At 32.9% G+C, this 115,343-nt stretch carries 114 protein-coding genes, 4 tRNA genes, 1 other RNA gene and 1 pseudogene (1 of these 120 only partly in view); 63 read left to right on the top strand and 57 right to left on the bottom strand.

The genetic code is table 11. The features are described 5' to 3' along the window. Positions 1–12: 12 nt before the first annotated feature. On the bottom strand, positions 13–1,692 hold the full coding sequence (locus tag GQS07_RS07930; protein WP_158210340.1) for a S41 family peptidase: 1,680 nt from the start codon (positions 1,690–1,692) through the stop codon (positions 13–15). A gap of 148 nt (positions 1,693–1,840) precedes the next feature. On the opposite strand from GQS07_RS07930, the gene GQS07_RS07925 reads away from it, so the two are divergent. From GQS07_RS07925 to GQS07_RS07880, 10 genes and pseudogenes are all read left to right on the top strand, one after another. Then, positions 1,841–2,056, top strand: a complete 216-nt coding sequence (locus GQS07_RS07925; RefSeq protein ID WP_158210339.1) for a hypothetical protein — start codon at positions 1,841–1,843, stop codon at positions 2,054–2,056. Between the two features lie 763 nt (positions 2,057–2,819). Beyond that, positions 2,820–3,062, top strand: coding sequence for a hypothetical protein (locus GQS07_RS07920; RefSeq protein ID WP_158210338.1), 243 nt, complete (start codon positions 2,820–2,822; stop codon positions 3,060–3,062). 32 nt (positions 3,063–3,094) lie between these two features. Continuing rightward, positions 3,095–3,370, top strand: a pseudogene (locus tag GQS07_RS13850) (type II toxin-antitoxin system RelE/ParE family toxin); the annotation flags it as partial. Positions 3,371–3,509: 139 nt separating this feature from the next. Continuing rightward, positions 3,510–3,833 carry a YbaB/EbfC family nucleoid-associated protein gene (locus tag GQS07_RS07910; protein ID WP_090408745.1) on the top strand — a complete coding sequence of 108 codons (324 nt, stop codon included), beginning with the start codon at positions 3,510–3,512 and terminating at the stop codon, positions 3,831–3,833. A gap of 4 nt (positions 3,834–3,837) precedes the next feature. Next, on the top strand, positions 3,838–4,587 hold the full coding sequence (locus tag GQS07_RS07905) for a DUF4369 domain-containing protein (protein WP_158210337.1): 750 nt from the start codon (positions 3,838–3,840) through the stop codon (positions 4,585–4,587). A 53-nt stretch (positions 4,588–4,640) separates the two neighbouring features. Next, positions 4,641–5,213 (top strand): Crp/Fnr family transcriptional regulator, encoded by a 573-nt coding sequence (locus tag GQS07_RS07900; protein ID WP_158210336.1) that lies wholly within the window; start codon positions 4,641–4,643, stop codon positions 5,211–5,213. A 65-nt stretch (positions 5,214–5,278) separates the two neighbouring features. After that, a complete protein-coding gene (gene cobT / locus GQS07_RS07895) occupies positions 5,279–6,283 on the top strand; it encodes a nicotinate-nucleotide--dimethylbenzimidazole phosphoribosyltransferase (RefSeq protein ID WP_158210335.1) in 1,005 nt (334 codons plus the stop codon). Beyond that, the gene (locus GQS07_RS07890) at positions 6,280–7,056 is read left to right on the top strand and encodes an adenosylcobinamide-GDP ribazoletransferase (RefSeq protein ID WP_158210334.1); all 777 of its coding nucleotides are present in this window, start codon (positions 6,280–6,282) and stop codon (positions 7,054–7,056) included. The genes cobT and GQS07_RS07890 overlap by 4 nt, the downstream gene beginning before the upstream one ends. Next, a complete protein-coding gene (cobC, locus tag GQS07_RS07885; protein ID WP_158210333.1) occupies positions 7,041–7,601 on the top strand; it encodes an alpha-ribazole phosphatase in 561 nt (186 codons plus the stop codon). Before GQS07_RS07890 ends, cobC begins: the two co-directional genes overlap by 16 nt. Before the next feature lie 97 nt (positions 7,602–7,698). Beyond that, positions 7,699–8,121, top strand: a complete 423-nt coding sequence (locus GQS07_RS07880) for an SRPBCC domain-containing protein (RefSeq protein WP_158210332.1) — start codon at positions 7,699–7,701, stop codon at positions 8,119–8,121. Positions 8,122–8,159: 38 nt separating this feature from the next. On the opposite strand, the gene GQS07_RS07875 is transcribed toward GQS07_RS07880, so the two are convergent. Both GQS07_RS07875 and GQS07_RS07870 read right to left on the bottom strand, forming a co-directional pair. Next, complete coding sequence (locus GQS07_RS07875) at positions 8,160–8,918, bottom strand: hypothetical protein (RefSeq protein WP_158210331.1); 759 nt, start codon at positions 8,916–8,918, stop codon at positions 8,160–8,162. 124 nt (positions 8,919–9,042) lie between these two features. Beyond that, entirely contained in the window at positions 9,043–10,734 is a 1,692-nt protein-coding gene (locus tag GQS07_RS07870) for a M23 family metallopeptidase (RefSeq protein ID WP_158210330.1), read from the bottom strand. Between the two features lie 188 nt (positions 10,735–10,922). On the opposite strand from GQS07_RS07870, the gene GQS07_RS07865 reads away from it, so the two are divergent. The 4 genes from GQS07_RS07865 to rny all read left to right on the top strand — a co-directional run bounded on the left by GQS07_RS07865 (position 10,923) and on the right by rny (position 13,311). After that, positions 10,923–11,213, top strand: coding sequence for a hypothetical protein (locus GQS07_RS07865; protein WP_158210329.1), 291 nt, complete (start codon positions 10,923–10,925; stop codon positions 11,211–11,213). Positions 11,214–11,219: 6 nt separating this feature from the next. Beyond that, entirely contained in the window at positions 11,220–11,522 is a 303-nt protein-coding gene (locus GQS07_RS07860; protein ID WP_158210328.1) for a cell division protein ZapA, read from the top strand. A gap of 62 nt (positions 11,523–11,584) precedes the next feature. Beyond that, positions 11,585–11,692: non-coding RNA, 6S RNA (gene ssrS, locus GQS07_RS07855), on the top strand. 53 nt (positions 11,693–11,745) lie between these two features. After that, positions 11,746–13,311 (top strand): ribonuclease Y, encoded by a 1,566-nt coding sequence (gene rny, locus GQS07_RS07850; protein WP_158210327.1) that lies wholly within the window; start codon positions 11,746–11,748, stop codon positions 13,309–13,311. Between the two features lie 334 nt (positions 13,312–13,645). Here the strand turns inward: rny and xerD are convergent, their stop codons facing one another. Then, positions 13,646–14,557, bottom strand: a complete 912-nt coding sequence (xerD, locus tag GQS07_RS07845; protein WP_158210326.1) for a site-specific tyrosine recombinase XerD — start codon at positions 14,555–14,557, stop codon at positions 13,646–13,648. A 94-nt stretch (positions 14,558–14,651) separates the two neighbouring features. Then, on the bottom strand, positions 14,652–15,317 hold the full coding sequence (locus GQS07_RS07840) for an outer membrane beta-barrel protein (protein WP_158210325.1): 666 nt from the start codon (positions 15,315–15,317) through the stop codon (positions 14,652–14,654). A gap of 416 nt (positions 15,318–15,733) precedes the next feature. On the opposite strand from GQS07_RS07840, the gene aroQ reads away from it, so the two are divergent. Both aroQ and GQS07_RS07830 read left to right on the top strand, forming a co-directional pair. Then, entirely contained in the window at positions 15,734–16,150 is a 417-nt protein-coding gene (gene aroQ / locus GQS07_RS07835) for a type II 3-dehydroquinate dehydratase (protein WP_158210324.1), read from the top strand. After that, complete coding sequence (locus GQS07_RS07830) at positions 16,150–18,642, top strand: DUF5686 family protein (RefSeq protein WP_158210323.1); 2,493 nt, start codon at positions 16,150–16,152, stop codon at positions 18,640–18,642. Before aroQ ends, GQS07_RS07830 begins: the two co-directional genes overlap by 1 nt. Positions 18,643–18,691: 49 nt before the next feature. Here GQS07_RS07830 and GQS07_RS07825 read toward each other — a convergent pair whose 3' ends face one another. The 5 genes from GQS07_RS07825 to GQS07_RS07805 all read right to left on the bottom strand — a co-directional run bounded on the left by GQS07_RS07825 (position 18,692) and on the right by GQS07_RS07805 (position 22,619). After that, positions 18,692–19,552, bottom strand: coding sequence for an IS3 family transposase (locus GQS07_RS07825; protein ID WP_233269331.1), 861 nt, complete (start codon positions 19,550–19,552; stop codon positions 18,692–18,694). Next, on the bottom strand, positions 19,552–20,091 hold the full coding sequence (locus GQS07_RS07820; protein ID WP_158210322.1) for a transposase: 540 nt from the start codon (positions 20,089–20,091) through the stop codon (positions 19,552–19,554). Before GQS07_RS07820 ends, GQS07_RS07825 begins: the two co-directional genes overlap by 1 nt. 113 nt (positions 20,092–20,204) lie before the next feature. Beyond that, positions 20,205–21,518, bottom strand: coding sequence for a UDP-N-acetylglucosamine 1-carboxyvinyltransferase (gene murA / locus GQS07_RS07815; RefSeq protein ID WP_090408794.1), 1,314 nt, complete (start codon positions 21,516–21,518; stop codon positions 20,205–20,207). Continuing rightward, positions 21,518–22,234 carry a DUF4290 domain-containing protein gene (locus GQS07_RS07810; RefSeq protein ID WP_158210321.1) on the bottom strand — a complete coding sequence of 239 codons (717 nt, stop codon included), beginning with the start codon at positions 22,232–22,234 and terminating at the stop codon, positions 21,518–21,520. The genes murA and GQS07_RS07810 overlap by 1 nt, the downstream gene beginning before the upstream one ends. Positions 22,235–22,334: 100 nt before the next feature. After that, positions 22,335–22,619 (bottom strand): DUF493 family protein, encoded by a 285-nt coding sequence (locus GQS07_RS07805; RefSeq protein WP_158210320.1) that lies wholly within the window; start codon positions 22,617–22,619, stop codon positions 22,335–22,337. Between the two features lie 119 nt (positions 22,620–22,738). On the opposite strand from GQS07_RS07805, the gene GQS07_RS07800 reads away from it, so the two are divergent. From GQS07_RS07800 to GQS07_RS07780, 5 genes are all read left to right on the top strand, one after another. Next, positions 22,739–23,272 carry an AAA family ATPase gene (locus GQS07_RS07800; RefSeq protein ID WP_158210319.1) on the top strand — a complete coding sequence of 178 codons (534 nt, stop codon included), beginning with the start codon at positions 22,739–22,741 and terminating at the stop codon, positions 23,270–23,272. A 107-nt stretch (positions 23,273–23,379) separates the two neighbouring features. Next, positions 23,380–25,278 carry an ATP-dependent DNA helicase RecQ gene (locus GQS07_RS07795; RefSeq protein ID WP_158210318.1) on the top strand — a complete coding sequence of 633 codons (1,899 nt, stop codon included), beginning with the start codon at positions 23,380–23,382 and terminating at the stop codon, positions 25,276–25,278. Then, on the top strand, positions 25,275–26,219 hold the full coding sequence (gene fmt, locus GQS07_RS07790) for a methionyl-tRNA formyltransferase (RefSeq protein WP_158210317.1): 945 nt from the start codon (positions 25,275–25,277) through the stop codon (positions 26,217–26,219). Before GQS07_RS07795 ends, fmt begins: the two co-directional genes overlap by 4 nt. A gap of 166 nt (positions 26,220–26,385) precedes the next feature. After that, entirely contained in the window at positions 26,386–26,667 is a 282-nt protein-coding gene (locus GQS07_RS07785; protein WP_158210316.1) for an HU family DNA-binding protein, read from the top strand. Positions 26,668–26,775: 108 nt separating this feature from the next. Then, on the top strand, positions 26,776–27,342 hold the full coding sequence (locus GQS07_RS07780; protein ID WP_158210315.1) for a YqgE/AlgH family protein: 567 nt from the start codon (positions 26,776–26,778) through the stop codon (positions 27,340–27,342). On the opposite strand, the gene GQS07_RS07775 is transcribed toward GQS07_RS07780, so the two are convergent. Together GQS07_RS07775 and GQS07_RS07770 are read right to left on the bottom strand one after the other, a co-directional pair. Further along, positions 27,339–28,181: an aminotransferase class IV gene (locus tag GQS07_RS07775; protein WP_158210314.1), complete on the bottom strand. Its 843-nt coding sequence runs from the start codon at positions 28,179–28,181 to the stop codon at positions 27,339–27,341. The two genes, GQS07_RS07780 and GQS07_RS07775, sit on opposite strands and share 4 nt — an antisense overlap. Positions 28,182–28,235: 54 nt before the next feature. After that, complete coding sequence (locus GQS07_RS07770; protein WP_090408846.1) at positions 28,236–28,622, bottom strand: START-like domain-containing protein; 387 nt, start codon at positions 28,620–28,622, stop codon at positions 28,236–28,238. A gap of 147 nt (positions 28,623–28,769) precedes the next feature. Between GQS07_RS07770 and GQS07_RS07765 the strand changes: the two genes are divergently transcribed. The 6 genes from GQS07_RS07765 (at position 28,770) to GQS07_RS07740 (ending at position 31,729) form a co-directional block, all read left to right on the top strand. Continuing rightward, a tRNA-Met gene (locus tag GQS07_RS07765) sits at positions 28,770–28,843 on the top strand. A 387-nt stretch (positions 28,844–29,230) separates the two neighbouring features. Further along, positions 29,231–29,647, top strand: a complete 417-nt coding sequence (locus tag GQS07_RS07760) for a hypothetical protein (protein ID WP_158210313.1) — start codon at positions 29,231–29,233, stop codon at positions 29,645–29,647. 6 nt (positions 29,648–29,653) lie between these two features. Beyond that, positions 29,654–30,325, top strand: a complete 672-nt coding sequence (locus GQS07_RS07755) for a J domain-containing protein (protein WP_158210312.1) — start codon at positions 29,654–29,656, stop codon at positions 30,323–30,325. Positions 30,326–30,328: 3 nt separating this feature from the next. Further along, complete coding sequence (locus GQS07_RS07750; RefSeq protein WP_158210311.1) at positions 30,329–30,724, top strand: hypothetical protein; 396 nt, start codon at positions 30,329–30,331, stop codon at positions 30,722–30,724. A 410-nt stretch (positions 30,725–31,134) separates the two neighbouring features. Continuing rightward, positions 31,135–31,208: transfer RNA gene (locus GQS07_RS07745), tRNA-Met, on the top strand. 248 nt (positions 31,209–31,456) lie between these two features. Then, positions 31,457–31,729, top strand: coding sequence for a hypothetical protein (locus GQS07_RS07740; RefSeq protein WP_158210310.1), 273 nt, complete (start codon positions 31,457–31,459; stop codon positions 31,727–31,729). A 56-nt stretch (positions 31,730–31,785) separates the two neighbouring features. Here GQS07_RS07740 and GQS07_RS07735 read toward each other — a convergent pair whose 3' ends face one another. The 8 genes from GQS07_RS07735 to GQS07_RS07700 form a co-directional block, all read right to left on the bottom strand. Then, positions 31,786–32,424, bottom strand: coding sequence for a DEAD/DEAH box helicase (locus GQS07_RS07735; RefSeq protein ID WP_158210309.1), 639 nt, complete (start codon positions 32,422–32,424; stop codon positions 31,786–31,788). Positions 32,425–32,427: 3 nt separating this feature from the next. Further along, positions 32,428–33,591, bottom strand: coding sequence for a sigma-54-dependent transcriptional regulator (locus GQS07_RS07730; RefSeq protein WP_158210308.1), 1,164 nt, complete (start codon positions 33,589–33,591; stop codon positions 32,428–32,430). Positions 33,592–33,627: 36 nt separating this feature from the next. Further along, positions 33,628–34,938 carry an ABC transporter permease gene (locus tag GQS07_RS07725; protein WP_158210307.1) on the bottom strand — a complete coding sequence of 437 codons (1,311 nt, stop codon included), beginning with the start codon at positions 34,936–34,938 and terminating at the stop codon, positions 33,628–33,630. A 1-nt stretch (position 34,939) separates the two neighbouring features. Beyond that, positions 34,940–35,860, bottom strand: coding sequence for an ABC transporter ATP-binding protein (locus tag GQS07_RS07720; RefSeq protein ID WP_158210306.1), 921 nt, complete (start codon positions 35,858–35,860; stop codon positions 34,940–34,942). 189 nt (positions 35,861–36,049) lie between these two features. Next, positions 36,050–37,183, bottom strand: a complete 1,134-nt coding sequence (gene dnaJ / locus GQS07_RS07715; protein ID WP_158210305.1) for a molecular chaperone DnaJ — start codon at positions 37,181–37,183, stop codon at positions 36,050–36,052. A gap of 36 nt (positions 37,184–37,219) precedes the next feature. Further along, the gene (locus tag GQS07_RS07710) at positions 37,220–37,771 is read right to left on the bottom strand and encodes a nucleotide exchange factor GrpE (RefSeq protein WP_158210304.1); all 552 of its coding nucleotides are present in this window, start codon (positions 37,769–37,771) and stop codon (positions 37,220–37,222) included. Positions 37,772–37,957: 186 nt separating this feature from the next. After that, on the bottom strand, positions 37,958–38,863 hold the full coding sequence (locus GQS07_RS07705) for a TIGR01777 family oxidoreductase (RefSeq protein ID WP_158210303.1): 906 nt from the start codon (positions 38,861–38,863) through the stop codon (positions 37,958–37,960). Positions 38,864–38,869: 6 nt separating this feature from the next. After that, positions 38,870–39,325, bottom strand: coding sequence for a DUF4442 domain-containing protein (locus GQS07_RS07700; RefSeq protein WP_158210302.1), 456 nt, complete (start codon positions 39,323–39,325; stop codon positions 38,870–38,872). A gap of 382 nt (positions 39,326–39,707) precedes the next feature. On the opposite strand from GQS07_RS07700, the gene GQS07_RS07695 reads away from it, so the two are divergent. Continuing rightward, positions 39,708–40,037 carry a PadR family transcriptional regulator gene (locus GQS07_RS07695; RefSeq protein ID WP_090409090.1) on the top strand — a complete coding sequence of 110 codons (330 nt, stop codon included), beginning with the start codon at positions 39,708–39,710 and terminating at the stop codon, positions 40,035–40,037. 4 nt (positions 40,038–40,041) lie between these two features. Continuing rightward, positions 40,042–41,559, top strand: a complete 1,518-nt coding sequence (locus GQS07_RS07690) for a PspC domain-containing protein (RefSeq protein WP_158210301.1) — start codon at positions 40,042–40,044, stop codon at positions 41,557–41,559. A 130-nt stretch (positions 41,560–41,689) separates the two neighbouring features. Here the strand turns inward: GQS07_RS07690 and GQS07_RS07685 are convergent, their stop codons facing one another. Next, positions 41,690–42,391 (bottom strand): OmpA family protein, encoded by a 702-nt coding sequence (locus GQS07_RS07685; RefSeq protein WP_090409095.1) that lies wholly within the window; start codon positions 42,389–42,391, stop codon positions 41,690–41,692. A 20-nt stretch (positions 42,392–42,411) separates the two neighbouring features. Next, on the bottom strand, positions 42,412–42,870 hold the full coding sequence (locus tag GQS07_RS07680; RefSeq protein ID WP_158210300.1) for a lipocalin family protein: 459 nt from the start codon (positions 42,868–42,870) through the stop codon (positions 42,412–42,414). Between the two features lie 174 nt (positions 42,871–43,044). On the opposite strand from GQS07_RS07680, the gene htpG reads away from it, so the two are divergent. Beyond that, the gene (gene htpG / locus GQS07_RS07675; protein ID WP_158210299.1) at positions 43,045–44,901 is read left to right on the top strand and encodes a molecular chaperone HtpG; all 1,857 of its coding nucleotides are present in this window, start codon (positions 43,045–43,047) and stop codon (positions 44,899–44,901) included. 120 nt (positions 44,902–45,021) lie between these two features. Then, positions 45,022–45,993, top strand: coding sequence for an EamA family transporter (locus GQS07_RS07670; RefSeq protein WP_158210298.1), 972 nt, complete (start codon positions 45,022–45,024; stop codon positions 45,991–45,993). A 60-nt stretch (positions 45,994–46,053) separates the two neighbouring features. On the opposite strand, the gene GQS07_RS07665 is transcribed toward GQS07_RS07670, so the two are convergent. After that, complete coding sequence (locus GQS07_RS07665) at positions 46,054–46,362, bottom strand: hypothetical protein (RefSeq protein ID WP_158210297.1); 309 nt, start codon at positions 46,360–46,362, stop codon at positions 46,054–46,056. A 306-nt stretch (positions 46,363–46,668) separates the two neighbouring features. Here GQS07_RS07665 and GQS07_RS07660 point away from each other — a divergent pair, with 306 nt between their 5' ends. The 7 genes from GQS07_RS07660 to GQS07_RS07630 all read left to right on the top strand — a co-directional run bounded on the left by GQS07_RS07660 (position 46,669) and on the right by GQS07_RS07630 (position 54,971). Then, positions 46,669–48,189, top strand: a complete 1,521-nt coding sequence (locus GQS07_RS07660; RefSeq protein ID WP_158210296.1) for a catalase — start codon at positions 46,669–46,671, stop codon at positions 48,187–48,189. Between the two features lie 62 nt (positions 48,190–48,251). After that, complete coding sequence (locus tag GQS07_RS07655) at positions 48,252–48,764, top strand: ankyrin repeat domain-containing protein (protein ID WP_158210295.1); 513 nt, start codon at positions 48,252–48,254, stop codon at positions 48,762–48,764. A 294-nt stretch (positions 48,765–49,058) separates the two neighbouring features. Continuing rightward, positions 49,059–51,701: a hypothetical protein gene (locus GQS07_RS07650; RefSeq protein WP_158210294.1), complete on the top strand. Its 2,643-nt coding sequence runs from the start codon at positions 49,059–49,061 to the stop codon at positions 51,699–51,701. A gap of 1,229 nt (positions 51,702–52,930) precedes the next feature. After that, complete coding sequence (locus tag GQS07_RS07645; protein ID WP_158210293.1) at positions 52,931–53,845, top strand: alpha/beta hydrolase; 915 nt, start codon at positions 52,931–52,933, stop codon at positions 53,843–53,845. 4 nt (positions 53,846–53,849) lie between these two features. Next, the gene (locus tag GQS07_RS07640; RefSeq protein ID WP_158210292.1) at positions 53,850–54,275 is read left to right on the top strand and encodes a DUF3784 domain-containing protein; all 426 of its coding nucleotides are present in this window, start codon (positions 53,850–53,852) and stop codon (positions 54,273–54,275) included. A gap of 6 nt (positions 54,276–54,281) precedes the next feature. Beyond that, on the top strand, positions 54,282–54,626 hold the full coding sequence (locus tag GQS07_RS07635) for an SdpI family protein (protein ID WP_158210291.1): 345 nt from the start codon (positions 54,282–54,284) through the stop codon (positions 54,624–54,626). An 87-nt stretch (positions 54,627–54,713) separates the two neighbouring features. Continuing rightward, positions 54,714–54,971, top strand: coding sequence for a type II toxin-antitoxin system ParD family antitoxin (locus tag GQS07_RS07630; RefSeq protein WP_158210290.1), 258 nt, complete (start codon positions 54,714–54,716; stop codon positions 54,969–54,971). Positions 54,972–54,999: 28 nt separating this feature from the next. Here GQS07_RS07630 and GQS07_RS07625 read toward each other — a convergent pair whose 3' ends face one another. Beyond that, a complete protein-coding gene (locus GQS07_RS07625; protein WP_158210289.1) occupies positions 55,000–57,198 on the bottom strand; it encodes a B12-binding domain-containing radical SAM protein in 2,199 nt (732 codons plus the stop codon). A 121-nt stretch (positions 57,199–57,319) separates the two neighbouring features. On the opposite strand from GQS07_RS07625, the gene bshC reads away from it, so the two are divergent. From bshC to GQS07_RS07580, 9 genes are all read left to right on the top strand, one after another. Further along, entirely contained in the window at positions 57,320–58,909 is a 1,590-nt protein-coding gene (gene bshC / locus GQS07_RS07620) for a bacillithiol biosynthesis cysteine-adding enzyme BshC (RefSeq protein ID WP_158210288.1), read from the top strand. Positions 58,910–59,007: 98 nt separating this feature from the next. Next, positions 59,008–59,664 (top strand): hypothetical protein, encoded by a 657-nt coding sequence (locus tag GQS07_RS07615; protein WP_158210287.1) that lies wholly within the window; start codon positions 59,008–59,010, stop codon positions 59,662–59,664. 91 nt (positions 59,665–59,755) lie between these two features. Further along, positions 59,756–60,628, top strand: a complete 873-nt coding sequence (locus GQS07_RS07610; protein WP_176770742.1) for an SDR family oxidoreductase — start codon at positions 59,756–59,758, stop codon at positions 60,626–60,628. Between the two features lie 172 nt (positions 60,629–60,800). Continuing rightward, positions 60,801–61,565, top strand: coding sequence for a ParA family protein (locus GQS07_RS07605; RefSeq protein WP_090409132.1), 765 nt, complete (start codon positions 60,801–60,803; stop codon positions 61,563–61,565). A gap of 27 nt (positions 61,566–61,592) precedes the next feature. Continuing rightward, positions 61,593–62,498 carry a ParB/RepB/Spo0J family partition protein gene (locus GQS07_RS07600; RefSeq protein WP_158210286.1) on the top strand — a complete coding sequence of 302 codons (906 nt, stop codon included), beginning with the start codon at positions 61,593–61,595 and terminating at the stop codon, positions 62,496–62,498. Further along, on the top strand, positions 62,498–63,079 hold the full coding sequence (locus tag GQS07_RS07595; RefSeq protein ID WP_158210285.1) for a DUF5683 domain-containing protein: 582 nt from the start codon (positions 62,498–62,500) through the stop codon (positions 63,077–63,079). Before GQS07_RS07600 ends, GQS07_RS07595 begins: the two co-directional genes overlap by 1 nt. Before the next feature lie 12 nt (positions 63,080–63,091). Beyond that, positions 63,092–63,796: a 4-hydroxy-tetrahydrodipicolinate reductase gene (gene dapB, locus GQS07_RS07590; protein ID WP_158210284.1), complete on the top strand. Its 705-nt coding sequence runs from the start codon at positions 63,092–63,094 to the stop codon at positions 63,794–63,796. Between the two features lie 35 nt (positions 63,797–63,831). Next, positions 63,832–65,424 carry a signal peptidase I gene (gene lepB, locus GQS07_RS07585; protein WP_158210283.1) on the top strand — a complete coding sequence of 531 codons (1,593 nt, stop codon included), beginning with the start codon at positions 63,832–63,834 and terminating at the stop codon, positions 65,422–65,424. 8 nt (positions 65,425–65,432) lie between these two features. Further along, the gene (locus GQS07_RS07580) at positions 65,433–66,059 is read left to right on the top strand and encodes a WbqC family protein (RefSeq protein WP_158210282.1); all 627 of its coding nucleotides are present in this window, start codon (positions 65,433–65,435) and stop codon (positions 66,057–66,059) included. Positions 66,060–66,310: 251 nt separating this feature from the next. Here GQS07_RS07580 and GQS07_RS07575 read toward each other — a convergent pair whose 3' ends face one another. From GQS07_RS07575 to GQS07_RS07540, 8 genes are all read right to left on the bottom strand, one after another. Continuing rightward, complete coding sequence (locus GQS07_RS07575) at positions 66,311–67,006, bottom strand: sulfite exporter TauE/SafE family protein (RefSeq protein WP_158210281.1); 696 nt, start codon at positions 67,004–67,006, stop codon at positions 66,311–66,313. Between the two features lie 7 nt (positions 67,007–67,013). Further along, positions 67,014–67,463, bottom strand: coding sequence for a FixH family protein (locus GQS07_RS07570; RefSeq protein ID WP_158210280.1), 450 nt, complete (start codon positions 67,461–67,463; stop codon positions 67,014–67,016). A 17-nt stretch (positions 67,464–67,480) separates the two neighbouring features. Beyond that, positions 67,481–68,902 carry a cytochrome c oxidase accessory protein CcoG gene (gene ccoG / locus GQS07_RS07565; RefSeq protein WP_158210279.1) on the bottom strand — a complete coding sequence of 474 codons (1,422 nt, stop codon included), beginning with the start codon at positions 68,900–68,902 and terminating at the stop codon, positions 67,481–67,483. A gap of 103 nt (positions 68,903–69,005) precedes the next feature. After that, the gene (locus GQS07_RS07560) at positions 69,006–69,980 is read right to left on the bottom strand and encodes a cbb3-type cytochrome c oxidase N-terminal domain-containing protein (RefSeq protein ID WP_158210278.1); all 975 of its coding nucleotides are present in this window, start codon (positions 69,978–69,980) and stop codon (positions 69,006–69,008) included. Positions 69,981–69,982: 2 nt separating this feature from the next. Further along, positions 69,983–70,183 carry a CcoQ/FixQ family Cbb3-type cytochrome c oxidase assembly chaperone gene (locus GQS07_RS07555; RefSeq protein WP_090409163.1) on the bottom strand — a complete coding sequence of 67 codons (201 nt, stop codon included), beginning with the start codon at positions 70,181–70,183 and terminating at the stop codon, positions 69,983–69,985. A 19-nt stretch (positions 70,184–70,202) separates the two neighbouring features. Continuing rightward, complete coding sequence (gene ccoN / locus GQS07_RS07550) at positions 70,203–72,386, bottom strand: cytochrome-c oxidase, cbb3-type subunit I (protein WP_158210277.1); 2,184 nt, start codon at positions 72,384–72,386, stop codon at positions 70,203–70,205. 6 nt (positions 72,387–72,392) lie between these two features. Then, positions 72,393–72,602, bottom strand: a complete 210-nt coding sequence (gene ccoS / locus GQS07_RS07545) for a cbb3-type cytochrome oxidase assembly protein CcoS (protein WP_158210276.1) — start codon at positions 72,600–72,602, stop codon at positions 72,393–72,395. Between the two features lie 77 nt (positions 72,603–72,679). Further along, on the bottom strand, positions 72,680–75,070 hold the full coding sequence (locus GQS07_RS07540) for a heavy metal translocating P-type ATPase (protein ID WP_158210275.1): 2,391 nt from the start codon (positions 75,068–75,070) through the stop codon (positions 72,680–72,682). Positions 75,071–75,185: 115 nt separating this feature from the next. Here GQS07_RS07540 and GQS07_RS07535 point away from each other — a divergent pair, with 115 nt between their 5' ends. From GQS07_RS07535 to GQS07_RS07515, 5 genes are all read left to right on the top strand, one after another. Then, positions 75,186–75,869, top strand: a complete 684-nt coding sequence (locus GQS07_RS07535) for a Crp/Fnr family transcriptional regulator (protein WP_158210274.1) — start codon at positions 75,186–75,188, stop codon at positions 75,867–75,869. Positions 75,870–75,955: 86 nt separating this feature from the next. Then, positions 75,956–76,978 carry a DHH family phosphoesterase gene (locus GQS07_RS07530; RefSeq protein WP_158210273.1) on the top strand — a complete coding sequence of 341 codons (1,023 nt, stop codon included), beginning with the start codon at positions 75,956–75,958 and terminating at the stop codon, positions 76,976–76,978. Continuing rightward, on the top strand, positions 76,971–77,522 hold the full coding sequence (gldI, locus tag GQS07_RS07525) for a gliding motility-associated peptidyl-prolyl isomerase GldI (RefSeq protein ID WP_158210272.1): 552 nt from the start codon (positions 76,971–76,973) through the stop codon (positions 77,520–77,522). The genes GQS07_RS07530 and gldI overlap by 8 nt, the downstream gene beginning before the upstream one ends. A gap of 5 nt (positions 77,523–77,527) precedes the next feature. Then, positions 77,528–78,604, top strand: coding sequence for a peptidylprolyl isomerase (locus GQS07_RS07520; protein WP_158210271.1), 1,077 nt, complete (start codon positions 77,528–77,530; stop codon positions 78,602–78,604). Positions 78,605–78,804: 200 nt separating this feature from the next. Then, the gene (locus GQS07_RS07515) at positions 78,805–79,074 is read left to right on the top strand and encodes a SemiSWEET family transporter (protein ID WP_158210270.1); all 270 of its coding nucleotides are present in this window, start codon (positions 78,805–78,807) and stop codon (positions 79,072–79,074) included. A 181-nt stretch (positions 79,075–79,255) separates the two neighbouring features. Here GQS07_RS07515 and secA read toward each other — a convergent pair whose 3' ends face one another. The 9 genes from secA to rho form a co-directional block, all read right to left on the bottom strand. After that, positions 79,256–82,363, bottom strand: coding sequence for a preprotein translocase subunit SecA (secA, locus tag GQS07_RS07510; RefSeq protein WP_158210269.1), 3,108 nt, complete (start codon positions 82,361–82,363; stop codon positions 79,256–79,258). 88 nt (positions 82,364–82,451) lie between these two features. After that, positions 82,452–82,673, bottom strand: coding sequence for a DUF2795 domain-containing protein (locus GQS07_RS07505; RefSeq protein ID WP_002986941.1), 222 nt, complete (start codon positions 82,671–82,673; stop codon positions 82,452–82,454). A gap of 134 nt (positions 82,674–82,807) precedes the next feature. Continuing rightward, positions 82,808–83,383, bottom strand: a complete 576-nt coding sequence (locus GQS07_RS07500; RefSeq protein WP_158210268.1) for a cob(I)yrinic acid a,c-diamide adenosyltransferase — start codon at positions 83,381–83,383, stop codon at positions 82,808–82,810. Between the two features lie 71 nt (positions 83,384–83,454). Then, the gene (locus GQS07_RS07495) at positions 83,455–84,144 is read right to left on the bottom strand and encodes an ABC transporter ATP-binding protein (protein WP_158210267.1); all 690 of its coding nucleotides are present in this window, start codon (positions 84,142–84,144) and stop codon (positions 83,455–83,457) included. Positions 84,145–84,267: 123 nt separating this feature from the next. After that, a complete protein-coding gene (locus tag GQS07_RS07490) occupies positions 84,268–84,777 on the bottom strand; it encodes a hypothetical protein (protein ID WP_158210266.1) in 510 nt (169 codons plus the stop codon). 72 nt (positions 84,778–84,849) lie between these two features. Beyond that, positions 84,850–84,923: transfer RNA gene (locus tag GQS07_RS07485), tRNA-Arg, on the bottom strand. Positions 84,924–84,956: 33 nt separating this feature from the next. After that, positions 84,957–85,030, bottom strand: a tRNA-Arg gene (locus GQS07_RS07480). A 242-nt stretch (positions 85,031–85,272) separates the two neighbouring features. Next, positions 85,273–85,602, bottom strand: a complete 330-nt coding sequence (locus tag GQS07_RS07475; protein ID WP_158210265.1) for a hypothetical protein — start codon at positions 85,600–85,602, stop codon at positions 85,273–85,275. A 235-nt stretch (positions 85,603–85,837) separates the two neighbouring features. Then, positions 85,838–87,676, bottom strand: a complete 1,839-nt coding sequence (gene rho, locus GQS07_RS07470; RefSeq protein ID WP_158210264.1) for a transcription termination factor Rho — start codon at positions 87,674–87,676, stop codon at positions 85,838–85,840. 185 nt (positions 87,677–87,861) lie between these two features. Between rho and GQS07_RS07465 the strand changes: the two genes are divergently transcribed. Next, on the top strand, positions 87,862–88,278 hold the full coding sequence (locus GQS07_RS07465) for a DUF4293 domain-containing protein (protein ID WP_158210263.1): 417 nt from the start codon (positions 87,862–87,864) through the stop codon (positions 88,276–88,278). 42 nt (positions 88,279–88,320) lie between these two features. On the opposite strand, the gene GQS07_RS07460 is transcribed toward GQS07_RS07465, so the two are convergent. Further along, a complete protein-coding gene (locus GQS07_RS07460; protein WP_158210262.1) occupies positions 88,321–88,830 on the bottom strand; it encodes a metallophosphoesterase family protein in 510 nt (169 codons plus the stop codon). Positions 88,831–88,886: 56 nt separating this feature from the next. After that, entirely contained in the window at positions 88,887–90,155 is a 1,269-nt protein-coding gene (locus tag GQS07_RS07455; RefSeq protein WP_158210261.1) for a M64 family metallopeptidase, read from the bottom strand. Positions 90,156–90,735: 580 nt separating this feature from the next. On the opposite strand from GQS07_RS07455, the gene truA reads away from it, so the two are divergent. From truA to lpdA, 3 genes are all read left to right on the top strand, one after another. Then, on the top strand, positions 90,736–91,473 hold the full coding sequence (gene truA / locus GQS07_RS07450) for a tRNA pseudouridine(38-40) synthase TruA (RefSeq protein WP_158210260.1): 738 nt from the start codon (positions 90,736–90,738) through the stop codon (positions 91,471–91,473). Beyond that, positions 91,470–93,224 (top strand): ABC transporter ATP-binding protein, encoded by a 1,755-nt coding sequence (locus GQS07_RS07445; RefSeq protein WP_158210259.1) that lies wholly within the window; start codon positions 91,470–91,472, stop codon positions 93,222–93,224. Before truA ends, GQS07_RS07445 begins: the two co-directional genes overlap by 4 nt. Positions 93,225–93,582: 358 nt before the next feature. Continuing rightward, a complete protein-coding gene (lpdA, locus tag GQS07_RS07440) occupies positions 93,583–94,974 on the top strand; it encodes a dihydrolipoyl dehydrogenase (protein WP_158210258.1) in 1,392 nt (463 codons plus the stop codon). 907 nt (positions 94,975–95,881) lie between these two features. Here lpdA and purB read toward each other — a convergent pair. The 6 genes from purB to GQS07_RS07405 all read right to left on the bottom strand — a co-directional run bounded on the left by purB (position 95,882) and on the right by GQS07_RS07405 (position 103,612). After that, positions 95,882–97,222 carry an adenylosuccinate lyase gene (purB, locus tag GQS07_RS07430; RefSeq protein ID WP_199269090.1) on the bottom strand — a complete coding sequence of 447 codons (1,341 nt, stop codon included), beginning with the start codon at positions 97,220–97,222 and terminating at the stop codon, positions 95,882–95,884. Positions 97,223–97,323: 101 nt separating this feature from the next. Continuing rightward, positions 97,324–98,169: a DUF2911 domain-containing protein gene (locus GQS07_RS07425; RefSeq protein ID WP_158210256.1), complete on the bottom strand. Its 846-nt coding sequence runs from the start codon at positions 98,167–98,169 to the stop codon at positions 97,324–97,326. Positions 98,170–98,410: 241 nt separating this feature from the next. Beyond that, entirely contained in the window at positions 98,411–100,402 is a 1,992-nt protein-coding gene (locus GQS07_RS07420; RefSeq protein WP_158210255.1) for a protein-disulfide reductase DsbD family protein, read from the bottom strand. Continuing rightward, positions 100,399–101,715 carry a tRNA lysidine(34) synthetase TilS gene (gene tilS / locus GQS07_RS07415; protein WP_158210254.1) on the bottom strand — a complete coding sequence of 439 codons (1,317 nt, stop codon included), beginning with the start codon at positions 101,713–101,715 and terminating at the stop codon, positions 100,399–100,401. The genes GQS07_RS07420 and tilS overlap by 4 nt, the downstream gene beginning before the upstream one ends. A gap of 230 nt (positions 101,716–101,945) precedes the next feature. Further along, positions 101,946–102,998 carry an RluA family pseudouridine synthase gene (locus GQS07_RS07410; protein WP_158210253.1) on the bottom strand — a complete coding sequence of 351 codons (1,053 nt, stop codon included), beginning with the start codon at positions 102,996–102,998 and terminating at the stop codon, positions 101,946–101,948. A gap of 20 nt (positions 102,999–103,018) precedes the next feature. After that, complete coding sequence (locus GQS07_RS07405; RefSeq protein WP_158210252.1) at positions 103,019–103,612, bottom strand: PASTA domain-containing protein; 594 nt, start codon at positions 103,610–103,612, stop codon at positions 103,019–103,021. A gap of 123 nt (positions 103,613–103,735) precedes the next feature. Here GQS07_RS07405 and GQS07_RS07400 point away from each other — a divergent pair, with 123 nt between their 5' ends. Beyond that, the gene (locus GQS07_RS07400; RefSeq protein ID WP_090409245.1) at positions 103,736–104,716 is read left to right on the top strand and encodes a D-alanine--D-alanine ligase; all 981 of its coding nucleotides are present in this window, start codon (positions 103,736–103,738) and stop codon (positions 104,714–104,716) included. Between the two features lie 9 nt (positions 104,717–104,725). Next, on the top strand, positions 104,726–105,178 hold the full coding sequence (coaD, locus tag GQS07_RS07395; protein WP_158210251.1) for a pantetheine-phosphate adenylyltransferase: 453 nt from the start codon (positions 104,726–104,728) through the stop codon (positions 105,176–105,178). A gap of 78 nt (positions 105,179–105,256) precedes the next feature. Here the strand turns inward: coaD and GQS07_RS07390 are convergent, their stop codons facing one another. Then, positions 105,257–105,859 carry an NUDIX hydrolase gene (locus GQS07_RS07390; protein WP_158210250.1) on the bottom strand — a complete coding sequence of 201 codons (603 nt, stop codon included), beginning with the start codon at positions 105,857–105,859 and terminating at the stop codon, positions 105,257–105,259. Positions 105,860–105,866: 7 nt separating this feature from the next. Here GQS07_RS07390 and pyrE point away from each other — a divergent pair, with 7 nt between their 5' ends. Both pyrE and GQS07_RS07380 read left to right on the top strand, forming a co-directional pair. Next, positions 105,867–106,508 carry an orotate phosphoribosyltransferase gene (pyrE, locus tag GQS07_RS07385; RefSeq protein WP_158210249.1) on the top strand — a complete coding sequence of 214 codons (642 nt, stop codon included), beginning with the start codon at positions 105,867–105,869 and terminating at the stop codon, positions 106,506–106,508. Positions 106,509–106,531: 23 nt separating this feature from the next. Further along, entirely contained in the window at positions 106,532–106,924 is a 393-nt protein-coding gene (locus GQS07_RS07380; protein ID WP_090410351.1) for an orotate phosphoribosyltransferase, read from the top strand. Between the two features lie 32 nt (positions 106,925–106,956). Here GQS07_RS07380 and GQS07_RS07375 read toward each other — a convergent pair whose 3' ends face one another. The 3 genes from GQS07_RS07375 to prmA form a co-directional block, all read right to left on the bottom strand. Then, complete coding sequence (locus GQS07_RS07375; RefSeq protein WP_158210248.1) at positions 106,957–107,718, bottom strand: hypothetical protein; 762 nt, start codon at positions 107,716–107,718, stop codon at positions 106,957–106,959. Positions 107,719–107,911: 193 nt separating this feature from the next. Then, positions 107,912–108,187 (bottom strand): ATP-dependent Clp protease adaptor ClpS, encoded by a 276-nt coding sequence (locus GQS07_RS07370; protein WP_158210247.1) that lies wholly within the window; start codon positions 108,185–108,187, stop codon positions 107,912–107,914. Between the two features lie 27 nt (positions 108,188–108,214). Further along, complete coding sequence (gene prmA, locus GQS07_RS07365; protein ID WP_158210246.1) at positions 108,215–109,048, bottom strand: 50S ribosomal protein L11 methyltransferase; 834 nt, start codon at positions 109,046–109,048, stop codon at positions 108,215–108,217. A gap of 116 nt (positions 109,049–109,164) precedes the next feature. On the opposite strand from prmA, the gene GQS07_RS07360 reads away from it, so the two are divergent. Next, entirely contained in the window at positions 109,165–110,400 is a 1,236-nt protein-coding gene (locus tag GQS07_RS07360; RefSeq protein WP_158210245.1) for a porin, read from the top strand. Positions 110,401–110,536: 136 nt separating this feature from the next. Next, a complete protein-coding gene (locus GQS07_RS07355) occupies positions 110,537–111,013 on the top strand; it encodes a hypothetical protein (RefSeq protein WP_158210244.1) in 477 nt (158 codons plus the stop codon). Positions 111,014–111,073: 60 nt separating this feature from the next. Here GQS07_RS07355 and GQS07_RS07350 read toward each other — a convergent pair whose 3' ends face one another. The 4 genes from GQS07_RS07350 to GQS07_RS07335 all read right to left on the bottom strand — a co-directional run bounded on the left by GQS07_RS07350 (position 111,074) and on the right by GQS07_RS07335 (position 115,067). Beyond that, a complete protein-coding gene (locus GQS07_RS07350; RefSeq protein WP_158210243.1) occupies positions 111,074–111,319 on the bottom strand; it encodes a hypothetical protein in 246 nt (81 codons plus the stop codon). Positions 111,320–111,400: 81 nt separating this feature from the next. Beyond that, complete coding sequence (lysA, locus tag GQS07_RS07345) at positions 111,401–112,567, bottom strand: diaminopimelate decarboxylase (protein ID WP_158210242.1); 1,167 nt, start codon at positions 112,565–112,567, stop codon at positions 111,401–111,403. Positions 112,568–112,583: 16 nt separating this feature from the next. After that, positions 112,584–113,903 (bottom strand): aspartate kinase, encoded by a 1,320-nt coding sequence (locus tag GQS07_RS07340; protein ID WP_158210241.1) that lies wholly within the window; start codon positions 113,901–113,903, stop codon positions 112,584–112,586. Between the two features lie 339 nt (positions 113,904–114,242). Further along, positions 114,243–115,067, bottom strand: coding sequence for a siderophore-interacting protein (locus tag GQS07_RS07335; protein ID WP_158210240.1), 825 nt, complete (start codon positions 115,065–115,067; stop codon positions 114,243–114,245). A 241-nt stretch (positions 115,068–115,308) separates the two neighbouring features. On the opposite strand from GQS07_RS07335, the gene udk reads away from it, so the two are divergent. Next, a protein-coding gene (udk, locus tag GQS07_RS07330) for a uridine kinase (protein ID WP_158210239.1) crosses the window boundary here: on the top strand, positions 115,309–115,343 show its 5' end (the start). The gene runs 574 nt beyond the window's last position; the window shows 35 of its 609 coding nt (coding positions 1–35); its start codon is at positions 115,309–115,311; its stop codon lies beyond the right edge, outside the window.

The following is a 115,343-nucleotide window of genomic DNA, read 5'->3' as shown; positions in this document are numbered from 1 at the left end:
CTCTTATATATTCTATTCACTTTCAAGTAATCGTACAGCCAATCTTTCTGCTGTATAAATATCGTAATGCGTTGCCTTCATAGAAACTTTATGGTCAATTTTCAACCCATTTCTCTGCACATTATACTTTTCATCACCTGGATAATACGCACTATTTCCAGTGAAATCTATACTCGTTCCATCTAACAAGGGAACAACAATTCTATTCATAACTGCCCCAAATGTTTGTTCTCCTACAGTGATACAATTGGGTGATTGCTGAATAGCCATTGCTATAAACTCAGCATTACTCCCTGTCGAACCATCAACTAAAAGTACTACTTTACCTTTGTAATAATTTTTATTTTTTCCACCAACAACAAAAGGATCTATGATCATATTCAATGGAAAATCTTGGTTTCTTTCTCCGTAACCCGGACTATGCACACCAAGAATAGAAATAAACTTTTTCTTTTCTGGAAGCAAATATTTTGCAATATCATTCGGTCTAATATTTTGAGGGTAATTGCGCAAGTCAATTATAATGCCCTTGGTGTCTTTATATTTTTCAAACGCTTTTTTCAATTCATCACGAGTAATCGTTGCTAACGAAATATATCCTATCTCTTTTTCCAAATTCCATTCTTGTTCTTTGTACAAACTCTTACTTTTATCTTTATCATACATCGAATTAAACTTGTATAGCGAAACTTCTTTCTTCTCTAAACGACCATCTTTTTTCTTTACCTCTACAGTAATTTTATCTTTTGAAGAAGCCAAAAACAAGAAACTTTCATAATATTTTTTCAAATAACTATCGTTGGATACACTGACATAAGCCCCTACTTTTTCCTGTAAATACTTCTTAATAGACAAGCCATCTATCGAGTAAATAATATCACCTACATCAATTCCTTCTTTAGCTGTAATAGCTGTATTCTGTAAAAAATACACAACAATAGAATCATTCACAACCTTCCCATTAAAAGCCGGATAAAATTTAAAATTATCTTTCAAATATTGGCTATCCTCATAATTACTATGTGAATCGTTTAAGGCAACAAACAGCTTTTCTTTCGTGTATTCAAACTCCTTTCCTTCTGTATTTTCAAAAAGAGGCACAAACCTTGTCAATACCTCATCCCAAGGCGTGTCAGTTAAATACAGATTGATGTTCCAATACTTCATCATATTCCAAAAAGAGCTCAAAAGCAACGCTCTATGTCCTGCATTTGTATTCGTATATCCATCTAACTTATTTTCATTCAGAAAGTCAATCATTTTATTAACCTTATGGCGTTTTGCATAATGAAACTTAAGGTTGGTATTATCCCTTAAATCGCGAAGTACTTGCTTCAAACTATCATTAAATCGAGGACTATCTATCCAATCGTACTTTGCATTATCTGTAAATAGTTTAGCCTTATCAAGTCCCTCTTTCTTGATCAAATTTTTATCATCGTTAAACGTATTAATCCACGCTAAAAAAAACGCGTTAAGTACTTGTGGTGTTTTAATCGTTACAACCTGCTCATAAGCTTTTAGAAACTCCTCATTCATATCAAATTTGCCACTACTGCCTACTGGATGTTTATATTTAACCAAACCCCAGATATGAATCAAATCTTCTATATTATTATCCTTTGACACACTGCTCTGTCCGTAAAAAACAGTTGTAAACATTACAACAAGTACAAAAATCACTTTCTTCATTTTAATGGTTTAATAGTTAGTTCGTAAGATATAACGATCTATAATTCATTAATAGTATATCACTACGTTAGCTTCTACAAAACAACTTGCTTTACAAAAGCTTTTATGGTAAGGTATTGTTTTAATTGACGATAAAAGTAATGATGGTTTGTTAGAAGTAACGTTAACTACTAACAGAACTATTTGTTCTCTTTCTACTGGTGATGAATTAATGGAAGAGAAAAAACAATTAGAAGATTATCTTGTTATGGTATCAGACTGTTCTATTAAAAAGGCAGGTACTATTAACGAAGCTATTCTTAACCAGTATTCGTTACTATCTCATACAGCATTAAGTCGTAATTACCTCGGAATTAAGTCGTAATTCGTTCGCGAAAAAGGCCTTTAGGTGAGGTAATTACGACTTATTTACGGCTTATTTACGACTAAATGTCATTTAAAACCCTTTCAATCCCTTTATAGATAAGGGTTTAGAGGGAATTAAGTACAAAAGTGGGACAGCGTTTATACTGCATATGATGTCATTTGATAGCAGATGATAGCAAATGATGTCAAAATAACCGCTTTGCTGATTTCTATGTTTGGGCTATTCCTACTTTTGCATTAAATATAACAGACATTTGTTCTGCTTATCACCCCAATACAAGCTTGCTAAGTTCTTTGATATCCTAATAAAACAGCAATATCCGTTTAGTATTACTAAACTATGGTTTTAATTTTAGTCGTACCATATTCGAGACTGACACCACACAAATTCGAGAGATGTTCGGAAAACACCCCCTGTTTCCGAGCGAATGTGGGCATTGTGTCGAACTTGTGTCGAACATAGTATAAACAAAACCCCCGTAAGTGCCTTGTTTACAGTGATACAGAAAATAGCATTAGTACACTACATCACTATAATTAAGCAGCAATCAATGTGTTGTTTTTGGAATGCTACCATACTGCTCTCATCAGAATTATGGAAAATGTATGGGAACATAATAAGAGCATTGTGTTTGCTTTTTGGGAGCATACCGAATAAGACCAATAGCATTTTGCATATAATTACTATCTAATTATCAACAACTAAAAAAACAATTTAGTTGTTATTATTTTTTATAACTTTGAATATTAATAAGTTATAAATGGATATACAAACAAGAAAATTAGAATTCATTAAAGAATTTCTAAAGGTTCAAAATGAAGAACTTATAAATCGTTTAGAAAACCTATTATATTCTGAGCCAATATCTTATGACGATACAATAGAAGAAGTGATGAGTATTCAGAAACTGAAAGAGAGAGTTGAAAAATCACTTTCTGACTCTAAAAATAATCGTCTTACTTCAAATGAAATTTTACTTTCAGAAATAGAACAATGGAAGTAACGATCTATTAGACAGATTTTGCAAAAGAAGAACTACATTCTATCTATAATTTCACGCGAATTAAGAATAGTGCTGAATTTTCTAAAAAGATTATCAAGAAGATTATTGATTCGATTATAATATTAAAATCTTTTCCTGAACTTGGACAGATAGAAACTTTTTTACAAGATAAAAAACAAAGCTTTCGCTTTATCATTCAAGATAACTACAAAATCATCTATTGGTTCAACAATCCTAACAATAGAATTGAAATCATCGATATCTTTGATTGCAGACAAAATCCCATCCTACTAAATCACATTAAATAACCTCGTTTCACCTTAATGTTGTCCCTTGTTCATCCTTTCAAAAACGACTGCTTTTTATATTTTAAGTATTCTATAACATTTCTGTAGAACTTCAAAAGATTTTAATATTTTTGCTCAACAAATTTTTAATACATTAGATATGTTTGGAGACTTAATGGGTATGATGGGTAAATTACAAGAGACCCAAGCGAAGATTGAAGAAACTAAAAAAAGATTAGATACTGTTCTAATTGACGATAAAAGTAATGATGGTTTGTTACAAGTAACTTTAACAGCTAACAGAACTATTCGTTCTCTTTCTATTGCTGATGAATTAATGGAAGATAAAGAGCAATTAGAAGATTATCTTGTTATGGTATTAAACCGTGCTATTGAAAAAGCAGGTACTATAAACGAAGCTGAATTAGCTGCTGCAGCTAAAGACGGAATGCCAAACATCCCAGGATTAGACCTATTCAAATAAAAATATGAAAAAAATTCTTTACACTCTTTTAATAGCTACTGGAGCACTTTTCGTTTCTTGTAATAAAGAAAGCGGAAAAGGTAACTTAATTGTTACTGGAAAAGTAGATGGCTTTAAACAAGGAAATTTATACTTGTATCAAATACAAGATACTGTTTTTAAAGCAATCGACTCTTTAGCTGTGACTGGAGATTCAAGCTTTAAATTTGATTTAAATATTGATTCCCCAGAGGTATTCTTTTTGACGTTAGACAGAGGACATACAAATTCTCAAGACAACCAAATTATGTTTTTTGCTGAACCAGGGCAAATGACTGTTAATACTACTTTGAAGAATTTTTATGCTGATGCTAAAGTAACAGGGTCTAAATCTCAAGAAACATACGAAAACTACTTAAAAACAAGATCTGCTGTTTTAGATAAACAAAACGAATTGTTAGTAGCGCGTTTCAACGCTGAGAAAGAAAACAATGCTGCTAAAATTGATAGTATTACTAAACTGTCTAAAAAGTTCTTAGTTAGAAAATACCTTAACGCTGTAAACTTTGCATTGAATCACAAAGATTCTGATGCTACTCCTTATATTGCATTGACTGATTTATATGATGCAAATGTGAAATACTTGGATACGATTTACAAATCGCTTTCTCCTGAAGTAATGGCACATAAATATGGTAAACAATTAGAAGAGTTTATCAAAGAAAGAAAAGCAATGGAAGAAGAATTAAAGAATAATTCTACTCCTCAAGAATAATTGATTAACGCCCTACTTTTTTCGTAGGGCGTTTCTTTTTGTTATTTTTGATTATGCCAACATTTACAGAAAAACTTCAAAGTAGCTTACAACTTTCTGTTGAAGAAACTAAAATAGCAGAAAACTTATTCTCTCCAATTACTTTTAAAAAGGGTGAATTATTACTTGCTACCACGCAAAAGTGTAACCACCTTTACTTTATACAATCTGGCTTTGCAAGAATATATGCTATACAAGACGACAAGGAAATTACGCAATGGATTAGTATACCTAATTACTTTGTAACAGACTTATCTGCCTGGTTATTCAACACTACAAGCAAATGGAATATTGAGGCCTTAACACCTATTCAGGCACTTGTGATTTCAAAATCAGATTATCTTACTTTAGAACAACAAATTGCTAATTGGTCTGCAAAAGAAAGAATGTTTATAGCCCATTGTTTTGAACAGATGGAACAGCGTATCTTTCAATTTATTTCTCTTAACGCAGAACAACGATATAGGAATTTTTTTAATGAATATGGGGGACTATTCAATGAAATACCTCATCAATATATTGCGTCTATTTTAGGAATAACACCAGAAACACTCAGCCGTATTAGAAAGAAATCAATTTCCTTTTAAACGTTTATTCTTATACTGATATATTACGAATTAAGTTATATTTGTGTAAACCAACTTACTACACAATGACTTTTGACGAGCAACTTCAAGAAAAAATTAATTTAAAAACAAAACCATTAAAAGCACTTGGACTATTAGAGGATATTGCTTTTAAAATAGGAAGAATTCAACAATCATTAACCCCGCAACTTGTTAATCCTACAATTGTAGTTTTTGCAGCAGACCACGGTTTAGCTAAAGAAGGTGTTAGTGCTTACCCACAAGAGGTAACTTTTCAAATGGTTAGTAATTTTCTAAGTGAAGGAGCAGCAATTAATGTGTTTTGTAAGCAAAATAATATTGACATCAAAATAGTAGATGCTGGCGTAAACCACAACTTTTCTTTATCTCCAACTTTAATAGATGCTAAGGCAGGATATGGTACAAAAAATATGTTGGCAAATCAGGCAATGTCAGAAAGTGAATTAAACTTTTGCTTTGAAATGGGACAGAAAATTGTACGTGATATTGCTGAAAAGGGTACAAATATAATTGGATTTGGAGAAATGGGAATTGGAAATACTTCTTCTGCCTCTTTGTTAATGAGTGTTTTTTTAGACTTACCAATTGATAAATGTGTAGGTAATGGTACGGGATTAAATGCAAAACAATTGCAACAGAAAAAACAGACACTTACTGCTGTATTAGACGCACATCCAAAACCAAAAACACCACAGGAAACACTTATGTTCTTTGGTGGTTTTGAAATTGCCCAAATGTGTGCAGCTATGTTAGAAGCGTATGAACACAATATGATTATCTTAGTAGATGGTTTTATTGCTTCAAGTGCTTTTTTATGTGCTAATAGAATTAACCCTAAAATAATAAACAACGCTATTTTCTGTCATAAATCAGATGAAATTGGTCATAACTTAATGCTTCGTTCTTTAGAACAAAAAGCGATTTTAGACTTAGGAATGCGATTAGGAGAAGGTACGGGCTGTGCTTTGGCTTATCCTATTATCGAAAATGCTGTTGCCTTTTTAAATAATATGGCAAGTTTTCAATCTGCTAATGTGTCAAACAAATGATTCGGAGGCAACTAATTTATATTGCTACAGCTATTATGTTCTTCACCAGAATACCTATACCGTTTAAAATACCGTATAGCGAAGAAATAATGAATAAATCACAGCGATACTTTCCCTTTATTGGGTATATCGTAGGTGGTGTGGCGGCAATGAGCTTTTATTTATTTCAATTCTTATTTTCAATTGACATCGCTATTGTATTATCAATGTGTATCTCTGTATTATTAACAGGAGCATTTCACGAAGACGGTTTTACTGATGTATGCGATTCTTTTGGTGGTGGTTATGGCAAAGAAAAAATAATGACTATTATGAAAGATAGTCGTATTGGTGCTTATGGCGTAATCGGTATTGTACTGTTGCTTCTACTAAAATTTCTTGCCTTACACGAACTCGGAAGTGCATCTATTTCATTAGTAGTCATTACGCTAATAAATGCGCATATTACCAGTAGATTTCACGCTTCTACAATGATTTACACACATCAATATGTACGCGACACAGACCAAAGTAAATCAAAACCATTAGCTAATAAAAGATTACCTTATCAATCGCTATTATTTTCACTTACGATAACACTTGTTCCCTTTTTCCTTTATAACAACTATATGTTTATCCTCAGTTTTTTTATCAGCTATTTGGGTAAACTCTATTTAGCTTATTACTTTAAAAAACACATCGGCGGATATACAGGTGATTGTTTAGGAACGATACAACAAGTATGTGAAGTGCTATTTTACCTATCAACTATACTATTATGGAAATTTATGTAATGCGACACACCGCAGTAGATGTCCCCACTGGCGTATGCTACGGTCAAACTGATGTACCTTTGTTAAATGGATACACAGATGAAATAAAAATAACAAAACAACGAATTCCTATAGATATTGACGCAATCTTTTCAAGCCCTTTGAGAAGATGTACGTTTATTGCAGAAGAATTCAACCAGTTCTACTCCTCTGACGATAGACTATTAGAAATGGATTTTGGAGCTTGGGAAATGCAACCTTGGGATGAGATTCCGAAACAAAGTTTTGATAACTGGATGAACGATATTGTGAATACATCTCCTCCTTATGGGGAGAACCTTATGACTGTACAACAAAGAGTGACTTCCTTTTTAGACGAACTAAGACAAAAGAAATACAACAAGGTTTTATTAATTACACACGGAGGTCCAATGAGATGTATGTGGAATTATCTATTGAATACTCCTTTAGAAAACACATTCAAAATTCCGGTTGGCTATGGTGAGGTCTTGCACTTCAACCTTGGAAAAACGAAGAAAGACGACTATATCGTTGAAAAAATGTAGGCATACTATAGCAACTTTTCAGAAGGTGTTTTCTTGATTAAAGTCAAGAGATCTTTGTTTGTGAAGACACATCTTTGTCATCTAAACAATTGACAAGATGAAAATAGAAACAAGTATAACTATTCAAGCGACTAAAAAACAAATTTGGGATGAATTAATGGACTTTCAAGAATATCCGAATTGGAATCCCTTTATTTCACATATTGAAGGACAGGCTGTGATTGGAATGCCTTTGTTTATTCAGCTTCCTTCAATGTCTTTTAAGCCGATTGTATTCAGCAATAGAAAAGAACGTTATTTTAGTTGGAAAGGGAAACTACTCTGTAAAGGTATTTTTGACGGACACCATTGTTTTAAAATAAAACAGATTAATGAAGTACAATGTGAGTTTTACCACAGTGAAGAATTTTCAGGAATCCTTGTTCCTTTCTTGAAAAAAAAATTACAAACTGAAACTTTAGCTGGTTTCATTGCGATGAATAAAGCTTTAAAAGAACAAGTAGAAAAGTTGCATTTATAACATAAAAAAAGCTCGTTGAATCAACGAGCTTTTTTATATTATTCTAAAATTTCTATTTCTTTCTCTACACGTAAAGGGTCGTAACTAATCACTTCCCAATCTTTATCTAATAAATTGATGTAGTAATAATTTACATTATCATCTTTATCAAACGCTCCATTTTTATTAATATCCTCAATTGTTCTAAAGTACAACCTATTTTGAGCATCAATTACAGTCCAATCTAACACCTCGTGTAAATTTTCACTCAACCTTTTAAAACTTTTCCCATTAGATCTACTAATGTAAAGTGTTTTGATATCATTAGAGTCAATCTTACCATCTCTGTTTGTATCCGCATCAAAAATGCTATACACTAAAATATTCTTCTTGAATTTCTCAGCAATAGTGTTTAAATATGTAACACTTTGGATTTGTATTTTAGCATCCGTCAGCGGTCTAATTTCTAAAGAATCTTTGTGTTGAAACATTAAATTCTCAAGATATCCTGTTAATTCAAAAGGAGCATAATTTGAAACTGTATAAGAAGTTTGACTCACTTTACTCATACCACTTTTAGAAGTATAGCTATAAACGCGTACTTCACCAACTGGGTGAATTAAATAATTAGACTGTCCCATTAAAACAGGTAAGTCAGCGATACGAATATCCTCTGCTCTTTCTTTTTCTTTTACTGTTTCAGTACCAACCGTAGAAGAACTCTCTTCTTTATAACTAACTTTTGGCTTCTCTTCTTCTTGCTTACAAGCTCCAAATACTAAAAAGATTCCTAAAAACAATCCTACGCCTAATTTCATAATATGAGTGTTTAATAAATCAAAGATACTTAATTCGTGTTTTTATCCATCAAAATGAGTAATCTATTTTTTAGCTGTACTTCTCTACAGCTGAATAAACTACCTATTAACAGTTATTCGTTATTTACTTAATGAAGAAATGAGATTCGAAAACACCTTCATTTCCTACATTATCAGTAACTTTTATCACAACGTCATTTCTACCTGAAACAACCACCTTATCACTAAACTTATGTACAATTTTCTTTGTTTTATAATCGTAATCTAACAAAGCCCATTTTCCATTAATTGTTCCCACAATAGATGAAATACCAGCCACATCGTCAGAAATTAAAAAAGAAACTTCTGTTGCACTACTAATCCACTGTCCTTCTTCAAAACTCGGTTTGTAAATCTTAGGCGCAACTTCATCAGTCAAAATCTTATAATCTCCAAAACTCTTTGTGTAGATAGTCCACAGATTTCCTTTTTTAGTTGTTTTGAAATAATCTCTTTTTCCCCCATCAACACGAGCGATAAATGCTTTATCTCTATTTGATATATCCATATTTGAAGTATCAAATGTAATGGCAATACTTTTCGCCATTGGAACAACAGGCTTGTGTAATTTCAACACATTATTTGCAACAGACATATTCATTTCAAAATCATTGTAAAACGCTTTAACAGGCATACTCACTGTTACGTTCTCCTTTTCAAAAATATAATCTCTATCTGCGTTGATTTTGTATTCTCCCGACTCCACTTTTCTTGCATTCTGAACTACTTCATCAGCATATTCAACCGGAATACTAATTGTTTTTGTGTTTCCGTGATAATCAGAAAGCACTATTTTATACGTATAGTTCTCCCCTGGTTTCACATTAATTTGTCCTTTAGAAGCATCAATTGATAAAACCGAAAGATTATAAGGTTTGTCATAAAACAACTTCTGTACTTTCTTTCTTGTTGTAACAAAACGTTCATAGTCAATTAACGCATTAACCAATCCGCTTTCAGCAAAAGAAAAACGGTCGAACTTATAATTAAAGACACGCTTACTATTTACAAAAGTTTCAACTGCGTAAACACCGTTTTTGTTTGTATTGAAATTAGCTGTATCGTGAATATCAATTCCAAAACCAATGGTACCTTTCGCTTTAATAGGCGAAACTAAAAGCGTTCCATCATTTTGAGTAACATATGATAATTGCTGAGGAATCTGTCCTTGATTTACGACTGCCTCATCACTCAATGGATACACAAAAACAGCATTTACAGAAGGAACCTGCGTATCAGTCAGCATTTTATCCATTCCTTCACCCAATGGGTTTAAAATTTGTTGTGTCTGCGTATCTCTAAATTCGTAGTGTAAATGTGGTCCACCAGAACCACCCGTATTACCAGTATAAGCAATAATTTGTCCGCGTTTTACTGCAAGTTGATTCTTACGAGGGAATATTTCAATTTCAAAACTCTTTTCAGCATAATGTCTGTTTTTCACTAAATCAGCAATCTCTCCAGCATAACTATCCAAGTGTCCATAAACAGTTGTTTGTCCGTTAGGATGATCAATATACAAAGCCTTACCATACCCCCAAGTTGAGACTTTAATTCGCGATACGTACCCATCAGCTGGAGCATAAACAGGCAATCCCGTACGCTGTTGGGTCTTAATATCAAGTCCTGCGTGGAAGTGAGTACCTCTTAATTCGCCAAAATTACCAGACGCATTAATAGGAATATGTAAAGGATTGTCAAATTGAAGGGTGTTGTTATTTTGAGCGTAAACACCGAAACCGCATAAGATAATACCAGTAAGTACTCTTACATTCATAACAAAAAAACTTTTTGGCTAAAATACATAATAAGAGCCAAAATATTTAGTATTATGACTTAAAATGAACAACATAGCTAACAGCTTGTAAATTATGCATAGAAATTTTCTTTTTTTTTTATGAAAGCTTTTTAAATATGAATACTAATTGTAACTTTGTAGTATTAGGATAGTGAATATTAAGCGTAATGAGTGAACTAACTGATGTTGTCAATTCTTTGGAAGTTAAGTTTGCAAGACTTGTACAAAGACTGAATGTATTAGAAGCTGAAAATAAAGAGTTGAAAAAGACTTTACTTTCAGCAGAAGAGGAGATTCAAAGAAATGAAAAGCAGTTGGATTCAATTTATGAAAAGTATGAATCGTTACGTTTAGCGAGTTCGCTATTGGGCAGTGAAGAGAATAGAAGAGATACGAAACTGAAGATAAATTCATTGATTAAAGAAATCGATCAATGTATAGCTCATCTCACAAAATAGAGGTATATGAGTAAAAATGATGAACAATTAAAGATAAAATTATCAATTGCTGATAGGGTTTACCCACTAACAGTTGGTTATTCTCAGGAGGAGGCCTTGCGTTCTGCTTCTAAGAAGATTGAGATAATGATTCATCAATTTGAAGAAAACTATGCTGTTAGAGATAAGCAAGATGTTTTAGCGATGTGTGCATTACAATTTGCATCGCAAAATGACCAGAAAACAATTGACACTACAGAAGGATATACAAAAGCTGTGGATAGATTAATAAAACTGGATGAAGCTTTAGATCGTATTCTATCAAAATAAATTCGAAATCACGTTCTTTACATAAGACTAAAAATACTGCTCACATTAGTACTGTTTGATAAACTCAACGCAAACAAATTAAAATGGGTGAATCTTTGCTACTAAAGCACGCTGCGTTAAGCAGATCCTTGAACAGCAGGCTAACTCAAAACTTGTTATTTAGAGAGTTTACGCGACTCAAGCTGGTGTGAGCTTTTTTTATATATAATTTATAGGAACATTTATGGAAATATTATTGATGACCATTGGAGGAATTGTGATCGGTGCCGCAATAGGCTTCATGGTAGCAAAATACCTTGAAAAAAACCATGCTTCTTCTATATTGAAAAACGCAGAGGGGGAAGTAAAGACAATTTTACGTGACGCAAAAGCAGAAGGTGAAGCAATCAAGAAAGAAAAAATATTACAAGCAAAAGAGAAATTCATTGAATTAAAATCTGAACACGAGCAAGTAATATTAAGTAGAGATAAAAAAATTGCTGAAGCTGAAAAGAGAACAAGAGATAAAGAATCTCAAATCTCAAGTGAATTAGCTAAAGCAAAAAAAGCTGTTGAAGAAGGAGAAAAAAGAGTTAAAGATTACGATCATAAACTTGAAATTATCGAAAGAAAACAAGAGGAAATTGAAAAACTTCACCGTACTCAAGTTGAACAATTAGAAATTATCTCTGGATTAACTGCAGAAGAAGCTAAGAATCAAATCATTGAAAGTTTAAAAACTGAGGCTAAAGCTAACGCAATGGCTTCTATTCAAGAAACAATTGAAGAGGCGAAACTTACAGCTCAACAAGAAGCTAAAAAGATTATTATCAATACTATTCAACGTATTGGAACGGAAGAAGCAGTTGAAAACTGTGTATCTGTATTCAATATCGAATCTGATGATGTAAAAGGTAGAATTATTGGTAGAGAAGGTAGAAACATTAGAGCTATTGAAGCTGCAACTGGTGTAGAAATCATCGTTGACGATACTCCAGAAGCTATTATCCTTTCTTGTTTTGACCCAGTAAGAAGAGAAATTGCTCGTTTATCTTTACACCGTTTAGTAACAGATGGTCGTATCCACCCAGCAAGAATTGAAGAGGTAGTTGCTAAAACTACTAAACAAATTGATGAGGAGATCATTGAAATTGGTAAGAGAACTGTTATTGATTTAGGAATTCACGGACTACACCCTGAATTAATCAAAATAGTAGGTAGAATGAAATACCGTTCATCTTACGGACAAAACTTATTACAACACTCAAGAGAGGTTGCTAAGCTTTGTGGTTTGATGGCGGCTGAATTAGGATTAAATGTTAAGTTAGCTAAACGTGCTGGATTACTTCACGATATCGGTAAAGTGCCAGAAACAGAAAGCGAACTACCACACGCAATCTTAGGTATGCAATGGGCTGAGAAATATGGTGAAAAACCTGAGGTTTGTAACGCTATTGGAGCTCACCACGACGAAATCGAAATGACTACGTTAATTGCTCCTATTATTCAAGTATGTGATGCTATTTCTGGAGCAAGACCAGGTGCAAGACGTCAAGTATTAGACTCTTACATCCAACGTCTAAAAGATCTTGAAAGTATTGCTAACGAGTTCAACGGTGTGAAAAATGCTTATGCTATTCAAGCTGGTAGAGAATTACGTGTAATCGTAGAAAGTGAAAAAGTAACTGATGATATGGCGGCAACGCTTTCGTTTGATATTTCTCAAAAAATTCAAACTGAAATGACTTACCCTGGTCAAGTGAAAATCACTGTAATTAGAGAAACAAGAGCAATTAACATTGCTAAGTAATAAAACAAAAAAGGAGTTATTTTTCAATAACTCCTTTTTTTATGCTTAAAACCCTAAGGTCTTTATTTATTCTTTTAATCAATTACCTCTTCTAAATTATACTCACTTCCTTTTCTATAAGTGTGAAAACAAATCTAACCTACTCCTGACCTACACAATCTCTTAGATCTATCAAACAACCGGTTTTTCTTTATAACAGCTATGGTTTAACCAACTGTTTACTATTGTACCACACTATCAACTTGTTATAAACAACCAACAATTCACGTGTATTTTATAGCATCCTACTCCCTCTTAAATACTTAACTTAAAGAAGTGGACCAAGAAATATTAACTATTTCTGTGACCTTGGGTGATAATCCTCTAAAACCACTCTTAAGCGCTCTGTTGTGATATGTGTGTATATTTCTGTAGTTGTAATAGATTCGTGTCCTAACATTACCTGTATTGCTCTTATATCCGCACCATTCTCTAATAGATGCGTTGCAAATGAATGACGAAAGGTATGTGGACTTATATTCTTGTTCAACTCTACTTCTACTGCTAAACGCTTTATAATCGTAAATATCATCGCACGTGTTAACTGTGCTCCCCTTCGATTTAAAAAAACAATATCACTACTCTCTTTCTTTACTGTGTATTGTGAGCGAATAGTATTTACATATAAAGTAATTAACTCCATCGAATACTCATCAATCGGAACAAATCTATGTTTACTCCCCTTACCTATTACTCGAATAAACCCTTCTTCAAAAAACAAATCAGATAATCGCAAACCAACCAATTCACTAACGCGAAGTCCACAACTATACAACACCTCTAACATAACCTTATTTCTAAAACCTTCCGGTGTTGACTGATCAATTGCACCAATTAACAAATCTATTTCCTCTAAACTGAGTGTATCTGGTAATTTACGCCCTGTTTTAGGAGCTTCTATCAACTCTACAGGTGACTTTTCTATATATCCTTCAAGAATAAAATAATTAAAGAAGTTCTTCAATCCCGAAATAATTCGTGCCTGAGTAGTAGGCGCTACAATTTCTGCAATTGAATATAAAAACTCTTGTACTAAGGCAACATCAATTTCTTCAAGTTTATACTCTTGTTCATATCCACCTAAATACATCAGAAACTTACGAACATCAAGCTCATAACTCTCCAAAGAATTTTCTGACAATCCCCTTTCCAACTTCAGATAAGTTGTAAACATTTTTATATTTTTCTCCCAGTAATTAGATAACATAAATTGATTTTATACCTTTCAAATATACAAACAAAAAAAAGAGCCTCTCGAAATGAGAGGCTCTTAATAATATAAGTTTTACTTATTCTATTAATTAGAATTTGTAAGTTAAACCAAATTTAGCATTATCAAAGAAGTTATTGAAAATGTTAACATTAGCGTTAGTGTTAGAAACAGTGTTTGTTTTTTCACCATCAACTTTTACATTGTAATTAGCGTAAGAGAATACGTTAGCAACGTTGAAAGAAACTGCTAAGTTTTGAGTTAAGAAGTAGTTGAAACCTAAGTCTAAACCAGCACGGATACCAGTTGCTTTGTTAGTAACTCCACTTACATCCATTTTACCTTCGCTAAATCCAACACCTACTTCAGCAAAAGTTTTGAAACGTTGACCAACTTCTAAGAAGTAGTAACGAGCAAAAACACCAGCGTAAGTTGATTTAATGTACTCTGCATCAACACCGTCAAAAGCACCATCAAATAATTCGTTGTCAAGACCTAATTTACCGAAACCTACAGAAGCTCCAACAGCAAATTTATCATTCAACATATAACCTACTTTAGGGTTAACTTCGAAGTTTGTAGTTTTAATTTTCTCATCAGATCCTGTCATTTTCACATTAGAATCAGAAATACTGAAGCTTCCTTCTAAAAATACATTAGACTCTTGGAATCCGTAAGTTGGTTTTTCTTTTTCTTGTGCGTTAGCTGCAAAACCAAAAGCTGCAACTGCCATAACTGAAAGTACTAATTTTTTCATATTTAGCTATTTTTAATTTTTAACTAAGTCAAATGTACAAACTACCTATAAAAACTACAGAATTTTTAATAAAAATATAACAGAATCGCAAAGAATAACCTATTATAAAAACCACAACACCTTGTATTACAAGGATATACAAAATAAAATATTTTACTTAAATAATTGTTAACAAAAGTACTAATAAACAGAACCACCTAATTATAACCAACAATAACACAACATCTACACATATTCACAAGAAGATTAACTTAAACACATAAATATATCTTTAAAAACAACCAAACATTAACAAAACTATAATTACATTTTTGTCTTATAAATAAAAGTAAAGCACAAAAAACATAATATAGAGTGAATTAATAGTACACCTATACTATTATATAATATATTTGTTACTACTTAATTAAATGGCTATGAAAATATTAATAATTAATGGTCCTAACCTAAATTTATTAGGAAAAAGAGAGCCTACTATATATGGGGATCAATCATTTGAAGAGTATTTTCTTCGTTTAAAAAACAACTATCCAGAAGTACAATTAGAATACTACCAATCTAATATTGAAGGAGAACTTATTAATAAATTACACGAAGTAGGCTTTTCTTATGATGCAATAATCCTTAATGCAGGTGCCTATACACATACGTCTATTGCAATTGCTGACGCTATTGCTGCGATCGAAACGCCTGTCATCGAAGTTCATATTTCGAATACATTCAAGCGTGAAGAATTTAGAAAACATTCATATATATCAAGTGTTTGTCAGGGAACAATAGTTGGTTTTGGATTAAAAAGTTATGATTTAGCTATAGCATCCTTTCAAATTTAATGTCAAAATATCTATTTAATTCAGTAATTACAACTATAGTTTTATTACTTATTACTTGTAATGCTTACTGTCAAACAGCTTCTATATTAGGACGAGTGACCTCTCCTAACGGAAAAGCATTGCCTAATGCGAAGGTATTTGTCAAAAATACTGATAGGCAAACAACTACTAACATAGATGGTATTTTTAAAATTGGCGTAAATCAAAAAGACATAATTTTTATACAAGAAGAAGATCATATCACAAAAAAATTAGAATATACTGATAATAACACTCCAAATGGTCAATGGGATATTATCTTAAAACCTTTAGACCAAGTAGATTTTTTTTATGAAAATCCTCAAGATGAATATGCCTTATTTATAATGGGATTAGTTTCAAAAAATTTGAAACAAAATACCTTAACTAAGTATTCTTTTGACTACTATTCTAAAGGAAACTTACAATTAGCAACTTCCCGAAACTCTTTCTTAGGACAAAAAAGAAAAGATTTAGACCCTTCATTGGATATTGATCCATCAGGAAATTTTGTTTACCTCGGTGAAATTTCCTCTAAGGTTACAACATTAAATGAAAATCACACGACAGAAAAGGTAATTGGTCTTAAGGAGGTAGGTATTTCTAAGGACTTATACTTTTTAACTGCTTCTGATAGTGATATTAGTCTGACTAACAAAGTCGCTTCAAAACAGTTTAATTTAGTCTCTCCACTAATGCCTTACGCTAAAACATATTACTATTTTACAGTTAAAAGCATTAACAAAGATAGCAATGGTAATACGCTATATGAAATAGAGTTTACTCCCAAAAGAGATAGAGAACCCATTATGAAAGGATCGATGACTATCACGAGTGATCAGTGGCAAGTAACACACCTATATGCTGCAATGAATGGAGAAAATATTGGGCTAAAACATATACAGCAATTGGTATTAGTTCAAAATTATAAACACGATAATAGTTTTAATAAATACATAAAGAGTTCACAGAATATTTATTTAAAAGGAAAGTTTCTTGTCTTCAACTTTACTGGTCAATTTGACGCCATTTATAGTGATTACCAATATGACAACACTTTACATAAAAGTGATTTCTCTAATGAGCTTATTCAATATTCTAATAACTTTCTAAACAAAACAGAAGATTACTGGGACAACCTAAGACCTTATACTTTGAAACAAAAAGAGATTGAGACCTTTAACTCACAAACTATTTTTGCACAAGAGGGAACTAAAGCTACATTAGATTCAATAGATAAAAGATCTAATAATTTTACTTTATTTAAATTAGTCAAAGGATACCAATACATTAACTCATATAAAGCTACTTCTTATTCGTATAGGGGATTGCTTTCAACATTTGCTTTTAATGCCGTACAAGGGTTTAATGTTACCACTGGACTTGACTACGTAAAAGATTACGATGACTTCCAACAAACACAAATGGGTACAATTGTTAATTACGGAGTGTCAGAAAACAAATATCGAGTTTCAGGATATGCATCTCATATTTTCAACCAAAAGAACTACAATAAAGTTACGCTTTCAGGAGGAAGTTCAATCTTACAATTCAACCAAGATGATCCGATTAAAACACCTATTAACTCATTTGCAAGTGCCTGGTTTGGTAAGAACTATGCGAAATATTTTCAAAAGAGTTTTCTTAAACTGCAATATGAACAATATGCTTTTAATGGATTAAAACTGACAACAAGCTTAGAATACTCCTCAAGAAAAGCACTGAGTAATCACATTAACACACCACCTTTCGTACCACATTTAACCTTTTCTTCAAATAATCCATTAGATCCAAATGATACAGAAAATCATCCATTCGAAGACAACAAGATCTTTAAATTAAACATAGGATTCAATTTAGTGTTTGATCAAAAAATAATAAGTTACCCTAATCGAAAACAATATATACCAACATCTAAATACCCTATTCTATTTTTAAATTTAGAAAAAGCATTAAACTCAACAACAAGTGATTACAATTACACTTATGTTTCATTATCAACTAAATACAATGACAACATTGGAAACATTGGTAATCTATATATTGGTTTAAGTGCTGGTAAATATTTAGAACAAAACAATATTGCTTTTACAGACTATAAGCATTTTAATGGTAATAGCACTTTTATAGGTTCATCTGCTGTGTATAACAAGCACTTTAACTTATTACCTTATTATGAATACAGTACAAACAAATCATATATAGAATTACACTTAGAACACGACTTTAGAGGGTTTATCATCAACAAAATTCCTCTTTTAAATAAAACGAGATATTCATTAGTTGCCGGATATCATATGCTACACGTGCCAGACAAAGATGTGTATGGCGAATTTAGTATTGGATTGAACAACGTTGGTTTTGGTAAGTTTAGACCATTTAGAATAGACTACTTCCGCGCTGTATCAGCTGATGCTCCAAATAAATACGGAGTCGTTTTTGGGATTAAAATATTGGATTTACTTCAAAAATAAAGAATAAAAAAAGGCTACGTGTAGACTGACCCCAAAAAGTTGGACGAAGTTATGCAATCTTTTTAATATAATGAGCTCGGTATTCTACTGGGCTCATTCCATTTAAATTAATACGTATTCTCTCGTTATTATAATATTTTATGTACTGTTTTATCTCCTTCGTTAATTCCATTATAGAGTTGTATTTCTTTAAATAAAATAGTTCTGATTTCAATACTCCAAAGAAATTTTCGATTATAGCGTTATCTAAGCAGTTTCCCTTTCTATACATACTTTGTTTAATATTATTATCAATTAACTTATTCTGGTATCTCTGTAATCTATATTGCCATCCCTGATCAGAATGAAGTATGGTTTCTATGTCAGTTGCTTTGTCTTTTTTTCTTCTTTTAAATGCTTTATTTAGCATATCAAGGGTTTGTTTAAAGTTTGGAGAAGTTGATAAATTATAACTAATTATTTCTCCATTAAACAGATCAATAATTGGAGATAAGTATAATTTATTACCTTTTACATTGAATTCTGTTACATCAGTAGCCCACTTTTGATGAGGCTCTGTAGCTTTAAAATTTCGTTGAAGTATATTCTCTGCTGCTTTACCAACATCTCCTTTAAAAGATTTGTATTTCTTAGCTCGAATTATACTTTTAAGATTTAATTCCCTCATTATCTTAGCGATAGTTTTAAAGTTTACAGGTATTCCTAACTCTTTTCTAAGAGCCAATGCAATACGTCTATATCCATACAATCCTTTGTGTTTATTATAGAGATCAACTACATGTTTGACTAAATTCACATGTTTGTCCAAAAAAGAAACACTCTTTGTATGGTAGTAATAACAACTACGAGCTAGCCCAGCTAAGTGTAGTAGATGTTTTAAATTATGATCGCGCCTTAGCTCCGTAACTATTACGGCTTTTTCTTTTTGGCTTGTTTGCTTTGAGCCAAGGCTTCCAACTTTTTTAGATAAGCAATTTCTGCACGTAAATATTCATTTTCAATTTTCAATTTTTCTAAATCAGTCATTGAACTTTTGATTCCAGGAATAGCGCTTTTCTTTGTCATTGAGGTAATTGTTTTATTTTTCTTTAAATGTACACCCCGATTATCTTCTAAACCTTTAAATCCCTCACTTTTAAATTTTCTTATCCATTGGAATAAGACAGAAGGATTTGAGATTCTATATCTAACACAGGTATCTGTCAAAGATAAATCACTATTTTGATGCTCCTGAATAATATGAACTTTTTCTTCTATAGTGAATTTGTTTTGGAAGATTCCACGTAATCCTTGTTCTCCATAAACTTCATATAGTTTAAACCAAAAATAAAGGTTAAACTCACTGATTTTTTCTGATCGAGAAAGTCCCTTCATACTGTCTTTCCCTTCCAAAATAATAGTTACTAACCGCAACTTAAATTCATAATTATATTTCTGTTTTCTACTCATAAAAAATGCCCCAAAAAGTGTCTAACTTTTTGGGGCATGTCTAGTGAGTTTTACACGTAGCCTTTTTTATATTACTTATTGTCTTATTCTTATAAAAACTAAGACAATTATATTTAATCTTCTATTCTCTCGATATGCGCACCTAAAGCTCTCAATCTTTCATCAATTCTTTCATACCCTCTATCAATTTGTTCAATATTCTGAATTACACTAACCCCTTTAGCAGAAAGTGCAGCAATTAATAAAGAAATACCAGCACGAATATCAGGAGATGACATATTAGTTGCTTTTAACTGAGATTTAAAGTCGTGTCCAATCACCACTGCTCTATGTGGGTCACATAAGATAATCTTAGCTCCCATGTCAATCAATTTATCAACGAAGAACAAACGGCTTTCAAACATCTTTTGATGAATTAACACCTCTCCTCTTGCTTGTGTTGCCACTACTAAAATAACACTTAATAAATCAGGTGTTAATCCAGGCCATGGAGCATCAGCAATTGTTAAGATCGACCCATCAATAAAGCTTTGAATTTCATATCCTTCTGTATGAGCAGGGATATAAATATCATCACCTCTCTTTTCAAGCGTAATCCCCAATCTTCTAAATGTATTTGGGATAACACCTAAATGTTCCCACCCTACATTTTTAATTGTAATTTCACTTTTAGTCATTGCAGCCAGTCCAATCCAAGAACCAATCTCAATCATATCTGGAAGCATTGCGTGTTCACAACCGAAAAGTTCCTTAACTCCTTCAATTTTCAACAAGTTAGAACCTACACCTTCAATCTTTGCTCCCATTGAAATCAACATCTTACATAGTTGTTGAATATATGGTTCACAAGCAGCATTGTAAATTGTAGTTTTTCCTTCAGCTAAAACTGACGCCATTAAGATATTTGCAGTACCTGTTACAGATGCTTCATCAAGTAACATATCAGCTCCTACTAACTTTTCAGCTTCAACTCCGTAGAAATACTCTTCTTTGTTATATCTAAACTTTGCACCTAATTGGATAAACCCATCAAAGTGCGTATCTAATCTTCTTCTTCCAATTTTATCTCCTCCTGGTTTAGGAATATATCCTTTTCCAAAACGAGCTAATAATGGTCCTACCATCATAATAGAACCTCTAAGTGCTTTTCCTCCACTTTTAAAATCGTCAGAAACTAAATAATCTAAATTTAGATCATCTGCCTGAAAAGACTTTTTATTAGGTCCTAATTCCTCTATTTTAACCCCTAAATTACCCAATAACTCGATTAACTTATTAATGTCAATGATATCAGGAATATTAGAAATAACTACCTTTTCAGGTGTAAGTAAAACAGCACATAAAATTTGCAAAGCCTCATTTTTAGCTCCTTGCGCGTGCACCTCACCTTTTAATTGGAATCCTCCTTCTATTTTGAAAGTACTCATTATTTTTTACCTTTAGAGTGATAGTTATTATTTGTTTTAAACTTCTTATTATTATTGTTATTGCTATTTGTACTCGCGTTCTTTTGATTGCTTGTGAAATTAGCCTTATTTGATTGTTTTTTATTTACTTGAATTAGATTTGCTGTAGTAGATAGCTCTTCCTCTTTCTTAAACAAGTTTATTTTTCCATTTGACAATTCGCATAAATGTTCAAAAATAACCTCGTCTTTAACTGTTTCCTTATTCCAGCTCAAGTAACTTTTTTTCATATGATTAGCAATAACCATAATTAAAGCATCTTTCATTTCTCCATCTTCCCAGGCAATAGCTTTATTAATCATATAGGTAATATTATTACCATAAAATCTATACTTAGGGTGATTTTGAGGATACGCTAATTTTTCAGGTTTGCTAAAAATAGTCTCTTGCGTAGCAATTGGAAAAGGACTATCAACATCCAATTCAAACTTTGACATCATAAATAATTGATCCCATAATTTGTGTTGAAAATCAGGCACATCTCTCAAGTGAGGATTCATACTCCCCATTACGCTAATTACATAACGCGCAGCTTTGTTTCGTTCTTCTCTATCTTCAATTTTACAAACATGGTCAATCAAACTTTGCATATGACGACCATACTCTGGAATGACAAGAGCTTTTTTAGAAGTATTGTAATCTAAATTATTTACTGCTTCTCGAGAATTAAAATTCATAGGATATTATAATTATAAATGATGCGAAATCAATTCAGCTAAATATACTAAAAAAGGAATTCGCAATAAAATAAATGTTCTAATTAAAATTAAAACGAAGTTATAAAGAAACAATACCTTCTATTGAAGATACTGCAATATATTTATCAATAATTTCTTGAGCATTATTGACATTTAATTTTACAGATACGCTTGAGAACTTACCTGTACTTGAATTTTTGATTTGAATATCAGCTTTACAACCGTCGAAAGCTTCTTCTACTTGAGCAATTTTACTCGCATCACCTGGCACAATGAATTTGTATAAATAAGGTCTTGGCCAATTTGTATCACTCTCTAATTGCTCTTTAAGTCTTGCGTAAAAGTCTTGTGTTTTTTCGTCCATAATCTTTTTATTAGGCAAATATAATCATTTTTAGATGTAGTATTTTCAAAAGATGTCGTTAAAACTCTTTCATAGCAAACATTTTATTGTAATTTTGCACCTTTGATATTTACAGCAAAATGAACACAAAATTAATCTTAATCATAGGAGGCCCAGGATCTGGTAAAACGACGTTGATTAACGAACTTACTAAGAAGGGATATATTTGCTATCCAGAAATATCTCGTGAGGTAACTAAACAAGCTCAACAAAAAGGAATTGACCAACTATTTTTAACAGAGCCTTTACTGTTTAGTCAATTACTTTTAGAAGGGAGAATTAAGCAACATAAAGAAGCAATTTGCGAAAAAAGCAATATTGTATTTATAGATAGAGGAATACCTGATGTATTAGCTTATATGCACTACAAAGGGGATAATTACCCTGAAAGTTTTGATGCAGCTTGCAAAGAGCATATGTATCATCAAATTTTCTTGTTACCACCTTGGGAAAATATTTACATTAGTGATGAACAACGTTATGAAAGTTTCCAAGAAGCAAGCGAAATTCACGAACACTTAATTAACACATATTCTAAATATGGATATGATTTAATTGAAGTTCCTCGCGATACAGTTGAAAATAGAATAGACTTTATTTTAAGTAAAGTTTAATAAAATATCACAATTACACTAAAAGGGTTATAGTTTTCTAACTATAACCCTTTTATTTACCATAAAATACTTATATTCGTTACAAAACTTCTTGTAGTTAACAGATTATGGTTACACCCCTTGAAATACTTCAAAAGTATTGGCAGTACGATAGCTTTCGTGAACCCCAACAACAGATTATTGATTCTGTTCTGAAAGCAAAAGACACTTTTGCTTTGCTACCAACTGGTGGAGGTAAGAGTATCTGCTTCCAAATCCCTGCTTTAGTTATGCCAGGAACTTGTTTAGTTGTTTCTCCTCTAATCGCTTTGATTGAAGATCAAGTTAATAATCTAAACAAACTCAATATAAAAGCTACTGCAATTATAGGAGGTACGCCAATGCACGAGATAGATGCAATCTTTGATAATTGTCTGTATGGTAATTACAAATTTCTTTATGTTTCTCCTGAGCGCTTACAACAAACGTGGATATTAGAAAGAATAGAAAAACTTAATATCAATTTAATTGCAATTGATGAAGCACATTGTATTTCTCAATGGGGACATGATTTTAGACCTTCTTATTTAGAATTAGGAAAACTTCGCAATTTATTTCCTAACACACCTATCATTGCTTTAACTGCTTCTGCTAACCAAAAAGTAGTGGAAGATATCTGTACTAATCTACAATTAATAGAACCTAAGATTTTTACGAAAAGCTTTTATAGAGAAAACTTAATTTATGGAGTTTATAAAGTAGAAAATCAGATAAACATTGTAGAGAGAATTTTACGAAAAAACCCTGCTCCAAGTATTGTATATGTTAGAACGAGAAAAGAAGCTTTTTTCTTTGCCCAACGCTTAAATCAACTCAACTTTAGTGCTACTTATTTTCATGGTGGACTGACTATAAATGAGAAGAAAAAAAGGATGCAAGACTGGATAGAAGAAAAATCTCCTATCATAGTTGCAACAAATGCCTTTGGAATGGGAATTGATAAAAAGAATGTGAAAAATGTCATTCATATTCAGATTCCTGAAAATATTGAAAACTATTACCAAGAAGCAGGACGTGCTGGTAGAGATGGCAACAAAGCATTTGCTACAATATTATTTACTGATCAAGAACTAAAACAAAATACAACCCAGTTTAAAGATAGTTTGTTTGATAAAGAATTTTTAAAACTACTTTACAGAAAATTAAACAACTTTTTAGGAATAGCCTATGGCGAAGGTTACAATAGCGTAAATAGTTTTAATTTTAATCAATTTTGTTTTCACAATAAATTCGCTTACCGTAAAGCATATAACGCTTTACAATTTTTAGACAGACAAGGAGTAATACGTCTAACTCAAAATACTGGAAATAAAACAAAACTAATTTTTACAGCTTCAAGTAGTGATATCTTAGATTTCTCATATGATAACGAAATATATGAAAACATTTTATTGTTTATTCTTAGAACCTATCCTGGTATCTACGAATATGAAACTGATATAAATCTTGATATTATTTCTCAACATACAGAAGAAACAATAGAAAACATCGTAAAATGCTTACAAGAATGTCAACAACAAGAACTATGCAGATTCACTCCTGAAGAGAATGACATAACAGTTATATTTAATGAAGCTTGGGAAGAGGATAGAGCTTTATTCAGAACGTTCCCTCATTTAAAACTATACAATGAGAAAAAAATAAATCAATACGACTCTTTACTGTTTTATATTCAAAATGAAGATATTTGCAAAAACAGAATTCTTTTAAAATATTTTGATGAAGAATTAGATAAAGATTGTGGTACGTGCTCTACTTGTATGAAGAAAAAACTGAATTCTACTTCTAAAGAAAAAGTAAATGTTATATCACAAATTTATAAACTCATACAAGAAAAACCTTTAAGCATAAAAGATATTGACTTATTAAATCAATTTACAAAAGATGAAATCTCATATGCTATTCAAGTGTTACTTGAAGAGAATAAAATAAAACCAAACGATAAAAATCAATACCTAATAATATGAAAGACTTACGTATCATTTTTATGGGAACACCTGACTTTGCAGTTGGAATCCTTGATGCTATGTATCAAAATAAATACAATATAGTAGCAGTAATTACTGCACCTGATAGACCAGCTGGTAGAGGTCAAAAACTAAAATATTCTGCTGTTAAAGAATATGCTCTTGAAAAAAGCCTACCAATCCTACAACCTACAAACCTTAAAGATGAAGCTTTTTTAGAAGAACTTAAAAGTTACAATGCTAATTTGAATGTGGTTGTTGCCTTTAGAATGTTACCCGAAGTAGTTTGGAAAATGCCTGAATTAGGAACTTTCAACTTACACGCTTCTTTATTGCCTGACTATAGAGGTGCGGCACCTATTAACTGGGCGATTATCAATGGGGAAACAAAAACAGGTGTTTCAACTTTCTTTATTGACGAAAAAATAGATACAGGAGCAATTATCCTGAAAAAAGAAGCTCTTATCGATGAGAACGAAAGTGCAGGCGAACTTCATGACAGGTTAATGCTTTTAGGAGCAGAAACAGTAATAGAAACGCTTTCTTTAATAGAGAACGACAAAGTTGTAACAACTACTCAACCTAAAGAGGAAACAAAGACAGCTTATAAACTAAATAAAGACAACACTAAAGTTGACTTCTCAAAACCGGGTGCTGCTATTCACAATTTGATTCGCGGACTTAGCCCTTACCCTACTGCATGGTGTACAATTACAGATAAGGAACAAGAATGGAACGTAAAATTGTACGAAACTATTTTTGAAAAAGAAGTACACAATTTACCATTAGGTACAATAACTCATACAAAGAAGGAAATAAGAGTAGCGATTCAAGATGGTTTCATTAATATTCTAAGATTACAATTCCCAGGAAAGAAACCAATGAAAGCAAACGAATTGCTAAACGGAGTCTCTTTTACAGAGGAAGCAAAAGCAATTTAACAGCATTAAAATCAAGGTTTTAATACTAAAGTGACTTTGACTTAAAAAAAACCAAAATAAAACTTTAACTTTTTCTATTTTTTTGGGCAAAACACTTGTTTTATAAGAGAATAGCCCTAAATTTGTAAGAGGACGTTAATAAAGTTAACCATTAAAAAAAATTATTATGAACAAAACAGAATTAATCGACGCGATTGCTAAAGATGCAGAAATCAGTAAAGTAGCAGCTAAAAAAGCATTAGAATCATTTTTATCAAACATCGAAACAACTTTAGCTAAAGGAGATAAAATTTCATTAGTAGGTTTCGGTTCTTGGTCTGTGACTGATAGAGCTGCAAGAGAAGGTAGAAATCCTCAAACAGGAAAAACTATTAAAATTGCAGCTAAAAAAGTTGTAAAATTCAAAGCTGGTTCTGAATTAGAAGGCGCTGTAAATAAGAAAAAGTAAGCATCAATAAAATAAATACTTTTTTTAAAGATCTAAAAAGACTTCATTTTTATTAAATGAGGTCTTTTTTTTGTATATTAGGTTATCAACAATACCTTTTTTTTCTAAATGACAAACAAAAAAAACATCTCTAAAGGTGATATGCTTATTTCTTTACCTTCTGCTAACTTGATTGATTTATCTTTCTCGAGATCACTAATCATATTGGCAGACCACGAAGAATTAGGTTCTGTCGGATTTGTACTTAACAAACCCCTTGAAGTAACTTTAAATGATTTAATTCCTACAACGGATGCACACCATACTATTTATGAAGGAGGTCCTGTAGAACAGGATAAAATATTTTGCATACATAAAAGACCAGATGTTATACCTAATTCTTTACATATAAACGAAGAAATATATTGGGGAGGTGATTTCGACACCATTTTAAACCTAATAAATATTGGAGTACTCTCTAAAGAAGATATACGGTTTTACTTAGGCTATACAGGATGGGATATTAATCAATTAGAGAATGAAATAGAAGATAACTATTGGATAACTATTGATAAATTTGAATATGATTCTCTTTTGACAATTCCCTCTAAACAAGTATGGAAAAAAGCTATAAAATCATTAGGCCAAGATTACTCCATCTGGCTAAATGCACCAGAAAATCCGAACTTCAATTAAAGAAGTCGGATTTTTGCATTTAATCTATTTAATAAATCTTTTGAAAGATCATTTTTAAATTCCTTCTTACGGTATTTAGTAACAGCTTGAATACCTGTAATAACATTAGTCAAGAAAATCTCATCTGCTTTTTGTAATTCAAAAGGAGAAATAGAAACCTCTTCCAATGTATAATCAGGGTGTTTCTCAAGTAATTCCATTACTTGTTTACGCATTATACCTTTTACACATCCATCACTTAAAGGTGGAGTTTTTACCACTTTATCTTTAACAACAAAAATATTAGCATTCAAAGCTTCTACAATATTTTTACTATCATTCAATAAAAAACAGTTTTGATATCCGTTCTCATCAGCAAAAATACTACCTGTAACATTTATCAAACGATTATTTGTTTTAAGTGTTGATAGTAAATGTGCTGTTACATAAAAATCTTTATATAGCTCAACTTCGTATGCAACTTCATCAAAGCCATAAACCGATTGATCCAAACGCTCTGCGGTTGCGATGTAACCAATCTTTCTATCAGTTGGAAGATATCTACCATTTGCATCACGATAAACATTAAAACGAACTCTAATAGCGTTTGCATTACTATCTAAAGCCTGTGCTGTTTTAATAATTTCCTCTTGAAAATATTCCATTGTAAACTCCATTGGAATTGCCATTCTCAAGATTCTCATTGAAGACATTAATCTAAAATAATGATCCTCTACAAATAAAACTTTATTATCTAATACTCTAACTGTTTCAAAAACAGCATCTCCATATAAAAACCCTCTATTATTTTCTAATGATATCTCACTATTAGAAACAATTTTGCCGTTAACATTAATCATATTTCAATTATTCTGATTACTATTAACGGCAAATATAAGTTATATTTTATGGAATTATGCAGATCCAAGAACTTGTTTTAAGTCCATTATCTGATTTTCCCACAGTTGTTTTGATTCATTTATCTCATCTGGCTCTGCAAAGTCAGTAACAATTATTGTAACATCTTTTGTTAGCTCATCTCTATTAATTCTTAACTCAAAGTAATATTCTGTATCTTTATCATCTTCATCCAGCCATCTATATTTAACTCTCTCATCTGTCTTACGAGTAACAACACGAGCTTTTTCTTCGGAATCTCCCCAAATAAAAGTGTAGTACTCTCCTCTTGAGTTTACATTATCAGCAAACCATTCGCTTAATCCAGATGGATCAGAAATATACTGAAACAGTAACTGCGGAGAAGAATTTATCGGAAATTCAAGTTCGTATTTTTCTTTCATAGCCATAGCTTTAATTTTTAATTTTTTCGAATATAGACATTTTTTTTAAATAAAAAAATATTTTTTTATTACATCAGTATTTGCATTGTATTAATTTTATTATATCTTTGCACCCGCATTACAGAAGTAATAGCAAGACCAAATAATGGCGAGGTAGCTCAGTTGGTTAGAGCGCAGGATTCATAACCCTGAGGTCACGGGTTCAACTCCCGTCTTCGCTACAAGGTAAAAGGACATAATCTACAGATTATGTCCTTTTTTTATACCTACTATTGACCTATGTCTTCCCTTTAATAAAATAGTAATTACTATTGATAAGAATCTTATAACATACTTAATATAAGCTACTTTTCTTATCTGTTCTTAAAATACTTAACTTTTACATTACCTCTTACACAGCATTAATTTTCACACAAGTCTTTCTTATAGTATACTCTTACGCTAACTAAATTAAGTTTATTTATCTATAAAACTACCTATACTTAACTTATTTAAAAGAACAAATAGCTTTCTATCACTTCACTCCATTTAACCTTAACAATATATTATTAAAATAGTTTTTCTAATCAAATAGTGTATTTTTGTGAATATTACTATTCGAAAACACTATGAATGAAGCAGTAAAACCTGAAGAACCTCTTTTTTACATTGGATTACTTATCGTTGTATGTTACTTTTTTTATTGGTTTTATCAAGATAAGAAACAAAAAACAAGACGAAATCTACATATTCAATTATTAAAAAACAATCTACTTCAAGCTGAAAAAACAAATCAAAACAATGAATCCCTTTTAACAAATGAGTTAGCCAAACACTACTCTTCAGTTTGGATTGAAAAGGCTCTTAAAGGTTATATATTCGAAAATATGCCTTTAATTTTACTTAAAGTAGCTATGGGACCTCCTAATGATATTGTTTTTAATACAAATAAAGGACAAGTATGGAAATATGGCGCTAATGGAAGCTCACAATTGGTTATTAACATTTGGGAGGATCAAGTTACTAATTGGCATCAAACTAAATAAAGAAGAATGAATAAAAAAGAATCATATACAATTTTAGGCCTTGATGAAAATGCTTCAATAGATGAAATCAAAACTGCTTATCGAAAATTAGCAAAACAGTATCATCCAGATAAAACAGGGGGTGATGAATTTTTAAGCAATATGTTTAAGAAAATAAACACTGCATACAACACACTTCTTTCATCTTCTTCTACATCTTCTGGGTTTTATCAACAAAACACAAATTCATATTCGTCTGCTCAGTCAAACTACAAGAGAGTTGTTTTTAATCCAGAAATTGAAAAGTGGATTAAAAACCATCATAAAATAGCAGAACAAATAAACTCTTATAAAAGCAAACTGTCTTATATCAATAAAACTGAACCTAAAAAAAACCTTTCTATAAGTAATATTGCAAAGCTTATTGGAGCAGCATTTCTAATTATATTATTCTTCTCTCCTTTTCAAAGTAAAAGTGCTGTAACACCAGTAAAAAACGTTGAAAAAGAATCTTGGCAAACTTCAACTGCAACCAAGCTATTTAAAGTACCGGATATACAAACAGCTCCTATAACAACATTAGCAGAAGGACATAAAGTTGACAGCATTAGTACTACTAAATATTTTTTCAAAGTAAACGTAACTACTGAAAATGGAGTACAGACTGGCTATATATTAAAAGACAATTTAAAAAAATAGAAAATGGATTCTCAATATTACAACCTATTAAACAAAAAAGAAGCCCTTAAAAAAGACAATAGAGATATGTTAATCGGTGGAGTTATTATGGTTTTACTCGCATATTTTATGGTAACCCGCCCATCATTTCCTTCTAAAGAATTATTTACTTGGAACTACCTCTTATCTCTTTATGGAGCAGCTTTTTATGTAGGCGCTTCATTTGTTGCTGGTTGGAAACTACTGCACAACTTTACTTCGCAGTTTTTCTTATTTCTACCTCTGATAGGATGGCTTATTTACTTATTTTTAAAAGTAGCTATGGCATTATTTGTAGGTTCTTACCTCTATGGAGTTTTTCGCTTTTTAAATAATTTGTACCAAATCACTAAGATTAACAAACAAATTATAAACAACTAATTTGCCATAACAATCTACTCAATCAATCATAATACATCTACTGAATGGCTTGTTTGTTTTAACTAATCATTGATAAACTACTTTTCACGTACTCTAATCAACATTTTAAAGTTGACAATACTCATCGTACAGACAACAAATCACACATAAAATCACTTGCCAAACTTTATAGACTAAAAAAAATAAAAATATTTTTAAAAAGTTATTTTAATAACAACAGAAGAGACTGAATCCTTAATCTTTTCATTTTTAAACATCTACAAACAAAATTACTCAACACACTAAATTCTAAAGCCAATTCAAAATAAAAAACTTTAAAAAAAATCAGCATTTATCAGTGTTTGCGCTTGCATTGTAATCTTTTTGTTCTATATTTGCACTCGCATTACAGAAGTAATAGCAGTCTATATGGCGAGGTAGCTCAGTTGGTTAGAGCGCAGGATTCATAACCCTGAGGTCACGGGTTCAACTCCCGTCTTCGCTACAAGGTAAAAGGACATAATCTACAGATTATGTCCTTTTTTTATATCTATATACCACTTCTTTGAGGTCAACTACAATGTACACGTCCCTCTAAAACAAATATTACTTTACTGTTAATCAACATATTTAAACGCGAAAACCATCTCCTAAACTTTCAGGTTATTTAAAAAAAATAAGTAACTTTAAGAAATCTGCCTTTACTAAGGCATAATTAATGCATACAATTAATTAACCTTAAAAGTGATTAATATGTTTTATTTACTTTCAAATGTAAACAGTCCTCTTCTTTTTTACCACGCTATTTTAAACGTGCAACAAGAAGTTGATTTAGACCCTTTAAAATTGGTATTACACATATCATTTTTAATAGCGCTTTCAGTGGTACTAATTCGTTTGTTAAGAGATATGTTGAAACATAGGCAATCCTTTAAAAATGCTATTCTTAAACGCAGTGGTGCCTTATTCATCATTATCATAACATACATTATCATATTTGCGCTAATTAGCTTCTCTTATGAATAAAAAAAGGGGATTGCTTACACAATCCCCTAAATCTTTATTTAACGCTTTAAAAAAGCCTATTCTTCTTCATCTTCTTCGTAGAAATCAAACCACTCAACATCTTCTGTCATTGTTTTATCAACAAACATATCAATCTGCTCTACATAATCTTTCATAAAGTAAACACGTTGTGTTTTACCAATACTATCAGACAATCTGAACAAACGTGGTTCTAAGCGATTTCTCAATTGAATATCTGCATCGTCAATGATGTACATTTGAAGTTGATTCACATCAAAACCAGCACTACTAAACATCTCGTTTAAACGGTTACAAGTACCAATTAAGATATCATTCCCTAAAGACATCTGATTTTTATCCTCATCCAAGTCTGTAAAGTCGTGAACCCCATAAACTTCAAGGTCCATTCCTTTTCCATAAAGTTCAAACACTTCCATTAAGCGCTCTACTTCAAACTTATCCTTTACAACAATCAAAACTCTTGTTGCAATTTCTCCCTCAATTGGTCTTTGTAATTTTTGAAGAGCTGCAATAACCATAGCGGTTGTTTTCCCCTCTTCTTTAGGACCTGCAATTACAACATCAATCCCACTTTTAATCTGACCAAAAGTTTTCTTTTGAAGAGTCGTTGGTTCCACTAATCCATTAGCTGCCAAGTTCCCTTGTAAAATCTCATTTATCTTTTTTAACTTCATATGCTATTTGTTTGCAAACATCTCAACATCTTGTTTTGAAACCTCTTTGCCTCCTAAAATAATTAATCTCTCTATTACGTTTCTCAACTCACGAATATTACCTGTCCAATCGTACTCTTGCAAAAGACTAATCGCTTCTGCCGAGAATGTTTTCGGACTTGTACCTTGTTCTTTTGCTATCTGACTTACGAAGTGATTTACCAATAACGGAATATCATCACGTCTATCATTTAGCCCAGGAACTTCAATTAAAATAACTGCTAATCGGTGATATAAATCTTCTCTAAATCTACCTTCTGCAATTTCTTTTCGCAAGTCTTTATTTGTTGCCGCAATTACGCGTACATCTACTTTTAAATCCTTTTCTGCCCCTACTCTTGTGATCATATTCTCTTGTAATGCTCTCAACACTTTTGCTTGAGCAGACAAACTCATATCTCCAATTTCGTCTAAGAAAATAGTTCCTTTATTAGCAAGTTCAAATTTACCTGGTCTGTCTTTTACTGCAGAAGTAAAAGCTCCTTTAACGTGACCAAATAATTCACTTTCTATTAATTCAGAAGGAATAGCCGCACAGTTTACTTCAATCAAAGCATTCTGTGATCTTGTACTTTGCAAGTGTAATTGATGTGCTACTAACTCTTTTCCTGTTCCATTAGGTCCAGTAATCAGTACTCTTGCTTCGGTTGGAGCAACCTTCTCAATCATATCTTTTATAAGATTGATAGGCTCACTATTTCCTATCATCTCATATTTTTTGCTCACTTTCTTTTTCAAGATTGTATTTTCAACAACCAATTTACTCGTGTCTAAAGCATTTCTAACGGTTGTCAACAATCTATTCAAATCTGGTGGTTTTGATATATAATCAAAGGCTCCAAGACGCATTGTATTAACTGCAGTCTCTAAGTCCCCGTGACCTGATATCATAACAAAAACCACTTCTGGCTTTATTTTCTTTGCCTCAACTAACAGTTCCTCACCGTCCATCTTTGGCATTTTTATATCTGAAATAACTAAATCGTAATCTTCACTTACAATTTTCTTCAAAGCCTCTTCACCGTTTTCTGCTGAATCAACAACATAGTCAGACGATTCTTCTTCTAATATTTTAACTAAGACTCTGCGGATTGACGCCTCATCTTCAACTATTAAAATCTTTGACATTTTCCCCATAATGCACTACAAATTTCTAAACTTCAATTAATACTTAAGCCACTTATATAGCTCTTTCCAAGAAGGTCGTTTACCATACATTAATATTCCAATACGATAAATCTTCGCTGCTATCCAAACAACAAGAATAAATGTACCAAATAATAAAGCAATAGACAATAAAACTTCCCACATTGGTACACCAAAAGGAATACGCATAAGCATTACAATCGGCGATGTAAATGGAATCATTGAAAATATTGTAGCAATCGAACCGTGTGGGTCTTTTATGACAGTAAAGAATCCAATATACACTCCAAGCATTAAAGGCAATAAAATTGGAAATAAAAACTGTTGTGTATCTGTTTCATTATCAACTGCAGCTCCAATTGCTGCATACAAAGAACTATATAAAAAGTACCCTCCTATAAAGAATACTAAGAAATAAACAAACAAAGAAACTAAAGGTAAAGTCAAAATCTCACCTACATAGTTTTGTACATCAAGCATTAACTCTGGAGACATCATAGAAGTAGCTTGTAAAGCCTCTGCTGACGCTACTCCTGGTGTAGCGTTTATTCCTAAAACAACACTCGCTATCGTCAATAATACCGCACCAATTACTCCCCAAATTAAAAACTGTAATAAACCAGCCATTGAAGTACCAATGATCTTACCCATCATTAATTGGAATGGTTTCACTGATGAAACAATGATCTCTATAATTCTATTTGTTTTTTCTTCAATTACAGAACGCATTACCATATTTCCATAAATGATAATGAACATCATAATAAAGTAACCAAACAAACCGCCAATAACGATTTTTATTTCATTTAACCCTTTAACAGTAGCCTCTCCAGATGCTTTTGTAAGGTTTAAATTCACATTCGCTTTAGCCTCATCAATCACTTTTAAGTCGATACCACTATCTTTCAGGTTAATGTGTGTTAACTTATCCTCTAATAGTAGTTCTACTTTACTCACAAAGCTTAAACTCGGACTATCATTAGATATATAAGTTATATTTTTTTGGTAATCACCTATATTTTCTGCTTTAGGAATATAGATAATCCCTTCGTATTTTTCTTCGTTTACACTATCTTTCAATATCGATACATCAACGGCAGATAAATCTTGATAATCAAATTCTTCGTTACTGACGAATTGATTAACAAATAAACCGCTCTCATCGTGAATAGCTACTTTTTTTATATCTCCTTTCAATGTACTTAAGTACCCTACAAATAAAGTTAGGGCTACAAAGAAAAGTGGACTTGCAAAAGTCATTACGATAAATGATTTATTGCGAACTTTTGCAATAAACTCTCTTTTTATTATTAAGGATAATATGCTCATTTTACTTACTTACAGTTTGAATAAAAATATCATTTACAGTTGGCAACTTCTCTACGAAATGTGTTACCTGACCATTTTGAGATAAAATATGCAACAATTCGTTTGGCATTCTTTCTCCTAAATTAATCTCTAACTGTACCTCATCATTTAAGGACTTAAAAGCTGTTGATTGAAAACTGAACTTGCTTTTCAACTCATCGTGTAAGCGTTGTTTATTATCTGTAAGAATCCCTACTTGATACAAATGTGTTCTATATTGACGTTTAACATCAACTAATTTACCTTCAATTAACTTATTTGATTTATTAATTAAAGCGATGTAATCACACATTTCTTCTACACTCTCCATTCTGTGTGTAGAAAAGATAATAGTACTTCCCTTTTCCTTTAACTCAATAATCTCATCTTTGATGATATTTGCATTTACTGGGTCAAAACCAGAAAAAGGTTCGTCTAAAATTAGCAACTTAGGTTCGTGAAGTACAGTAACGACAAACTGAATCTTCTGTGCCATCCCTTTAGACAACTCCTGAATCTTCTTATCCCACCATCCTTTGATATCTAATTTATCAAACCAGTAGTCTAATTGTTTTTTAGCTTCTGCTTTAGACAATCCTTTTAATTGCGCTAAATACATTGCTTGTTCACCAACCTTCATCGTTTTATACAACCCTCTTTCTTCAGGCATATAACCGATATCTTTAATATGGCTTGGATTCAAAACCTGACCATCTAACAAGATTTGCCCTGCGTCAGGATAAGTAATTTGATTTATAATACGGATTAACGATGTCTTACCTGCACCATTTGGACCTAAAAGTCCATATATAGTACCTTTTGGTACAGTTAGCGACACGTTATTTAATGCTATTTTATCGGAGTATTTTTTTACTACATCCTTAACTTCTAATATAGGTTGCATTCGGTCAAGTCTATTAATTTGTGTAAAAATAGTTATTTATTTCATAACTATTAGAGGGAGGAAAAGCAATTTCGATATTATATAAAAAAACCCAACCTTATTTGGAAAAATAAGGTTGGGAAAAATTGCTATGAAAAAGAAAATCCACTGTTTAATAAGTGTCCTGCAAATGTATAAATATTTATCAGACTAAGAAAACATTTCTTTTACTTTTTCAAAAAAAGATTTTTCACTCTTCGAAGGAGCTGGTTGGAAGTTCTCATCTTCCTTCATACTCTCGAAAAATGCGCGTTGTTCTTTTGTAAGTTTTTTAGGAGTCCATACATTCACGTGTACTAACAAATCCCCGTTACCATAGCTATTCAAGCTTGGTAATCCCTTACCTTTCAAACGCAATATTTTACCAGATTGAATACCTTCTTCTAACTTAATACGCACTCTTCCGTTTACAGCATCAATCTCTTTTGATCCTCCTAAAGCAGCTTCAGCAAAGCTGATGTATAAGTCATAATGAAGATTTTCACCTTCTCTTTTTAATGTTTCGTGTTCTAATTCTTCAATCACAACAAGTAAATCACCTGGTACATTATTTTTACCTGGAGCTTCATTACCTTTTCCAGAAACTTTCAATTGCATTCCTTCAGCTACTCCTGCTGGAATTTTGATTGATACTGTTTCTTCATTAAGAATTAAACCATCTGCATCAGCACCTGCCGGTTTGTGATCCATAATCTGACCACTTCCGTGACAAGCACCACAAGGAGATGCAGTTTGCATACGTCCAAATACTGTATTTGCAATCTTAGTTACCTGACCTGACCCATTACAAGTTGGACATGTTTTATAAGTTACACCTTGTGCTTGAACTTTACGTTTAACTTTTATTTTCTTTTCAACACCATTAGCGATGTCTTCTACAGTTAACTTCACCTTAATTCTAAGGTTAGCTCCTTTCACTCTGCGTTGACCTCCGCCTCCGCCGAAACCTCCAAAGCCACCTCCGCCTCCGAAAGCACCTCCAAAAATATCACCGAATTGGCTAAAGATGTCATCCATATTCATATGACCTCCGCCGAAGCCTCCGCCACCACCAAATCCGCCATCAAATGCAGCGTGACCATATTGGTCGTATTTAGCTTTCTTATCAGCATCACTTAATACTTCATAAGCTTCTGCAGCTTCTTTAAATTTCTCCTCAGCTTCTTTATCACCAGGATTTTTGTCTGGGTGAAATTCAATCGCTCTCTTACGGTAAGCCTTCTTAATTGCTGCCGCATCTGCACTTTTATCTATACCAAGTATTTCGTAATAATCTTTTTTCATCGTTGTAAACTCTTTATATATTTTGTTATCGAAAGATTATTGTCCAATTACAACTTTAGGGAAACGAATAATCTTCTCTCCTAATTTATATCCTCTTTCAATTACATCAACAATTTTCCCTTTCATATCATCTCCTGCCGGAATTTGTGTCACTGCTTCTGCCACATCTGCATCAAAGCTATCTCCTGCTTTTAAAGCTACTTCTTCTAATCCTTTGCTTGACAAAGTATCTTTGAACTTGTTAGAGATTAATTTAATTCCTGTTAAATGATCACTTTCTCCGTGTTTTTCTAACTCAGTTACTGCACGATCAAAGTCATCCATTACAGGCAATAAAGCTGACATAACTTCTTCTCCTGCTGTTTTAAACAACTCAATACGCTCTTTAGCAGTACGTCTCTTATAGTTCTCAAATTCAGCAAATAAGCGAATAAATTTATCTTTCTCTTCAGCCAATTTTATAGTCATTTCTTCTTCAGCGCTCAATTGCTCAGTTGTTCCCTCTGCAGCTGCTCCTTCAGTTGTTTGATCTACATCTTGTTGAATTTCCTCTTGCTCTTTGTTTATATCTTTGTTCTCAGTATTCATAGTTTAGACAAATTAAATTTTATAATTTACACTCACTAAATAGCAAATCCTTTGCCAACTTGCTTTCTCTGTCATAATGACATTTTTTAGTCAGTTAGTAAAATTCTATCTTACTGCTATTTACTCTTCTTTCTACCTAAAACAACTTTCTATTAAACAAAAAAAAATGTGCCTAAGCACATTTCTTTATTTATATATTTCTTGCAAAGCAGTCTTTAATTCGCAATAATTAAACACATATCCTGCTTTTTCAATTTTCGCACTACTTACGCGTTGTCCTTCTACAACAAGTACTGCTTTTTCTCCAATTACAATTTTTAAACCCCATTTAGGTACTGCTGGTAACAAAATCTTTTTATTCAGAACCTTTGACAAGCCTATGGTAAACGATTTATTTGTTTCTGGTTTTGGAGCAACAGCATTGTAAACGCCTTCTATTTCGTGTTTTGTCAAAAACAAAAATATACCTACTAAGTCTTTTATGTGTATCCACGAATAAAACTGTTTCCCATCGCCTAACACACTTCCCAGATAACAATTTGCCATCTTAGCGATTTGAGGTAAAGCCCCTCCTTCTTTAGCAAGAACTAAACCTATGCGCACTAAGCTCACTTTAACTCCTATTTCTTGAAATCTCAAATTAGCAGCCTCCCATTGAGAAACAACATTTCCCAAGAAGTTATCTGCTTCAAAATACTGTTCCTCACTTTGCCACTTACTACTATTTGCATAAAGACCAACGGCAGATGAACAAACGATCTGTTTAACAGAATGTGCTTTTTTAGCCAACTGCTCGTAAATAAAATTACTCGGAACAATACGGCTTTCTACTATCTTCGCTTTTCCCGCTTTTGACCACGATTCTGAAATATTTGAACCCGCTAAATGTATGATGGTATGTACCTCATCCAAAGCATTTTCTTCTATCTCTCCTTTGTAAGGATTCCAATAAAAGCCTTTTGCTCCAATAAGCACACCTTCTTTCTTCTCTTTATTTGTTGTTAGGTAATTGACTTCATATCCCTCTTCTAATAGTTTATGCACCAATTGCTTTCCTATCAATCCAGTCGCACCTGTAACTAAAATACGCATAATCGCTTATTTTTTAACCTTCAATGTCCACTCAAAGTTCATAACAGAAACTTGCTCTCCTTTCTCATTTTTACCAACAGACTTCATCCATACAGTAACCCCTTCTCCCGTAGCAATCGCCTTAGCAATCGCCTCGTCTAATAATGCTCCGTCAACGCATTCAAAGTAAATACGACCGGTTGCTTTTTTGGTAAACGAACTATTGTTGTTAGCAACTAACATCGATATCTTCTGTCCGCTCTCTTGTATTTTTCTCATTACTAAAGCTCCAGTCGATAATTCAGCCGCCATTGCTTGTACTGCAAAATACATTGATCTAAACGGATTTTGATTTGCCCACTTATGCTTAACTGTAGTAACAGCTGTTGTGTTACTAATCTCTTTCATACGCACTCCTGTCCAATAAGCAGAAGGCAATTTGAAAAACAAAAACTTATTTATGTTTGAAACTGTAAACTCCATTCTTTTAGATTTTTACTAAATATACAAAAAAAGTTGAATGATTTACTTTCTTCTCTTTTTCCTGTAAATACCCTTTTTTAGACTTATATATCTTCCTTTAAACGATGCTAAATTACTTTCACACCCAAAAATGTATGCCTAATATGCTACTTAAAATAAATATATCTTCTTAATCCTGAAATAATTAAAACTGCCTAAAACAAAAGGTAACACAAAAACAAAACATTAACAACCAATAAGTTACAATATAAAAACACTCCTTACAGAAGTATATTCCTTTTTTTTCAATTGTTAAATCATTGTTAATTTATAGTACTATGTAATACAAAGTACCTGCCTTTAGATATATCTTTGCATAAGAAACAAAGACCAAGAAGTAATTATGAATATAGAAAACACTAAAGCACAAATGCGCAAGGGAATTTTAGAGTTCTGTATTCTTTCGATTTTAAAACAGAAAGACTGCTATACCTCTGAAATACTGGACGAACTAAAAAGCGTAAAGCTGGTTGTTGTTGAAGGAACTGTTTATCCTTTGCTAACACGACTTAAAAACGACGATTACTTGTCTTATCGATGGGAAGAATCTGTCTCTGGTCCTCCTCGCAAGTATTACAAACTGACAGAAAAGGGAGAAGAGTTTTTAAACGAACTTGCTAAAACCTGGTCTGAACTTGCAAATGCAGTAGAAGCTATAACCTCAAAAAACTAACACGATGAACAAAACATTAACTGTAAATATAGGTGGATTAGTATTCCACATTGACGAGAATGCTTACCACAAATTAGATCATTACTTACAAGCGATCAGACGTACTTTCGCTCAGGAAGAACAAGATGAAATCATTCACGATATCGAAATAAGAATTGCTGAATTATTCAATGAGAAAATTACAGATACTAATCAAGTAATTACAGAGAGCAACGTAGAGGAAGTAATCAATATTATGGGAAAACCAGAAGATTATATCCTTGACGATGAAGAAACTATAAAAACAGAATACATCTATACTGGACAGAAAAAACTGTACAGAGATACAGATAAAGGAGTTATCGGAGGTGTATTAGCTGGTTTAGGGCACTACTTCAAAATTGATGTTGTTTGGATTAGAATCTTATTTGCTTTTTTATTGGTATTCTACGGAACAGGTGTGTTACTATACTTAATCTTATGGATTATAATTCCTGCTGCAAAGACTACCTCTCAACGCTTAGAAATGGAGAGAGAACCTATCAATATTGAAACTATTGAAAAAAAGGTTAAAGAGAATGTTTCTTATGTTACTAATAAAATCAACGATATTGATTATGACAACATCAAAAGACAAACTCAAGTAGCTGGAGAAAAAAGTGGTAAGTGGATTAGATATATATTCGGTATTGGGTTCATTGCTTTTAGTGCAATTAATTTATTAACTATTATAGTTGCTGCCATTGGAGTATGGATAAACAAAGATTTTATCTTAGCAGAAACAGCTGCTGAAGGGGTTCCATTCTTTTTATTCTCTGAAGCAAACTATGGTAGAACAATAGCATTAGTATTTATGTTAGTTACCTTGCCATTCATTGGATTGTTAATTATTGGATTGCGTTTAATATACACCAATATCAAATATGTAGCGGCTACAATTATCTCGTTAATTGTTATCTGGTTTATCACATTAGGACTATTTGCTATTCCGTTTGCAAATGCTAAGAACTGGGAAGATTTAGGTAATCAAATGGACAGACAACGCGTGGAGAGACAAACTAACTTTACCTTTTACGATACAGATAGTTTAAACATCAAATTTGTTGACGCTGCTTACTTTGATTCAAACCGCTCTACAACAGATGGTTTTGAAGTAACAAATACAGCAAACACATTACCAATTGAAATCGAATTACTACCTTCTTTTCAAGATGAAATCTACGGAAAAGTATCGGGTACTAACTTTGCTGAGGCAAGATATACAAAGAAAGGAAAACAGTCTGAATTAGTCTATTCTAATGAAATACAAGCTATTCAGTTTGAACAAAAAGACAATGTACTATTAATAGCGAGTAGTTTCAATAATAACGAAACAACAGAGGCTAAATTGAAATATTCTATTTACATCCCACAAGGAAAAAGCGTTTATATCAATGAGGTTATAAAAGCAGCTTTAATAGACCAACAACAAATAGGTGAAGCTAAGCATTGGTATAAAATGCAAGAAGATCAAACCTTAACTTGTGTTGATTGCTCCCTTTAAAAGGAAACCAACACGTGTTATGATAAAATATTTTTCAATTATTACCTGTAGTTTTTACAAACTATAAACCATAAAAAAAGGGAAAGAAGTACTGTACTTCTTTCCCTTTTTACTTTATGAGAAAACTCAATTAACGAACACCAGATTCGTTTTGAGCATCTTGAATCATTTTCTCGTTTGCACGAATACCAAACTCTACACGTCTATTAAGAGCTTGTCCTGCTTTAGTCTCGTTAGAAGCAATTGGATCAGCAATACCAAAACCATCTGCAACCATACGATTAGCAGCAATACCTTGTTGAATTAAGTATTGTTTTACAGAAGCAGCTCTCTTTTTAGATAAACTTAAGTTGTACTCTTCTCTCCCTGTAATATCAGTATATCCGTAGATATCAATATATGTATCTGGGTTTTCTTTAAATACTTTAACTAATTTATCAAGGTTTGCTTTTGCTTTTGTAGTCAATGTAGCAGAGTTAATATCAAAGTTTACAGAGTTTTCACCCAATACTAATTTGATTCCCTCTCCAACTCTTTCAACTTGTGCACCTGGAACAGTTTGCTCAATTTGACGAGCTTGTTTATCCATTTTGTTTCCGATAACTCCACCGGCAGATCCACCGATAACTCCACCTAAAACAGCACCAAGAGCTCCGTTTCCGCCTTTACCAATGTTATTACCTAAAATACCACCAATAATAGCTCCACCAGCTGCCCCAATTGCAGCACCTCTTTGTGTCTTGTTTGAATTCTGTACAGCTTCACATCCAGTGAAAGTAAAAGAAGTTGCAAGCAATGTACCTGCTAATACAAACGTGGTTACTTTTTTCATCTTACTTATTTTTTATTTTTTTAGTTTTTTTCGAAATGATATGTCACGTCGTAAGTTTGTCCTCCAGCGTAGAATTTATCCACAAGTTCAAACGAATTTGCGGTCTGATTTCTCACTTGCATAGAGTATCCTGTAGTAACGTGTTTCGCTTTTACCCCCTCATCTACGAACTTAAATTCGAAGCTTCCGTTTGGTGTTACTGTCCATTTGAATGAACTTTCAAAACTTGGACAATTTCCTCCTTGACTCAAGGCTACGTTTCCTGAATTATTGTTTGAAACAAATTTCCATTGACTACCAATAAAACATTGAGAATCTGCAATATTGAATGAGTTTACTTTCACAAACTCACCACCAATATGTTTGATGTTTGTCAATGTCCAATTCCCCTTAATTCCAACTTGTGATTTTGTATCCATCGTTGGTTTACAAGACGCCATTGCTAACGCTACAGCTCCAAATAATAATACTTTTTTCATATTTCTTTTTTTTACATTAATACATAGTTACAAAATGTATACCCAAAAATAGTGAATATTTAGACACTCCGCCTTAAATCTGACAAAATGACACGCTAAATCCTTTGGTATCTTTTTTGTCCTAAGTACATCACAAAAATATTAAAAATTCAAATACTAAATAAACATACAATTATGACATCTGGAAAAATTAACGTTACAGTGGAGAATATATTCCCACTTATTAAAAAGTTCTTATACAGTGACCATGAAATTTTTTTAAGAGAGTTAATATCTAATGCTACTGATGCTACTTTAAAATTAAAGCATTTAACAAGTATTGGAGAAGCAAGCGTTGAGTATGGAAACCCTGTTATTGAGGTAAAAATCGACAAAGAAAACAAGAAACTTCACATTATCGACCAAGGAATTGGTATGACGAAAGAGGAAGTTGAAAAATATATCAATCAAGTTGCTTTCTCAGGTGCTGAAGAATTCCTTGAAAAATACAAAGATTCTGCTAAAGACACAGGAATCATCGGACACTTTGGTTTAGGTTTCTACTCTGCTTTTATGGTAGCTGATAAAGTTGAAATTTTAACTAAATCTTTCAAAGATGCGCCTGCTGCACATTGGACTTGTGATGGTAGTCCTGAGTACACTTTAGAGGATTGTGATAAAACGTCAAGAGGTACTGAAATTGTTTTACACATTGCTGAGGATTCTTTAGACTTCTTAGAAGAGTCTAAAATCAACGGACTTTTAACGAAGTACAACAAATTTATGCCTGTGCCAATTAAATTTGGTACACACGAAGAAGGTGAAGGTGATGATAAAGTTGTAGTAGATACAATTATCAACAACCCTAACCCAGCTTGGACTAAACAACCATCTGAATTAACGGATGAGGATTACAAAAACTTCTACCGTGAGTTATATCCAATGCAATTTGAAGAGCCGTTATTCCACATTCACTTGAATGTTGACTTCCCATTTAACTTAACTGGTATTCTTTACTTCCCTAAGTTGAGTGCTGATCTTCAAATGCAAAAAGACAAAATCCAGTTATACCAAAACCAAGTGTTTGTAACGGATAATGTAGAAGGAATCGTTCCTGAATTCTTGACAATGTTAAAAGGGGTAATTGACTCTCCAGACATTCCATTGAACGTATCAAGATCTTACTTACAAGCAGACGGAAACGTGAAAAAGATTTCTAACTACATCACACGTAAAGTAGCTGATAAGTTAAAATCTTTATTCAACGAAAACAGAGCTGACTTTGAAGCAAAATGGAACGATATTAAAATCGTTTTAGAGTACGGAATGTTATCTGAAGATAAATTCTATGAAAAAGCTGGTGCTTTTGCTCTTTACCCAACGGTAGATAACAAATACTATACTTTAGAAGAATTAAAAGAGGCTACTAAAGCAAACCAAACTGACAAGGATGGTAACTTAGTAATTCTTTATGCTTCTAATAAAGATGCACAACACAGCTATATCGCTGCTGCAAAAGATAAAGGATACGAAGTAGTGTTACTTGACTCTCCTATCGTTTCTCACTTAATCCAAAAGTTAGAAAGCGATAATGAGAAAATGACTTTTGCTCGTGTAGATGCTGACCACATCAGCAACTTAATCAAAAAAGAAGAAACAGAGATTTCTAAACTTTCTGAAGATGAGCAAAAATCATTACAAGAAATCGTAGAAAACATTGTTCCTAAAGATAAATATACAGTGAAGTTAGAAGCTATGGATAGCACAGCTGAACCATTTATCATCACGCAACCTGAGTTTATGAGAAGAATGAAAGAAATGAGCCAATCAGGTGGTGGCGGTATGTTCGGTATGGGTAACTTACCTGAAATGTACAATGTAGTTGTAAATACAAACTCTGAGTTAGCAAGTAACATTATCAACAATGCTAATGAGGAAGAAAGAACAACAAACATTAAACAAGCAATGGATTTAGCTAAGCTTTCTCAAGGTTTATTAAAAGGGGAAGAACTTACTGAATTCGTAAAAAGAAATTTCAATAAATTGAAATAAGAGTTAACGCACTTCAAATCAAAAGCCTATAGATTCATTTCTATAGGCTTTTTTTGTTAGACAATTGTCCTAATTCGCTCAAAAAATATTAAGTACCTTTGCACAGCAAAATAATAAAAGATGAAAGAACAGAATATAGTAAAAGGAGTTTTCTTAGTAGCTATTGGGGCTTCAAGTTTTGGAATGCTGGCCTCGTTTGTAAAATTAGCTTATCAACACGGATACACAACTGCTGAAGTTACCTTATCGCAAGTTGTATTAGGTTTAGTGGGAATGTTAATCATTAATATGATTCGCAAAAAACAACCTACTGATCTTAAACCTACAAAAAAAGATATCAAACAGTTAATGTTTGCTGGTACATCAATGGGGTTCACTTCTGTGTTATACTATATGGCAGTAAGTTATATCGACGCTTCAATTGCCGTAGTACTATTAATGCAATCTGTTTGGATTGGTGTTGTAATCGAAAGTGTTATTACAAAGACCTTCCCAAGTTTATTAAAAATCGTTGCTGTTTGTTTAATTTTATTCGGAACAGTCTTAGCTACTAATGTATTAGCAAACGAAATTAACTTAGACATTAGAGGGGTAATCTTTGGTTTCTTAGCTTCTTGTTCATTCGCAACTACAATGTTTGCGTCTAACGTAGTGGCAAACCACCTTCCTGCTCCTAAGCGTAGTTTATTTATGTTATGTGGTGCATTTATCATTGTGGCGATCTTCGTAATCCTTACACAAGTAGGTCCAAATAACTCTGAAGCAATGATGGGATTGTTTAACCAATTCTCTGACAATACTACTGGAATTAGAGATTTCAATTGGAATATTTTCTATACGTGGGGATTATTGTTAGCCTTGTTTGGTACGATCTTACCTCCTATCTTCTTAAATATGGGATTCCCTCATACTGGAGTAGGACTTGGAAGTATTATCTCTTCTTTAGAGCTTCCGGTTTCGGTGAGTGTTGCCTTTTTAGTATTAGGAGAGCAAGTAATCTTAATCCAATGGGTTGGAATTATCTTAATCTTAAGTGCGATCTTCTTAATGAATAGTTCACTTATCTTTAAAAGTAAAAAAGTAGAAGCTTAACCAAAAGCTCAAAACATATCAAATAGCAAAAGCCTCCTGAATAGGGAGGCTTTTTTTATATTATCTATAATAATTTTTATTATTATATTTCTTATTATCTGGAGATGTTTTTATATGTGGTGAAACATAAGTTCCGTTGCTTTTTCTATAACCATTTTGGACCTTATAAGTTCCTCCATTACTATAATTATTTTTATTATTATAATTCACTGGCTGTGAATATGAGCTAGAACTTTTTGTATATGATGTACCATACTGCTCCTTATTTGCCTTGTATCTCATATCTGGCGTTCCATTTTTCTTTCTTTGAGCCGAGGCTGTCAAAGAAAAAAACATTACTGCTAAAAGTACTAATAAATTTGTTTTCATTTTTTTGTTTAGAATTAACTACAAAATTAGCTAACCATTAAGTAGTTAAAAAATCCTTTACTCAATAAATCTCTTAACTCCCTTATTTTATTTTATTTCTTTTCTAAGATTTACAACCTATTTTTCAAGTACAATTGGCGAATATAAAACACTGTTACAAAAGATTTTATCTATCATTAAAAATATTACTATCAAATTATCTTATACTTAAATAAGGACAATCATTGACAAATGCTACTTATCCCCTGCTTAGCAAGATACATTTGCAGTGTACAAAATTACTTGTACTGCTAAATATATTACACAATGATAAAACAAACTATAGCATTAGGATTATTTGCAATGGCAACTTGTTCTTATGGACAAACACTAACAACAAACTCTGGTGCTCCTGTAGGAGATAACCAAAACTCAAAAACAATCGGAAACAACGGACAAGTGTTGTTAGAAGATATTCACTTAATTGACAAATTGGCTGCTTTTGACAGAGAGCGTATTCCTGAAAGAGTAGTACACGCAAGAGGTGCTGGAGCATTTGGAGAATTTGTAGCTGCAGCAGATTTTTCTGATGTTACAATGGCCGACTTCTTAAGTCAAGCTGGTAAAACAACACAATTAGTTGCTCGTTTCTCAACGGTAACTCACCAACAAGGTTCGCCTGAAACATATAGAGACCCGCGTGGTTTTGCTGTTAAATTTTATACTGAACAAGGAAACTACGACTTAGTAGGAAACAATTTACCTGTGTTCTTTATTCGTGACGCTATCAAATTCCCTGATATGGTTCACGCTTTTAAACCATCTCCTTTAACAAATGGGGTGTCTGACCCTAACCGTGTGTTTGACTTCTTTTCAAACTTACCTGAGTCTACACATATGCTAACTTGGTTATTCTCTGACTATGGTATTCCTGCTAACTTCCGTCAAATGGAAGGTAATGGTGTACACGCTTACAAATGGGTAAATGCAGAAGGTGAAGTAACGTATGTAAAATACAAATGGGTACCTCAACAAGAAAGAAAAAACCTAACACAAGAAGAGGCTGATAAAATTCAATCTAAAAGTGTAGAACACGCTACATTGGATTTATATAACAACATCCAAGCTGGTAACTTCCCTAAATGGGACTTATACGTTCAAATGTTGAAAAGAGAAGACTTTGATGCTTTAGATTTCAACCCAACTGACGTTACTAAAATCTGGCCTGAGTCTGTTGCAAAACTGATCAAAGTAGGTACAATGACGTTAAATCAAACACCTACTAACTATTTCCAACAAGTAGAACAAGCGGCTTTTGCTCCTTCTAACCTTGTTCCTGGTATTGAAGCGTCTGAAGATAAATTATTACAAGGTAGATTATTCTCTTATGCAGATACACAACGTCACCGTCTTACAGGTAACTTCCAACAGATTCCTGTAAACCAACCTAAAAATCAAGTGACAACGTATAACCAAAATGGGTATATGTCGTTACGTCCACAATCAGGAGATGTAAATTATCAACCATCTACAAACAAACCAGAGGTTGTTGACAATGCTAAATTCAAATACTCTAAATCTGTTTTCACTGCTAATACAAGTACTACACAACACGTAATTGACAAAGAAAACAACTTTAAACAAGCAGGTGATTTATACAATTCTTTCTCTAAACAAGATAAAGAAAACTTAATCAAAAACTTAAGCGGGGCATTAAATAGTGTTCACAATAAAGTGATTGTTAAGAAAATGATTGCATTTTTCTACCAAGCAGATAAAAACTACGGTAACTCTTTATTGAAAGCAACTAATTTAAAACTTGCGGATATTCAAGAATACATCAAATAAAACTATTTACTAACAAGGGAGCATCCCCACACTCCCTTGTTTCTTACAACAACTAAATTGCTATGAAAAAACTCATTACTACACTTCTATTTTCACTATTGTGTTTTGCTGCACAAGCGCAAGACATATTTTCTGCTGCTCGCACGAATAACGTGGCTGAAATAGAAAGTTATATCACACAAAAATCAGATATAAATCAGGCTGACGAAAGAGGAAATACTCCTTTAACATTAGCTTGTTATTACAATAATTACGACGTTGCACTTTTACTATTGCAAAATGGAGCTAATCCAAACGCACAAGATTCGTCAGGAAATAGTGCTCTAATGGGAGCTATTTTTAAAGGATACAACACAATTGTTGCCTTATTACTTGAGCAAAAAGCATCAGTTAATCAATCGAATTACAACGGAGCAACTGCTTTGATTTTTGCTGCTACTTTCGGTAAAGCCGAAGTAACAAACCTACTCCTACAAGCTGGTGCGGATAAAGAAATAAAGGATAATAGAGGTAAAACAGCCTTAGATTATGCTTTAATTCAAGAAAATAAAGAGGTAATCGCTCTTTTGCAATAAAAGTTCAGTGTCAAATATTTTCTTTTTTTGTTAGAAGTTATAGTTTACTATTTGTAAACTACTGATTTCAACCTCAATGCCCTTACAAAAATGTAAGGGCATTTTTATTTTTAGTAAAAATAAAACCTCTAAAAACAGCTATGTTTACACTATTGTTGCATATTTCCGAATGCTATAAAATGTCGCAATTCACGAATATTAGGTAAATAAAAGCCAAAATATTCGAATATTATAAATGACTTTTTTACATTTACCCTTGAGAAAAACACACAAAATCAATTTAATAAACAAACTATGCTGAAAAAAATATTTCCATTGGCATTACTTTTTACTTCGTCAATGTTTGGCCAAGTTGCAAAAGACACACTTTGGGTAGATTCTTTCGACTACAAAGTAGCTAAAAAAGAAGCGAAAGCTTTTAAACTTATCAAGCCAATCAAAGGTCAAGAGTTAAGCATCATTGAAACATTTGACGCAAAAACTAAAAAGATTCAAACGAAAGGAAAAGGTATTGTTCAAGATGATTCAAGCATACTTTATAGTGGTAATGTAGAAAACTTCTCTCCTCAAGGAAAGTTAGAAGCTACTTATGTATATGACAACAACGGTCAATTGATCAAAATAAACTCTATCAACCAATTTACAGGAGAAAAATACGAAGGTACTTTCCAAAATGGTTCACTATACAATGGTGAAGTATTCCAAAGATGGTCTAATGTATTCATCAAAATGAAAGCTGTAGATGGTCTTTTTAGAGAATATGAAATCATCAATCCTGCAAACGCTAAAAATCGCCAAGCATTTATATTTGACGAAGAAAACGTAATTACTGAAGAGCAATTCTATGATGTAAATGGTGCATTAACGTATAGTGCTTCTTACGAAAATGGTAGCCCTTATAACGGTACTGCATCTGCTATTAACTACGAGAAATTCGGTGTTAAAGAGATCAATGTTTACGAAGATGGAAACTTAGTTGGTAATAAATCTTTCTACTCAACTGGTCAGACAAAGTCTGAAGCTGTAATTAATAGCGACCAACGTGTAGAGAATTTCTTTGCTAAAAATGGACAAAAACTTGGGGAATACAAACTTACTTACTCTGATGCAGAGTATGTAGGTGAACAAGAAGGTACTATTTACTACTTCAACTACAACGGAAACGAAGATGATATTGCTTCTGCTTATCACTTTGAAAATAATACTGTTCGCAAAGTTGATGAGTATTACGTAAATACTAAAAACAACTCTCTTAAAGCTGTTACTAACTACAAAGAAGACGCTTCTATAGAGAAAACGGTTTATTATAACGAAAACGGAACTGTAAAAGGTCAGTTGACGTATGATGAATATGGTTATAATCCGTATGAAGGATTGTATGTAGAAGACAATGCAACTACACTTTATAAAGAAGGTAAAATTGTAGAGAGAACATCTTTCTATGAAAATGGAAAAGTGTTTGAAAAACGCAAAGGAGATACTACTGTTTTTTACGACAAAAAAGGAAAAGAATTAGGACGTGTTACACAAGGAATTGACCCGTATTACGAATTAGAAACGTATATGGATGGTTCTGTATATACCTTATTTGATGACGAAATTTCACAAATTACTTCATACAAAAAAGGTGAAATGACGTATTCTGCAACTTTTGATGTCGAAAACGGAAAATCAGTAATGTTATCTGAAACTTTCTATGCCTTTGGAAGCATTTCTAAAATTGTTTCTTATTACCCTACTGGTGGAAAATACAAAGTTTCGAACTACAATACGCAAGCTTTTTCTATTGAACCTGCTACAGAAACGTACTATGACAAAGCTGGTAAAGAAATTGGTGCTTACAACTTTGATACAAAAACAGGTACTTATTATGAGTTTAGCGATAAAGGAGTGATTACTCAAATTGCTAAATTCAACGCTGGAACTCCTGTTTACAGCAAAAAATATGCTCCTGTAACAAGAGATATGTTTGAAACAAATCCTAAATACTACTTACAAAGTGAGATTGACTACACTAAACAAGGTAAGTTTTATGATGTTAAAGGAAAATTAGTTTCTACTGTTACTTACAAAAATAATGCTCCTTATAACGGAACTACTTATGTAATTGACGAATATACAATGACTGAAACTGTTTATAAAAACGGACAAAAAGTTGGTGTAGAAAGCGTTTACTATTATAGCTACGATTCTGAAAACGAAGGAAACACTATTGCAAGTAAAACATATTACGAAAACGGAGAGAAAGTGAAAATTGAAGAGTTTCTTCAAGGAGAACTTCAATCTTCAGGAGAATACAAAGACGATTTATTACACGGAATGTACTTCTCTTATGACGACGAAGGTAATGAAGTTTCACGTGTACAATATAGTGAAGGTATGCCTTACCAAGGAGTCTTAACTGAGCAAACGTGGAATGCGGTTACAACAAATACTTATAGTAATGGAGAATTAAAAGAGACTATCTACAATGATCCAACAACAGGTGTAGTTTTAGCAACTGATACGTATGTTAGTACAGAAACGCTTAACCGTACTATTGCTGATGCAGAAGGAAATACTGTTTACAAATACACGCTAAAAGAAAATAACCTTGATGGTTTATGCCAATACTTTGAAAAGGGTAAAGTAAAATACAAAGCCACTTTTAAAGAGGGAATCTTACAAGAAGGAACTGTAGCAGTACAAGATTTGAATTATGCTACTGACAGTTACGCTTATGCTGAAGAAGCAAAAGATAACTTTACGGTTCTTGATTTGAAGAAAAACAAACTGAAAGTGACTATTTATAAGCAAGAGTCTAATGAGAAAATCTACGATATGGAAGTTAAAATTAAAAAAGCAGACATCAGTGTAGATCCTATCTTATCTAAAAAAATAGACCCTACTAATTTATATCCAGCAAATGAATTATTTTCAACTGCTACTTATTGGTAGAAAATAAACGAATAATTCAATTGAATTTATACAACACAGCTATCTTAGGATGGCTGTGTTTTTTTATGCCTATATCTGATTGTTTCAACTGGCAATAATGCCAACAAGATGTAAGGTATAAACCTATTTTGGTTTTTGTGCTCTCGCCTTTATGACAACAAACTACTTGTTGTTTTCCCCTTAATTATAGTTGTTTAGTGTACAAATGCTGTTTGGGGTATCACAGTAAACACAAGGCTTACGCGAGTTTTGTTTACACCATGTTCGAGACAAGTTCGACACAACGCCCACATTCGCTCGGAAACAGGGGGTGTTTTCCGAACATCTCTCGAATTTGTGTGGTGTCAGTCTCGAATAAGTTACGACTATAATTCAAGCAGTAGTTAAGTTATAACAAACGGATATTTATGTTTTACAAGGATATCAAAGAACTTAGCAAGCTTGTATTGGGGTAATAAGCAGAACAAATGTCTGTTATATCTAATGCAAAAGTAGAAATTGCCCAAACAAAGAAATTGACAAAGCGGTTATTTTGACATCATTTGCTATCATTTGCTATCAAATGACATCATATGCACTATAAACTCCGTCCCACTTTTGTACTCAATTCTCTCTAAACCCTTATCTATAAAGGGATTGAAAGGGTTTTAAATGACATTTAGTCGTAAATAAGCCGTAAATAAGTCGTAATTACCTCACCTAAAGGCCTTTTTCGCGAACGAATTACGACTTAATTACGAGGTAATTACGACTTAATACCGTATGAGATAGTGATAAGATAATCTTCTTATCATCTGCTTTTGTTTTTTATTCCGAAAGATTACAAGTAAGCTTCGTTACACATTAGCACTTGGTTTTTATTGCCGAATGCCTTTTCTATACACCCCATTCAATATGAAGAAATTATTGATTTTAATCCTGAAAATAACCTTGTAGAAGAACACGTGTGGCACAACATTTGCCCTATGGATAATGTATTAACTTTTATAGTTGTTGAAATACGATTTTATGATACTGATGCCAAAGGTGTAAAATTGTTACTCAACTCTAAAGCATACAACCTAAGTATGCTTGTTGCGATAAAGTAACCTACTTTTTATTTACAAACGAGAAAAGCCTGTAATCTTCATTATGGGCTTTTTGTTTTCTTATTGCCAGTTAGTTTATTATTGTTTATTTTTAAAAACTACTAATAGCTAACCTATTGGTGGCAACTAACCTAACCAACTATGAAAAAACTACTACACACACTTATCTTGTGTTTAGCAATTGCTCCTGCTTTTGCCCAAACACAAACCATCGATATTGATGCAGAATTACAAGGCGATTTATACAAAGCAAAATCAGAAAGCAAGCAGTTAGCTATTATCATTGCTGGTTCTGGACCTACTGATCGAAATGGAAATAGCCTCCCTTCTTTGAATGCTAATTCCTACAAACTATTAGCTGAGGGGTTACAACAAGAGGGCATTAATGTCTTTACTTTTGACAAACGCATTATCACTAAATTGAAGAACAATACCATTAAAGACTATACACACGACTTTGACGAAAATGTAAAAGACGTGAACCTCATCATTGCTCATTTTAAAAATCAATACCCTTCTATCACTTTAATCGGACATAGTGAAGGTGCGTTGATGGCAAATCTGGCTACTATTCAAAATAAAGAAGTAACACATTTTGTTTCTCTACAAGGTGCGGGAGAGTCGATAGACCAAATAATGGATTGGCAATTGATAAAACAAATGCCTTTTTTTGAAACACAGATTAAAGCGATTCACGCACAACTGAAAAGTGGTAAACCCGCTACTGATATTCCGCCAATGCTACAAGGATTGTATAATCCAGGCAATCAAGCGTATTTAATTTCGTGGATGAAATACAATCCGACAGAAGAAATTAAAAAAGTAAATGTACCCGTACTTATTGTTCAAGGAGATAAAGATTTGCAAGTGGTTACTGAACAAGGAGAACTCCTTAAAAAAGCGTTACCAACAGCAACTTTAACAACCATAAAAGGGATGAATCACGTATTGAAAACAGTAGAAAAAGACGAAGAAAACTTAGCTACTTACAGCAAACCATTGCTACCGTTACACAAAGAAATTGTACCACTTATTGCTAACTTTATTAAACAGTAAATAGATGATTCCGTTTATAGTTACCGCAGCAATATTATTTGCACTTAGCTTCATTTTAACTGTTGATAATGCCGACGGATTATTATCTGGTTATAATACGTTATCAGATGAGCGAAAAGCAAAGTATGATATCCATAAAATTGTTCCATTTATCAATAAACTGCTAAGAATTTCTGCTCTGCTTATTTTGTTAGGAGGGGCACTTTCCTTTATTCTAAATAATGGTATTATTGGATTAATCGCTCTTATCTATATTCCAGTTATTATAATAATAGGAGGCGGAATTTACAGTAGATTCAAACACACGACTGACCCATTTCGTCTGTATGAAAAAATCTTATATACAGCAATTATTGCTTTAATGATTTATCTAACTGTCACTATTCAATGGAGTGAAGTAACCTTAGAATCATTAACAACAGCTAATTAAATACGTATGATTATTTTAATAATAACATCTGTTATTTTTATTCTGTTAGGACTTATTTGTCCACAAATTAAAACGATAAATGGTTTTATAGGTTATAAAACTTATCGTGCTATGAAAAACCAACGCAATTGGGAGTTTGCACAAAAATATAGTGGTAAACTAATGCTTTATTTTGGTGCTACCTCAGCTATTTATACTGTCTTAGCCTATCTATTTCCTTTTATAAACATTGGCGAGAGTTTGTATTTTATAGTACTCACACTTTATATAGCATTCCTTATTTACAAAACAGAAACTGCTTTAAAAAAGATAGAACAAGAAGTCAGAAAACATAACACAACAAACAACTGATATACAATTATTTATATTAAATTTATTAAAATAAATAGTTGATATTCCTCTCAATACAATTACATTTGTAACATAGTTAATTTCAATATGGAAAAAAGTACTCAAATAATATTAGGAGACTATTTTGATAACTTTATCAATGTACAAATTCAAAGAGGAAAATATTCTTCTGTAAATGAAGTTGTAAAAGCAGCTATGGAATTATTTGAACAAACAGAAAGCAAAAGGGAATTATTAGACACTGCCTTAGAAAAAGGTATACAATCTGGCTTTGTAAATGATTTTAATGAGATTAAATTCTTAAAAGACCTCAATCAAAGATATACAGAAAAAGCCGCTATATAGCGGCTTTTTTATATCATTCAATCTCTATTTATAACACCAATAAGGCCATATCTCTCAAGGCTTGTGCTGGTTTTGAATACCAGAATGGTTCAAAGTCTTCATTGGTAAACTCCTCAAAACTCTTCTTCATTTCTTGATATGTCATCGTTTGTGATGCTTTTTCTTTTAGCTGTTCAACAAACTGTACAAACCAATCTCCTACTACTCTATCAACATCTACTGTTACTGTTTCTTTCTTAGTGTAAAAAATCAACTGTGCCATTTCAAATACTCTACCCTTCTTCTTTTTCTCGAAATATTCAACAAAAGGAAAAGTTCCCAACCAACATACTTTTTGATTTGGTTTAAACACAGGCAACGGCTCGTTATTCAAACAACTAAATATATAATCTGGCTGAATACTTGTACGGGGTACTTTGAAGTCAAACCACTCGTTTAATGGCCAGTCAAAACACATACCGTGCATATAGTTAAACAGCGATTTCTTTAAGCCAAATGAAAACTTATCGTGTATAGCACCACTCATTTCTTCGTGTGGTACATCGTTATTTGCAAAACTTCCTTCTTCTTGTAAAAGACTGTTTACTTTGTATTTTTCAGGATTCATACCCACTGGCGAATGGGCTGTCATTGCAAATTGATGCCAGAAACCAGACTGCATTACCCCAGCTTCAAATAGCTGACGTACCATCTCTAAACTGTCTATCGTTTCTTGAGCTGTTTGCGTTGGAAAACCATACATCAAATACGCGTGAACTAACACACCAGCTTCTGTAAAGTTTCTATTCACACGAGCTACTTGTTCTACCGTTACTCCTTTGTCAATTAATTTCAACAAACGGTCTGAGGCAACTTCTAATCCCCCTGAAACAGCAATACAACCTGATGCCTTTAGCAATAAACACAAATCACGCGTAAAGCTCTTTTCAAAGCGAATATTTGTCCACCACGTTACGGTTAACTTTCTACGCAAGATTTCTAAAGCAACTTCACGCATTAAAGCTGGTGGTGCTGCTTCGTCTACAAAGTGAAAACCTGTTTCCCCTGTTTGCTCAATCAGCGTTTGCATTCTATCAACAATCTGCTTGGCTGCAATAGGCTCGTACACCTTGATATAGTCTAAACTAATATCACAGAAAGTACATTTACCCCAATAACAACCGTGTGCCATTGTTAGTTTATTCCATCGCCCATCACTCCACATTCGGTGCATTGGATTGACAATTTCAATAACTGATATATATTCCGTCAATGGTAAATCTGAATAATCAGGTGTTCCCACTTCCGATTGTTTATAGTCGCGTTTCAATGGGTTGTTGATATAAACCACCTCATTGTCTTTAGCAACTAACGTACGCTTTAATTCCTCTTGTGCAATCTTCCCTTCTACATATAAAATCAAGTTCTCCAAAGGAGCCTCACCATCGTCTAAAGTAATGAAATCGAAAAACTCAAATACCCTTACGTCTTTTAACGAACGTAGTTCTGTATTTGGAAAACCACCGCCCATAGTAATCTTGATGTGAGGATGGTGTTTTTTAATCCACTGTGCACAGCGAAAACTACTGTATAAATTTCCTGGGAAAGGCACTGAAAACCCGACAATCTTAGGATTAGACTTGTCGATTATTTTAGACAATAGGGCAACTGTTATTTCGTCGATATACGTCAACGGTTGTTGTAACGCATTATATAGTTCGTCAAAAGAATGAGCAGAACGACCTAATCGTTCAGCATAACGACTAAAACCGAAATTACTATCAACAGTTTCTACAATTAAGTCAGAAATATCTTCTAAATAAAGCGTTGCTAAATGCTTGGCTTTATCAATAATTCCCATTGTTCCAAACGCCCATTCTAACTCCTCCAACTGCTCAAAACGAGAAGCACGAGGCAAGAAGTCCTCTTGAACAATAGTGTGAGCTAAAGTAGGATTCTTCCCTTGTAAGAAAGCAATAACAGGACCGATTGTAGCAATATAATCCTCTTCTAACGCTAAGATACGATGAGTATTAGCAGATACTTCTTCTGCGTGTTCGTGAATATAGTCAAACAATTGCTTTAACCCTTCTGTACTAAATAAGGTTAATATAACTTCTATCCCTAAATCCGATTGATAAGCCGATATGTCAAGGGTATTCAAAAATCCTTTGATATAGGCTGTTGCAGGATATGGGGTGTTAAGTTGTGTAAAAGGAGGGGTTATAAAAGTAATTGTTGTATTCACAGTGTTTCCAAATTTGGGCGCAAAGATACTACTATTCAAAATAGGAATAAAATATATTAACCCAACGTTAAAGGATACCCTACCCCGTTTTATTTTTTTAAATTAGCAAAAAATAATAACTATGCCTTTAGATAAAATCACGTTTCAAAACTCGGGCTATTTTTCAAAGTTAATGGTGGACTACCTAAATCAGGTAGATACTTTAAAACCGTTGTACAACAACTTTCCTACTTTGGAGAATTTTGGAAAACAAATAGCTGAGAAACAAAACAATTTTCCTGTTGCAAACAGACAGGTGCTTACTAAGGCGCTATTACAACAATATACTAACGTATCGGCTTCTGATAAAACTATTGCTAATATTCAGTCGTTGGCAAACGAAAACACGTTTACCATTACAACAGGACATCAGCTAAACTTATTTACAGGGCCACTATACTTCTTATATAAAATTATCTCTGTTATTAATTTGACAGAACAATTGAAAAAAGAATACCCTCAAAACAACTTTGTACCTATCTATTGGATGGCAACTGAAGACCACGATTTTGAAGAGATTAATCACTTCATTTTTGACGAAAAAGTCATCTGTTGGAACAAAGAAAGCAAAGGTCCTGTTGGGCGTTTGAGTACAGAGGGATTAGATAAAGTATTTGAAGTGTTTAAAGCTCACGTTGGTGTTGGTGCTAATGCGCAAAAAATAAAAGACTTGTTTGAGTCGGCTTATTTAAAACACAACAATCTTACAGATGCTACTCGCTATTTGGCAAATGAACTTTTTGCTGCTTATGGTTTAGTAATCGTAGATGGAGATGATGTGGAGTTAAAGAAACTTTTTATTCCTTATGTGGAGCAAGAACTGCTAAACCAAAGTGCAATTAAAGAAGTTGAAAAGAGTTTCCCTATTTTAAATGATTACTTGATACAGGTAAATCCGAGAGAGATTAACTTGTTTTACATCTTAGATGATTTGCGCGAGCGAATTGTGTTTGAAAATGATGTCTATAAAGTAAACCACACTCCTATTCAATTTACGAAAGAAGAATTGTTGGCTGAACTTTATGCTCATCCTGAACGCTTTAGTCCTAATGTGATTCTTAGACCTTTATACCAAGAGATTATTCTGCCTAACCTTTGTTATATCGGTGGTGGTGGTGAATTGGCTTATTGGTTAGAATTGAAAAAGGTATTTGAACTACACCAAATTACTTTTCCAATGTTATTACTGAGAAACTCAGTATTATTGGCTACGCAAAAGCAAGTGGATAAGATGGATAAATTAAACTTGTCGTGGAGCGATATGTTTATGAAGCAACAACCGTTGATGGATGTAAAAACGAAAGCATATTCTGAGATTGAGTTCAACTTTGACCAACAACGCCAAGTGTTAATTGATCAGTTTAAAACGTTAGAAGAAATTGCTGCAAAAACAGATAAATCATTTATTGGTGCTGTGCAGGCGCAATCTAAAAAGCAGTTGAAAGGCTTGGACAACCTTGAAAAGCGATTGATGAAAGCTGAAAAAAGAAGTCATAAAGATCAGTTGGAACGCATCGCTATGTTGCAAAATGAGTTGTTTCCAAACAACAGTTTACAAGAGAGAATTGTAAACTTCTCCGTTTATTACAAAGAATACGGTGATGATTTAATCAAAGCGTTGTTTGATAAACAACAACCGTTAGAACAAGATTTTGATATTATTACTTTATAAGATACGAAAAGGCATATTTAATTATATGCCTTTTTTTGTGTAAAAGCTATTGACCAAATTTCCCTATCTTAGTTCACAGAAAAACTAAAAGCGCAATTATGGAATTATCTTCTACTCATAGAATGAATTTACCTAAACCAGCAGAATTGCAAACATTGTGTAAAGCACTGTCTGTATTAGAAGCTATTTTTTCTCCAGAATGGGAATATAGATATTACTCGTATAACAACAAATGGAATGAAGGACAAGAGTTCTTTCAAATGAGAGACGGTGAAGGGAATGAAATGTTGATTCTTTTTACAAAAAACGGGGTTGTAATTAATGGATTTGACCACGAATTATATGATTATGAGGCTAAGTTACCTGCTAAAAGTGAGCTTACTTTAAACTTACCAGTACACTTTAATGAGTTTATTTTTGGAGAACCCGTTGCTTCAATTGGAACTACGTATTGCTTGTGGACAAATGAGCAAGAAGAATGGACCGTTGGAAATATCAAGTACAAAGACGATGGTTCTAATGACCATTTATACATTTTTGACGGAAACCCGATGACCTATATTGATTGGGTATTGTCTTATTACTTTGACGATGAATTAGACAATTTATCGAGTGAAGCTATTGAAAGTGTTTGTAACATTTACAAAGGGGGGCCTCTAACAAAAGAAATGGTATTAAGTTTAAATAGCGATTTAGAAGATTGGGAGGAACTAAAGTCAGATATTTCAAATATAGGCTACCCTATCACTTTCTAATCGGTTAAAATTAAACCGAGGTAAAGACAAAGATATATGCGTGCATATATCTTTTTTTGTATATTTAACTTTATATCAAAAAACATAAATTATGAGTTTCACAGGAAAGATGCTTCAAGATGGAGCTTTAAACGATAAAGTAATTGTAGTTACAGGAGGAGGAAGTGGCTTAGGAAAGTCTATGACTAAATACTTCTTAGAATTGGGGGCAAAAGTAGCCATCACATCAAGAGATTTAGAGAAACTACAAAATACTGCTAAGGAATTAGAAGAAGAAACAAAAGGTACTTGTTTACCTATTGCTTGTGACGTTCGTCATTATGACCAAGTAGAAAATATGTTACAAACGGTAGTGGATAAATTTGGTAAAGTAGATGTTTTATTAAACAATGCTGCTGGAAACTTCATCTCTCCTACTGAGCGTTTATCTTCTAACGCTTTTGATACAATTATCGATATTGTATTGAAAGGAACGAAAAACTGTACATTAGCTTTTGGTAAACATTGGATTGAAAAAGGCGAAAAAAACAAGGTGGTTTTAAACATTACAACTACTTATGCTTGGACAGGTTCTGGTTATGTAGTTCCATCGGCAACTGCAAAAGCAGGGGTACTTGCAATGACGCGTAGTTTAGCTGTAGAATGGGCTAAATATGGTATCCGTTCTAACGCTATTGCTCCAGGTCCATTCCCTACAAAAGGAGCTTGGGACAGATTACTTCCTGGTGATTTAAAAGATAAATTTGACGTTACTAAAAAAGTGCCATTGCGCCGTGTTGGAGAACACCAAGAATTGGCAAACTTAGCAGCTTATTTAGTATCTGACTTCTCGTCATACGTTAATGGTGAGGTTATTACGATTGACGGAGGAGAATGGCTACAAGGCGCTGGAGAGTTCAATATGCTTGAAAAAATTCCTTCTGAAATGTGGGATATGCTTGAAGCAATGACTAAAAAGAAATAAATTCAATTTTACATATATTGAATGATAAATAGATGCTATTTAATTTTTAGATAGCATCTATTTTTATAACGTGCTGAATCATAATGAATTTAGCAAAATGTTAATAAATAAGATTTCGTATACCCACAAAAAATCGTATTTTTACCACTTATAAAAATATTCTTTTGGTAAAATGGGTAAAATCATTGCTATTGCTAATCAAAAAGGTGGTGTTGGAAAAACAACTACATCTGTCAATCTTGCAGCTTCTTTAGGAGCACTTGAGAAAAAAGTCTTATTAATAGACGCAGATCCTCAGGCTAATACAACTTCTGGCTTAGGTGTAGATGTAGATGCAGTTGAAATTGGAACGTATGAAATATTAGAGCACAGCTATACTCCAGAAGAGGCTATTGTAGACTGTACAGCACCTAATGTAAGCTTGATTCCAGCGCACATTGATTTAGTTGCGATTGAAATAGAATTGGTTGACAAACCAAATCGTGAGTATATGCTTAAACAAGCATTACAATCTATAAAGGAACAATATGATTATATTATAATCGATTGTGCTCCTTCTTTAGGGCTATTAACTTTAAACGCACTTACAGCTGCGGATTCTGTTATTATTCCAATTCAATGTGAGTATTTTGCATTGGAAGGTTTAGGTAAACTATTAAACACAATTAAAAGTGTTCAAAAAATACACAACGCTAATTTAGACATCGAAGGATTGTTACTGACTATGTATGATTCTCGTTTACGATTGTCTAATCAAGTTGTAGAAGAAGTACAAAAACACTTCAACGATATGGTGTTTGACACTATTATTCAACGAAATGTAAAACTGAGTGAAGCTCCAAGTTTTGGAGAAAGTATCATAAACTATGACGCTACGAGTAGAGGAGCTACCAATTATATAAACTTGGCAGAAGAGGTTATTCGTAAAAATAGTTAATACCCAAAACGATATTTTTAGAGTATTATGGCAAAGGCGATTAAAAAACAAGCTTTAGGACGAGGTCTATCGGCTCTTTTAAAAGATCCTGAAAATGATATCAAGTCGATAGAAGATACTAATGCTGATAAAGTTATTGGAAATATTATTGAATTAGACGTTGATTCTATTGAAATTAACCCTTTTCAACCAAGAACTAATTTCAATGAGGAATCTCTTAGTGAATTAGCAACAAGTATTCACGAGCTTGGGGTAATTCAACCTATTACTGTTAGAAAAACTAACTATAATAAATATCAATTAATTTCAGGGGAACGCAGATTACGTGCTTCTAAATTAGTTGGTCTTCAAACTATTCCTGCGTATATCCGAATTGCAAACGATAATGAGTCGTTGACTATGGCATTGGTTGAAAACATCCAACGTCACGATTTAGACCCTATCGAAATTGCACTTTCTTATCAACGCTTAATGGACGAAATTGATCTTACACAAGAACAAGTTAGTGAACGTGTTGGTAAAAAAAGATCAACTATTGCAAATTACTTGAGATTGTTACGCCTTGACCCAATTATTCAAACGGGAATTAGAGATGGTTTCATCACAATGGGACACGGTCGTGCAATTATAAACATTGAGGATCTTGACGCTCAAACAGATATCTACCACAAAATTATTACAGAGAATTTGTCTGTAAGAGAAACGGAAGCTATCGTTAAGAATTATCAATTGTCGCTGAAAGGTATTCTTACTCCTGAAGTGCCAAAAACAACAAACGAATTTAAAATTCCAGAAAACTATACAAGATCTTTTGGTCAGTTTTTCGGAACTAAAGTAGACATAAAGGCTTCTGCTAATGGTAAAGGTAAAATATCAATTCCTTTCCACTCTGAAGAAGATCTAAATCGTATTATCAAACTTTTAGAAAATTAGTGAGAAGTAATCTTTTAATCTTGATGTTTCTCTTCACTGTATTCTGTAACCCCACATTTGCACAGAATAAAAAAGAGAAAAATAAATCTGTTCCTTCAATTAGTAATATTGAAGAAAAACCAATGGATCCATTAGCGCCAGCTCGTGCTGCATTCTTTGCGTCTGTTGTTCCTGGATTAGGACAGATTAACAATGGTAAATACTGGAAATTACCATTGGTTTATGCCGGAATTGGTGTACCTACTTATTTTTGGATTGATAACCAAAGACAATATACTCGCTATAGAAACGAATATAAAAACAGATTACAAGGTATTCACAATGTTGACGATCCTACTTTTGGTGGCTTAGACAACGACCGTTTGTTAGAGGCTCAAAAGTTCTATAGACGTAACCGTGATTTGTCTGTTGTAATCACTGTTGGTTTTTATATTTTAAGTATTGTTGATGCCAATGTTGATGCGCATTTAATGCAGTTTAACGTCAATGAAAACTTGACTATTAAACCTGCTTTTGAATACAATCAGATTGAAACTCCTAATCAATTCCAATACGCTATTAACGTTCAATATCGTTTTTAAAAAAAACTATTTATGAAAATTGCATTATTAGGTTACGGGAAAATGGGTAAAATCATTGAACGTATCGCTATAGAAAGAGGTCATACTATTGTATTAAAAAAACATAGTAATGATGCTTACACAGGACTTGAACAGGCTGATGTTGCTATTGACTTTAGTGTACCAACTGCAGCTGTTGAAAATATAACGACTTGTTTAAATCATCAAGTACCTGTTATTTCGGGTACTACAGGTTGGTTAGAACATTACCAAGAAATGGTTGATTTGTGTCAACAAAAAGAAGGAGCTTTCCTTTATGGTTCTAACTTCAGCGTTGGAGTTAATGTCTTTTTTGAACTAAATAATTATTTGGCAAAAATGATGAGTAACCTAAAGGAATACAATGTATCAATGGAAGAAATTCACCATACTCAAAAGTTGGATGCTCCGAGTGGTACTGCTATTTCTTTAGCTAATGGAATCATAGAAAACTCAGGCTATGAAAAGTGGACTTTAAACGACGCTAAAGCAAATGAGATTCATATTGACGCTATTAGAGAAGATGCTGTTCCTGGAACTCATAGTGTTTTCTACGACTCAGAAATTGACCAAATAGAGATAAAACACACGGCACATAGTCGTGAAGGATTTGCTTTAGGAGCTGTAATTGCTGCAGAGTGGATTCAAAATAAAAAAGGAGTTTTTTCGATGAAGGACGTTCTTAATTTGAAAAAATAATTACCTTCACATCTTACATTAAATAATTATTCGCTATGACAATGACGCAATGGTTTCTATTTTTCCTACTTGTTCAAGTAATTCATTTTCTTGGAACTTGGAAATTATATGTGAAAGCAGGTAGAAAAAGTTGGGAAGCAATAGTACCTGTTTACAATGCAATTGTATTAATGGGTATCATTAACAGACCTAAATGGTGGGTTATCCTACTTTTTATTCCGATTGTAAACTTGATTATGTTCCCAGTAGTATGGGTTGAAATATTGAGAAGTTTTGGTAAAAACAAAGCTATTGACACTGTGCTTGGTGTTGTAACTTTAGGCCTTTATATCTTCTATATTAACTATGCTACGGATGCTAAATACGTTGAAAACAGAAGTACAAAAGCAGAAAGTAACTCAGGAGAGACTGTAAGCTCTATCCTATTTGCTGTTGTTGTTGCTACGATTATCCATACGTATGTAATACAACCTTATACAATTCCAACGTCATCATTAGAAAAAACGTTATTGGTAGGTGACTTCTTATTTGTGAGTAAGTTTCACTATGGTGCAAGAACACCTATGACAACAGTAGCTTTACCAATGGTACACGATACTATTCCTGGTACTAAGCTTAACTCATACTTAAAGAAACCTCATTTACCTTATTTTAGATTACCTGGTTTCCAAAAGGTACAACACAATGATATAGTTGTATTCAACTGGCCTACAGATACCGTATATCAGTTTAACGATCCATTACGCCGTCCTGCTGTTGATAAACCTATCGATAAAAAGACGAATTACGTTAAAAGAGCAGTTGGTCTTCCTGGTGAAAACTTATCTATTAAAGATGGAGATGTTTACATCAATGGAGAAAAAATGAAATTGAATGACCGTGCTAAATTACAGTTTACATATACGGTAAAAACAGATGGTTCATCAATCGATTTTAACTCACTTATCAAACGTTTAGATTTACGTGAAGGAGCAAGTTACTACAACAATGACCCTACAACTATTATACTTGGGGCAGTTACTGATGAGGCAGCTGAAGTTCTAAGATCTGTAACTGGTGTGGTTAGTGTTCAAAAAGGACTACCTAAAGATTACCAAGATCAAATCACTCCTATTGTGTCTAAAATGTTGTTCCCTCACAATCAAGTTGGTTGGAACGAAGAAAACTTAGGTCCTATTCATATTCCTGCAGAAGGTGAAACTGTAACATTAACACAAGAGAATTTACCATTCTACCAACGTGCTATTTCAGTATATGAACACAATAAATTGGAGGTTAAAAATGGTCAAATCTATATTAATGACGTAGCTACTGATAAATATACTTTCCAACAAAACTATTACTTTATGATGGGAGATAATAGAAATAGATCTGAAGATAGTAGATATTGGGGGTATGTACCAGAAGACCATATTGTAGGTAAACCTGTATTTGTTTGGATGAGTTTAGATCAAGCTATTCCATGGGGACAAGCAATCGATAAAATCAGATGGGACAGATTGTTTACAACAGTTAATGGTAATGGAAAACAAGTTTCTTACTTCCCTTACTTCTTAGTTATTGTATTTGGTCTTGTAGGTTACAACACTTACAAAAAGAGAAAAGAAAAAAAGAATTCTAAATTTTAATTGATAAAATGAATAACATTCTTATTCATCCTACTTACTTTGCGTCTGTTAGCCATTATGTAGCTATGTTACAAGCTGACAGTGTAATGTTTGAAGTAGAAGATAATTTTCAGAAACAAACGAACAGAAATAGAATGTATATCTATAGTGCTAATGGAATTCAAATGTTGAATATTCCGGTTAAGCACAGCGATGATACACATAAGAAATTTAAAGACACAAGAATCGAGCATGCTTTTGGATGGCAAAAACAGCATTTTAAGAGCTTAGAAGCTGCGTATAGAACTTCTCCTTACTTTGAGTACTTTGAAGACGATATACGTGCTATTTTCGAAGGAAAACATGACTTTATGTTAGACTTAAATCTACAAATACATGAAGTTGTTAATTCTTGTTTAGGTATTTCTATTCCTTTTGAAAAAACAATTGAGTTTGAAAAAGAATTGACTGAAGATATATCTGATTTTAGATCATTAGTTAATGGTAAAAAAGACACTAATTCTTTTGAAAGTTATGTCCAAGTTTTTGATGAGAAACACGGATTCTTAAATAACTTGAGTATTTTGGATTTATTGTTCAACGAAGGAAGACATGCTGTTGATTATTTAAAACGTCAAGAGCTAATTATAAAGTAAAAAAAAAGGTAACTTATATAAGTTACCTTTTTTTTGTATTCTCTTTTCATAGCAATCTTAATACATTTTATCAAAGTACTAAGTCAAACAGATCAATGAATTTAATTTCTTTTCATAGCATTTTAAAAGCACTTTTATCTGTTTGTTATTATTAAGACAACCATGTAGTAGAAAAGTCACTTAAAAAAGTAACTTTTTTTATTTTTTATGGACATAAAAACACAACACACTGACAACAAGCTTTTAACAAACTAACAATTTGCTTCTCCTCTAACAAATAAATTTAAGTTATCAGGAGATATAAATGGAATATCTAATCCCAAACCTCTTAATATAAATAGCATACCAAAAAGGACAATAATCAACGGGTAGTACTTCATTATAGCATTTCTAACCTTCGTAGAGAATAAATCTCTAACATAAACTACCGAACTCATTAACGGAATTGTACCTACACCAAATAATGCCATATAAAGCATACCTAAAACAATATTCTGCGTAGCTAATGCTCCAAAAAGAGCAACGTATACCATTCCGCAAGGTAAAAAGCCATTAAAAAATCCAATCATATATAAAGACTTAATATCTTGCTTTTTAAATTGAGCACCAAGTGCTTTCTTTAATTTACTTGTAAGCTTATAGATCGGCTTTAAAAAATTTAAACTCCCCAGTTTATTCTGTGGTATCAAAACGAATAAAATCATTAAAACACCAACTACAATTGACATTTGCTGTTGAAGTCCAGCAATGTAAAATCCTTTACCAAAAAGTCCAAAGACAAGTCCTAAAATAGAATATGCAGATATCCTACCTAAGTGATAGGTGAATATCTGCATAGCCTTTTTAGATTGATTGTTCTTAGAAACGGGTAACATCATAGCAATTGGTCCACACATACCAATACAATGTAGACTGCTGACTAACCCAAAAATAAGTGCAGTAATCACGATTAAACTATTTAACTGTTAACTTATTTATGTTTCTATAATCAGAACCCTCATAATTCCATTCGATAGCAATATCCCAACGACCGTCTACCAAATTTGTGTTAGGTATGAGCAAATTGGAAGAAGACAAAGATATAGGAATATCAAAGTCTAATTTCTGGTTAGACGGTCTATATAGGAATATTTTACCGGTAATTTTTTTATAATCAAATTCTTTAGGAAAAGAAACAACAACACCTTCTGATGATACTTCTATTCCAACTGGACGAGATAATTTCAAAGCCGCAACTTCTCTATCGTGTCTTCCATCAACTTCTATTTCTTGTTGATAATAGTTCTCAGTAACCAACTCATTATCAAATTTCGGATTAACTTGAACTCTTATAACATACTGTAATATAAACACCATGAATAATCCCATAGCAATTACAATTCCTGTTCCAAAATTAAATTTCATACCTAACAAATTTTAAATTAATCTAATGTTCTTGGTCCAAGGAAGTTTGTTGAAGTTGTTTGTATCAATTTATCACCATCATACACCTCAATTTTAACTTTAGTACGGTGGCTTTCTAATAAATATTGAGGTACTTCAATAAACATTGTTCCTTCTGCATAACCTTCTTTTTCTACTTTAATAATAGGTTTCCCTACTAAAATAATCTCTCCTTGCTCAGGCTCTTTAAGTTTAAAACTAATGTCCTCAAAATCGCGCATTGTTTTATTAACAACTTTAAATGTATAAACATTACTTAGGTTCTCACCTTTATGTTCATATGTTTGCCCTGCAACACGTAAAACAGTTGCTTCAACATCTGTTCTTAAGAATAATAATCCTACTAAAATGAAAGATAAAATTCCTAAAACAGCTGTATATCCTTTCTGTCTTGGAGTAAACTTAAACTTCTTATTCTCTGTAATTTCTTCTTCTGAAGCGTAACGGATTAAACCTTTTGGCAATCCTACACTCTCCATCATATGATCACATTCATCAATACAAGCAGTACAGTTTGTACATTCTAATTGAGTACCATTACGAATATCGATACCTGTTGGACAAACATTTACACATTGCTTACAATCGATACAATCACCAATTCCAGCTGCTTGACGATCAACGTCTTTTCTAAACTTAGCACGACCATTTTCTCCTTCTCCTCTTACGTGGTCATAAGCTACAATGATAGATTTATTATCTAATAAAACTCCCTGTAAACGACCATAAGGACAAGCAATTACACATACTTGTTCTCTAAACCAAGTAAATACAAAGTAAAATACTGTCGTAAATATTAATAATCCAATAAATCTTCCAACGTGGTTAGCTGGCCCTTCTTTCATCATTTGTATTACAGCGTCTGATCCGATGATATACGCTAAAAATACATTCGCAATTGAAAATGAAATCAAGAAGAAAATAAACCATTTAGTTAAACGTTTTCTAATTTTCTCACCATTCCAAGGTTGTTTATCTAACCTCATTTGAGCACCTCTATCCCCGTCAATCCAGTATTCGATACGTCTAAAAACCATTTCCATAAAAATAGTCTGTGGGCATATCCAACCGCAGAAAATACGTCCAAAAGAAACTGTAAATAAAGTAACAAAAACAACACCAATGATTAATGATATTACCACTAAATAAAAATCTTGTGGCCAAAAAGGAAAACCAAAAATGTTGAACTTTCTATCTATTACATTAAATAATAAAAACTGATTCCCATTCAATTTAATAAATGGAGCCGCAAATAGAAAAGCGATTAATAAATAACTAACTATTTTACGTTTATTGTAAAAAGGTCCTGAAGGTTTTTTAGGGTGAAGAAAAACTCTTTTCCCATCTTTACCAATAGTACCTATGGAGTCACGGAAACTCTCATCTTTTTCTGTAGCCATAGTATTGTGTTTTAAAAAAAGGCTGAGCGAGTTACCTCTACTCAGCCTTTTATATTTTATTGTAGTTTAAATCTGCTCAAAAAGAACATTTATTCTCTACTGACTATTCAGCCGAAACTTCAGTATTGTCGCTTGAAGCTTCTGTATTTTCTTCAGCAGGAGCTACATCTGCTTCTCCTCCTTCAGTTGCTAAATCAGCCTTAGACCAAATGATATCACCTTCTGCTGCTTTTGCTTCAGCCGGAGTAGTACCATTTAGAGAAATTACATAAGATGATATTTTTTCAATTTCAGATGGTTTGAAGTTTGTTTTCCAAGGCACCATCCCTTTTCCAGGACGACCTCCTTCAGAAATAGTGTTGAACACATTTTTCATACCTCCACCTAAAATCCAATGATCATCTGTTAAGTTAGGTCCAATTGCTCCTCCACCATCTGCTTTGTGACACATTGCACAGTTTGTATCGAAAAGCTGTTTACCAGCAGCCAATACAGCAGGATCGTCAGAGAATACAGCTTGATCTGCAGTTAGCATATCTGGAGCTGTTTTCTTGTATTCTTCTACTTGCTCTTTAGCAGCGATCATTTCTTTTTCGTATTCTACAACTTGACTATCTCCGTCAAATACGTGGAATCTTAATAAGTAAATCACAGCGAAAATGAACGTTACGTAGAATAATCCAACCCACCAAGGTGGTAAATCATTATCTAACTCTTTAATTCCGTCATAATCATGATCCATCATGATATCACTTTCTTCATGGATTTCTTTTGTGTTAGTTAATTTCTTCATTAACCTCTTAACCCATGGAGACTCAGCAAAAGGAAGACTCTCTTCTTTAGCTTTTGCAGCTCTTTCTTCTGGCGTCATTAAACGATCCAGAATCTTATTTGTTGCCGATGCTACAATTTCTACAGCAATCAAAGCAAATAAGAACAAACCTAATAAGATTAGAACAACTGGATGTTCCATAAATGCAGGCTTGTCACTTTCTCCCCCTATTATCCATTCTATTGCGAAAAAGAAAATCGCGAATAAAAGAGGTACTCTAACATATACTGGAAAAAACTTCTTCATAATTAATTTGAATTAGGATCAACATTTTGCTCTTCATCATCCATGAATGGCATATTGCTTAATTCTTCAATTGTATCTTTTTTATAGGTAGCAACCCATATAAAAAGTCCAACAAAGAAAGTAAAGAAAATGAGTAGCGAAATAATTGGGAAGATTTCAATCCCTCCAATCGTTTCCATATTATGTTTAATGAACTTTAGCATATTGATTCACTTTTTTATATTATTCTTCTACTCTTTCTTTAATATCTGTACCTAAACGTTGTAAGTAAGCAATTACTGCTACAATTTCACGCTCGCTCATTGGAACAAACTCTTCTCCTTTTGCTTCAGCACGTTTTTTACTATCCTCATATGATTTAACATAATCTGGATCTCCTTCTAAATTAAGTGCAATTCCTTCTGCTTGCGCTTTAATAGAAGCTCTTGCATTAGCAATATCTTCATCTGTATAAGGAACACCTAATGTTCTCATTACGCTCATTTTCTTCTCAATGTCAGAATAATCTTTTGCTTTGTTAGCAAATAACCATTTATAACCTGGCATAATAGAGTTTGGAGATGTTGATTGTGGGTCAAACATGTGATTATAATGCCAGCTATCAGAATATTTACCTCCAACACGCATTAAATCTGGACCTGTTCTCTTAGACCCCCATAAGAATGGGTGATCATAAACATACTCTCCTGATTTTGAATACTCACCGTATCTTTCAACTTCAGAACGGAAAGGACGAATCTGTTGAGAGTGACATCCAACACAACCTTCTCTAATATATAAGTCACGACCTTCTAACTCTAATGGAGTATACGGTTTAACACTTGTAATAGTTGGAATATTCGACTTAACGAAGATTGTTGGTATAATCTGAACCATACCTCCAATTAAAATAGCAATTGTAGTTAAAATAGTAAACTGAATTGGTCTTCTTTCTAACCATACGTGCCATCCTTCTCCTTTTAATCTTCCCGCAGAAATTCTTGTTAATGCAGGTGCTTCAGCTAATTCATCTTCTACTGGTTGACCAGCTTTAACTGTTTTGTAGATGTTGTAAATTAATACAAGTACCCCAGCTAAGTATAATGTTCCTCCAATTGCACGCATCGCATACATTGGCATAATAGCAGTAACAGTTTCTAAGAAGTTACCATATTTTAATGTACCATCTGGATTAAAGTCTTTCCACATTAAGTGTTGAGAGAAACCTGCAACATACAATGGAATCACATATAAAATAATACCTAAAGTACCAATCCAGAAGTGGAAGTTAGCTAATGCTTTAGAATATAAATCTGTTTTTACCATTCTTGGGATTAACCAATAAACCATACCGAATGTCATAAATCCATTCCAAGCTAATGCACCAACGTGTACGTGAGCTACGATCCAGTCAGTAAAGTGAGCAATAGCGTTTACGTTTTTCAATGATAACATTGGTCCTTCAAACGTAGCCATACCGTATCCAGTAATACCTACAACGAAGAATTTTAAAACAGGATCTACTCTTACTTTATCCCATACTCCACGAAGCGTTAACAAACCGTTAATCATACCTCCCCAAGATGGAGCAATCAACATAACAGAGAATACTACTCCTAAGTTTTGTGCCCATTCAGGTAAAGCTGAATACAATAAGTGGTGAGGTCCCGCCCAGATGTATAAGAAAATTAATGACCAGAAGTGAATAATAGAAAGTCTATAAGAATAAACTGGTCTATTAGCAGCTTTTGGTAAGTAGTAATACATTAACCCTAAGAACGGTGTAGTTAAGAAGAACGCAACCGCGTTATGTCCATACCACCATTGAACTAATGCATCTTGTACCCCAGCATAAACTGAGTAAGATTTGAAAGCACTCACTGGTAACTCTAATGAGTTAAAGATGTGAAGTACTGCCACCGTAACGAATGTAGCTAAGTAGAACCAAATAGCAACATAAATATGACGCTCTCTTCTCTTGATGATTGTCATAATCATGTTAATACCAAATGTTACCCAAATAATTGCAATTGCAATGTCAATTGGCCATTCTAACTCGGCATACTCTTTTGATGTTGTGAACCCTAATGGCAAAGTAATTACTGCACCTATTAAGATTAATTGCCATCCGTAAAAGTGAAGATTACTTAAAAAATCACTGTACATTCTGGCTTTACATAACCTTTGTAAAGAGTAATAAATACCGCCAAAAATAGCGTTACCAACGAATGCGAAAATTACCGCATTTGTGTGTAGAGGACGTAATCTCCCGAAACTTAAGAACGATATTCCATCGGTTAAGTTAGGAAATATAAACATCACTGCTAACAGTAACCCTACTAGCATCCCTACTGCTCCAAAAAATATCGAAGCGTAAAGAAATTTCTTTACAATTTTGTTGTCATAATAAAATTGTTGCACTTCCATAGTTGTTTATATTTGATTTTCTTTTTGATTTTTATTGTTAGTCTTTTTTTCTTTCGAATCTTTTGAGGTGATTTTTACTTCATCGTCAAACAACATACGTACCGATGGAGTATACGAGTCATCAAACTGTCCACTCTTAACGGACTTGATGAACAAGTATAGAAAGATACCAGCGACAACAACGCTGATACTGATTAAGAAATAAATAACACTCATACCTTTTATTTACGTTACAAAATTAACATATACCCTTTCTCTAAAATATGATAAGTATCATATTCTAAATCTTTCTATCATCCTTTTCGTATATTTTTCTTAGCCATATAATTACTTAAAATTGTTACGAAACTTATGATAGATATTGTACTTATAGGCATTAAGATTGCAGCCACCAATGGCGACATCTTATTCATAATTGATACTGAGATACCTATGACATTATATGTTAACGCTAAGGTATAACTTAATTTGATAATTTTAACAGAATTCTTTGAGTATTTTAAGAATGACGCCAAACTTCCAAACATTTTAGCATCTAATATTCCATCGCTCGCAGGTGTAAAAACATTGACATTTTCAGACACAGAAACCCCTACATTACTCTGAGCCAATGCTCCAGCATCATTAAGACCATCTCCTACCATCATTACATTGCCTCCTGACTCCTGCAATTTCTTAACAAATTCCAGTTTTTCTTCTGGCTTTTGATTAAATACTAATTGTGTTCCTTTAGGCAACATTTCTTTCAAAATCGCAGCTTCACCATCATTATCTCCAGACAAAATAGCTAATTTATAACCACTTAGATCTAATTCTGAAAATAATTCACTTAGCCCATCTCGATAATGATTGGCAAAAATAAACTTCCCTTTATACTCGTCATTTATCTTAATATGGACAGCTGTTTCATTTAATACTTTCTCTTTTTGCTCTCCTAATAACATTGGAGAACCGATTAAATACTTCTGTCCATTTACGATTCCAATCAACCCTTTTCCAGCGATCTCTTCAAAGAACTCTGGCTTCACAACTACTTTTGTTGTCAAGAAATTATATAATTTTCTACTTAATGGGTGATTCGATGCACGAATTATATTTCTAATATCACTTTGTTCTTGTAACGATAAATCGCTACCGATATATTTAACTGCTGATGATGCATTCGTTGTAATTGTTCCTGTTTTATCAAATACAAGCGTATTTACCTTAGCCATTTGCTCTACAACAGTAACGTTCTTTAAGTAAAACTTCTTTCTACCATAAATACGAATGGCATTCCCTAATGTAAATGGTGCTGTTAATGCTAATGCACAAGGACAAGCAACAATTAAAATTGCTGTAAAAACATTAAATGCTGCATTCAAGTCTACAAAAGACCAACCGATAAAAGCTAAAATGGAAATTGTTAGTAAAACAGGCGTAAAATAATGACTTATTGTATCCGTAATTGTCTTGTATTTCATATCCACTTTCTTCTGAAACACATCATTACTCCACAATTGCGTCAAATAACTTTGTGACACTGTATTGATTGCTTCTATCTCCACAACATCACCTACTTGCTTTCCTCCTGCAAATAGTTTATCTCCTGATTTCTTTTCAACCGGAATTGCCTCTCCGGTTACAAAACTATAATCTATAAAAGCACTGCCTGAAATTAAAATCGAATCCACAGGAATCAACTCCTGATTTCTTATCAACAACCTATCTCCTTTGACAACATCGTACACTTGAACAGGTTCTTCTATATCACCTTCACTTAATTTTGTAATGGCAATCGGGAAATACGATTTATAATCGCGTTCAAAAGATAAAAAGTTATAGGTACGTTGTTGAAATAGTTTCCCTAACAGCATAAAGAAGACCAACATAGTCATACTGTCAAAAAAACCAGGTCCTAAATCAAATACAATATCAATTGTACTACGTAAAAACATTACAATAATTCCCAAAGCCATTGGAATATCAATTGTATAGTTTTTTGTTTTAATACCTTTCCACGCCGCTACATAATAGGGAGATGCCGAATAAAGAAAAACCGGCATAGATAAAATTAGAATTAACCATCTAAAAAAGTCTTTATACTGACGCATCCAAATATCATCAATATTAAAGTACTCAGGAAACGATAACATCATCACATTTCCAAAACTAAAAAAGGCAATACCTATCTTATACATCAAGCTTCTGTCTACAGCTTGAGGTTTTTCTTCATAGTTTTTTAAACTGATATATGGCTCGTATCCTATCTTGTTTAGCAACAAGACAATCTCTTTTAAAGTAACCTTATCTGAATTAAATGTAATCGTTGCTTTTTTCTCTGGAAAATTAACCAATACACGTAATACACCATCATTCAAGCGGTGTAAATTCTCTAATATCCAAATACAAGAACTACAATGTATGTGAGGAATGTAAAGCGACACAATATTAGTACTACCTTCATTAAATTCAAGTAGTTTATTAATGATATCTACCTTATCTAAAAAGTCATATTTACCATTAGCATCTTCTGGAGTTGCCCCAGGAGTAAGCTCCATATCATAATAACACCCTAAATCATTTTCGCTAAAAATCTCGTAAACTGTTTTGCAACCATTGCAACAAAACTCCTTCTCATCAAATTCAATGCGGTTGAATGTGTTAACTTCATTACCACAATGAAAACACGTCTTCTTATCCATAATAAATGCTCAAAATACCTTTAACAAAGGTCTACGTTTAATAAAGCAGAATATATGATATTTATCATAAAAAAAACGTACATTTGCAAAAAGTTTTTAACACAAATTATTAGTTATGGGTAGATGTGAGCAATGTATAATTAGAGAGTTTAGTTCTTTAAAAGCATTAACAAGGGAAGAACTCTTAACAATATCTGAAACAAAAACTCACTTCATTGTCAAAAAAGGTGAGACAATTTTTACAGAAGGTGACAACCTTAATGGTGTGTATTGTATCAAAGATGGTTTTTGTAAATTAACAAAACTAAATTCTAATGGTAAAGACACTATTGTAAAACTTGCTAAAGACGGGGACTTACTTGGCCAACGTTCTATCATCAATGAAGAAACTTCTAACCTTACAGCTACGGCTATTGAGGATATGCAAATCTGTTTTATTCCTAAAAAGGAAATGATGGATTACTTCACTGACAACAATAAATTCTCTTTATTAGTTACCAGAGACATTTGTAACCACTTAAAAGACGCTGATAAAGGCTTAGCTGATCATACCCATAAGACAGTGAAAGAACGTTTAGCTATTATTCTTTTAAAACTTGAAGAAGTTGGTGGTACAAACCAAGAAACAAATGCTTTAAACATTCAACTTTCACGTGAAGATTTAGCTAATATGGTTGGTACAGCTACAGAAAGTTGTATTAGACTATTATCTGATCTTAAGAAAGAGGGGATTATCGAACTTTCTGGTAAAAAAATTATCCTAAAAGATAAAGCTGAACTAAAAGCTTTAGCGCAATAATAAAATCTCTTTATTGATTTATTTGTTTTATATCATTTTAAAGAAAAACGCATTATTTTGAGCTCAAAATAATGTACTTTCGCATTATGATGAATGAAAAAAATTTAGAGTCATTAGAACGCATTCTAATCTCACCAAAAAAGATTACTATTATTCCCCATAGAAATCCAGACGGGGATGCTATTGGTTCAACATTAGGTCTTTATCATGTTCTAAAAAAAATAGGACATGATGTACACGTTGTAGCTCCTAACGATTTCCCTCATTTTTTAGCTTGGATGCCAGCAAGTGAAGATATCTTAATCTATGATAAAAATAGAGAGAATACTTCTAAACTTATTGCTGACTCTGATTATATATTCACATTAGACTTCAATGTTCTTCTTAGAACAGGAGATGATATGGAGAAAATGTTGCAAAAATTACCGAATCCTTTTGTTATGATTGACCATCACCAAATGCCAGGTAATTTTGCAGAATTAACGTTCTCTAATCCTGAATTTGGTTCTACTTGTGAACTTTTATATACAATCTTAGACAAGATTAACTTCACTAAATATATAGATAAAGATGCTGCTACTTGTATTTATACAGGTATTGTAACAGATTCTGGTTCTTTTAGATTCCCTAAAACCAATGCAAATACTCACCGTGTGATTGCTGCATTAATTGATAAAGGAATTGATAACCCACAAATTCACAACAATCTTTTTGACAATAGTAGTTATAATAGATTACAACTTTTAGGTAGAGCTTTACAAAATATGGTATTGCTTCCTGAGTTAAATACTTCGTACATATTCTTAACAGATGAAGACTTAAACGAGTTTAAACACGTTAAAGGAGATACGGAGGGAGTTGTTAATTATGGTTTGTCAATTAAAGGAATTGACTTAACTTTATTCTTTATTGAGCGCAAAGACGAGGGGATTATCAAAATTTCCCTACGTTCTCAAGGTAATTTCGATGTTAATTTATTGGCTCGAAAATACTTTGAAGGAGGCGGACACGTTAATGCGGCTGGTGGTAAGTCAAATTTATCACTACAAGAAACAATCGAAAGATTCAAAGAAATTATATCAAAACACAAAAACGAGTTTTATGTTTAAATGTATTAAGTTTTTAGGTTTTCCTATTTTATTAAGCCTTTTTGTTAGTTGTGCACAAAATGAACCAGCAAGAAAACCAATCTCAAAGTCAAAAGAGAATGTAATACACTCTTCTGCTAAAATGAATATGGAGTTAATTAAAAGTGAGGAAGATTTAATTACCAATTACATTGACACACACCCTGAAAGCACTTACATCAATTCAAAAAATGGCTTTTGGTACACTTATTTAAAAAGAGAATTGAAGGATTCTATTAGACCTATTGCAGGTAATACAGTAGCTTATACGTATAACATAAGTACATTACAAGATAGTGTATTATACACAAAAAATGATATTGGTACTCTGAATTATCTTGTTGACAAAGAAGAGATTTTACCTGTCCTTCGACACTCTTTAAAATTAATGAAGGCTAATGAAGCTATCAAAGTTATTACCCCTTCTATTTTAGCTTATAGCTATTTAGGAGACAAACAAAAAATTGATAAAAACCAACCTCTAATCTTTACAATCGAATTACAATCTATTGAAAAAAATTATTAACTAATATGAAAAAAATGACAAGTTTAGTATTAAGTATTGTTGCTTTAATTTCATCTTGTGCATCACCTAAAGCTGATTTACCTGATGGACTTTACGCAGACATTAAAACGTCAAAAGGAACTATTGTAGCTGAATTAGAATATGAAAAAGCTCCTGTAACTGTAGCTAACTTCGTTTCTCTTGCAGAAGGAAATAATCCATTTGTAGACTCTCAATTCAAAGATAAAAAATATTATGACGGAATTACTTTTCACAGAGTAGTTTCTAACTTCGTTATCCAAGGAGGAGACCCTACTGGTACTGGTTCTGGTGGTCCTGGTTATGTATTTAAAGATGAGTTTGACGAAACTTTAAAACACGATAAAGCAGGTACACTTTCTATGGCTAATAGCGGACCTTTTACTAACGGAAGTCAATTCTTTATTACACACAAGGCAACTCCACATTTAGATAATATGCACTCTGTATTTGGCTACACCGTTAAAGGACAAGATGTAGTAGATGCAATTGAACAAGGGGACAAAATCGAATCTATCAAAATTATTAGAATCGGTAAAAACGCTAAGAAATTCAATGCTGCAAAAGTCTTTAAAAAATACTTTGAAGAAGAGGCTGCTTCAAAAAAAGAAAGTGAAGATAAATTGAATAACGCAAAGAAAGAACAAGCTGATAAAATCACTGAATTAAAAGCTAAAGCTATAAAAACGGCTTCTGGTTTATCTTACGTAATTGTAAAAGAAGGTGAAGGTGCTAAACCGAATATCGGTCAAGAAGTATTGATCGATTATGCTGGTTTCTTTGAAAACGGAATTATGTTCGATTCAAGTAATGAAGAGCTTTCTAAAACTTTTGGAACTTTTGACGCAAGAAGAGCTGCTTACAACCAATACATTCCAATTCCTTTTAAATATGGAACTAAAACTGGTTTAATACCTGGTTTTATTGAAGGTATTGAGCAAATGAAAATAGGAGATAAAGCTATTGTTTTTATTCCTGCTCATTTAGCTTATGGTGAAAGAGGTGTAGGTCCTATTCCACCAAATACAGACTTAGTATTTGAATTAGAAATGATAGCAAAATAAGCTACCTATAATTGTATTAAAAAAGGCTTGACAGATGTCAAGCCTTTTTTTATCCCAAACGCTAAGTAATCAAAATTCAAGCTTATAAAGCAAACATATACCTTAAAAGTATAGTTATTATATTGGATAAAATGTTTTTTTTACATAATTTACAAGTGTTAAAATACTTTTATTCAATTCATTAACTAAAAATATACAATATGACTTCAGAGAGCAAAGACACAAAATTCATTAAGGTATTGGGAGTTATCGCTACTATAATGTCTGTGGCAATGTATGTTTCTTATATACCACAAATTATGGCAAATTTAGAAGGTAATAAAGGTGACTATATACAACCCTTAGTAGCTGCAATCAATTGTAGTCTTTGGGTAACCTACGGAGCACTGAGAAAAGACTGGCCTTTAACAGCAGCAAATGCACCCGGAATCCTATTCGGTTTATTCGCTTGCTACACCGCTATATTTTAAATATTAAAAGCTTTAATCAACTTTCTGCTATTTTAAACATAACTAATCACAGAGAATAAAAAACAGTCTTAAAAAGGCTTATTTACTTACATAATTAAAACATCATTAAAAGCACTCTGAATAAAATAAAAAAGGCTACGTTAACTAACGTAGCCTTTTTTATAGGTAAGCATTCGGAACACTATGCTTCTTCAATAGAAGGTGTTTCTTCAACTTTTTGTTGCTGTGGTAAATCAGCTCTTGTCAAGAAAGTCATTACTTCTGAATCAATTTCACCAACTGTTTTCTTGAATAATTCGAAAGCTTCAAATTTATAAATCAACAATGGATCTTTTTGTTCGTGAACAGCTAACTGAACTGATTGTTTAAGCTCATCCATTTTTCTTAGGTGCTTTTTCCAAGCATCATCTAAAATAGATAAAGTAATGTTTTTCTCGAAATCATCGATTAAAGACATCCCTTGTGTTTGATAAGCCTCCTCTAAATTAGTAACAATATTAACCGATTTAACTCCATCTGTAAACGGAACTACAATACGTTCAAATTGTCCTTCATTATTTTCGTAAACGTTTTTAATTACTTTAAATGCTTCAGCAGCACTACGAGCACATTTATCTTGGTATGCTTTATATACGATCTCGTATTGTTTATTAGCAAGTGTTACAACGTCATCTTTTGCAAACTCACTTTCACTAACGATTGTATTTACAGCAAAATTACGAATGATATCAAACTCATAGTTTTTATAATCATTTGCCATTTTATTAGTGTCAATGATACGCTCACATAAATCATACATCATATTAGCGATATCCACTTTAAGACGCTCACCAAACAATGCGTGTTTTCTACGTTTGTAAATCACCTCACGTTGTGCATTCATAACGTCATCATATTCTAATAAACGCTTACGAATACCAAAGTTATTCTCTTCTACTTTTTTCTGTGCTCTTTCAATAGACTTAGTCATCATTGAGTGTTGGATTACCTCTCCATCTTCAAGTCCCATTCTGTCCATAATCTTAGCTACACGCTCTGAACCGAACAAACGCATTAAGTTATCTTCTAAAGAAACGTAGAACTGAGAACTTCCTGGATCTCCTTGACGTCCTGCACGACCTCTTAACTGACGGTCAACACGACGTGAATCGTGTCTCTCTGTACCGATAATTGCTAAACCACCTCTGTCTTTTACTTCTTGAGATAATTTAATATCCGTACCACGACCTGCCATATTCGTAGCAATAGTTACGATACCTGGTTGTCCTGCTTCCTCAACAATTTGAGCTTCTTGTTTGTGTAATTTAGCATTTAATACATTGTGCTTAATTCCACGCATTTTCAAAGATCTACTCAATAACTCAGAAATCTCAACTGAAGTAGTACCAATCAATACTGGACGTCCAGCATTAGATAATTCAACTACGTCTTCAATTACAGCTTTAAATTTCTCACGTACTGATCTATAAATCTTATCTTCTTTATCGTGACGAGCAATTCCACGGTTAGTAGGAATTTCAACTACGTCTAATTTATAAATTTCTAAAAGCTCTCCCGCCTCTGTAGTAGCTGTACCAGTCATACCAGCAAGCTTGTTATACATACGGAAGTAGTTTTGTAATGTAATCGTAGCAAATGTTTGAGTAGCTGCTTCAATTTTCACGTTTTCTTTAGCCTCAATCGCTTGGTGTAATCCGTCTGAATAACGACGTCCATCCATAATACGACCTGTTTGCTCATCAACGATCATAATCTTATTGTCCATTACTACATACTCAGTATCTTTTTCAAATACAGTATATGCTTTTAATAATTGACTTAAAGTATGAATACGCTCACTCTTAATTCCGAAATCTTGGAACAAAGCTTCTTTTGCTTCTGCTTCTTGTTCTTTTGGCAATTTTAATGCCTCAATTTTCGAGATTTCAGTTCCGATATCTGGTAATACGAAGAAATTTTCATCTGTATCTTGAGATAACGCTTTAATACCATTATCAGTCAACTGAACTTGGTTGTTTTTCTCTTCGATAACAAAATATAAAGCCTCATCTACTTTATGCATTTCTCTATTGTTGTCCTGCATATAGTGATTTTCAGTTTTTTGAAGTAATTGTTTTACACCTTCTTCACTTAAAAACTTAATCAACGCTTTATTCTTAGGTAAACTTCTATATGCTCTTAACAATAAGAATCCACCTTCTTTTGTATTTCCTTCACGAATTAATTTTTTAGCTTCTGCTAAGAAACCATTCGCAAGTTTTCTTTGCATTTCAACTAAGTTAGCAACCTGTGGTTTTAACTCGTTAAATTCGTGTCTATCTCCTTGTGGAACTGGTCCTGAAATAATCAATGGCGTTCTTGCATCATCTACTAATACAGAATCCACCTCATCCACAATAGCAAAATTGTGTTTTCTTTGAACTAATTCTTCTGGCGAATGCGCCATATTATCTCTTAAGTAGTCAAAACCGAACTCGTTATTTGTACCGTAAGTAATATCCGCAGCATAAGCAGCACGTCTTCCTGGAGAGTTTGGTTGGTGATTATCAATACAATCAACTGTCATACCGTGGAACTCGAATAAAGGAGCTTTCCACTGACTATCCCTTTTTGCTAAATAATCATTCACAGTTACTAAGTGAACACCATTACCTGTCAATGCATTTAGGTACAATGGAGATGTAGCAACTAATGTTTTACCCTCCCCTGTTTGCATCTCTGCAATTTTACCTTCGTGCAATACAATTCCTCCGATCATCTGAACATCGTAGTGAACCATATCCCAAGTAACTTGTTTTCCTGCAGCACTCCAAGTATTTGCCCAATGTGCCTTATCTCCAACGATAGTTACATATGGTTTTGTTTCAGCAAACTCAATATCTTTTGGTGTAGCAGTAACAATAACTGTTTCATTTTCTTTAAATCGACGTGCAGTTTCTTTTACCACAGCAAACGCTTCTGGTAAAATATCTAATAACAATTTTTCTGAATTGTTATACGCCTCTTTTTCTAAGCTATCAATATTAGCATAAATAGCTTCTCTCTTATCAATATCCTGAGTTTTCTCAATTTCTTCTTTGTAAGAAGCAATTTTCTCATCTTGATTAGCTCTTGACTGTTGTATTTTTTCTTTAAAATAAATAGTCTTTGCTCTCAATTCGTCATTTGACAAACTTGCCAAGCTTGAATCGTAAGATTTTATTTTTTCAATTAATGGTTTTATTGCTTTGATATCTCGTTCCGATTTATCACCAACAAATACCTTTAATATAGTGTTTATCAGGCTCATAACTTTATATGATTTTATTCTATTAACTTCTAAAGGTAAACTTAAATAAAAAAAAAGCCTCTATAAAAGGCTTTTTTTAATTTGTATCTTAATACTCATCCTCGTTCCAAAGATAATCTTCGTCAGTTGGATAATCTGGCCATATCTCTTCCATTGATTCGTATATCTCCCCTTCATCTTCGATAGATTGAAGGTTTTCAACTACCTCAAGTGGAGCGCCCGTTCTAATAGCATAATCAATAAGTTCATCCTTAGTAGCAGGCCATGGAGCATCACTTAGATAAGATGCTAATTCTAATGTCCAATACATCTCTATTCGTTTTTAATTTTTAATGCAAAAATAATTTTTATTATGAAATTATCAAGCTTTTTTTTATTTATTTCGTGTAATTCTAAGAACGTAGTGTTCTAAAAGTAAATAACTTTTAGATAAAATCTTATTTATTAAGATTCCTTACGAGGAACCCACTTTACTTCTTCAGCACCCAAATCAAAAGTCAACTTTCGTGCCAACACAAATAGATAGTCAGAAAGTCGGTTTAAATACATTAAAACAGACTCATCAACAGGTTCTATCTCGTTCAATTGTACTGACAGACGCTCTGCTCTACGACAAACACATCTGGCAATATGACAGAATGACACTGTTGTATGACCGCCAGGCAACACAAAATGAGTCATTGGCGGTAGTGATTCCTCCATACGATCAATTTCATTCTCTAACAACGCCATATCAGCTTCGCTAATTTTTGGAATATTTAAGCGTTCTTTCCCATTTTTTAAAATGGCTTTCTCTGGATCTGTAGCCAAAACAGCACCAACAGTAAATAACCGATCTTGTATCTCTATCAAAACGTTTTTATACAATTGATTCATTTCTTGATCGCGTATCAGTCCAATATAAGAGTTCAACTCATCTACTGTTCCATAACTTTCTATGCGTATATGATGTTTAGGAACACGCGTTCCTCCAAACAATGCCGTAGTTCCTTTATCTCCTGTTTTTGTATATACCTTCATCTATTTTATAGTCTATTGGCTAATTAATAACTTCACCAAATTACAACAAATAATTCAACTTAATACCTATCTTACTTTATTCGCTCATCACTTTCTATTACCCCATCTCTAAGGCGAATTATTCGATGAGCGTGTTCTGCAATATCTTCTTCGTGGGTAACTAATATCACTGTATTTCCATTAGCGTGAATCTCATCAAACAACCCCATAATCTCAATCGAAGTCTTCGTATCTAAATTACCGGTTGGCTCATCTGCTAAAATAATCGCAGGTCTATTAACAAGTGCTCTTGCTACAGCTACACGTTGTCTTTGTCCTCCAGAAAGTTGATTAGGATGATGATCCATTCGATCACTTAACCCCACCTGTGTCAAAACCTCTGTTGCTCGTTCATTTCGTTCAACTTTTGAATAACCAGCATACACCATAGGCAAAGCTACATTGTCCAACGCTGTAGTACGAGGTAACAAATTAAACGTCTGAAAAACAAAACCAATATTCTTATTGCGGATTTCTGCAAGTTGATCGTCATTTAAAGAACTGACATCCTTGCCATTCAAGATATATTCACCTGAAGAGGGTGTATCTAAGCAACCTAATATATTCATCAAAGTTGATTTACCAGAACCTGAAGGCCCCATTAGAGCAACATAATCTCCCTTATCAATCTGAAGATTCACCCCTTTTAAAACTTTGACAGTTTCTGTACCCAACTTAAAGTTGCGCTTAATATCCTTTACATCGATGATAGTTTCTCTCATAGCAATTGCATTACTTTTACCTAAGCTTAGTTGTAATAGCGTTTAAAAGACTATCACTAACATAAACTTAAAGATTAAAAATACTAAAGCTATTCTATATTACCACGATTAAAGACAATAAAATTACATTCGAAGTGTAAAATGTTGCTTCAATTGTTCTGATCTAATAAAAGCTAAACCGAAATAGTAAAAATCCAACGTCACGATAAAACGTTCATCACTTACTACATCTTCCCACAATTGATCAACTACAGAATTCTCTTTTCTCCTATCAAACATCAATACTGTATCATTGTGCATCGCAGCATACAAAATATCACTTGTAAGCGCAGATTGTTGATCAAGCGAACTACCAATCCAAATTAAATCACTTTTACCTTGAGAAGGCTTAAAACAAGTAACAGCAGTAGAAGTAACCTCTATTTTCTGTTCAACTCCAATAATAGCTATATGCTTTGGCGCATAATAAGCCAACACCCTTTGAGGAAAGGCATTTTTTTTAGCTAACTTCTTCCATCTCGAATCTTTAGGATAAAGACCTTTAGTCAACAAATTAAAAACAAAGGGAGAATGCACCCCGTGTTCATTACTTGATTTCCACCAAAACTTAAAGTAATTCTTTTCCTTAGTCATCTTGTTGTAGGTTTGAAGCAAACAAAAATAGGTTATAAATAAAAAAAGCCCATCAAAATGATGAGCTTTTTGTGACCGCGGCAGGATTCAAACCTGCAACCTTCTGAGCCGTAATCAGATGCGCTATTCAGTTGCGCCACGCGGCCGAAATAACGTTAAATTGTCTATTAGACTTTTTGTGACCATGGCAGGATTCAAACCTGCAACCTTCTGAGCCGTAATCAGATGCGCTATTCAGTTGCGCCACATGGCCATTTCGTTATTGCGAGTGCAAATATAGAACGATATTCTGTAAATACAAACTCCATCTGCGTTTTTTTTCAATCCTTTTTTGACCAATCCTTTTAAATAACTATAAATAAGCTATTTGTAAGGAAAAATATTTTTATATTTTTTTTACTCAAAAAAGAACAAAACTACTTTTTACTCAAAACACCAACAAATACAAGCGAATCCGAAACACCTACATCTAATAAAAATTACGTCAATACAGACTTAAAATTTATCCTTTGGCGGTAAATAATAGATATATAAAGCAGCTGTTATTACAAATAAAACTAAAATAAAGTAAAACGAGTTTCCCGTAAATAGTCCAAAAACCAAAAATAGTATTGTTGCAATTGCTCCTATAAATAGAAAATCGAAACTTTTTTTATCTATTAACTCGTCATCCCAATCTTCTTCTTCTTGTTCTAATAATTCTTTTTCCTTTTGCTTATACTCTAAATACTCTTCTTTACTCTTAAAACTCTTTACAGTAAAAAACTGTCGAACTATTAAGAATGTTACTATTGCAACCACAAAAAACACAACCACTGCACTCATCTACTATTCAAATTCTTGTTTTTAACACTCCGAAAATAACTATTTTATCAAACTCTACAAAAATTATATAATATAGATTTTAATAAATATGTTATAAAGTTAAATATTTAGACTTGTTTTACTTATTTACCAAATACTCATAAAAAAAGAGGATGCTCACACATCCTCTTTTTTTTATATTTAAAATAACAACTCTCTACTCCTTTCAAAGCATAAGATTTTGTCATTACTATCTCTACTTCTCGTTTAAAGTTTTCAAGAAATCATCATTATTATCTGTCCTTCTTAGATTATCAATAATAGATGTCATCGCCTCTACAGAATTCATATTATCCATTACATTACGCATAACCCAAAGGCGCTGTAAAGCATCTTTATCTAATAATAAGTCATCGCGTCTTGTACTTGATGAAGTAATATCAATTGCAGGGAAAATACGCTTATTAGAAAGTTTTCTATCTAACTGAAGTTCCATATTACCAGTACCTTTAAACTCTTCAAAGATAACCTCATCCATTTTTGAACCAGTATCTACAAGAGCAGTTGCAATAATACTTAAAGAACCTCCATTTTCAATATTACGAGCAGCACCAAAGAAACGTTTTGGTTTTTGTAGCGCATTAGCATCTACCCCACCACTCAATACCTTACCTGAAGCAGGTTGTACCGTATTATAAGCACGTGCTAAACGTGTAATTGAATCTAATAAAATAACAACATCGTGACCGCATTCAACTAAACGCTTTGCTTTCTCTAAAACGATATTAGCAACTTTCACGTGTCTTTCTGCAGGTTCATCAAATGTTGAAGCAATAACCTCAGCATCTACACTTCTCTGCATATCTGTAACCTCTTCTGGACGCTCATCAATTAAAAGTACGATTAAATAAGCCTCTGGGTGATTCGCAGCAATAGCATTTGCTACATCTTTTAACAACATCGTTTTACCCGTCTTTGGTTGTGCAACGATCATACCACGTTGTCCTTTACCAATTGGAGCAAACATATCCATTAAACGAGTTGATACCGTACTTTTTCTTCCATCAAGATTAAACTTCTCTTGAGGAAATAAAGGTGTCAAATGTTCAAATGATACTCGGTCACGCACAGCTTGTGGATCGTGTCCGTTAATTTTTAATACTCTTACAAGTGGGAAAAACTTCTCTCCTTCTTTTGGAGGTCTTACCACTCCTTTAACTGTATCTCCCGTTTTTAAACCAAATAATCTAATTTGAGATTGCGATAAGTAAATATCATCAGGAGAAGATAAATAGTTATAATCTGCAGAACGCAAGAACCCATAACCATCAGGCATCATTTCAAGAACACCTTCACTTTCAATAATTCCGTCAAACTCATAATCTGGTTCTCTGTAATTATTGCGTTTATTATTATGGTTGTTATTATTTTTATTTTGTTGATTATTGTGTGGCTTTTTATTTTGATCTGAATCATTATTTTGATTCGTTTCAGCAAGAACATTAACCTCAGCAACATCTGTATCTACATCAGCCACAGTAGAAACTGCTTTTGTCTCTGTTGGCTCAACTGTATTTCTATTCTGATTTTTAAAATCTCTTTTTTGAGAATCGCGGCGATTAGAATCATCACCTCTCTTTTTATTAAATTCCCTTTTATTTTCACGATTATGAGCTGGCTTAGCCTCTCTCACACCTTCTGCTTTTTCTTCTGTACTGGTTGTATCAGTAGAAACTCTTTTTTCGTTTTGTTTTGCAGCGGGTTTTCTATGAGGTTTATCAGCAATTACCTGAGAAGCTTGTTCTAACTTCGCTCCTAACTTGCTCTCTTCTTCTTGGGGTTTATTTAGTCTTGGACGCTTTGATTTATCGCTCGACTCTCCAACTTCTTGTGGCGTTGCAGCTTTCTTAGGATTAACAGTATTCGGTCCTTTCACACTCTCCTTTGCAACATTAGAATCTGCTTTTTGACTACCTAAAATTTGCGTAATAAGCTCATCTTTCTTCAATGAAGCGATTTTACCTATTTTGGCTTTTTTAGCAATCTCCTGAAGGTCAGCAACCTTCATTTTTTTTAATTCGGAAATTTCAAACATAAAAATGTTTATAGATTATAAAAATATTGAATTATATATTTTAAATAAGATGGGAATTTAAAATAGAATTGCCGTATTATGAAGAACTTACGGCAGTACTGATGCAATATTACGAATTAATTTTTACAAACAATAGGTTTTTTACAAAAAGAAACGTTATTTTTGTATTTCATTTTTTACAAATCATGTTACAAAGAATTCAAACTGTTTACTTAATCATCGTTTTTGTACTTGTAGGTGTTTTACCATTCATATTCCCTTTGTGGACTAATGGAGAGGGTACAGAAATCTATTCGATGCATATACCTATGTTTACTATCCTTTTCGGATTATCAGTTGCTATGACAGTAGTAGCTATCTTAGGATATAACAATCGCAAAAGACAGTTTGTCATCAATCGTTTGAATATAATATTAAATTTTATACTAGTAGGATTATTCATATACAGATCACTAAACATATCTGGAGAAGCAGTTGATACTGTTTCGGAGAAAGGTATTGGAATGTTCCTCCCTCTTATTTCTATCCTGTTTATCGTGTTAGCAAACAGAGCCATTAAGAAGGATGAAGATCTCGTAAAATCAGTAGATCGTTTAAGATAAACCTAATATCTTAGTTTATTAGTGCGTTAAAAAAGCCGAACTTTAAAGTTCGGCTTTTTTGTTTTTTGACCATTCGATTATCTCTAAATCACTAATCTTACCTTGGTCTATTTTAAAGCACAGCATAGTTCGCACTTGATGAAAACCACTGATTCCTGCTGCTCCTGGATTCATATGTAATACTCCCAACATCTGATCATATTGCACCTTTAGTATATGTGAATGCCCACAAATGTAAATCCCTGGATGTTCTGTCATTATTCTTTGTTTCACACTTGCTTTATACTTTCCAGGATAACCTCCAATATGTATCATATACACCTTCATCCCTTCACACTCAAAAAACTGTTCTTCTGGAAACTCTAACCTTGCCTCTGCTCCGTCTATATTTCCGTAAACAGCGCGCAAAGGTTTTACCTTCTTAATCGTATCAGTTACTGTTAAGTCCCCTATATCTCCAGCGTGCCAAACCTCATCAGCTTGTACTACATATTTCATAATATGCTCATCTATACAACTATGCGTATCAGACAATAATAATATATTCTTCACCTGTATTACCTATTTAAAACAAGAAAGCCTCTCTACTGAGAAGCTTTCTAATATGATTACTCTGTATAAAACAAAATTAACTCTTCTATCGCATTCTGACAAACGGGACAGAAATCTGGGTATTGATTTGTTTTCATTCTACAATCTAATGTTCCTTTGTAAATCTTTCTTCCTGCTAATCCTTCATAAACACCTATTGGATATTTTTTCACGTCTTTAGCGTCAGTTGGAATTGGCGTACCTTTTTTCAACATTTTCTTCCACTTACTATTAAAATCTACAAGTGTAGTAATGTTTCTCTCCCACGGTTCGCTTACATTCGAAATTAAATCACTTAACACATCTTGCTCATAAAAATACTCATCTGCTAATCCGGCAAAACTATGACCAAACTCGTGCACTACCACCGGTTTAAAATCCTTATTCCCCGTTGTAGTTAATGTGTACGAGTTGTAAATTCCACCACCACCATACACATCAGTATTCGCTAAAATAACAATGTGCTCGTAAGGAATACCCGCCAAAACATCGTGTAATTTTTTAATGCGATTAGTCGTCAAATAACGCTCTGAATAAAAAGTATCAAAATTTGACTCTACGGCTGTCTTACGCCACTCTCCTTTACGAGGCACGCTTACTCCAGAATCTTGAGAAGCACTCTTTACAGCAATAAAATTAAAGTTATCTGCAAATTTGCCAAACGGTTTGTGCTTTAAAATTTCCTCTATTGAAACCTTAGCTGCAGTCATAAACTTATCCATCTCTCCTGCTTGAAAACCTTCTGCTACAAAAACCACATTGATCGCTTTTCCCTCATCTTTCGCTTTATGTAAATATACGTGTTCTGTTACATCCGCTACTCCTTTTTGATGAATCAACATATCAGTTGGATCAACATAGTGAACTAATGTATCTTTCTCTTTGCCATTTTCGTCAAATAACACAAGTTCAATGCGCACTTTATGCTTTGGAAATGGAACTAAGAATACGTTTTCAAAACTCTTTGTAGTGCGTTGTGCTTCCTCAGTAGATAACCACTCTTGAAATAGTGTACTAAAACTATTCGTATAAATAAGTAAATCACTCTGCTCATCGTAAACGCGTACTTGTCCATTACCTTTTAGTGCATTTTCACTCAGGTGATGTGTTCTCCCTGCCCATTGTGGATACGAAGCTAACTCGTCTAATAAAATAAACTGTCGTTTGGCATCTCCTCCAAATACATAGTCTAATCGCAATGTTTTATCTTCAAAATAGTCTTTAAATTCTTGTGCACTGACCATTGTACTAAGGCACAATGCTAACAGTAAAAATAGTTTCTTCATTATGTTGTTTGGTTATTAAAAGGTAAAAATAGAAATTATTTACCAACTTATTTTGTACTTTTGTAAACATAAGTCATTATCTCTTTTAGATAAACTTTCTACGCTTTTAACTTATTTACTGTAAACACAAAATTGCTAAGCTGTTTTTCTCATTCCTATAAAAGATGACAGATACAGAGCAAAATCCTTCTAATCACTCAGTCGTAATCACAGTATAATTTAGCTATTTCCCATTTCTTACTTACCTTTTCAAAACAAGGTCATTAGGCTATTTTTTTGCATTCATTTACAGAGTGTATGTATACTGTATGTATAGTGCTTGTATACCCGTTGTATACTTTCTATGTAAAAAGATACAAACACCCTACATACATTAAACATAGGATATACATACTGACTGCATAAAACAGTCTTAACATTCGCGGTATTTTCTCAATGCTTTCAACAACTACTTTTTCCTTGTTTTAAAACACACACTCCTATTGCCCACTTATAAGAGTAAAAACTAATTTTATAATAACATAAACAGCCTAATCGTCTTTTTAAAGTATATTTGCTCTTTGTAAAAAACAGATTCACTTTGAGATACTTTTTAGAATTCGCTTATAACGGAACTCATTATCACGGTTGGCAACTACAACCGAATACTAAAACGGTACAAGAAATGCTTACTCACGCTATTTCTACCTTACTTCGCACGCCTATTGAGCTGGTGGGGGCTGGAAGAACAGATGCTGGGGTTCACGCAAAACAGATGTATGCACATTTTGATTTTGACGAGCCTTTTGAAAAAGCGACTTTGGTTCAAAAAATGAATTCTTTTTTACCTGAAGATATTGTTGTTTTTGACATTCATACCGTTGCTGAGGAAGCACACGCTCGTTTTGATGCTACTGCTCGTACGTATGAATACCATATGCATTTGTTTAAAGATGCTTTTTCTAACGATTTAAGCTTTTATCACTTCAGACCATTAAACGTTGGGTTGATGAATGAAGCGGCTAAAATCTTATTTGAATATGAAGACTTCGAGTGTTTTTCTAAAACGCATACGGATGTTTTCACATTCAACTGCACGATTTACAAAGCAGAATGGGAAGTAAAAGACAACAATAAATTAGTGTTTACTGTTTCTGCAAACCGCTTCTTGCGAAATATGGTGCGTGCAATAGTAGGTACATTAATTAATGTTGGTCTGGAAAAAATTACGCTTGACGATTTTAGAAAAATCATCGAAAGCAAAAACAGAGGAAACGCAGGGTTTTCAGTTCCCGGAAAGGGACTATTTTTAACTAAAGTAAGTTATCCTTATTTATGAAACGAATTAAATCTATATCACTACAAAAAATATTAAACTTCGCTAAGCCTTATAAAAAGCGATTTAATTGGGTAGTGGTATTTGCTATAACTTTATCCATCTTTGCTGCTATACGTCCGTATATGCTAAAGCTAACAGTGGATGAGTATGTACAGAAACAAGACAAAATGGGATTGCTTCTTTATGTAGGACTAATGGGTATTGTCTTATTATTAGAAGTGTCTTCTCAATTTTTCTTTACTTATTGGGCTAACTGGTTAGGACAAGACATTGTTAAGGACATCAGAGAAAAATTGTTTGATAAAATCATCAGTTTTAGAATGCGCTATTTTGACAATGAACCTGTTGGTAAATTAGTAACGCGTTCGGTGTCTGATATTGAGTCTATCGCAAGTATTTTTAGTCAAGGACTTTTTATGATTGTCAGTGACTTACTTAAGATGTTTGTGGTGCTTTGTATTATGTTCTATATGAACTGGAAATTGAGCTGTATCGTATTAGTTGCAATGCCAATATTACTTTATGCAACTCGCGTATTCCAGTTAAAAATGAAAACCGCTTTCCAAGAAGTACGTACGCAGATTTCTAACCTAAATACTTTTATTCAAGAGCGATTGACAGGAATGAAAATTGTTCAATTGTTTTCAAGAGAGAATATAGAATACGAGAAGTTTAAAGAAATCAACCAACGACACAATCAAGCTTGGTTGAAAAACATTATGTACAACTCGATTTTCTTCCCTATTGCTGATATTGTATCATCGCTAACCTTAGGGTTTGTTATTTGGTACGGAGGAATGTCGATTGTGAATGGTGATAACTTAACCACGTTTGGAGATTTGTTTGCTTACACAATGTTGATTACAATGCTTTTTAACCCATTGCGTCAAATTGCGGATAAGTTTAACGTAATGCAAATGGGAATTATTGCAGCGGAACGCGTGTTTGAAGAACTTGAACTTGACGAGGTTATTGAGGATAAAGGTACGCTTATTGCTCCGCAGTTTAAAGGACATATTTTGATGAAAGATGTGCGATTTAGCTATATTCCTGAAGTGGAAATTTTAAAGGGTATTAACTTAGAAATTGAAGCTGGAAAAACAATTGCTATTGTCGGGTCTTCTGGAGCAGGAAAGTCAACAATCATCAACTTATTAAACCGCTTTTACGATATTAATAGTGGTTCTATCAAGATTGATGGTACAGATATAAACGAGTTTAAACTGGATTCGCTACGAAAACAAATTGCTGTGGTACTACAAGATGTTTTCTTGTTTAGTGATAGTATTTTTAACAATATTACGTTACACAATCCTAATATCAGTAGAGCGGATGTAATTAAAGCAGCGAAAACAATCGGTATTCACAACTTCATTGAAAGTTTACCAGGTGGATATGATTACAACGTGAAAGAAAGAGGAGTTATGTTGTCATCAGGACAAAGACAGCTTATTGCTTTTTTACGTGCTTATGTAAGTAACCCAAGTATTTTGATATTAGATGAGGCTACTTCTTCTATTGATACACATTCAGAAGAATTACTTCAAAACGCTACTGATTACTTGACAAAAGGGCGTACATCAATTATCATTGCCCACCGTTTGGCTACCATTGTCAATGCAGATCAAATCATTGTTATGGACAAAGGTCAGATTGTTGAAAAAGGAACACATAAAGAACTCCTTGAATTAGAAAAGGGGTATTATAAAAACCTATATGAATCGCAATTTAAAATTGCAGAAGGAGCTTAAAAATATGAATTGAGGGAAGAGGTTATCTTCCCTCTTTTTTTTGTTTAAAAAACGACTTTCCCTTACAATTAGTGAATTTATTACAACTATTAAGTGTTATAGTTAAGCAATCTCAAAGTTATTTTATGACTAATAACAGCTTGCACAGACTACAGAACCTGCATATTTACTGCCAAGTTTTTTAATGGATTGGTAAAAAATAAGTGTATTTTCTGACAATAATAAATTGTTAGACGACAAAATACTAATCCCCCTTCACAATTCATTAAAGAACAGCTGACCAACTTTTCAATCCGAAAGTTTCAAGTAAGAAAATAAATGATTATTTTCGTAGCATAAAATATAGAAATATATACATATGAAATTCGATATTATTGTTTTAGGAAGTGGCCCTGGAGGTTACGTGACTGCGATCAGAGCATCTCAATTAGGCTTTAAAGTTGCGGTAGTTGAAAAAGAAAACTTAGGAGGTATCTGTTTAAACTGGGGATGTATCCCTACGAAAGCACTTCTAAAATCTGCCCAAGTATTTGAATACCTTAAACACGCTTCTGATTACGGATTGACTATCAATGGTGAAGTAGACAAGGATTTCAATGCTGTTGTTGCACGTTCTCGTAATGTTGCAGAAGGAATGAGCAAAGGAGTTCAATTCTTAATGAAAAAGAATAAAATCGAAATCATCGATGGATTCGGAAAAGTAAAAGCTGGTAAAAAAGTTGACGTAACTGATAAAGATGGTAACGTAACTGAAATATCTGCTGATCATATTATCATCGCTACTGGTGCGCGTTCAAGAGAATTACCTAACTTACCACAAGATGGTAAAAAAGTAATTGGATACCGCCAAGCAATGACTTTACCTCAACAACCTAAGAAAATGATTGTTGTTGGTTCTGGTGCAATTGGAGTTGAATTTGCTTACTTCTACAATGCAATGGGTACTGATGTAACTATTGTAGAGTTTATGCCAAATATTGTTCCTGTTGAAGACGAAGATATCTCTAAACAATTTGAGCGTTCTTTGAAAAAAGCAGGTATCAAAATTATGACTAACGCTTCTGTAGAAAAAGTTGATACTACTGGTGAAGGAGTAAAAGCTACTGTGAAAACAGCTAAAGGAGAAGAAATCATTGAAGCAGACATCGTATTATCTGCTGTTGGTATCAAATCTAACATTGAAAACATCGGATTAGAAGAAGTTGGTATCGCTACTGATAGAGATAAAATCTTAGTAAACGATTTCTACCAAACTAATATCCCTGGATACTATGCAATTGGAGACGTTGTTCCTGGACAAGCGTTAGCACACGTTGCTTCTGCTGAAGGAATCTTATGTGTTGAGAAAATTGCTGGTCACCACGTTGAACCATTAGACTACGGAAATATCCCTGGATGTACTTACGCTACTCCTGAGATTGCTTCTGTTGGTATGACTGAGAAAAAAGCTAAAGAAGCTGGTTATGATATCAAAGTTGGTAAATTCCCATTCTCTGCTTCTGGTAAAGCAAAAGCTGCTGGTACTCCTGACGGATTCGTAAAAGTTATCTTTGATGCTAAATACGGAGAGTGGTTAGGTTGTCATATGATCGGAGCTGGTGTTACTGATATGATTGCTGAAGCAGTTGTAGCACGTAAATTAGAAACTACAGGATACGAAATTTTGAAAGCGGTTCACCCTCACCCTACAATGAGTGAAGCAGTGATGGAAGCTGTTGCTGAAGCTTACGGTGAAGTTATTCACTTATAAGATTAAATATCAACAATATAGAAAAGCCTGTCAAAATTTTGACAGGCTTTTTTTATTCCCTATATTTATTTTTATTAACTATAAAAACACCACGTAATGAAACGTTCAAGCGCAAATTTTTACAGGACAATACTGTTTTTAGTATTTGTCGTCGGACTGATTTTATTGATAAAGAGTATCGATACCTATATATTTACACAGTCTTTTGAACTTTTATCTTTCTTAACACCACTACTATTCCTTTCTGTAGGAGTATGGGGTAGTAAGAAATTAACCCAACTTAAGAAATAGTCATTTTCTTCCCGTAAATTTCTATTGCTTAATTCCTAACATTAGAATAACGACATGATGGTTTTATCAAACAAAGAAGGTCATTTATTGCTAAATGACCTTCTCTTATTTAAACTCATTATTTATCTATTTTTTATATAACAACTCTCCTTTTTTCCTCTTTCCTTTTGATAAATAAACAGGTAAAATACTTCATTAAAAAAGCAATAATATATCCATAAAAAAATGCCTTACTCTAATTTAATTAGAATAAGACATCTTTTATATTATTTAAAAAAGGATAAACAAACTGCTAAATAGCAAGATGAATACTCCTATAAAACTTAATCCTTTTAGTTTATCTACTTTGTTTTTCCATAGTGAATGTCCCCATATAAATGGCAGTACAGTAATTGATATTAGAAGTGGCAGCCATAATATTTCATATACTGCACCAATTAATGCGTTACCATATATACCTTCTTCTTGTAACAGAGATAAACTAACTATTATACTAAACAATATAATGGTTATAAAACTGTAAATAGATAATAAACGATTTGTCATAATTACCACTCTTTATAAAATAAAGATAGTACTAATTATAATATAAAGATAGTACTAATTATAATATATATTAAATACCTAAGTAATTACTTGGAGTAATATTTTTTAATTCATTTTTAATATCTTCTGAAACAGCAAGCGTTTCGATGAAATTGTGAATAGACTCTTTGTTAATTACTGCATTAGTACGCGTTAAATCTTTTAATGCCTCATACGGATTAGGATAAGCTTCTCTTCTTAGAATAGTCTGAATAGCTTCTGCCACTACAGCCCAGTTATTTTCTAAGTCTTGCTCAAACTTCTCAGCATTCAACAATAACTTATTTAATCCTTTTAACGTAGATTCAAAAGCAATTAATGTATGTCCTAATGGCACACCAATATTACGCAACACTGTACTATCTGTTAAGTCACGTTGTAAACGCGATAAAGGCAATTTAGCCGATAAATGTTCAAATATAGCGTTAGCAATACCTAAGTTTCCTTCTGAGTTTTCAAAGTCAATAGGATTCACTTTATGTGGCATTGCAGAAGAACCAATTTCACCAGCTTTAATCTTCTGTTTGAAGTACTCCATAGAAACATAAGTCCACACATCTCTATCTAAGTCCATAATGATGGTATTAATGCGTTTTAACGCATCAAAAAACGCTGCAAAATGGTCATAGTGCTCAATCTGTGTTGTAGGGAACGAATGTTTTAACCCTAATGTTAATTCAACGAAATCAGTTCCAAACTGTTTCCAATCGTGTCCTGGGTAAGCAACATTATGTGCGTTAAAGTTACCTGTAGCCCCACCAAACTTAGCTGCGAAAGGAACATTGTTTAACAAGCGTAACTGCTCTTCTAAACGAACAACAAATACGTCAAACTCTTTACCTAATCTTGTAGGAGAAGCAGGTTGTCCGTGTGTACGTGCTAACATAGGAACGTCTTTCCACTCAACGCTTAACTCTTTCAACTTGTTTACTACCTTAACGAAAAGAGGCATATAAACATCGTGAAAAGCTTCTTTCGTCATTAACGGAATAGCCGTATTATTAATATCTTGAGAAGTAAGTCCAAAGTGAATAAACTCTTTGTATTCCTCAAGCTTAAGTTGATCAAAGGCATTTTTGATAAAGTACTCAACTGCCTTAACATCGTGGTTAGTCGTTTTTTCAATCTCCTTAATCCACAAAGCGTCTTCTGTACTAAACTCTTGGTATAGCTTACGCAATTCAGGAAATACATCTGAAGATACTCCTGCTAATTGAGGAACGTTATGCTCACACAACGCTATAAAATATTCCACCTCAACTAAAACACGGTATTTAATAAGTGCTTCTTCTGAAAAGTAATTCGCAAGTCCAACTGTCTTGTTTCTGTAACGCCCATCTATTGGGGAAATAGCGTTTAATTCTGTTAACATAATTTAGAATGTGTTGTTAAAAAACAAAGATAAACCATTAACTACAAAATATAAAAATATGGCATAAAAAAAGATAGCTTTTTACGGCTATCTTTTGAAAATTATTTAGACCACTCTTTTATAGCGTCTTTGTTTATCTTAATGTAATCTAAGTTATTAGCTTTTTCTGCTAACGCTAAAGCAAGCTTAGCTGTTTCTACTGCGGCTACTTTATCTCCTGATTTTGCTTGAATCTGAGATTTCAAACGAACAAAGTAATAAGGCACTTTATCTCCTGATTTCTGTATTGCTGCATCTACCCATTCTAACGCTTTTTTAAGGTCTTTTCCTGTTAAGTAGTAGTATTCTGCTGCCGCATAATAATCTACAACCTTAGGGCCAGAAAAAGTCTCCTCTATTGTTTCCATTGCCAATTGATCAGTTGGAACAGTAAAGCGAATAGGTACAATTACTTTTTCCCACATTATCTCTAAATCAGCATAATCTATATTCACATTATTTACAGCAATTGTCAGTGTTTCAAATTTGCGATCAGAACCAATTGCTTTTACTTTAGTTGACAGAGCTACTTTGCTTTCATCCCATTTTTCAGGCAATCCCCAATTGTTTGTATCTGCGTAAAAGATGATTTCCCACTCCTCTACTTTTGGAATACTATACAAGGCATAAGAACCTTTTTTCAATGTTTTACCACCAATAACAACATCATTACCAAAGGTAACAACAGTGTTCATATTTGCTCCGGTTCTCCAAAGTCTTCCATAAGGAACCAAATCACCAAAAACTAAACGCCCACGCATATTAGGTCTTGAATAATCTATATTTACATCTGTTAACCCAACTACTTGGTGAATCTCTGATTTTGTACTGGTAGGTGGAGTGTGTACCTGTGCATTTGTGCACAAAGCAAACAATCCAAAAGCGATTGCAACTAAACTTCTTTTCATTTTATAACAATTTTTCTGATTTTTCCTTTTCCTCTTCCCTTCACTATCTACACGTGAAATCAAGTATTGTAAATACAATATTTCCCTTGTAGTTAATGATTAGCATACCTAAGTATAGCTATCAAATGTATTGACTTATATCTTAATATTTTCTCAAAATGCAAACTTTTATTTACAGAATAACACAAAAAAAGCCGAGTGAAATAATCACTCGGCTTTGTACTTAACTAATTGATAAGTTTTATTTTACTTTCTGAACTCCGCTCTCTAACCAAGCTTTGTAGTCATCTACATCTGGTGTATATCCTACTGCTTCAGTTAATCGGTTTTCTTTACTATCTAAAATAATATAGTATGGTTGCGCATTAGCGTGGTAATTCTTCATTTGGAAATCACTCCATTTATTACCAATCGTCTTAATTTTATTACCTGTTGTCTCAGAAATATACTGCTCATTTTCAGGTAGCTCCTTTTTGTCGTCAACATAAAGTGAAATCAAAACAACTTCATTTTTAAGAATTGACAATACTGATGGATCTGACCATACGTAGTCTTCCATTTTACGACAGTTAACACAAGCAAATCCTGTAAAGTCTAATAAAATAGGCTTGTTTACTGATTGTGCATAAGCTACTCCTTTTTCGTAATCTGTAAAAGCAACGATATCGTGTGCTCCTAATTTAGCTCCATCTGGCAATACACCTACTGCATCACCACCTGCTGAACCACCTTTTCCTCCAACTCCATATGGACTTTCACTATACGTCATTGGTGGCGGGAAACCTGAAATAATCTTTAATGGTGCTCCCCATAATCCAGGTACTAAATAAATAGTAAACGTAGTTACTAAAAGAGCCATAAATAATCTTCCGACAGAAATACTATCTGTTGGACTATCGTGAGGTAATTTAATTTTTCCTAATAAGTACAATGCCCAAGCACCAAAAATAGCAATCCAAATAGCTAAGAATACTTCTCTTTCTAACCAATGCGCTTGTAATACTAAGTCTGCATTTGATAAGAATTTAAAAGCTAAAGCTAACTCTAAGAAACCTAATGATACTTTTACCGTGTTTAACCATCCTCCAGAACGAGGCATTGAGTTTAACCACCCTGGGAACATTGCAAATAACATAAATGGTAAAGCTAATGCCAATGAGAAACCTAACATCCCTACAATAGGTGCTATTCCTCCTTTAGACGCTGCTTCTACCAATAAAGTTCCTACAATAGGTCCTGTACAAGAAAACGACACAATAGCCAAAGCTAAAGCCATAAATAGGATACCAATAATACCACCTCTATCTGCTTGTGAATCTACTTTATTCGCCCAAGAGTTAGGTAACATAATTTCAAATGCTCCTAAGAAAGACGTAGCAAATACCACTAATAACAAGAAGAAAATCACATTAAAATAAACGTTAGTTGATAACGCATTTAATGAATCCGCTCCAAATATAGCAGTAACAATTGTTCCTAAGATTACATAAATAAAAATAATAGACAATCCGTAGATAATCGCATTCTTAATCCCTTTAGCACGTGTTTTACTTTGTTTTGTAAAGAAACTAACCGTCATAGGAATCATAGGGAATACACAAGGTGTAAGTAAAGCTGCAAAACCAGAGAAGAACGCAAGAATAAAGATTGTAAACAATCCTCTTTTCTCTTCTTTCTTGTTTGTAACTACTGCTCCATCTGTTTCACTTGTAGCACTATCTTTCGAATCTGTTGCTGAAGTTTTTGTAGCGTACTCTTCAAAGTTTTTAACCTCAACAGAAGTTAAAGTCTTTAAGTCAAAAACAAATAAATTACTTTGACTGATACATACTTCTTCACAAACTTGGTATGCTAATTCAACTTGTACATTTGGTGTATCTTGATTTGTCAACTTGATATCCTGAACCAATTTTACTGGTCCTACAAAATAAGTTTCATCAACATCAAAAATATCGTTGAACGTTGTTTTTGTTTCACTCTCTTTTGCCGCTCCTACTAACTCATAATTTCCCTCTTGGTTGTTATAAATAAACTCTGTAGGTAGTGGTCCTCCATCTGGAGTGTGCTGAGAATACATATGCCATCCCTCTTGAATAATACCATCCCAAGTGATAGTGTATTCTGTGTCAGACTTCTTCTCGATTTTAGTTTGCCATTTCGCAGGGTTTGCAATCTGTGCTTGCATTGACACAAATGACACTAAAAAAAGTAGCAAATAAGCTAATTTTCTCATAAAATAACTTGAATTTTAAAAATGTTTGTAGTTGTATTTTTTACCTTAAATCGTTCATCCATTCGACTTCCAATAATCCATACAATTTTATCTTCTGAGCATAAAAGATAGGTATTTTCTTTATCTATCAGACTAAACTTCTCGTCTTTAAAGAACTTACTTACTTTTTTACTGCCCTTCATCCCAAAAGGAATAAATTTATCTCCACTTCTGTATTTTCGAATAGATAAAGGAAACTTTAAAGCATCTCCATCCACATAAATTACAGAACTATCGCTTTTTAATTCTTTTTCTTCATAAGGTGTTATACTAATCTTTAGTGGTTCGGTTAATGTTTGTTTTGGTTCTAAAAAATATATTTGTTCTTTATTCTCTTCTTTATCTGCTAAACTTTGTAAAATAAGTTCATCTCTATTCTTAAGCAACATATGCGTTGGTGAATAAACTACTTTACCTGATGTAGCATCTAATAAGTTTTCTATATCGCTCCAAGCTGTAAATCCGTAAGGCTGTAACCAGCGATATAAATAAGCTATAGGCGAAGATAATTCTTTTAGCGCTAAAATATCAATAATCAACTGATTGTCTATGCTTTTAACTATTTTTTCAAAGTATAAACGACTTGCATCTTCACTTAAATCAAATGTTTGCTGTAAGTAATCAATTGTTTTTTGAAACGAATTTGCAAACTGATCATTGGTCTCTTTTACTAAAGGCAATATGTTTTGTCTGATTTTATTACGAAGATATTTTGTCTGAGCATTTGTATAATCTTCACGCCAAGTAATCTTATTTTCTTCAGCGTAATTAACTATCTGCTCTCTTGTAAATGGCAATAATGGACGTCTGATATAATCATTCTTAGCAGGTATCCCTAACAATCCTTCAATACCTGTTCCTCTTGATAAATTGATTAAAAACGTTTCCATAGAATCATCTAAGTGATGAGCTGTCAACAAGTATTTATACTCCCCTTTTGCAATGAGGGATTTAAACCAATCATACCTCAACTCTCTGGCAGCAATTTGAATAGATATCTTATTCTCCTCAGCGTATTGTTCTGTTTGAAACTCCGCTACAAAAACGGGAATATCTAATTGTTTTCCCAATTGCTCTACAAAAGCCTGATCATCTATACTATCTTGTTTACGCAAGTGGAAATTGCAATGTGCTATTGCGATATTGAGTTTTAATTGATGACATAAGTGTACTAAAACGACACTGTCTATCCCACCACTAACGGCAAGTAACAATGGTTTTTCTACTAATTCTTGAAAATTACTTTCAATATGTACTTTAAGTTGACTTAACATTTTAATCTAAAGTCACCAAAGTAAATAAATAAATTCGGAAAGAGAAATGAATTTAGTGTGTTTTTACGAAGACAAGGGCTTTTTTAAGATACTATTATACTTCTTCCATTACCACTTACTTAAATGCAATAGAACTTAGGTGAAATAAATATCCTTTACTTTACAATCAAAAGTATATACCTAATTTAAAAAATAAAAAAAGGAACCAACTCTGGTTGATTCCTTCTGTATTATATTTCTCCTTTGTTTCCAAGGTTAGATGCTTGTGCGTATGTTTTCCATTTTGCGATACACTCCTGCATATCTTCAGGAATTTCAGTTTCAAATCGCATAAACTCTTTTGTTATTGGATGTTCAAAACCTAATGTTCTTGCGTGTAGTGCCTGTCTTGGTAAAACGCTAAAACAATTATCTACAAACTGTTTATACTTCGTAAATGTAGTTCCTTTCAAAATAAGGTTTCCTCCATAACGCTCATCGTTAAACAAGGTATGTCCAATAGACTTCATATGTACACGAATCTGGTGAGTACGCCCTGTTTCTAATCGACAAGAAACTAAAGTAACATATCCTAAACGCTCAATTACCTTATAATGCGTAACTGCCCATTTTCCCATAGTTTCGTCGTCAAAAGCAGCCATTTGCATTCTGTCTTTAACGTGGCGACCGATATAGCTTTCAATTACTCCCTCATCTTCTTCAACATTTCCCCATACCATTGCCATATACTCACGCTCCGTAGTTTTTGCAGCAAACTGTTTTTGCAATTCAGTCATTGCCCACTCTGTTTTTGCAACTACTAAAAGTCCTGTTGTATCTTTGTCAATACGGTGTACTAATCCTGGACGTTCACTACTATTTAAAGGTAGATTATCAAAATGGTAAGCCAATGCATTTACCAATGTCCCTGTGTAATTACCGTGTCCTGGATGAACTACAAGTCCTGCTGGTTTATTAATAACTAAAACAGCGTCATCTTCATAAACTATATCTAACGGAATATCCTCTGGTATGATGATGTTTTCAAATGGTGGTTGTTTCATCAACACACGTACAACGTCCATTGACTTCACTTTGTGATTTGATTTAACAGGTACATCATTCACAAAAATATTTCCATTTGCAGCAGCTTGTTGGATTTTGTTTCTCGTAGCATTTTCTACTAAGTTCATTAAAAACTTATCTACTCTAAGAGGAGCCTGTCCTTTTCCTGCTTCAAATCTAAAATGTTCATATAATTCTCCATCTAAATCATCGAACGCTTCAATATTACCTTCTTGCATATATCTTTCTTATATCTTTCTTAATCAATCTCTGGTGCTACGTCTAATTCTTCTTGTGTATAAGCTGCTCTACCATCTCCTAAAACAAAGTCAACTCGAGAATTTTTAGACACTTTATCTCCTTTTTTCAACACTTTACCATTTTGAGTCACTCTCAAGACTACATCTTTTCCTATAAATGTTTCATAAGAAATAGTCCCCTCTTTTAACCCTAACGATTTAATAGTTGCTAAAACTTGTCTGTACGTTAACTTTTCGAATTCTGGTAAAATCACTTTTCCATAACCTGCTGCGTTAATCTTAACATATATTTTTCTATTCTCTTTTACATCCGTATTTGGTTCTGGATCTTGTTCAAGAATAGTTAAAGGAGGAAAATCTCTATCGTAATCTACCGTATCAAGTACAACCATACGCAAACTGTTTTTCTCTAAAACCTGGATTGCCTGATCTGTATCCAACTTTAAAATTGATGGTACAGCAATACGTTGCCCGTGATTTGTTGTTTTCTCTAACCATTTAAGAGCTAAAAATACTCCAGCTACAAGCATAACTACTGCAGCGATTAGAGAAATAAAAAAAGCCTTGCTTTTTAAAAAACCAAATAATTTCATATCTATTTATTTTGGGCAAAGATATAAAATCGAAAACATTTTTTGTTTCTATGTTTTGTTATAAATTTGTTTTACCCAAAGTACCCTATAATTTTCTCTCTCGAGAAATAAAACTAATTAAAAATGAAGCATGTAGCTATTATCATGGGAGGTTATTCAAGCGAATATAAAATCTCATTAGTAAGTGGAAAAGTTGTCTTTGATAATTTAGATAGAAATAAATACATCCCATACGCAATTCACATTCTGAAAGACAAATGGGTCTATGTTGATGAAAACAATGCCGAATTTCCAATTGATAAAAATGATTTCTCTGTTCAATACAACGGAAACAAGATTTCATTTGATGTTGTATTCAACGCAATACACGGTACTCCAGGAGAAGATGGCTTAATGCAAGCTTACTTCAATTTAATTGGTATGCCTCATACTTCTTGTGATTATTATCAAGCTGCTTTAACAATGAATAAAAGAGATATGCTATCTGTTGTAAAACCTTATGGTATTAAAACAGCAATCTCTTATTATTTGAATGAAGGAGATGTTATTGATACAGAAGCTATCATTCAACGCGTAGGATTACCTTGTTTTGTTAAACCTAATCGCTCTGGTTCAAGCTTTGGTATCTCTAAGGCTAAGAATACAGAAGAGTTGTTACAAGCCATTGAAACAGCTTATAAAGAAGACAATGAAATTATTATTGAAAGTTTCTTAAATGGTACTGAAGTTTCTGTTGGTGTGATCAATTACCAAGGAGAAATAATTGTTTTACCTATTACAGAAATTGTTTCAGAAAACGACTTCTTTGATTACGAAGCTAAATATTTAGGTAAATCTCAAGAGATTACTCCTGCACGAATTGACGAAGCTACAAAAGCTAAAATAGAAGATATCGCTTCTCGTATTTATAAAATCTTGAAAATGGAAGGATTCTCTCGCAGTGAATTTATCATTGTAGACGGCGTGCCTTTCTTATTAGAAATGAATACTGTTCCAGGTTTGACAAATGAAAGTATCTTACCTCAACAAGCGAAACAAGCGAATATCTCTTTATCTGATTTGTTTGGCAACGCAATTGTTTTAGCTTTGCAAAAGGCACAATAATTATTAACTATGAGAAGAGCAGTTTTTCCTGGTTCATTTGATCCTATTACAAATGGGCACTATGACATTATAAACAGAGCATTACCTTTGTTTGATGAGATTATAGTTGCAATAGGAGTTAATTCTGATAAAAAGTATATGTTTTCTCTTGAAGAAAGAAAGCGTTTTATAGAAAAAACTTTTAAAGACGAACCTAAAATAAAAGTAACCACTTATGAAGGGCTAACAACAGACTATTGTTTTGAAGTTAATGCTCAATTTATTTTAAGAGGACTTAGAAACCCTGCTGATTTTGAATTTGAAAAAGCGATTGCTCATACAAATCGTTTTCTTTCTAAAATAGAAACTGTCTTTTTGCTTACTGCTGCAAGCACTTCTTTTATCAGTTCAAGTATCGTACGCGACGTTATAAGAAATAAAGGAGACTATTCTAAATTAGTTCCAGAACCAGTTAAGTTTTAAATATAAAAAAATCCGTTCTATGATAGAACGGATTTTTTTATATGTATTTTTCTTATTTGTGGAATACAAGAACCTTATTTATTTCAAGACTCCTGCCTCGTCAATCAATAATTTAATATTCTCATACGAATTATTCATTGCCTCTCTAATTTGCTCTTTGTTTAACCACACAGCTTTTTCAATTCCTTCTTCCAACTGTCCAACTGGAGTTCCTTCGAAATCAGTTTTCATCTCATACCAAGTTGTTATTTTTAACTTGTACTTGCCATTACGTTTAAAGATATGGTAGGTTTTAGGTAGTTTACGCACTATCTCTAATCCGTTTACTCCTGTCTCCTCTTCCACTTCGCGAATAGCAGTTTCTTCCATTTCTTCGTTCTTTTCAATTCCTCCTTTAGGTAAATCCCATTTACCACTGCGAAGAATAAAAAGAATCTCTCCTTTTGAATTATATACCAATCCACCTCCAGCTTTTTGCACAGGAATCTTATCTTTTATCTTTTTTAAGATTTGTTTTTCATTTGGATGGTATAAAAAAGCCTTATCAATTTTATTTTGAAAATATTTAATGATAATTTTGTCAATATCGACACTATCTAATAAGAACAATTGAAAATCGGTTTCTTTCTCGATTTTATCTGTTAGAAACAAAGGTTTGTCGTTTACAAAAACTTTATACATTTGTATTATGATTTTTAATAAAGAAACAGCACACAAGACGGCCGAATTACTTCTGCAAATTAACGCAATTAAATTAAATCCTAAAAATCCTTTTACTTGGGCTTCTGGATGGAAATCACCAATTTATTGCGACAACCGTATTACTCTATCATTTCCAGAGATTCGTAAATTCTTAAAACAAGAGTTTGCTAACAACATTATCAGCAAATATGGGAAACCAGATGTTATCGCTGGTGTTGCTACAGGAGCTATTGGAATTGGTTTATTAGTTGCGGAAGCACTTGACTTACCTTTTGTTTATGTAAGACCTGAGCCTAAAAAACACGGTAGACAAAACCAGATTGAAGGACAACTTGAACCTGGAAAAAGCGTTATCGTAATTGAAGACTTAATCAGTACTGGAAAAAGTAGCTTACAAGCAGTGGAAGCTCTTAAAGAAAACGGAGCTAATATCTTAGGTATGGCCGCTATCTTTACTTACGAATTCCAAGTAGCTGAAGATAATTTCAAAAATGCAGGAATTGAATTAACTACATTGAGCAATTATTCTTCTTTATTAGAAAATGCAGTGAATCAAAAATACATCTCTGATACTGACTTAGATACTCTTCAAGAGTGGAGAAAGAATCCATCAGAATGGAATCAATAATAATTGACTAAAAACTAATCTCTATGAACTTAGAAAGCACTAAAGTTACAGTTCCTCAATCTGCTGAATATATTTTCAACGCCTTAAACGACGTGAAAAACTTTGAAAAATTAATGCCTGACTCAATTGCAAAATTTGAAGTAACAGGAGATGATTCTTTCATATTCGCATTAAAAGGAATGCCGGAAATTAAACTTAAAAAGAAAGAGCAAACACCTCATTCTAAAATAGTTTTAGGAGCTGCAAGTGATAAACTTCCTTTCACACTTACAGGAAATATCACAGAAGTTGATGCTAATAATACTGAAATTCAACTTCAGTTTGAAGGAAGCTTCAACCCAATGATGGCGATGATGGTAAAAGGACCTATCGGTAAATTCATTGAAGCTTTAGCTGGAAATATGAATAAATTATAATAAAAAAGCCCGATTAAATAATCGGGCTTTTTTTATTTCTTTAATTCCACTTTATACTCTAATAAAGCAGGATTCTCCATCAACTCTGTAAGCGAAAAGGTTTTGGTAAATGACTTACCATCGCTACTAATTTCAGCATCTTCATAAGACACTTTCTTAATTGGCTTATCAAAATTTACTATAATCTTATAAGTAAAGAACCCTTCCATTCCTCCTGCTTCTTTTGGTTCTTCTTCTTTCTTAGTTTTTAAATTTACTTTGCGTTCAAACGTATTTTTCTTAAAACTAAATACCGCATCATCTAAAAACATTGGACTACTTCCCATTTGATTATTCTGCTTAGAACTATTCAATGCAGCTGTTTTCTCTTCTATCTTTTGTAAACTACTGATTGTTTTATTAAGTTCCTCAACTCCTTTAGCTTTAAACTTAAATGTTATATCACCAATGCTATCATTCAAGGTAGCTTTCAATCGTATCTTCTTAGTTGTCTCAAAAAAATCAGCATCTACTTTCATAATACTGTCTTTCTTTACTTCTGGATTCTTTTCATTTATCAACGATAAATCTAATAACTCCTCTAATGATAACTCCTTTCCATTAATCATACCTACAAACCCATCAGCCCCTTTTGTTACTGATTTTAACTCACCTGCAGATTGTAATAACTCTGAGAAGTTTATACTATAATTAAACTCAAACTCTTCGTTTGAATTTACATTCATTTCTTCTTTCATTACACATGATTGAAAAAATAACCCTATACCAATGAACATTAAATAAATCTTCTTCATTTTTGTTTTTTTTCAAAGATATTAATTATTACAAGTAAATAAAGTCCTTTCAATAATCAAATCAATAAAATAGCGGCTATCCCCTTTTACAAAAGACCTTGTATTTTAAACTTTTGACAATCCATTTAAAACAAAAAACGGGTGGTTAATTGTATTAACCACCCGTTTTATTTTATTTGAGAAACATTCCTATTTATACTAACTCAGCACTTAATCCTGCATCTAAAAGTTGCAAACATTGTGCTTGAAGCTTTTTAAACTCTCCTGTTTTCACTGTACATTTTCCTTTATAATGAACTAAAATAGCACATTGTTCCGCTTGTTCAGATGTATGTTTACAAACTTTTACAAGCGTTTCTATCACATGATCAAATGTATTAACATCATCATTATACAGCACAATCTCAGTATTGTTATTCAACAATTCTGAAATATCAACCTTCTCTTGAACTTGTTCTTGTGTACTCATTTTTAACTCTTTTAATATTCTAAAAAACTATGCTTTAACGAATTTCAAAGATACCCAATTATTTTTTTCTAATTGTTTTTCAAATGACAAACCTAATCCTTCTGCACATTTTTGAATAGCAGAAACATCTTCAGTATAGAATCCACTAAAGTAAATTGCCCCTCCTTCTGTTAGACAAGCAATGTATTTATCCATATCATTTAATAAGATATTACGATTGATATTAGCTAAAATAACATCGTAAACAGGCTCTCCTTTTAAGATTGAAGCATCTCCTTCAAATACATTGATATTCTCACAATTATTGCGTTGCGCATTCTCCATTGAATTGATATAACACCAATTGTCAATGTCAATTGCATCTACTTGTGTTGCTCCACGCATTGACGCTAAAATTGCTAAAATTGCAGTACCACATCCCATATCTAATACGCGTTTTCCTTGCATATCATTTGTTAAGATTTGGCGAATCATCATAAATGTAGTTTCGTGATGTCCCGTTCCAAAACTCATTTTAGGTTCGATTACAATATCAAACTCCGCTTCTGTTTTTGCGTGAAAAGGTGCACGTACATAACAAACACCATCTACATCAATCGGGTCAAAATTCTTTTCCCATTCCTCATTCCAATTTACTTGTGCAATCTCTTCTTTGCGATAAGTAATTGTAAATTGATCTGATTGAAGAATAAAAATATCCTCTAAAATATCTGGAGTCCACAAGCTTTTTTGAACATAAGCACTTACTCCTGTTGCTGTCTCTTCAAAGCTTTCGAACGCCTTTTCTCCTAACTCAGCAATTAGAATTTCTGTTCCTACTTCTTTAGGGTCTACATTAAAGTGATAGGCAATATATACCATATATTATTGTTGTTATTTATTAACTATTTGATAACATTAAGTTTACCTTGAATTAAAAATTAAAACTTAACTATGTGCAAAACTAATGCTATTTTTGCATTATAATACAATACTCTATGAAAAAGCTTTTACTAGCGCTATTACTTGGGTTTCCTTTACTGGTTTCAGCCCAAGATAAAACAACAGAACACGAAGCCAGGCCTAATGATATTAAACTTGAACAATTACCTTATTACAGTTATGGTAAAGGGATTGGTATGACTTCTCCTGATAGTATTTTTAAATTAAATCTGCGTTTTAGGATGCAGAATAGAATTACAGCTTATAGCAATCAAGATGAAAAAGCAACGTTTGCAGGTGAAATTAGACGACTGCGTTTGCGTTTTGATGGTTATGTAGGTAACCCTAAATTCTTATATGTTGTGCAACTTTCTTTTGCGCCTGGAGATGTGGGGAAATCAGAGAACGGAGATCCACCAAAAATCATTCGTGATGCTGCAATGACTTATCGTCCTAATGAACACTGGAACTTCATTTTTGGACAAACTAAACTTCCTGGTAACAGACAACGTACCAACTCTTCTGGTGCTTTACAATTAACAGACCGCTCTATCAATAATGCTAAATTTAACTTAGATAGAGACTTTGGTGTACAAGCTTATTACTTAAACGAGAAAAAAGACGACTTCGGTTATATCCTTAAAACAGCTATTTCAACTGGACATGGGAGAAACTGGACAGGTAAAGAAAGTGATAGTTACGCTTTAACGGGTCGTGTTGAACTTTATCCTTTTGGTAAGTTTGCTAAAGGTGGGGCTTTCTTTGAAGGAGACCTTGCTCGTGAAGTAAAACCTAAATTAATGCTTGCTGGTACATTCTCTCACAATAATAATGCGCAAGCTTCACAAGGACAATTAGGTAATAAACTATTACAAGACAAATCGTTTAACTCTGTTTTTGCTGATGGTATATTTAAGTATAATGGTTGGGCAGGAATGGTATCATATATGAGCCGTTCTCTTGACGATGCTATTTCTTATGAAACACCAGGTGATTTAAGTAAAGACTACGCTTACGTATTTGCAGGACATGGTTTAGATTATCAATTGAGTTATTTGTTTCCAAGTAACTACGAGTTAATTGGACGTGTTTCTACACAAACAATGAAGAAACAGTTATATGAACAATTAAATCTTCCTAATACAACGCAGTTTACTTTAGGGGCTACTAAGTATTTATGGGAACACGCATTTAAAATTCAAGCAGAATTTACTTATGAACGCTTAGATATCATTAATAATCCCGTAAAGAACAACTGGTATTTTAGAATGCAGTTTGAAATGGGAATATAACATCAATATAGTTTAAGTACCCAAACAACTTATACGCTAAAAAACTATATTACAACAACTTATAAACCTACTATTACTTTCAAATTCAGTTATAATTGTCTAATTTTGAAATAAAATTCAAATAAATTTAGAAGTTATGAAAAAATCGATTGTAGTAGTAGGTTTACTTTTTGCTTTTTCACTGTACAGCTGTGGTAAAAAGAACGAAACTGAAAATGTTACTGTAGAACAAACAGAAACACAAGAAACAGTTGCAACAGAAAGCAAGGAATTTAGAGTTATCGAACAAGAAAAAATTGATAATCTTAATAATGCATTAGCTGAGAATAAAGCGGAAACTATTGAAGCTGTTATGCAAGAATACCAACCAGAAGATACTGGAGCAGAAGGAAAATATTCTTATGTAATTACAAAAGCTAATACAGATAAAGAAAACGTAACTTTACTTACATTAGTGGAAGATGGTCGTATGGACGATTCTATTAAAGCTATAAAAGTTACTATGGAAGTTGAAACTATTGATGGAAACTTCAAAGTATTATCTATTCAAGAAAGTTACCAATGTTACCAAAACAGAGGACACGAAGATTGGTCAGCAGAATTCTGTAGCTAACACATTAATAAAGGAAATATCCTAAAAAAGAAAACGCCAAGTAATACTTGGCGTTTTTTTTTATTCAGCTTGAGCTCCTTCTGCTCCTTTTGCTTCATCTTCTCTTTTTCCAATGTTCATATTTGGAAATTTCTTTTGAATCGATTTCAATGCAAATTCATTAATCTCATTCATCGCTTCTGGTGAAGGTAATTTCATAGTCTCAGCATTGTGTTTCAATACTTCTTCTAATAAAATTTGTGTTCTTAATAATTGAAAGTTTAAGTCAATTATTTCACCAGCTACATCAATGTCTCCTAATTTCATCCTTGTTTATTTTAATTTATTAATTCTTCTTGATAGAAATCAAATTTAACAAACTATTCCAAAACTAAAACTATTTAAACACTATTCTTTGAAAAAATAACTCAACTCTTGTCTCAAATTATATCTTGATGACATTACTTCTCCATATGCACCTGCTGATCTAATACCGATTAAGTCTCCACGCTGCAATTTTGGCAACAAAACATCTTTGCCAAAACAATCACTACTCTCACAAATAGGACCAACTACATCGTACTTTGTAACTGCTTTATCTTCTTCTTGTTCAATAAATTTATCAGACAATAATTCTACTTTATGATATGCTTGATATAACGCTGGTCTCAACAATTCCGTCATACCTGCATCTAAAATGGCGAAATTCTTTTTTATTCCCTCTTTTATATATAATACACGACTAACCAATGTGCCGCAATTGGCTACAAGTGATCTCCCCAATTCAAAGTGCACTTGTTGATTTTCTCTCAAATCTAAAAACTCGTGAAACAAGTAAAAGAAATTAGAGAAATTTACAATAGCTTCTTCATCAGGTTCAGCATAGTTAATCCCTAATCCCCCTCCTAAATTTAGAATAGGAATATGATATCCTCTTTCATAAAACCACGTATTCCACTCGTTTACTTTTATACATAGTCGCTTATAAACATTTAAGTCTGTTATTTGTGACCCAACGTGAAAGTGAAGACCTACAAGCTCTAAAAAACTATTCTCTGAAATTATATCAACACAAGTCTGTAGTTGATGCATCATTATTCCAAACTTATTCTCGTCTAATCCCGTAGTAATATAATGGTGCGTTTTGGCATCTACATTGGGGTTGATACGCAAAGCAATTCTTCCAACTAATTGATGTTCTTTCGCCAAATCTCCAATAACGCGTAGTTCTTCAACCGACTCTACATTAAAAGACAAAATACCGTTTTGTAATCCTGTTAAAATTTCTCTGTCTGTTTTACCAACTCCTGCAAAAACAACTTCTTCTGCTTTAAACCCATTGTCTATTGCTCGCTCAATTTCATAGCCACTTACACAATCTGCACCAAGTCCAAACTTACTTATTTCTTGAAGTACACGCGGATTATTGTTTGCTTTAATAGCATAATGAATGTGATATCCATATCTATCAGCCGCATTTTTAGCAACCGATATTGTCTCTCTTAACAAAGGTAAGTTGTAGTAATACAATGGCGTATTTTCATCTGCCAACTTACTGATAATTTCTTTTGTCATAGCCTATTCTTTCCTATTAAAACAATCTATTATGTAGTGATCTCAATGCTTCTAATTTATGTTTAGCTGGTACAAGTAGTGATATATTATGCTCACTTCCACCATACGAAATCATACGAATTGGAATATGTTTTACAGCTTCAGAAACAATCGTAGCGTGTCCTAACTTATTATTTCTAAAATCCCCTACTATACAAATAATCGCTAAATCACTATCCACCTCAACACTTCCAAAATAATTTAACTCAGTGATGATTTCATCTAAATACTGCGTTTGATCTATAGTTAAAGATACTGCAACTTCAGACGTTGTAATCATATCGATAGGTGTTTTATATCGCTCAAAAACCTCAAATACACGTCTTAAAAAACCATAAGCCAATAGCATACGTGATGAGTTAATTCGAATAGCGGTAATACCATCTTTTGCAGCAATAGCTACAATTTGATCATCATTTTGTGAATTACCAGAAATTAAGGTACCCGGTGCTTTTAAGTCCATCGTGTCTAATAATCGCACAGGAACATTAAAACGTTGTGCTGGAAATACGCTCTGAGGATGTAGAATCTTTGCTCCAAAATAAGCTAACTCTGCAGCCTCTTCAAAACTAAGTTCTGCAATCGGTTTAGTATTCGGTACAAAGCGAAGATCATTATTGTGAAAACCATCAATATCTGTCCATATTTGAATTTCTTCAACCTGTAACACAGCACCAATTAAAGACGCTGTATAATCAGAACCTCCACGTCTTAAGTTATCTATTTCACCAAAAGCATTGCGACAAATATATCCTTGTGTGATAAACAATGTTTCTTTTGGATATTTACCAAGCTCTGCTTCAAGCTGACTTTTAATATATTCTAAATTAGGCTCTTGTTCTTCGTCAATACGCATAAAATCTAATGCAGCTAACAAAACAGAACTAATCCCTTTTTCTTTTAAATAAAAATGAAATAAAGTAGTTGATAAAAGCTCTCCTTGAGCCAGTACAATTCGCTCTTCCATTGAAGTAAACAAATCATTACTAAAACCTTCTAACAAACTAAAGTGGTGATTAATTACTTCTTCACCAGCTTGTAATCCGTCTTCTGTTTTAAATAATTGCTTTATGAAAGTTTTATATGTAGCAAATAATTTATCAATAGACTCCTTAGCCCCTTCTTTATCCCCCTTAGCATATAGTTCTGAAATATTAACTAATGCGTTTGTAGTACCAGAAACAGCAGATAAAACAACTAAGTGCTTATCACTCGCCTGGGATTTGATAATTGGCAACAACTGCTCCATTCTCTCTGGACTTCCGACTGAAGTCCCTCCAAATTTTAAAACTTTCATAAAAATTAATTTGTTAATGACTAAACGAATAAAAAAAGGGGCTTGTCGTGATGACAAGCCCCTTCGTATATCTCAAAATTTATACCATAGGAAAGCTGCTCACGATTTTTTACGTAAGTACTGTTTCTTTCCCTTCTTTATAACTGATATAAACATTTTCTCTTTTTTATCTCTCACAAATATAAATACTTTATTCAATAATCAACCACAATCAATTCATTTTAAACAAAAAAAGATAAAATCAATCTGACTTTACCTTTTTTGACAATTATAAAAAAACCGATACTAACTAAAATTTTCACAATATCATCACTGATATCTCTTATAATTAAAGTGCCTTTAAACACTCTCTTTTTCTGCTCTTCTATCTGCTTCTGAAGCCGACTCTGCTTTTCCAAATTTCCAATAAGAATAAGCATTCAACTCTTCTTTTGTCCATTCACTTTCTTTTCTCAAAAAGTTTCTCAACATTTTTACGGTACTAAACTCTGCAGCAACATAGCTAAACCTTGACGGATTTACTTCTATTGATTTTACAAACTCAATCACGTTCTCTGCCAATACAGAATTCTGTCCTGGCGTTGGATTAACAATCCACTGAATATTTACTTCTGCTTGTGAACTTAACTGCTGTATATCCTCTTCACTTTGTACTTCTATAAAAGCATCAACGTTTACTCCTTTTGGCAAGCTTTCTAAAATTGCCCCTAAAACAGGAATAGCCGTTGCATCACCTACTAACAAATACCAATCTACTACAGGATACAATTCACTTGCATCACCTCCCATTGCAACGCCTATCTCATCTCCTATAGCTGCATTAATTGCAAAATTAGAAGCTGGTCCTTCATCTCCGTGTGCTACAAAGTCAATATATAATTCCTTCTTTTCTAAATCTATTCCCCTATGCGTATATGTACGTACAGTTGGTTTAATTGACGCATCCATCGGTGCCCACTCTCTCTTTTCAAAATCAAATTCAGGTAAATGAACACGCTCACATCCCTTTGGTGCAATAAAAATTTTGTTGTTTACACCAACTGTTGCATTTTTAAACACCTCAACATCATCTCCTCCTACAGTTAGTCTAACATAGTGTGGTGTTATATATTCTCTATTTTTTAATACAAATACCTTGCGTTGTATATTCGTTTTCTTTGCCATCTATAATTTCTTATACATTAATACCTATTTCAGATAATTGAATCGGTACATACCTCAAAGATATTACTTTATTTAGAATAATTATAAACTACTTTGATTTATACTATGTTAAATCTTTCCACCTCACTCGTTATCAGATGTATTAAAATTATTATAAGAAAATGTAAAAAAGCACTTTAAACCAAAAAATGTTTCTCCTCTCATTGATTAATTTCTATTTTTGCTAAAAATATATTAAGACATGCTAATTATAGGAATAGCCGGAGGAACTGGAAG

Source organism: Myroides phaeus (genome assembly GCF_009799805.1).
GTDB classification, from domain to species: domain Bacteria; phylum Bacteroidota; class Bacteroidia; order Flavobacteriales; family Flavobacteriaceae; genus Flavobacterium; species Flavobacterium phaeum_A.
This window is presented reverse-complemented; position numbering and strand designations above follow the sequence as displayed.

What these genes read in the sequence shown, in the direction of transcription:
- GQS07_RS07930 (WP_158210340.1), bottom strand. Translation starts at nt 1,692, where the DNA reads ATGAAGAAAGTGATTTTTGTACTTGTTGTAATGTTTACAACTGTTTTT.
- GQS07_RS07920 (WP_158210338.1), top strand. Translation starts at nt 2,820, where the DNA reads ATGGATATACAAACAAGAAAATTAGAATTCATTAAAGAATTTCTAAAG.
- GQS07_RS07910 (WP_090408745.1), top strand. Translation starts at nt 3,510, where the DNA reads ATGTTTGGAGACTTAATGGGTATGATGGGTAAATTACAAGAGACCCAA.
- GQS07_RS07905 (WP_158210337.1), top strand. Translation starts at nt 3,838, where the DNA reads ATGAAAAAAATTCTTTACACTCTTTTAATAGCTACTGGAGCACTTTTC.
- GQS07_RS07900 (WP_158210336.1), top strand. Translation starts at nt 4,641, where the DNA reads ATGCCAACATTTACAGAAAAACTTCAAAGTAGCTTACAACTTTCTGTT.
- cobT (WP_158210335.1), top strand. Translation starts at nt 5,279, where the DNA reads ATGACTTTTGACGAGCAACTTCAAGAAAAAATTAATTTAAAAACAAAA.
- GQS07_RS07890 (WP_158210334.1), top strand. Translation starts at nt 6,280, where the DNA reads ATGATTCGGAGGCAACTAATTTATATTGCTACAGCTATTATGTTCTTC.
- cobC (WP_158210333.1), top strand. Translation starts at nt 7,041, where the DNA reads ATGGAAATTTATGTAATGCGACACACCGCAGTAGATGTCCCCACTGGC.
- GQS07_RS07880 (WP_158210332.1), top strand. Translation starts at nt 7,699, where the DNA reads ATGAAAATAGAAACAAGTATAACTATTCAAGCGACTAAAAAACAAATT.
- GQS07_RS07875 (WP_158210331.1), bottom strand. Translation starts at nt 8,918, where the DNA reads ATGAAATTAGGCGTAGGATTGTTTTTAGGAATCTTTTTAGTATTTGGA.
- GQS07_RS07870 (WP_158210330.1), bottom strand. Translation starts at nt 10,734, where the DNA reads ATGAATGTAAGAGTACTTACTGGTATTATCTTATGCGGTTTCGGTGTT.
- GQS07_RS07865 (WP_158210329.1), top strand. Translation starts at nt 10,923, where the DNA reads ATGAGTGAACTAACTGATGTTGTCAATTCTTTGGAAGTTAAGTTTGCA.
- GQS07_RS07860 (WP_158210328.1), top strand. Translation starts at nt 11,220, where the DNA reads ATGAGTAAAAATGATGAACAATTAAAGATAAAATTATCAATTGCTGAT.
- rny (WP_158210327.1), top strand. Translation starts at nt 11,746, where the DNA reads ATGGAAATATTATTGATGACCATTGGAGGAATTGTGATCGGTGCCGCA.
- xerD (WP_158210326.1), bottom strand. Translation starts at nt 14,557, where the DNA reads ATGTTATCTAATTACTGGGAGAAAAATATAAAAATGTTTACAACTTAT.
- GQS07_RS07840 (WP_158210325.1), bottom strand. Translation starts at nt 15,317, where the DNA reads ATGAAAAAATTAGTACTTTCAGTTATGGCAGTTGCAGCTTTTGGTTTT.
- aroQ (WP_158210324.1), top strand. Translation starts at nt 15,734, where the DNA reads ATGAAAATATTAATAATTAATGGTCCTAACCTAAATTTATTAGGAAAA.
- GQS07_RS07830 (WP_158210323.1), top strand. Translation starts at nt 16,150, where the DNA reads ATGTCAAAATATCTATTTAATTCAGTAATTACAACTATAGTTTTATTA.
- GQS07_RS07820 (WP_158210322.1), bottom strand. Translation starts at nt 20,091, where the DNA reads ATGAGTAGAAAACAGAAATATAATTATGAATTTAAGTTGCGGTTAGTA.
- murA (WP_090408794.1), bottom strand. Translation starts at nt 21,518, where the DNA reads ATGAGTACTTTCAAAATAGAAGGAGGATTCCAATTAAAAGGTGAGGTG.
- GQS07_RS07810 (WP_158210321.1), bottom strand. Translation starts at nt 22,234, where the DNA reads ATGAATTTTAATTCTCGAGAAGCAGTAAATAATTTAGATTACAATACT.
- GQS07_RS07805 (WP_158210320.1), bottom strand. Translation starts at nt 22,619, where the DNA reads ATGGACGAAAAAACACAAGACTTTTACGCAAGACTTAAAGAGCAATTA.
- GQS07_RS07800 (WP_158210319.1), top strand. Translation starts at nt 22,739, where the DNA reads ATGAACACAAAATTAATCTTAATCATAGGAGGCCCAGGATCTGGTAAA.
- GQS07_RS07795 (WP_158210318.1), top strand. Translation starts at nt 23,380, where the DNA reads ATGGTTACACCCCTTGAAATACTTCAAAAGTATTGGCAGTACGATAGC.
- fmt (WP_158210317.1), top strand. Translation starts at nt 25,275, where the DNA reads ATGAAAGACTTACGTATCATTTTTATGGGAACACCTGACTTTGCAGTT.
- GQS07_RS07785 (WP_158210316.1), top strand. Translation starts at nt 26,386, where the DNA reads ATGAACAAAACAGAATTAATCGACGCGATTGCTAAAGATGCAGAAATC.
- GQS07_RS07780 (WP_158210315.1), top strand. Translation starts at nt 26,776, where the DNA reads ATGACAAACAAAAAAAACATCTCTAAAGGTGATATGCTTATTTCTTTA.
- GQS07_RS07775 (WP_158210314.1), bottom strand. Translation starts at nt 28,181, where the DNA reads ATGATTAATGTTAACGGCAAAATTGTTTCTAATAGTGAGATATCATTA.
- GQS07_RS07770 (WP_090408846.1), bottom strand. Translation starts at nt 28,622, where the DNA reads ATGAAAGAAAAATACGAACTTGAATTTCCGATAAATTCTTCTCCGCAG.
- GQS07_RS07760 (WP_158210313.1), top strand. Translation starts at nt 29,231, where the DNA reads ATGAATGAAGCAGTAAAACCTGAAGAACCTCTTTTTTACATTGGATTA.
- GQS07_RS07755 (WP_158210312.1), top strand. Translation starts at nt 29,654, where the DNA reads ATGAATAAAAAAGAATCATATACAATTTTAGGCCTTGATGAAAATGCT.
- GQS07_RS07750 (WP_158210311.1), top strand. Translation starts at nt 30,329, where the DNA reads ATGGATTCTCAATATTACAACCTATTAAACAAAAAAGAAGCCCTTAAA.
- GQS07_RS07740 (WP_158210310.1), top strand. Translation starts at nt 31,457, where the DNA reads ATGTTTTATTTACTTTCAAATGTAAACAGTCCTCTTCTTTTTTACCAC.
- GQS07_RS07735 (WP_158210309.1), bottom strand. Translation starts at nt 32,424, where the DNA reads ATGAAGTTAAAAAAGATAAATGAGATTTTACAAGGGAACTTGGCAGCT.
- GQS07_RS07730 (WP_158210308.1), bottom strand. Translation starts at nt 33,591, where the DNA reads ATGTCAAAGATTTTAATAGTTGAAGATGAGGCGTCAATCCGCAGAGTC.
- GQS07_RS07725 (WP_158210307.1), bottom strand. Translation starts at nt 34,938, where the DNA reads ATGAGCATATTATCCTTAATAATAAAAAGAGAGTTTATTGCAAAAGTT.
- GQS07_RS07720 (WP_158210306.1), bottom strand. Translation starts at nt 35,860, where the DNA reads ATGCAACCTATATTAGAAGTTAAGGATGTAGTAAAAAAATACTCCGAT.
- dnaJ (WP_158210305.1), bottom strand. Translation starts at nt 37,183, where the DNA reads ATGAAAAAAGATTATTACGAAATACTTGGTATAGATAAAAGTGCAGAT.
- GQS07_RS07710 (WP_158210304.1), bottom strand. Translation starts at nt 37,771, where the DNA reads ATGAATACTGAGAACAAAGATATAAACAAAGAGCAAGAGGAAATTCAA.
- GQS07_RS07705 (WP_158210303.1), bottom strand. Translation starts at nt 38,863, where the DNA reads ATGCGTATTTTAGTTACAGGTGCGACTGGATTGATAGGAAAGCAATTG.
- GQS07_RS07700 (WP_158210302.1), bottom strand. Translation starts at nt 39,325, where the DNA reads ATGGAGTTTACAGTTTCAAACATAAATAAGTTTTTGTTTTTCAAATTG.
- GQS07_RS07695 (WP_090409090.1), top strand. Translation starts at nt 39,708, where the DNA reads ATGAATATAGAAAACACTAAAGCACAAATGCGCAAGGGAATTTTAGAG.
- GQS07_RS07690 (WP_158210301.1), top strand. Translation starts at nt 40,042, where the DNA reads ATGAACAAAACATTAACTGTAAATATAGGTGGATTAGTATTCCACATT.
- GQS07_RS07685 (WP_090409095.1), bottom strand. Translation starts at nt 42,391, where the DNA reads ATGAAAAAAGTAACCACGTTTGTATTAGCAGGTACATTGCTTGCAACT.
- GQS07_RS07680 (WP_158210300.1), bottom strand. Translation starts at nt 42,870, where the DNA reads ATGAAAAAAGTATTATTATTTGGAGCTGTAGCGTTAGCAATGGCGTCT.
- htpG (WP_158210299.1), top strand. Translation starts at nt 43,045, where the DNA reads ATGACATCTGGAAAAATTAACGTTACAGTGGAGAATATATTCCCACTT.
- GQS07_RS07670 (WP_158210298.1), top strand. Translation starts at nt 45,022, where the DNA reads ATGAAAGAACAGAATATAGTAAAAGGAGTTTTCTTAGTAGCTATTGGG.
- GQS07_RS07665 (WP_158210297.1), bottom strand. Translation starts at nt 46,362, where the DNA reads ATGAAAACAAATTTATTAGTACTTTTAGCAGTAATGTTTTTTTCTTTG.
- GQS07_RS07660 (WP_158210296.1), top strand. Translation starts at nt 46,669, where the DNA reads ATGATAAAACAAACTATAGCATTAGGATTATTTGCAATGGCAACTTGT.
- GQS07_RS07655 (WP_158210295.1), top strand. Translation starts at nt 48,252, where the DNA reads ATGAAAAAACTCATTACTACACTTCTATTTTCACTATTGTGTTTTGCT.
- GQS07_RS07650 (WP_158210294.1), top strand. Translation starts at nt 49,059, where the DNA reads ATGCTGAAAAAAATATTTCCATTGGCATTACTTTTTACTTCGTCAATG.
- GQS07_RS07645 (WP_158210293.1), top strand. Translation starts at nt 52,931, where the DNA reads ATGAAAAAACTACTACACACACTTATCTTGTGTTTAGCAATTGCTCCT.
- GQS07_RS07640 (WP_158210292.1), top strand. Translation starts at nt 53,850, where the DNA reads ATGATTCCGTTTATAGTTACCGCAGCAATATTATTTGCACTTAGCTTC.
- GQS07_RS07635 (WP_158210291.1), top strand. Translation starts at nt 54,282, where the DNA reads ATGATTATTTTAATAATAACATCTGTTATTTTTATTCTGTTAGGACTT.
- GQS07_RS07630 (WP_158210290.1), top strand. Translation starts at nt 54,714, where the DNA reads ATGGAAAAAAGTACTCAAATAATATTAGGAGACTATTTTGATAACTTT.
- bshC (WP_158210288.1), top strand. Translation starts at nt 57,320, where the DNA reads ATGCCTTTAGATAAAATCACGTTTCAAAACTCGGGCTATTTTTCAAAG.
- GQS07_RS07615 (WP_158210287.1), top strand. Translation starts at nt 59,008, where the DNA reads ATGGAATTATCTTCTACTCATAGAATGAATTTACCTAAACCAGCAGAA.
- GQS07_RS07610 (WP_176770742.1), top strand. Translation starts at nt 59,756, where the DNA reads ATGAGTTTCACAGGAAAGATGCTTCAAGATGGAGCTTTAAACGATAAA.
- GQS07_RS07605 (WP_090409132.1), top strand. Translation starts at nt 60,801, where the DNA reads ATGGGTAAAATCATTGCTATTGCTAATCAAAAAGGTGGTGTTGGAAAA.
- GQS07_RS07600 (WP_158210286.1), top strand. Translation starts at nt 61,593, where the DNA reads ATGGCAAAGGCGATTAAAAAACAAGCTTTAGGACGAGGTCTATCGGCT.
- dapB (WP_158210284.1), top strand. Translation starts at nt 63,092, where the DNA reads ATGAAAATTGCATTATTAGGTTACGGGAAAATGGGTAAAATCATTGAA.
- lepB (WP_158210283.1), top strand. Translation starts at nt 63,832, where the DNA reads ATGACAATGACGCAATGGTTTCTATTTTTCCTACTTGTTCAAGTAATT.
- GQS07_RS07580 (WP_158210282.1), top strand. Translation starts at nt 65,433, where the DNA reads ATGAATAACATTCTTATTCATCCTACTTACTTTGCGTCTGTTAGCCAT.
- GQS07_RS07570 (WP_158210280.1), bottom strand. Translation starts at nt 67,463, where the DNA reads ATGAAATTTAATTTTGGAACAGGAATTGTAATTGCTATGGGATTATTC.
- ccoG (WP_158210279.1), bottom strand. Translation starts at nt 68,902, where the DNA reads ATGGCTACAGAAAAAGATGAGAGTTTCCGTGACTCCATAGGTACTATT.
- GQS07_RS07560 (WP_158210278.1), bottom strand. Translation starts at nt 69,980, where the DNA reads ATGAAGAAGTTTTTTCCAGTATATGTTAGAGTACCTCTTTTATTCGCG.
- GQS07_RS07555 (WP_090409163.1), bottom strand. Translation starts at nt 70,183, where the DNA reads ATGCTAAAGTTCATTAAACATAATATGGAAACGATTGGAGGGATTGAA.
- ccoN (WP_158210277.1), bottom strand. Translation starts at nt 72,386, where the DNA reads ATGGAAGTGCAACAATTTTATTATGACAACAAAATTGTAAAGAAATTT.
- ccoS (WP_158210276.1), bottom strand. Translation starts at nt 72,602, where the DNA reads ATGAGTGTTATTTATTTCTTAATCAGTATCAGCGTTGTTGTCGCTGGT.
- GQS07_RS07540 (WP_158210275.1), bottom strand. Translation starts at nt 75,070, where the DNA reads ATGGATAAGAAGACGTGTTTTCATTGTGGTAATGAAGTTAACACATTC.
- GQS07_RS07535 (WP_158210274.1), top strand. Translation starts at nt 75,186, where the DNA reads ATGGGTAGATGTGAGCAATGTATAATTAGAGAGTTTAGTTCTTTAAAA.
- GQS07_RS07530 (WP_158210273.1), top strand. Translation starts at nt 75,956, where the DNA reads ATGATGAATGAAAAAAATTTAGAGTCATTAGAACGCATTCTAATCTCA.
- gldI (WP_158210272.1), top strand. Translation starts at nt 76,971, where the DNA reads ATGTTTAAATGTATTAAGTTTTTAGGTTTTCCTATTTTATTAAGCCTT.
- GQS07_RS07520 (WP_158210271.1), top strand. Translation starts at nt 77,528, where the DNA reads ATGAAAAAAATGACAAGTTTAGTATTAAGTATTGTTGCTTTAATTTCA.
- GQS07_RS07515 (WP_158210270.1), top strand. Translation starts at nt 78,805, where the DNA reads ATGACTTCAGAGAGCAAAGACACAAAATTCATTAAGGTATTGGGAGTT.
- secA (WP_158210269.1), bottom strand. Translation starts at nt 82,363, where the DNA reads ATGAGCCTGATAAACACTATATTAAAGGTATTTGTTGGTGATAAATCG.
- GQS07_RS07505 (WP_002986941.1), bottom strand. Translation starts at nt 82,673, where the DNA reads ATGTATTGGACATTAGAATTAGCATCTTATCTAAGTGATGCTCCATGG.
- GQS07_RS07500 (WP_158210268.1), bottom strand. Translation starts at nt 83,383, where the DNA reads ATGAAGGTATATACAAAAACAGGAGATAAAGGAACTACGGCATTGTTT.
- GQS07_RS07495 (WP_158210267.1), bottom strand. Translation starts at nt 84,144, where the DNA reads ATGAGAGAAACTATCATCGATGTAAAGGATATTAAGCGCAACTTTAAG.
- GQS07_RS07490 (WP_158210266.1), bottom strand. Translation starts at nt 84,777, where the DNA reads ATGACTAAGGAAAAGAATTACTTTAAGTTTTGGTGGAAATCAAGTAAT.
- GQS07_RS07475 (WP_158210265.1), bottom strand. Translation starts at nt 85,602, where the DNA reads ATGAGTGCAGTGGTTGTGTTTTTTGTGGTTGCAATAGTAACATTCTTA.
- rho (WP_158210264.1), bottom strand. Translation starts at nt 87,676, where the DNA reads ATGTTTGAAATTTCCGAATTAAAAAAAATGAAGGTTGCTGACCTTCAG.
- GQS07_RS07465 (WP_158210263.1), top strand. Translation starts at nt 87,862, where the DNA reads ATGTTACAAAGAATTCAAACTGTTTACTTAATCATCGTTTTTGTACTT.
- GQS07_RS07455 (WP_158210261.1), bottom strand. Translation starts at nt 90,155, where the DNA reads ATGAAGAAACTATTTTTACTGTTAGCATTGTGCCTTAGTACAATGGTC.
- GQS07_RS07445 (WP_158210259.1), top strand. Translation starts at nt 91,470, where the DNA reads ATGAAACGAATTAAATCTATATCACTACAAAAAATATTAAACTTCGCT.
- lpdA (WP_158210258.1), top strand. Translation starts at nt 93,583, where the DNA reads ATGAAATTCGATATTATTGTTTTAGGAAGTGGCCCTGGAGGTTACGTG.
- purB (WP_199269090.1), bottom strand. Translation starts at nt 97,222, where the DNA reads ATGTTAACAGAATTAAACGCTATTTCCCCAATAGATGGGCGTTACAGA.
- GQS07_RS07425 (WP_158210256.1), bottom strand. Translation starts at nt 98,169, where the DNA reads ATGAAAAGAAGTTTAGTTGCAATCGCTTTTGGATTGTTTGCTTTGTGC.
- GQS07_RS07420 (WP_158210255.1), bottom strand. Translation starts at nt 100,402, where the DNA reads ATGAGAAAATTAGCTTATTTGCTACTTTTTTTAGTGTCATTTGTGTCA.
- tilS (WP_158210254.1), bottom strand. Translation starts at nt 101,715, where the DNA reads ATGTTAAGTCAACTTAAAGTACATATTGAAAGTAATTTTCAAGAATTA.
- GQS07_RS07410 (WP_158210253.1), bottom strand. Translation starts at nt 102,998, where the DNA reads ATGCAAGAAGGTAATATTGAAGCGTTCGATGATTTAGATGGAGAATTA.
- GQS07_RS07405 (WP_158210252.1), bottom strand. Translation starts at nt 103,612, where the DNA reads ATGAAATTATTTGGTTTTTTAAAAAGCAAGGCTTTTTTTATTTCTCTA.
- GQS07_RS07400 (WP_090409245.1), top strand. Translation starts at nt 103,736, where the DNA reads ATGAAGCATGTAGCTATTATCATGGGAGGTTATTCAAGCGAATATAAA.
- coaD (WP_158210251.1), top strand. Translation starts at nt 104,726, where the DNA reads ATGAGAAGAGCAGTTTTTCCTGGTTCATTTGATCCTATTACAAATGGG.
- GQS07_RS07390 (WP_158210250.1), bottom strand. Translation starts at nt 105,859, where the DNA reads ATGTATAAAGTTTTTGTAAACGACAAACCTTTGTTTCTAACAGATAAA.
- pyrE (WP_158210249.1), top strand. Translation starts at nt 105,867, where the DNA reads ATGATTTTTAATAAAGAAACAGCACACAAGACGGCCGAATTACTTCTG.
- GQS07_RS07380 (WP_090410351.1), top strand. Translation starts at nt 106,532, where the DNA reads ATGAACTTAGAAAGCACTAAAGTTACAGTTCCTCAATCTGCTGAATAT.
- GQS07_RS07375 (WP_158210248.1), bottom strand. Translation starts at nt 107,718, where the DNA reads ATGAAGAAGATTTATTTAATGTTCATTGGTATAGGGTTATTTTTTCAA.
- GQS07_RS07370 (WP_158210247.1), bottom strand. Translation starts at nt 108,187, where the DNA reads ATGAGTACACAAGAACAAGTTCAAGAGAAGGTTGATATTTCAGAATTG.
- prmA (WP_158210246.1), bottom strand. Translation starts at nt 109,048, where the DNA reads ATGGTATATATTGCCTATCACTTTAATGTAGACCCTAAAGAAGTAGGA.
- GQS07_RS07360 (WP_158210245.1), top strand. Translation starts at nt 109,165, where the DNA reads ATGAAAAAGCTTTTACTAGCGCTATTACTTGGGTTTCCTTTACTGGTT.
- GQS07_RS07355 (WP_158210244.1), top strand. Translation starts at nt 110,537, where the DNA reads ATGAAAAAATCGATTGTAGTAGTAGGTTTACTTTTTGCTTTTTCACTG.
- GQS07_RS07350 (WP_158210243.1), bottom strand. Translation starts at nt 111,319, where the DNA reads ATGAAATTAGGAGACATTGATGTAGCTGGTGAAATAATTGACTTAAAC.
- lysA (WP_158210242.1), bottom strand. Translation starts at nt 112,567, where the DNA reads ATGACAAAAGAAATTATCAGTAAGTTGGCAGATGAAAATACGCCATTG.
- GQS07_RS07340 (WP_158210241.1), bottom strand. Translation starts at nt 113,903, where the DNA reads ATGAAAGTTTTAAAATTTGGAGGGACTTCAGTCGGAAGTCCAGAGAGA.
- GQS07_RS07335 (WP_158210240.1), bottom strand. Translation starts at nt 115,067, where the DNA reads ATGGCAAAGAAAACGAATATACAACGCAAGGTATTTGTATTAAAAAAT.